General features: G+C 63.3%; 101 protein-coding genes (2 of these 101 only partly in view). 47 read left to right on the top strand and 54 right to left on the bottom strand.

Annotated elements, in window-relative coordinates; translation table 11 throughout:
- Together AC1DVW_RS12930 and AC1DVW_RS12935 are read left to right on the top strand one after the other, a co-directional pair.
- On the top strand, positions 1-27 hold the 3' portion of the coding sequence (locus tag AC1DVW_RS12930; RefSeq protein ID WP_477275021.1) for a VOC family protein. The gene continues 366 nt to the left of window position 1, outside the view; the window shows 27 of its 393 coding nt (coding positions 367-393); the start codon falls outside the window, past its left edge; it ends in the stop codon at positions 25-27.
- Positions 28-135: 108 nt separating this feature from the next.
- Positions 136-702: a methyltransferase family protein gene (locus AC1DVW_RS12935; RefSeq protein WP_477275022.1), complete on the top strand. Its 567-nt coding sequence runs from the start codon at positions 136-138 to the stop codon at positions 700-702.
- 20 nt (positions 703-722) lie between these two features.
- Here AC1DVW_RS12935 and AC1DVW_RS12940 read toward each other — a convergent pair whose 3' ends face one another.
- The 4 genes from AC1DVW_RS12940 to ettA all read right to left on the bottom strand — a co-directional run bounded on the left by AC1DVW_RS12940 (position 723) and on the right by ettA (position 5188).
- Positions 723-1139 (bottom strand): GFA family protein, encoded by a 417-nt coding sequence (locus AC1DVW_RS12940; RefSeq protein WP_477323533.1) that lies wholly within the window; start codon positions 1137-1139, stop codon positions 723-725.
- Between the two features lie 198 nt (positions 1140-1337).
- A complete protein-coding gene (locus tag AC1DVW_RS12945; protein WP_477323535.1) occupies positions 1338-2459 on the bottom strand; it encodes a beta-ketoacyl-ACP synthase III in 1122 nt (373 codons plus the stop codon).
- Between the two features lie 264 nt (positions 2460-2723).
- Positions 2724-3494: a trans-aconitate 2-methyltransferase gene (tam, locus tag AC1DVW_RS12950; RefSeq protein WP_477323536.1), complete on the bottom strand. Its 771-nt coding sequence runs from the start codon at positions 3492-3494 to the stop codon at positions 2724-2726.
- A gap of 44 nt (positions 3495-3538) precedes the next feature.
- Positions 3539-5188 carry an energy-dependent translational throttle protein EttA gene (ettA, locus tag AC1DVW_RS12955; RefSeq protein WP_477244549.1) on the bottom strand — a complete coding sequence of 550 codons (1650 nt, stop codon included), beginning with the start codon at positions 5186-5188 and terminating at the stop codon, positions 3539-3541.
- Between the two features lie 241 nt (positions 5189-5429).
- On the opposite strand from ettA, the gene AC1DVW_RS12960 reads away from it, so the two are divergent.
- Complete coding sequence (locus AC1DVW_RS12960; RefSeq protein WP_477323538.1) at positions 5430-6716, top strand: GGDEF domain-containing protein; 1287 nt, start codon at positions 5430-5432, stop codon at positions 6714-6716.
- A 38-nt stretch (positions 6717-6754) separates the two neighbouring features.
- Here the strand turns inward: AC1DVW_RS12960 and AC1DVW_RS12965 are convergent, their stop codons facing one another.
- From AC1DVW_RS12965 to AC1DVW_RS12980, 4 genes are all read right to left on the bottom strand, one after another.
- Entirely contained in the window at positions 6755-7369 is a 615-nt protein-coding gene (locus tag AC1DVW_RS12965) for a hypothetical protein (RefSeq protein WP_477323540.1), read from the bottom strand.
- A 69-nt stretch (positions 7370-7438) separates the two neighbouring features.
- Positions 7439-8446, bottom strand: coding sequence for a ribonuclease T2 family protein (locus tag AC1DVW_RS12970; protein ID WP_477323542.1), 1008 nt, complete (start codon positions 8444-8446; stop codon positions 7439-7441).
- Positions 8447-8576: 130 nt separating this feature from the next.
- Positions 8577-9020 (bottom strand): MarR family winged helix-turn-helix transcriptional regulator, encoded by a 444-nt coding sequence (locus tag AC1DVW_RS12975; RefSeq protein ID WP_477323544.1) that lies wholly within the window; start codon positions 9018-9020, stop codon positions 8577-8579.
- Positions 9017-9919, bottom strand: coding sequence for an alpha/beta fold hydrolase (locus AC1DVW_RS12980; RefSeq protein WP_477323546.1), 903 nt, complete (start codon positions 9917-9919; stop codon positions 9017-9019). The genes AC1DVW_RS12975 and AC1DVW_RS12980 overlap by 4 nt, the downstream gene beginning before the upstream one ends.
- A 134-nt stretch (positions 9920-10053) precedes the next feature.
- Between AC1DVW_RS12980 and AC1DVW_RS12985 the strand changes: the two genes are divergently transcribed.
- The 3 genes from AC1DVW_RS12985 (at position 10054) to AC1DVW_RS12995 (ending at position 13888) form a co-directional block, all read left to right on the top strand.
- Entirely contained in the window at positions 10054-10986 is a 933-nt protein-coding gene (locus AC1DVW_RS12985) for an alpha/beta fold hydrolase (RefSeq protein ID WP_477323548.1), read from the top strand.
- A gap of 80 nt (positions 10987-11066) precedes the next feature.
- Positions 11067-12242: a CaiB/BaiF CoA transferase family protein gene (locus AC1DVW_RS12990; RefSeq protein WP_477323550.1), complete on the top strand. Its 1176-nt coding sequence runs from the start codon at positions 11067-11069 to the stop codon at positions 12240-12242.
- Entirely contained in the window at positions 12239-13888 is a 1650-nt protein-coding gene (locus AC1DVW_RS12995; RefSeq protein ID WP_477323552.1) for a thiamine pyrophosphate-binding protein, read from the top strand. The genes AC1DVW_RS12990 and AC1DVW_RS12995 overlap by 4 nt, the downstream gene beginning before the upstream one ends.
- A 49-nt stretch (positions 13889-13937) precedes the next feature.
- On the opposite strand, the gene AC1DVW_RS13000 is transcribed toward AC1DVW_RS12995, so the two are convergent.
- Together AC1DVW_RS13000 and AC1DVW_RS13005 are read right to left on the bottom strand one after the other, a co-directional pair.
- Positions 13938-14378, bottom strand: a complete 441-nt coding sequence (locus AC1DVW_RS13000) for a CHRD domain-containing protein (protein WP_477275044.1) — start codon at positions 14376-14378, stop codon at positions 13938-13940.
- Between the two features lie 163 nt (positions 14379-14541).
- Positions 14542-15825 (bottom strand): cystathionine gamma-synthase family protein, encoded by a 1284-nt coding sequence (locus AC1DVW_RS13005; protein WP_477323554.1) that lies wholly within the window; start codon positions 15823-15825, stop codon positions 14542-14544.
- Between the two features lie 123 nt (positions 15826-15948).
- Here AC1DVW_RS13005 and AC1DVW_RS13010 point away from each other — a divergent pair, with 123 nt between their 5' ends.
- Positions 15949-16407 (top strand): Lrp/AsnC family transcriptional regulator, encoded by a 459-nt coding sequence (locus tag AC1DVW_RS13010; RefSeq protein ID WP_477323556.1) that lies wholly within the window; start codon positions 15949-15951, stop codon positions 16405-16407.
- A gap of 124 nt (positions 16408-16531) precedes the next feature.
- On the opposite strand, the gene AC1DVW_RS13015 is transcribed toward AC1DVW_RS13010, so the two are convergent.
- The 4 genes from AC1DVW_RS13015 to AC1DVW_RS13030 form a co-directional block, all read right to left on the bottom strand.
- Complete coding sequence (locus tag AC1DVW_RS13015; protein ID WP_477323558.1) at positions 16532-17503, bottom strand: ABC transporter substrate-binding protein; 972 nt, start codon at positions 17501-17503, stop codon at positions 16532-16534.
- 40 nt (positions 17504-17543) lie between these two features.
- Positions 17544-18698 (bottom strand): ABC transporter permease, encoded by a 1155-nt coding sequence (locus AC1DVW_RS13020; RefSeq protein WP_477323560.1) that lies wholly within the window; start codon positions 18696-18698, stop codon positions 17544-17546.
- Complete coding sequence (locus AC1DVW_RS13025; protein WP_477323561.1) at positions 18695-19573, bottom strand: ABC transporter permease; 879 nt, start codon at positions 19571-19573, stop codon at positions 18695-18697. Before AC1DVW_RS13025 ends, AC1DVW_RS13020 begins: the two co-directional genes overlap by 4 nt.
- Before the next feature lie 334 nt (positions 19574-19907).
- Positions 19908-20699, bottom strand: a complete 792-nt coding sequence (locus tag AC1DVW_RS13030; protein ID WP_477323563.1) for an ABC transporter ATP-binding protein — start codon at positions 20697-20699, stop codon at positions 19908-19910.
- Positions 20700-20815: 116 nt separating this feature from the next.
- Between AC1DVW_RS13030 and AC1DVW_RS13035 the strand changes: the two genes are divergently transcribed.
- The gene (locus AC1DVW_RS13035; protein ID WP_477275051.1) at positions 20816-21220 is read left to right on the top strand and encodes a cupin domain-containing protein; all 405 of its coding nucleotides are present in this window, start codon (positions 20816-20818) and stop codon (positions 21218-21220) included.
- A gap of 23 nt (positions 21221-21243) precedes the next feature.
- On the opposite strand, the gene AC1DVW_RS13040 is transcribed toward AC1DVW_RS13035, so the two are convergent.
- From AC1DVW_RS13040 to aptA, 5 genes are all read right to left on the bottom strand, one after another.
- A complete protein-coding gene (locus AC1DVW_RS13040) occupies positions 21244-21654 on the bottom strand; it encodes a hypothetical protein (RefSeq protein WP_477323565.1) in 411 nt (136 codons plus the stop codon).
- Complete coding sequence (locus AC1DVW_RS13045; RefSeq protein WP_477323567.1) at positions 21645-22016, bottom strand: hypothetical protein; 372 nt, start codon at positions 22014-22016, stop codon at positions 21645-21647. Before AC1DVW_RS13045 ends, AC1DVW_RS13040 begins: the two co-directional genes overlap by 10 nt.
- Before the next feature lie 2 nt (positions 22017-22018).
- The gene (hydA, locus tag AC1DVW_RS13050; protein WP_477323569.1) at positions 22019-23470 is read right to left on the bottom strand and encodes a dihydropyrimidinase; all 1452 of its coding nucleotides are present in this window, start codon (positions 23468-23470) and stop codon (positions 22019-22021) included.
- 63 nt (positions 23471-23533) lie between these two features.
- Complete coding sequence (locus AC1DVW_RS13055; protein WP_477244511.1) at positions 23534-24784, bottom strand: Zn-dependent hydrolase; 1251 nt, start codon at positions 24782-24784, stop codon at positions 23534-23536.
- A 69-nt stretch (positions 24785-24853) separates the two neighbouring features.
- Positions 24854-26182: an omega-aminotransferase AptA gene (gene aptA / locus AC1DVW_RS13060; protein ID WP_477244509.1), complete on the bottom strand. Its 1329-nt coding sequence runs from the start codon at positions 26180-26182 to the stop codon at positions 24854-24856.
- A 239-nt stretch (positions 26183-26421) separates the two neighbouring features.
- Here aptA and AC1DVW_RS13065 point away from each other — a divergent pair, with 239 nt between their 5' ends.
- Positions 26422-27051 carry a TetR family transcriptional regulator C-terminal domain-containing protein gene (locus AC1DVW_RS13065; protein ID WP_477323570.1) on the top strand — a complete coding sequence of 210 codons (630 nt, stop codon included), beginning with the start codon at positions 26422-26424 and terminating at the stop codon, positions 27049-27051.
- A gap of 4 nt (positions 27052-27055) precedes the next feature.
- On the opposite strand, the gene AC1DVW_RS13070 is transcribed toward AC1DVW_RS13065, so the two are convergent.
- Complete coding sequence (locus tag AC1DVW_RS13070; protein ID WP_477323572.1) at positions 27056-27928, bottom strand: helix-turn-helix transcriptional regulator; 873 nt, start codon at positions 27926-27928, stop codon at positions 27056-27058.
- 99 nt (positions 27929-28027) lie between these two features.
- Between AC1DVW_RS13070 and AC1DVW_RS13075 the strand changes: the two genes are divergently transcribed.
- Both AC1DVW_RS13075 and AC1DVW_RS13080 read left to right on the top strand, forming a co-directional pair.
- On the top strand, positions 28028-28867 hold the full coding sequence (locus AC1DVW_RS13075) for an SDR family NAD(P)-dependent oxidoreductase (RefSeq protein WP_477323574.1): 840 nt from the start codon (positions 28028-28030) through the stop codon (positions 28865-28867).
- On the top strand, positions 28864-29586 hold the full coding sequence (locus AC1DVW_RS13080) for an SDR family oxidoreductase (protein ID WP_477275069.1): 723 nt from the start codon (positions 28864-28866) through the stop codon (positions 29584-29586). The genes AC1DVW_RS13075 and AC1DVW_RS13080 overlap by 4 nt, the downstream gene beginning before the upstream one ends.
- A 44-nt stretch (positions 29587-29630) precedes the next feature.
- Here AC1DVW_RS13080 and AC1DVW_RS13085 read toward each other — a convergent pair whose 3' ends face one another.
- The 5 genes from AC1DVW_RS13085 to AC1DVW_RS13105 form a co-directional block, all read right to left on the bottom strand.
- Positions 29631-30089 carry a carboxymuconolactone decarboxylase family protein gene (locus AC1DVW_RS13085; protein ID WP_477244501.1) on the bottom strand — a complete coding sequence of 153 codons (459 nt, stop codon included), beginning with the start codon at positions 30087-30089 and terminating at the stop codon, positions 29631-29633.
- 32 nt (positions 30090-30121) lie between these two features.
- Positions 30122-30640: an RrF2 family transcriptional regulator gene (locus AC1DVW_RS13090; RefSeq protein WP_477275071.1), complete on the bottom strand. Its 519-nt coding sequence runs from the start codon at positions 30638-30640 to the stop codon at positions 30122-30124.
- A 110-nt stretch (positions 30641-30750) separates the two neighbouring features.
- Positions 30751-32064 carry an NAD-dependent dihydropyrimidine dehydrogenase subunit PreA gene (gene preA, locus AC1DVW_RS13095; RefSeq protein WP_477244497.1) on the bottom strand — a complete coding sequence of 438 codons (1314 nt, stop codon included), beginning with the start codon at positions 32062-32064 and terminating at the stop codon, positions 30751-30753.
- Positions 32065-32066: 2 nt separating this feature from the next.
- Complete coding sequence (locus AC1DVW_RS13100; protein WP_477244496.1) at positions 32067-33431, bottom strand: NAD(P)-dependent oxidoreductase; 1365 nt, start codon at positions 33429-33431, stop codon at positions 32067-32069.
- Between the two features lie 140 nt (positions 33432-33571).
- On the bottom strand, positions 33572-34279 hold the full coding sequence (locus AC1DVW_RS13105) for a gamma-glutamylcyclotransferase (protein ID WP_477323575.1): 708 nt from the start codon (positions 34277-34279) through the stop codon (positions 33572-33574).
- 187 nt (positions 34280-34466) lie between these two features.
- Here AC1DVW_RS13105 and AC1DVW_RS13110 point away from each other — a divergent pair, with 187 nt between their 5' ends.
- Entirely contained in the window at positions 34467-35243 is a 777-nt protein-coding gene (locus AC1DVW_RS13110; protein ID WP_477323576.1) for a VOC family protein, read from the top strand.
- 52 nt (positions 35244-35295) lie between these two features.
- On the opposite strand, the gene AC1DVW_RS13115 is transcribed toward AC1DVW_RS13110, so the two are convergent.
- The gene (locus AC1DVW_RS13115) at positions 35296-35784 is read right to left on the bottom strand and encodes a hypothetical protein (RefSeq protein ID WP_477323578.1); all 489 of its coding nucleotides are present in this window, start codon (positions 35782-35784) and stop codon (positions 35296-35298) included.
- A 203-nt stretch (positions 35785-35987) separates the two neighbouring features.
- On the opposite strand from AC1DVW_RS13115, the gene AC1DVW_RS13120 reads away from it, so the two are divergent.
- Complete coding sequence (locus AC1DVW_RS13120) at positions 35988-36380, top strand: DoxX family protein (protein ID WP_477323579.1); 393 nt, start codon at positions 35988-35990, stop codon at positions 36378-36380.
- Between the two features lie 111 nt (positions 36381-36491).
- On the opposite strand, the gene AC1DVW_RS13125 is transcribed toward AC1DVW_RS13120, so the two are convergent.
- Positions 36492-38918: a GcvT family protein gene (locus AC1DVW_RS13125; protein WP_477323580.1), complete on the bottom strand. Its 2427-nt coding sequence runs from the start codon at positions 38916-38918 to the stop codon at positions 36492-36494.
- A gap of 57 nt (positions 38919-38975) precedes the next feature.
- Complete coding sequence (locus tag AC1DVW_RS13130) at positions 38976-40514, bottom strand: trimethylamine methyltransferase family protein (RefSeq protein WP_477323582.1); 1539 nt, start codon at positions 40512-40514, stop codon at positions 38976-38978.
- Positions 40515-40732: 218 nt separating this feature from the next.
- Here AC1DVW_RS13130 and AC1DVW_RS13135 point away from each other — a divergent pair, with 218 nt between their 5' ends.
- Positions 40733-41323 carry a transglycosylase SLT domain-containing protein gene (locus AC1DVW_RS13135; protein WP_477244482.1) on the top strand — a complete coding sequence of 197 codons (591 nt, stop codon included), beginning with the start codon at positions 40733-40735 and terminating at the stop codon, positions 41321-41323.
- 13 nt (positions 41324-41336) lie between these two features.
- On the opposite strand, the gene AC1DVW_RS13140 is transcribed toward AC1DVW_RS13135, so the two are convergent.
- From AC1DVW_RS13140 to AC1DVW_RS13165, 6 genes are all read right to left on the bottom strand, one after another.
- A complete protein-coding gene (locus AC1DVW_RS13140; protein ID WP_477244480.1) occupies positions 41337-43682 on the bottom strand; it encodes a dipeptide ABC transporter ATP-binding protein in 2346 nt (781 codons plus the stop codon).
- Between the two features lie 51 nt (positions 43683-43733).
- Positions 43734-44891, bottom strand: a complete 1158-nt coding sequence (locus AC1DVW_RS13145; RefSeq protein WP_477275087.1) for an ABC transporter permease — start codon at positions 44889-44891, stop codon at positions 43734-43736.
- A gap of 12 nt (positions 44892-44903) precedes the next feature.
- A complete protein-coding gene (locus AC1DVW_RS13150) occupies positions 44904-45938 on the bottom strand; it encodes an ABC transporter permease (protein WP_477244476.1) in 1035 nt (344 codons plus the stop codon).
- 224 nt (positions 45939-46162) lie between these two features.
- On the bottom strand, positions 46163-47818 hold the full coding sequence (locus AC1DVW_RS13155) for an ABC transporter substrate-binding protein (protein ID WP_477323584.1): 1656 nt from the start codon (positions 47816-47818) through the stop codon (positions 46163-46165).
- 264 nt (positions 47819-48082) lie between these two features.
- Complete coding sequence (locus tag AC1DVW_RS13160; protein WP_477323586.1) at positions 48083-54133, bottom strand: translocation/assembly module TamB domain-containing protein; 6051 nt, start codon at positions 54131-54133, stop codon at positions 48083-48085.
- 3 nt (positions 54134-54136) lie between these two features.
- On the bottom strand, positions 54137-56065 hold the full coding sequence (locus tag AC1DVW_RS13165) for an autotransporter assembly complex protein TamA (protein WP_477323588.1): 1929 nt from the start codon (positions 56063-56065) through the stop codon (positions 54137-54139).
- A gap of 272 nt (positions 56066-56337) precedes the next feature.
- Here AC1DVW_RS13165 and AC1DVW_RS13170 point away from each other — a divergent pair, with 272 nt between their 5' ends.
- From AC1DVW_RS13170 to AC1DVW_RS13200, 7 genes are all read left to right on the top strand, one after another.
- Complete coding sequence (locus AC1DVW_RS13170) at positions 56338-61821, top strand: alpha-2-macroglobulin family protein (RefSeq protein WP_477323590.1); 5484 nt, start codon at positions 56338-56340, stop codon at positions 61819-61821.
- Between the two features lie 206 nt (positions 61822-62027).
- Positions 62028-64118 carry a penicillin-binding protein 1C gene (pbpC, locus tag AC1DVW_RS13175; RefSeq protein ID WP_477323592.1) on the top strand — a complete coding sequence of 697 codons (2091 nt, stop codon included), beginning with the start codon at positions 62028-62030 and terminating at the stop codon, positions 64116-64118.
- A gap of 18 nt (positions 64119-64136) precedes the next feature.
- The gene (locus tag AC1DVW_RS13180; protein WP_477323594.1) at positions 64137-64859 is read left to right on the top strand and encodes a M15 family metallopeptidase; all 723 of its coding nucleotides are present in this window, start codon (positions 64137-64139) and stop codon (positions 64857-64859) included.
- A gap of 241 nt (positions 64860-65100) precedes the next feature.
- Complete coding sequence (locus tag AC1DVW_RS13185) at positions 65101-66129, top strand: sulfate ABC transporter substrate-binding protein (RefSeq protein WP_477323596.1); 1029 nt, start codon at positions 65101-65103, stop codon at positions 66127-66129.
- Between the two features lie 22 nt (positions 66130-66151).
- A complete protein-coding gene (gene cysT / locus AC1DVW_RS13190; protein WP_477275103.1) occupies positions 66152-67003 on the top strand; it encodes a sulfate ABC transporter permease subunit CysT in 852 nt (283 codons plus the stop codon).
- Positions 66996-67880: a sulfate ABC transporter permease subunit CysW gene (gene cysW, locus AC1DVW_RS13195; RefSeq protein ID WP_477244459.1), complete on the top strand. Its 885-nt coding sequence runs from the start codon at positions 66996-66998 to the stop codon at positions 67878-67880. Before cysT ends, cysW begins: the two co-directional genes overlap by 8 nt.
- A 69-nt stretch (positions 67881-67949) precedes the next feature.
- A complete protein-coding gene (locus tag AC1DVW_RS13200; RefSeq protein ID WP_477275105.1) occupies positions 67950-68990 on the top strand; it encodes a sulfate/molybdate ABC transporter ATP-binding protein in 1041 nt (346 codons plus the stop codon).
- A gap of 14 nt (positions 68991-69004) precedes the next feature.
- On the opposite strand, the gene AC1DVW_RS13205 is transcribed toward AC1DVW_RS13200, so the two are convergent.
- A complete protein-coding gene (locus tag AC1DVW_RS13205; protein ID WP_477275107.1) occupies positions 69005-69403 on the bottom strand; it encodes a PIN domain-containing protein in 399 nt (132 codons plus the stop codon).
- Entirely contained in the window at positions 69403-69675 is a 273-nt protein-coding gene (locus tag AC1DVW_RS13210) for an antitoxin (protein WP_477275109.1), read from the bottom strand. Before AC1DVW_RS13210 ends, AC1DVW_RS13205 begins: the two co-directional genes overlap by 1 nt.
- 217 nt (positions 69676-69892) lie before the next feature.
- On the opposite strand from AC1DVW_RS13210, the gene AC1DVW_RS13215 reads away from it, so the two are divergent.
- Together AC1DVW_RS13215 and AC1DVW_RS13220 are read left to right on the top strand one after the other, a co-directional pair.
- Positions 69893-70879: a sulfate ABC transporter substrate-binding protein gene (locus tag AC1DVW_RS13215; protein WP_477323598.1), complete on the top strand. Its 987-nt coding sequence runs from the start codon at positions 69893-69895 to the stop codon at positions 70877-70879.
- A gap of 255 nt (positions 70880-71134) precedes the next feature.
- A complete protein-coding gene (locus AC1DVW_RS13220) occupies positions 71135-71584 on the top strand; it encodes an RrF2 family transcriptional regulator (protein WP_013530871.1) in 450 nt (149 codons plus the stop codon).
- 88 nt (positions 71585-71672) lie between these two features.
- On the opposite strand, the gene AC1DVW_RS13225 is transcribed toward AC1DVW_RS13220, so the two are convergent.
- Positions 71673-73175: an AMP-binding protein gene (locus AC1DVW_RS13225; RefSeq protein ID WP_477323600.1), complete on the bottom strand. Its 1503-nt coding sequence runs from the start codon at positions 73173-73175 to the stop codon at positions 71673-71675.
- A 172-nt stretch (positions 73176-73347) separates the two neighbouring features.
- On the opposite strand from AC1DVW_RS13225, the gene AC1DVW_RS13230 reads away from it, so the two are divergent.
- Entirely contained in the window at positions 73348-74439 is a 1092-nt protein-coding gene (locus tag AC1DVW_RS13230) for a lysophospholipid acyltransferase family protein (protein ID WP_477323602.1), read from the top strand.
- Here AC1DVW_RS13230 and AC1DVW_RS13235 read toward each other — a convergent pair.
- The 7 genes from AC1DVW_RS13235 to AC1DVW_RS13265 all read right to left on the bottom strand — a co-directional run bounded on the left by AC1DVW_RS13235 (position 74434) and on the right by AC1DVW_RS13265 (position 82487).
- Entirely contained in the window at positions 74434-74985 is a 552-nt protein-coding gene (locus AC1DVW_RS13235) for a gluconokinase (RefSeq protein ID WP_477323604.1), read from the bottom strand. The two genes, AC1DVW_RS13230 and AC1DVW_RS13235, sit on opposite strands and share 6 nt — an antisense overlap.
- Before the next feature lie 109 nt (positions 74986-75094).
- Positions 75095-76081: an ABC transporter permease gene (locus tag AC1DVW_RS13240; RefSeq protein WP_477244446.1), complete on the bottom strand. Its 987-nt coding sequence runs from the start codon at positions 76079-76081 to the stop codon at positions 75095-75097.
- Positions 76078-77058: an ABC transporter permease gene (locus AC1DVW_RS13245; RefSeq protein WP_477323606.1), complete on the bottom strand. Its 981-nt coding sequence runs from the start codon at positions 77056-77058 to the stop codon at positions 76078-76080. The genes AC1DVW_RS13240 and AC1DVW_RS13245 overlap by 4 nt, the downstream gene beginning before the upstream one ends.
- Positions 77055-78602, bottom strand: coding sequence for a sugar ABC transporter ATP-binding protein (locus AC1DVW_RS13250; protein WP_477323608.1), 1548 nt, complete (start codon positions 78600-78602; stop codon positions 77055-77057). Before AC1DVW_RS13250 ends, AC1DVW_RS13245 begins: the two co-directional genes overlap by 4 nt.
- An 82-nt stretch (positions 78603-78684) precedes the next feature.
- Positions 78685-79812: a sugar ABC transporter substrate-binding protein gene (locus AC1DVW_RS13255; protein WP_477323610.1), complete on the bottom strand. Its 1128-nt coding sequence runs from the start codon at positions 79810-79812 to the stop codon at positions 78685-78687.
- A 304-nt stretch (positions 79813-80116) separates the two neighbouring features.
- Positions 80117-81145, bottom strand: a complete 1029-nt coding sequence (gene gntR, locus AC1DVW_RS13260; RefSeq protein WP_477323612.1) for an HTH-type transcriptional regulator GntR — start codon at positions 81143-81145, stop codon at positions 80117-80119.
- A 169-nt stretch (positions 81146-81314) separates the two neighbouring features.
- A complete protein-coding gene (locus tag AC1DVW_RS13265; RefSeq protein ID WP_477323795.1) occupies positions 81315-82487 on the bottom strand; it encodes an MFS transporter in 1173 nt (390 codons plus the stop codon).
- A 263-nt stretch (positions 82488-82750) separates the two neighbouring features.
- Here AC1DVW_RS13265 and iolE point away from each other — a divergent pair, with 263 nt between their 5' ends.
- The 6 genes from iolE (at position 82751) to AC1DVW_RS13295 (ending at position 86808) form a co-directional block, all read left to right on the top strand.
- The gene (gene iolE, locus AC1DVW_RS13270; protein WP_477323614.1) at positions 82751-83662 is read left to right on the top strand and encodes a myo-inosose-2 dehydratase; all 912 of its coding nucleotides are present in this window, start codon (positions 82751-82753) and stop codon (positions 83660-83662) included.
- 207 nt (positions 83663-83869) lie between these two features.
- A complete protein-coding gene (locus tag AC1DVW_RS13275) occupies positions 83870-84076 on the top strand; it encodes a LacI family DNA-binding transcriptional regulator (protein ID WP_477244435.1) in 207 nt (68 codons plus the stop codon).
- A 4-nt stretch (positions 84077-84080) separates the two neighbouring features.
- The gene (gene mocR / locus AC1DVW_RS13280; protein ID WP_477244433.1) at positions 84081-85547 is read left to right on the top strand and encodes a rhizopine catabolism transcriptional regulator MocR; all 1467 of its coding nucleotides are present in this window, start codon (positions 84081-84083) and stop codon (positions 85545-85547) included.
- Positions 85548-85701: 154 nt separating this feature from the next.
- Positions 85702-85932 (top strand): YgaP family membrane protein, encoded by a 231-nt coding sequence (locus AC1DVW_RS13285; protein ID WP_477244431.1) that lies wholly within the window; start codon positions 85702-85704, stop codon positions 85930-85932.
- Positions 85933-85941: 9 nt separating this feature from the next.
- Positions 85942-86478, top strand: coding sequence for an RNA polymerase sigma factor (locus AC1DVW_RS13290; protein WP_477312236.1), 537 nt, complete (start codon positions 85942-85944; stop codon positions 86476-86478).
- A 33-nt stretch (positions 86479-86511) separates the two neighbouring features.
- A complete protein-coding gene (locus AC1DVW_RS13295; protein ID WP_477244427.1) occupies positions 86512-86808 on the top strand; it encodes a hypothetical protein in 297 nt (98 codons plus the stop codon).
- 13 nt (positions 86809-86821) lie between these two features.
- On the opposite strand, the gene AC1DVW_RS13300 is transcribed toward AC1DVW_RS13295, so the two are convergent.
- Positions 86822-88069 (bottom strand): DegT/DnrJ/EryC1/StrS family aminotransferase, encoded by a 1248-nt coding sequence (locus AC1DVW_RS13300; RefSeq protein WP_477244426.1) that lies wholly within the window; start codon positions 88067-88069, stop codon positions 86822-86824.
- A 308-nt stretch (positions 88070-88377) separates the two neighbouring features.
- On the opposite strand from AC1DVW_RS13300, the gene AC1DVW_RS13305 reads away from it, so the two are divergent.
- From AC1DVW_RS13305 to AC1DVW_RS13325, 5 genes are all read left to right on the top strand, one after another.
- Positions 88378-89352 (top strand): polysaccharide deacetylase family protein, encoded by a 975-nt coding sequence (locus AC1DVW_RS13305; RefSeq protein ID WP_477323616.1) that lies wholly within the window; start codon positions 88378-88380, stop codon positions 89350-89352.
- A gap of 62 nt (positions 89353-89414) precedes the next feature.
- Entirely contained in the window at positions 89415-90383 is a 969-nt protein-coding gene (locus tag AC1DVW_RS13310; RefSeq protein ID WP_477244422.1) for a rhizopine catabolism ABC transporter substrate-binding protein, read from the top strand.
- An 88-nt stretch (positions 90384-90471) separates the two neighbouring features.
- Positions 90472-91650 carry an ABC transporter permease gene (locus tag AC1DVW_RS13315; RefSeq protein ID WP_477323618.1) on the top strand — a complete coding sequence of 393 codons (1179 nt, stop codon included), beginning with the start codon at positions 90472-90474 and terminating at the stop codon, positions 91648-91650.
- Positions 91647-92477 (top strand): ATP-binding cassette domain-containing protein, encoded by an 831-nt coding sequence (locus AC1DVW_RS13320; protein ID WP_477244418.1) that lies wholly within the window; start codon positions 91647-91649, stop codon positions 92475-92477. The genes AC1DVW_RS13315 and AC1DVW_RS13320 overlap by 4 nt, the downstream gene beginning before the upstream one ends.
- Before the next feature lie 29 nt (positions 92478-92506).
- Entirely contained in the window at positions 92507-93613 is a 1107-nt protein-coding gene (locus tag AC1DVW_RS13325; protein ID WP_477323620.1) for a Gfo/Idh/MocA family protein, read from the top strand.
- 65 nt (positions 93614-93678) lie between these two features.
- On the opposite strand, the gene AC1DVW_RS13330 is transcribed toward AC1DVW_RS13325, so the two are convergent.
- The gene (locus AC1DVW_RS13330) at positions 93679-94455 is read right to left on the bottom strand and encodes a FadR/GntR family transcriptional regulator (RefSeq protein ID WP_477323622.1); all 777 of its coding nucleotides are present in this window, start codon (positions 94453-94455) and stop codon (positions 93679-93681) included.
- A gap of 111 nt (positions 94456-94566) precedes the next feature.
- A complete protein-coding gene (locus AC1DVW_RS13335; RefSeq protein WP_477275137.1) occupies positions 94567-95463 on the bottom strand; it encodes an NAD-dependent epimerase/dehydratase family protein in 897 nt (298 codons plus the stop codon).
- Between the two features lie 116 nt (positions 95464-95579).
- Between AC1DVW_RS13335 and AC1DVW_RS13340 the strand changes: the two genes are divergently transcribed.
- Positions 95580-96518, top strand: coding sequence for an NAD(P)-dependent oxidoreductase (locus AC1DVW_RS13340; RefSeq protein WP_477323623.1), 939 nt, complete (start codon positions 95580-95582; stop codon positions 96516-96518).
- 15 nt (positions 96519-96533) lie between these two features.
- Here AC1DVW_RS13340 and AC1DVW_RS13345 read toward each other — a convergent pair whose 3' ends face one another.
- Both AC1DVW_RS13345 and AC1DVW_RS13350 read right to left on the bottom strand, forming a co-directional pair.
- A complete protein-coding gene (locus AC1DVW_RS13345; protein WP_477244409.1) occupies positions 96534-97313 on the bottom strand; it encodes a FadR/GntR family transcriptional regulator in 780 nt (259 codons plus the stop codon).
- A gap of 196 nt (positions 97314-97509) precedes the next feature.
- A complete protein-coding gene (locus AC1DVW_RS13350; protein ID WP_477244407.1) occupies positions 97510-98499 on the bottom strand; it encodes a sugar-binding protein in 990 nt (329 codons plus the stop codon).
- Positions 98500-98945: 446 nt separating this feature from the next.
- On the opposite strand from AC1DVW_RS13350, the gene AC1DVW_RS13355 reads away from it, so the two are divergent.
- From AC1DVW_RS13355 to AC1DVW_RS13405, 11 genes are all read left to right on the top strand, one after another.
- A complete protein-coding gene (locus AC1DVW_RS13355; protein ID WP_477244405.1) occupies positions 98946-99689 on the top strand; it encodes an ATP-binding cassette domain-containing protein in 744 nt (247 codons plus the stop codon).
- Positions 99690-99750: 61 nt separating this feature from the next.
- Complete coding sequence (locus AC1DVW_RS13360; protein WP_477275143.1) at positions 99751-100749, top strand: ABC transporter permease; 999 nt, start codon at positions 99751-99753, stop codon at positions 100747-100749.
- Positions 100750-100916: 167 nt separating this feature from the next.
- Positions 100917-101744 carry a helix-turn-helix domain-containing protein gene (locus AC1DVW_RS13365; protein ID WP_477323625.1) on the top strand — a complete coding sequence of 276 codons (828 nt, stop codon included), beginning with the start codon at positions 100917-100919 and terminating at the stop codon, positions 101742-101744.
- Between the two features lie 114 nt (positions 101745-101858).
- A complete protein-coding gene (locus AC1DVW_RS13370; RefSeq protein ID WP_477323627.1) occupies positions 101859-102302 on the top strand; it encodes an SRPBCC family protein in 444 nt (147 codons plus the stop codon).
- Positions 102303-102323: 21 nt separating this feature from the next.
- A complete protein-coding gene (locus AC1DVW_RS13375) occupies positions 102324-103118 on the top strand; it encodes an FAD binding domain-containing protein (RefSeq protein ID WP_477323629.1) in 795 nt (264 codons plus the stop codon).
- A 62-nt stretch (positions 103119-103180) separates the two neighbouring features.
- Complete coding sequence (locus AC1DVW_RS13380) at positions 103181-103663, top strand: (2Fe-2S)-binding protein (RefSeq protein ID WP_477323631.1); 483 nt, start codon at positions 103181-103183, stop codon at positions 103661-103663.
- Positions 103664-103674: 11 nt separating this feature from the next.
- Entirely contained in the window at positions 103675-105042 is a 1368-nt protein-coding gene (locus AC1DVW_RS13385; RefSeq protein WP_477275153.1) for a xanthine dehydrogenase family protein molybdopterin-binding subunit, read from the top strand.
- Between the two features lies 1 nt (position 105043).
- Positions 105044-106048, top strand: coding sequence for a xanthine dehydrogenase family protein molybdopterin-binding subunit (locus AC1DVW_RS13390; RefSeq protein WP_477244392.1), 1005 nt, complete (start codon positions 105044-105046; stop codon positions 106046-106048).
- A gap of 8 nt (positions 106049-106056) precedes the next feature.
- Positions 106057-106938 carry an AAA family ATPase gene (locus AC1DVW_RS13395; RefSeq protein ID WP_477323633.1) on the top strand — a complete coding sequence of 294 codons (882 nt, stop codon included), beginning with the start codon at positions 106057-106059 and terminating at the stop codon, positions 106936-106938.
- An 83-nt stretch (positions 106939-107021) separates the two neighbouring features.
- Positions 107022-108203: a vWA domain-containing protein gene (locus AC1DVW_RS13400; RefSeq protein WP_477323635.1), complete on the top strand. Its 1182-nt coding sequence runs from the start codon at positions 107022-107024 to the stop codon at positions 108201-108203.
- On the top strand, positions 108203-109090 hold the full coding sequence (locus AC1DVW_RS13405; protein WP_477323797.1) for an amidohydrolase family protein: 888 nt from the start codon (positions 108203-108205) through the stop codon (positions 109088-109090). Before AC1DVW_RS13400 ends, AC1DVW_RS13405 begins: the two co-directional genes overlap by 1 nt.
- A 4-nt stretch (positions 109091-109094) precedes the next feature.
- Here AC1DVW_RS13405 and AC1DVW_RS13410 read toward each other — a convergent pair whose 3' ends face one another.
- The 5 genes from AC1DVW_RS13410 to AC1DVW_RS13430 all read right to left on the bottom strand — a co-directional run.
- Positions 109095-109502, bottom strand: a complete 408-nt coding sequence (locus AC1DVW_RS13410; RefSeq protein ID WP_477323637.1) for a carboxymuconolactone decarboxylase family protein — start codon at positions 109500-109502, stop codon at positions 109095-109097.
- A gap of 225 nt (positions 109503-109727) precedes the next feature.
- Positions 109728-111224, bottom strand: a complete 1497-nt coding sequence (locus AC1DVW_RS13415; RefSeq protein WP_477323639.1) for a sugar ABC transporter ATP-binding protein — start codon at positions 111222-111224, stop codon at positions 109728-109730.
- Complete coding sequence (locus AC1DVW_RS13420) at positions 111224-112273, bottom strand: WD40 repeat domain-containing protein (RefSeq protein ID WP_477323641.1); 1050 nt, start codon at positions 112271-112273, stop codon at positions 111224-111226. Before AC1DVW_RS13420 ends, AC1DVW_RS13415 begins: the two co-directional genes overlap by 1 nt.
- Complete coding sequence (locus AC1DVW_RS13425; protein WP_477323643.1) at positions 112270-114393, bottom strand: ABC transporter permease; 2124 nt, start codon at positions 114391-114393, stop codon at positions 112270-112272. Before AC1DVW_RS13425 ends, AC1DVW_RS13420 begins: the two co-directional genes overlap by 4 nt.
- An 80-nt stretch (positions 114394-114473) precedes the next feature.
- Positions 114474-115343, bottom strand: the 3' portion of a protein-coding gene (locus tag AC1DVW_RS13430; RefSeq protein ID WP_477275165.1) for a sugar ABC transporter substrate-binding protein. 156 nt of this gene lie beyond the right edge of the window; 870 of the gene's 1026 nt are visible here — the last part of the coding sequence; the start codon falls outside the window, past its right edge — the gene reads right to left on this strand; the stop codon is at positions 114474-114476.

Below are 115343 nucleotides of genomic sequence, written 5' to 3' on the forward strand. Positions count from 1 at the left end.
GTGCAGTGGATGTTCTCCGGCGGCTGAGCGCGGATCACGATCTTCTTACCCCGAACTGGGATTGTTTCGGTGCCGCGCCGCATTGCCGCCGCGTCACGCCGATTACATGATGGCCTCAGACCAAGGGGGTTCGTCATGCGTCCAGGATCGGCAATCGCGGCACTTTGGCTGATCTGGGTCGTATCCTGGGCGACCGCCGCCTTCTGGGCCGACCCGGCGCAAAAGCGCGCCGGCTTGCAGGCCGAATTCCCCTACCGGGCCGTGCTGGTGCTCGGCACCATCCTGCTCTTCATTCCGGCACATAACTATGTCGGGCGACTTCGTCTGTGGTTTCCCAACCTTGCCGAGGCATGGATCTGCGTCGCGCTTATTGCAGTCGGGTTTGCCTTCTGCTGGTGGGCGCGTGTGCATCTCGGCCGGCTGTGGTCGGGCACGGTTACCGCCAAGGCCGGGCACCGTGTCGTCGATACCGGTCCCTACCGCCTCGTCCGCCACCCGATCTACACCGGGCTGCTTTTGGCCATCCTCGCCACCATGGCGGCAAAAGGCACGATCTGGGGCGTTGCCGGCGCCGTCCTTCTCACCATTGGTATCGTCATGAAGGCGAGGCTCGAGGAACGCTTCCTGCGCGGCGAACTGGGCAGCGCCTATGACGACTATGCCAGACGGGTCCCGATGCTGGTGCCGTTTGCGCCGGCCTGACGCTGCGTTGGGGCGCCAACTCAGTTTGACTTTCCTGCCACACTGCTTTGCTGGAAGTGTTCGACGGCCCCGTCGATTTGAAGCCAATCATGTTTCGACTGCTCGAAAACCGATCTGACTGGCGGCGGGTATTTGGGGTCTGCCAGCGCACCAACGGCAACGCCGATCAGCGACGGTAGCCTGTCGGCTCTCCAATAAACCGTCGAGCCGCAGTCTGGACAAAAGTAGCTCTGAACTTTCCCGCCACTGGCTGCATTCCGCGTGAACTCTTTCGCGGTTCCGGAAACGGCGACGGCGTCGACCGGATAGAAGGCGCCGACGCCAAATGGCGCGCCGGTTCTGCGTTGGCAGTCGAGACAATGACAGGCGACAACCAGTTTTGAAGATCCTGGAAGCGTCAGTGTGAGAGCGCCACAATTGCATCGGGCATCAAGCATTGGGAAAACCTCCGTTTCATGAAGCGAGACCAAGTTGAGATTCGAACTGAGACACTCCCGAAAACGCAGGGAGTGTGGAGTTTCAGGTCAGGCTGAGGGGGGAGTGGAAGACAGGCGCGGAGCAGTCAGACTGGGAGATCAGAGGACCCGGAACGGGTACTTCGCCGCCATCTGCAGGTCGGCTGAGTATCAAGATGCCTAAAGCATTCTCAGCAGCGCGCCACCTATAGAATATCCCGCGCCAAACGCGCAGATCAAGCCGAAATCGCCGGGCTTCATGTCGGCGTGGTTTTCCGACAGCGCGATGATGGCGCCGGCGCCTGCTGTGTTGCCGAGCCGCTCCAGCACCATCGGCGCGCGGTCGTGGTCGACCTCGTAGCCAAAGGCCAGTTTCAGGATCATGGCGTTCATGCGAGCATTGGCCTGATGCAGCCAGAAGCGCCGAATGGCTTGCGGCGTCAGCCCGTGCTCGCCGAGGAATTCGACGATGAATTTGTGCCCGGCAACGGTGACTTCCTTGAACACCTTGTTGCCGACCTGTTTGATCAGATTGCCTTCCAGGTTGATCATGTAGGGATCATCCTGGGCGGTGCGGGTGTGATAGCCGAGATTGGTGCGGATGTTGTTGGACATCTGCGTCCAGGTGCGGGTGTCCAGAACCTCGAAGCGGCCCGGCCGCCTTTCGCCCTTGGCGAGCCCTTCGACCACCATCGACACCGAAGCGTCGCCGAAAATGAAATGCGTCTGCCGGTCGCGGAAATTGAGATGGCCGGTGATGATCTCGGGCGTCGTAATAAGCACGCGCTTGTGCGCCCCCGTCCGCACCAGATTGACCGCGATGTGCAGAGCCGCTGCCGCCGACGAGCAGCCGAGTCCCATGTCGAAGCCGGCGCCCTTGGTGCCCAGCGCCTCCTGCATCTCGATGGCGATCGCCGGATAGGGCCGCTGGTGATGCGAAGCCGAGCAGATCAGCAGGTCGATATCCCCGGGCTTCAGCCCGGCGTGGTCGAGCGCTTTGCGAGCTGAGGCGATGCCGAACTCGGCCTCCAGCGACAGCGCCTCGTCGGGCCGCGCCGGAATGCGCGGCGTCATCCGGGTCGGGTCGAGAATGCCTTCCCGCTCGATCACGTGCCGGGTCTGGACGCCCGAGGCATGGACGATGAAAGCGCTGTCCGATTTCGATAGCGGCGGCTCGTCGGTGCCCTCGCGGCGCGCATTCTCCATGTCGACCCAGGCATTGAAGCTGGTGACCAGTTCTTCGTTGGTGATCTTGGATTCGGGGATTTCGACGCCGATGCCGCTGATGATGACGCGATGCATTTCCAGTTCGTCCCATGCGCAGGCGTTGCGGCTTCATGTGGGCGTCGAGAATGCCCGGCGCAACAACTTTTCTCATACCGGCGGTTTACGCCAATTCAAACCAAATGTCGGCTGAACCTCACCAGGCGCAGAGCTTGGTGTTGGTCTGCGGATTGTTCCAGCACGCCACCTCCTGCCGCGGGCAATTGATCGCGATCTCAATGCAATGAAATGCGCATGGTGGCGAAATCGGGTCAAGCCTGGGCCCGGCGTAGCTAATCGTTCCTAAGCGGCCTGTTTGGCAACAATGAAGATCCTGGGAAAGCGCAACAGCACCTTGCCGTTCGCCGTCTTCGGATAGGCCTTGGCGATCTTGGCGGTGTAGGCATCCAGAAACATCTTCCGCTCGCTCGCTTCAAGCGGATCGAGGAACGGTTTCAACCCCGTCGCCTTCACCCATTCGACGATAGCCGCGGCATCGGCCAGCGGATGGTTGTAGGCGGTGTGCCAGATATCGAGCCGTTCGGAGAATGGCGACAACAGATCATAGTAGAACGACACCGGCGGCAACGGCGCGCGAGCCGCACCGGCCATCTTTCCAGCGAACGGCATTTCGGCTGCCGTCTCGCGCATCAACTGGTGCGAGGGCTCGCCAAGATTGTCCGGCATCTGGATGGCGAGCGCGCCGCCCGGCGCCAAAAAACCCATTAGCCGCTGAAAGACCGCTGGATGCTCCGGCAGCCACTGGAATACCGCATTGGCGAAGATCACGTTGACCGGTTCGGGCGGCTGCCACTTGGACGCATCGGCGAGATCAAAGTTGACGCTCGGCAGCCGCGCCCTCGCCTTTTCGATCATGTCGGGAGAGGTGTCGAAGCCGCTCACCTGCGCATCCGGCCAGCGCTCGACCAGCAATTCGGTCGAATTGCCCGGCCCGCAGCCGATATCGACGACCCGGCGCGGGAAGTCCACCGGCACCTGCGCCACCAGATCGCGCGCCGGCCGCGTGCGCTCGTCCTCGAACTTCAGATATTGGGCGGCGGACCAATCAGCCATTTCAGCTCCTCAATCATCCGAGAACCCGCCCCCAAATCAATACCTTACCGCGTCAGCCTCTTATAGGTCATGCGGTGCGGATTGACGGCATCGGGCCCGAGCCGGCGGATCTTGTCCTGCTCGTAATCCTCGAAATTGCCCTCGAACCATTCGACATGGCTGTCGCCTTCGAAGGCGAGGATGTGCGTCGCCAGGCGATCGAGGAACATACGATCGTGGGAGATGATGACGGCGCATCCACCGAAATTTTCCAGCGCGTCTTCGAGTGCCGCAAGCGTTTCCGTATCGAGATCGTTGGTCGGTTCGTCGAGCAGCAGCACATTGCCGCCGGTCTTCAGCATTTTGGCCAGATGCACGCGATTGCGCTGGCCGCCTGAAAGATTGCCGACCTTCTGCTGCTGGTCGCCGCCACGGAAGTTGAACGACGCGCAATAGGCGCGGGTGTTGGCCTCGAACTTGCCGAGCTTGACCACTTCGGCGCCGCCCGAAATCTCTTCCCACACCGTCTTTGACGGATCGAGCGCGTCGCGGCTCTGGTCGACATAGCCGAGCTTGACGGTCTCGCCGATCCGGACCGAACCGCCATCCGGCTTTTCCTGGCCGGTGATCATGCGAAACAGCGTCGTCTTGCCGGCGCCGTTCGGGCCGATGACGCCGACGATGCCGCCGGGCGGCAGCTTGAATTCCAGCCCGTCGATCAGCAGCGTGTCGCCAAAACCCTTCGACAGGCCTTCGGCCTCGATCACCACATTGCCGAGCCGCTCGCCATGCGGAATGACGATCTGCGTATCGCTCGGACGCCGCTTGTCGGCTGCATCCAGGAGATCCTGGAACGCCTGGATACGCGCCTTGGACTTGGTCTGCCGGGCTTTCGGGCTGGACTGGATCCACTCGCGCTCGCGGCCGATGGCGCGCTGGCGGGCATCGTCCTCGCGGCCTTCCTGCTTGAGGCGCTTGGCCTTGGCTTCGAGGTATTTGGTGTAGTTGCCCTCATAGGGAATGCCGCGGCCGCGATCGAGTTCGAGGATCCAGCCGGTGACATTGTCGAGGAAGTAGCGATCGTGGGTGATGATCATCACAGCACCCGGATAGGCGCGCAGATGCTTTTCCAGCCACGCCGTGGTTTCGGCGTCGAGATGGTTGGTCGGTTCGTCGAGCAGCAGAAGGTCCGGCTGGCGCAGCAGAAGCTGGCAGAGCGCGACGCGGCGGCGCTCGCCGCCCGACAGTTTGGTGACTTCCGAATCCTTGGGCGGGCAGCCGAGAGCTTCCATCGCCATCTCGACCTGCTGTTCGAGATCCCACAGGTTCAGCCGGTCCATCTCGTCCTGGAGCTTGGCCGACTCGTCGGCCGTCTCATCGGAATAGTTCATCATCAATTCGTTGTAGCGCTCGATGATGGCGGTCTTGGCGGCAACGCCTTCCATGATGTTTTCGAACACGGTCTTCTTCGGATCGAGCGCCGGCTCCTGCGCCAAATAGCCGACGGTGGCGCCTTCGGCCAGCCACGCTTCGCCGTTCCACTCCTTGTCGAGCCCGGCCATGATCTTGAGGATCGTCGACTTGCCCGAGCCGTTGGGGCCGAGGATGCCGATCTTGGCGTCGGGATAGAAGGAGAGATGGATGTTTTCGAGCACCTTCTTGGTGCCATAGGCCTTGTTGAGGCCGGCCATGTGATAGATGAACTGGCGTGCCACGCGCGCTTTTCCTTGATCAGAATGGATGGAAGTTGCGCGCTATGTAGGCGATGCCGTGCCGAACGGCAATCGCTTTTGGCGCTTTGACGCTTTCCCCAGGCTGAAGCGCCCATCTTGTCATCGAAGTTTTCGGATCGCTGCCAACCCGGCGAAAGCAGCGGTTAAGGATTCGCCGTCAAAACGGTATCGGATGGGAATCGCCGGCACGTGGCGATTCCCGCAGAGATCGGGATCGACGGCATTGCTGAACAGTTTCCTGCTCCTTGCCGAAGCGGTTCTCTACTTCGGCGTCATGGTCTCGCTCTTCCGTTTCAGGCACCGCATCGGCCTTGGCGTCTTCGTCTGCGCGCTCGGCGTCATGCATTTCCTGGAGACCTACCTCGCCAGCGTCTTCTACGTCGCTTTGCCCTTCGGCATGGTGTCACCGGGCTCGGCGGTGCTGTTTTCCGGCAAGCTGGTGATGCTGATGTTGCTTTACATCAAGGAGGACGCGGCCACCGTCCGCCAGCCGATCTATGGCCTGTTGCTCGGCAACGCGCTGATGATCGGACTGGTGCTGATCCTGCGCCTGCAAGCAATTTCGCCGCTTCCCGACGGCAAGCTTCCGGACATCGGCTTCATCGACGAGATGGGCTGGCTGATGGTCTGGGGCACGTCGCTGCTGTTCATCGACGCCATTCTGATCATCCTGCTTTATGAAAAGCTTGGGCGTTATCTTCGCCAGGCGCCTTTCACCCGCATCCTGATCTCCGTCGCTTGCGTGCTGACCTTCGACCAGGCGGGATTTTTCACCGCGCTGCATTTCGTCGCCGGCGCGCCGCTCCAGGTTTTCTTCGGCGGCTGGTTCGCCAAGATGGCCGCAGCGCTGACCTACAGCGCCATGCTTGTCGCCTATCTCCGCTGGTTCGAAACGCGGCAGATCGCGGCGCCACGCGGACTTTCCGACATCTTCGACACGCTGACCTATCGCGAGCGCTATGAGGCGCTGGTCAAGCATGTCGGCCGCGACGGACTCACCGGCCTCTTGCATCGCGGCAGCTTCGAAACCGACGGTGAAACCGCAGTCGCAGCCAGCTTGCGCATGGCCAAGCCGCTCAGCCTGCTGATTATCGATGTCGACCACTTTAAATCGATCAACGACCGCTTCGGCCATGCCGAGGGCGACAAGGTCCTGAAAACCATTGCCGCTGTGCTGACCGAAGCCGTGGGCGCCGAGGGTCAGGTGTTCCGGATCGGCGGCGAGGAATTCGCCATTCTCTGCGCCCGGCCGCATCCGGTCGCCAGATTGCTGGGCGAAAGCGTCAGGCACGCGGTCAAGGCATCCGCTAGCACCAGAAAGTTCGACCTGACCGTCAGCGCCGGCGTCTCCACCGTCAGCGACAGCACGCAACGCCTTGCCGATCTTTTTGCCCTTGCCGACCAGCGCCTCTACAAGGCCAAGCTGACCGGACGCGACCGTGTCATCGGCGAACCCAATGCCGACAGGCTTGACGCATGGAACCGCTCAGAACAGGGCGCCGGCGGATAACGTCTTCACTGACCCGTTCGCCCTCGGGCAGCCGACGGTCAGCCCTGCTTCTTTCGTTGCAAGGCGCCGACCCCAACTGAAACCGCCATCAGCGCGATCGCCAGCCATTTCAGCGCGGTGATGATCGGGCCGGCGTTGATGTCGTAGGCGATGAACAGAAGAATGCCCGGCACCAGCAGGCCGCACATGACGAGCATGATGCGATTGATCTGCCAGGACACTTTTGCCGCAAGGGCCTCGTCACCAGGTGCGGCGACCAATGCTGCGCGTATGGCTTGCGAGGCGACCAGCGCGCTTGAGAGGCGCATGGAAATCGGCAGGCCGAGCCCGATGATCAGAAACGTGCAGGCCGCCAGCAGCAGCGAGAACTTGAGCGCGCTGGTCTCGGCCGGCACCGGGAAAAGCAGCGTTGCCAGCGGCAGGAAGACGCAGAAAATGCCAAGCGCGGCAATGGCGATGAAGATCGCGGCATTGACCCAAGTGAACAGCTGGTAGGTGCCGGCGCCGATCGGCGCGGCAAGCGTTCGCATGCGCGCCCACTCCGGATCGGTGTAGGAAAAACCCGGCCATTCCATGCGACCGTCCCGGATTGCTGTCATGCCCCTGGCCCAGAACGCCAACCGCGCCAGCTCACTATTCGTGACGTCATTCATTGCCACCACCACCCAATAATGCGCACGACGCACGATAGCATCGGGCGCAGCCAAACCGACAGCCGGTGCCTACTGGAACCCGACCGGGTCGACGCCACCTTTCGGGCAACCGGCCTTGGTCGTCGGCGCGGAGGCGAGCATCAGGTCGCCCAATGAACTGTTCGGACCGATCGGACCGGTCAGGCCGAGCGTCAGCTCGCCGATCAGCCGTCTGCCGCTTGAAGGATCGACCAAACAGGAGACACGGACCCGCTCACCCGCACCGGCGCCGAAAGCGCTGTCGAAAGCGCTGCGGATCGCATCCGAGGTCAGCTGCTTGCCGACGTTTTTGGTGAACAGGTCGCGCACTGGCGAAGCGTTCACCGCGCGCATCAGGTTCAAGGCGTCGGCAAAATACTCCTGCTGGCTCTTGCCGTAGCAGGTGCCGTGCTTGATCCACTCATGCCGCTCGAGCTTGGAAGCCGTGCCCGGCATCACCTGGTCAAGCTCGGCTCGCGTAGTCGCATCGAGCTCGACCGCCGGCAGTTCCTTCCAGTGAGCGGGATTGTCGTTGGCCTTGTCGCTTGCCGGCACCTGGCAATAGAAATTGCCATTCGGCTGCGGCCACAGCCCGTGCAAGGTGAAATGCGTCGCGTCGAAACCGGCGCCGCTCTGGGCCTGGCATTCGGGCTTGCTCGATTTGGTTTCGCAGAACGCCGGCTGCCAGCTCAGCGCGAAGACATATTCGGGGTTTCCCGAGGCTGCCGGCTTGCCCTGGTCGGCCGGCGCGGCTGGCTGAGTGGAAGCACTGCCGCCGGAGACATGGCCGCAGCTGATCTTCACCCAGCGGCGCTCCGGATCGGCGCCCGGCACGCGGATGAGATAGTGGGTCGGCGCATCCTTGTTGCCCGCCAGCAGATCATAGCTCTGCCCGGCCGCGGTCGAAACATTGCCTGGGTTCTTGCCGCTCTTGATGGCTTGCGTCGCCGGACAGGCGGCATCGGCCACGAAGGAGCCGCTCATCTTCACATCGGCTTGCGCCACGCCTGTGCCAGCCAGGGCAAGAAACACCGCACCCCATATCGCCGATATCCGCATTCCAGCACTCCTAACGATTCACCAGGCAACCTAGAACTTGCGACATGTCAGAATTACGATTTCTTTCGCCTGTCGCAAAAACAATCGCCATTGCGCCTGTCCGTCATACCTCACGAGTGGTTGATCAGGGTCAGCCCGCCTCCACCCGCTTCGTCAGTGTACGCAGCAGATCAAGCGAGGCTTTCAGCACCTCGGCGTCCAAGCCCCCGGAAATCAGGTTCGCCCAAACGTGCTGGCGGCTGCCGATATCCTTGATCGCGGCCCAGCCGGCATCGGTCATCGACAGCAGCTTGGCGCGGCGATGCGCCGGATTGTCGGCGTAAGCGGCAAGCCCCTCAGCGGCCAGTATGTCGGCCAGCCGCTGCACGCTCTGGCGGGCGAGACCCATGTCGCGGGCGATGTCGGCCACGGATTTCGGCTCCTTCAGCACCGCACCCAGAACCTGCCAGCGCGCCGCCGTCAGCCCGGTTGGAGCGGCCAGCCGGTCGGCCGCTTCCAGAAAACTGCCGTTCAGTCTGAAGACAGCAAGCACCAGTTCTGTGAGCGTATCCCCGGCTTCGGTCCTGATCGTCATTCGTAGCCGGCCTCGATGGTCTCGATGAATGTGTTGACGGCTTCGGCCACCACTTCGGGCTTGTCAAGCATCACCCAATGGCCGCTGTCCGTGACCACTTGGTGCGGAATGTCGGTGCGAAGCCGGTAGAGCGCTGCCGGATTGTCATTGGCCTTGGTGGCCAGCACCAGCATCGGCCCGCGATAGGCGTTGAGCGTCGGTTCCGGATTCCATTCGGCCAGTGCCTTGCCCACTCCTGCCCTCGCTGCCGGATCGACCACGGCCGCATCAGCCAGAACACGCTGGCGGACAGCCGTGTTGGAGCCGGCAATCGAGGTGTAGTAGGCGTTCAAGGCATCAAGGCTGTGCGGACCGGCCAGATCGCGCACAAAGCCCTCGCGGATCTCCTTTGGCAGTGCACGCGGATCGGTCGCCGGATCGACGAACAAAATGCCGGCGACCCGGTCGGCATGGCTGGCGGCATAGGCCAGCGCCACCCCGCCACCACCGCTGTGAGCGACAAGGACAAACCGCTTCAGGCCGAATGCATCTGCCAACGCCCCGACATCAGCCGCCCGGCCGTCATAGCCATAGTCACGGTCCTGCGCCGGTGCGGATGCGCCGTGGCCACGAAAGTCGAAGGCAACCGCCTCGCGGCCTACCGCTGTCCGCTGCATCACCCGATCCCACTGCGAAGCCCGGCTGCAATCGCCATGCAGGAACAGGATCGGCAAGCCATTGCCTGCATTGAGACTATAGGTGGCAAGCAGGCCCTGCGGGCCGGGAATGGTGGACGTCGTCATGGTCATCTCCTTGGTTTCCTGACTGAACGCGGCAATGGCTGGCAACAGGATTGCCGTGGTGGAGGCGAGGCTCGCCAGCAAGATCGCGCGCCGTGAAATGCTTTGGGTGATTTTCATCATCATGCTCCAATTTGACAGCATACTGTCATCTAATCACATTGACAGCATGCTGTCAATCTCTCCCAAGTGGGAAGGTGACATCCCTTGACGTTGATCGCGCCGTCGCCCAACAGTCGCCGACGGAGCGAGACATGCCATTTGACAAGCAGACGACGCTGTCCTCACCGACCGGGGCCGCGCTCAACCTCTATGTGAAGCACGCGACGGGCCCGGCGCGCGCCGTCGTCCAGGTCAATCACGGGTTGGCCGAGCATGCCGCGCGCTATGCCCGCTTCGCCGATTTCCTTGGCGAGCGCGGCTACCATGTCTACGCGCATGATCATCGCGGCCACGGTACCACCAAGGCGCCCGACGCCCCGCTTGGCAGGTTCGCCGACACGCAGGGTGGCGCCAAGGTTATCGCCGATGTCGTCGCCGTCCACGATCTCATCGCCAGGGAACAGCCGGGCCTGCCGGTCATTGTCTTTGGCCATTCCATGGGCGCGTCTGTGGCGCTGAATTTCGTCCTGCGCCACTCCGCACGCATCCATGCCGCCGCCATCTGGAACGGCAATTTCTCCGCCGGTCTGCTCGGCCAGGTGGCTCTGGGCATCCTAGCCTGGGAGAAATTCAGGCTGGGTTCCGACGTGTCATCGCGCGTACTACCTAGGCTGACCTTTCAGGCCTGGGGCAAGGCCGTGCCTAACCACCGCACGCCGTTCGACTGGCTGTCGCGCGACGAGGCAGAGGTGGCCAAATACATCGCCGATCCGCTGTGCGGCTGGGATGCATCGGTGTCGATGTGGCAGGACATCGTCCAGATGGCGCTCAACGGCGGCAACAACCGCAATTTCGCGACCGTGCGGCGCGACCTGTTCGTCAATCTGGTCGGCGGTGAGAAGGACCCGGCCTCGGATGGCGGCAAGGCGGTCAGCCATCTCACCGGGCGCATGCACATGATGGGCTTTTCGAATCTCGTTTCAAAGGTTTACGCCGAGACCCGCCACGAAAGCCTCAACGAGGTGAATCGAGACATCATCATGGACGATTTCGCCCTATGGGCCGACGGCGTGCTGAAACCCTGACCGGTTGGCCCATTGCAAGGGCCGTGACAGCAGCCATAGGGATTGATAGAGGCTGCGCTTTCGACCAATCACGGTGATCCATGACTGAGCCTCCGCTGAAAGGCATCCGCGTCATTGAACTGGCCCGCATCCTTGCCGGGCCATGGGCGGGACAGTTGCTTGCCGATCTCGGCGCCGACGTTATCAAGGTCGAGAGCCCGGACGGCGGCGACGACACCCGCAAATGGGGTCCGCCGTTCGTCATGAGCCATGACGGCGAGAACCTGTCGGCCGCCTACTATCATTCCTGCAATCGCGGCAAGCGCTCCATCGCTGTCGATTTCTCGACGCCGGAGGGAGCCGAGACCGTACGCCGGCTGGTGGCGACCGCAGACGTGCTGATCGAGAACTTCAAGCTCGGCGGCCTGAAGAAATACGGGCTCGACCATGACAGCCTGCGCAAGATCAACCCGCGCCTCGTCTATTGCTCGATCACCGGCTTCGGCCAGGACGGGCCGTACGCGCCCCGCGCCGGCTATGATTTCATCATCCAGGCCATGGCCGGCATGATGTCGATCACCGGCGAGGCCGGCCGTGAGCCGCAAAAGGCCGGCGTCGCCATCTCGGACATTTTTACCGGCCTCTACTCGGTCATCGCCATCCAGGCAGCCCTTCGCCATGCCGAGAAGACCGGCGAAGGCCAGCACATCGACATGGCGCTGTTCGACACCCAGATCTCGGCGCTCGGCAACCAGAACCTCAACTATCTGGTCTCCGGCAAATCTCCGGTGCAGATGGGCAACGCGCATATGAACATCGCGCCCTACGAAGTGGTGCCGGTCAAGGACGGCCACATCATCCTGGCGGTCGGCAATGACGGCCAGTTCGCCAAATTCTGCGCCGCCGTCGGGCTCGACGACCTGCCGGCAAACCCCGATTTTGCCACCAATGCGGCCCGCGTCGCCAACCGGGCAAAACTGCGCGAACGCATGATCGAGGCCCTGAAGATTTGGGATCGCGACCCACTGCTGGCAAAGCTGGAAGCGGCAAACGTGCCGGCCGGTCCGATCAACAATATCGGCCAGATGTTTGCCGATCCGCAGACCATCGCCCGCGGCATGCGGCTCGATCTCAACGACGGTCACGGCAATCTTCTGCCCTCGGTGCGCGCGCCGATGGTCATGTCCGGCACACCGCTGGTCTATGAGCGCCCTTCACCGCGCCTGGGCGAACACACCGAAGAGATTCTTGCTGAGCTGGAGAGATCAGAAAAATGAAGACCGGCGGACAACTGATCGTCGACGCGCTCGAAGCCAACGGCACCGACCGCATCTATTGCGTGCCTGGCGAATCCTATCTCGCCGTGCTCGACGCGCTGCACGATTCAGCGATCCGCACCATCGTCTGCCGCCAGGAAGGCGGTGCCGCGATGATGGCTGACTGCCATGGCCGCCTGACCGGCAAGCCCGGCATCTGCTTCGTCACCCGCGGCCCCGGCGCCACCAACGCCTCGGCCGGCATTCACATCGCCATGCAGGATTCGGTTCCCGTCATCCTGTTCATCGGCCAGGTCGCCAGCCACGCCAAGGAACGCGAGGCCTTTCAGGAAGTCGACTATAAGCGCTTCTTCGGCGATATCGCCAAATGGGTGGTCGAGATCGACGACGCCTCGCGTATTCCCGAATTCGTCACCCGCGCCTTCGCGGTGGCGACATCAGGCCGTCCCGGCCCGGTGGTCATCTCGCTGCCGGAAGACATGCTGACAAGCCTGGTCGAAGCACCCGCTGCCTTGCCGCATACGCCCGTCGAAACCCGGCCCGGCGAGGCCGAGCTCGACACGCTGGAAAAGCTGCTCGGCAAGGCCAAGCGGCCCTTCGTCATTCTTGGCGGCACGCGCTGGGATGCAGAAGCCGTCGCGCAAATACGCACGATCGCCGAGGCCTGGTCGCTGCCGGTCRGCTGCTCCTTCCGCCGCCAGATGCTGTTCGATCATCTGCACCCGAACTATGCCGGTGATGTCGGCATCGGCATCAACCCCAAGCTGGCGACGGCGATCAAGCAGGCCGACCTTGTCCTGCTCATCGGCGGCCGCATGGGCGAAATGCCCTCCTCCGACTATACGCTGCTGAAGAGCCCCTACCCCGATCAGACGCTGGTCCATATCCATGCCGATGCCGGCGAACTTGGCCGCGTCTACCGGCCGACGCTGGCGATCAACGCCTCGCCATCCGCCTTTGTCGAAGCCTTTGCCAGGCGCAAGCCTGCTGCGACCCCTTCATGGGCGGACGAGGCGGCAAAGCTGCACGCCGCCTATCTCGACTGGTCGACCCCGCCGGAAAGCGGTCCCGGCTCCGTCCAGATGGGGCCGATCATGAATTACCTGGAAAAGATGCTGCCCGACGACGCCATCCTCACCAATGGCGCCGGCAACTACGCCACCTGGGTGCATCGCTTCCACCGCTTCCGACGCTTCGCCACCCAAGGCGCGCCGACCTCAGGCTCGATGGGTTACGGCACACCGGCGGCGGTTGCCGCCAAAGAGCTGTTCCCGGACCGCGACGTCATCGCCTTTGCCGGCGACGGCTGTTTCCTGATGAACGGGCAGGAATTCGCCACCGCCGTGCAATACGACCTGCCGATCATCGTCATCGTCGTCAACAACGGCATTTACGGCACCATCCGCATGCACCAGGAGCGCGAATATCCCGGCCGCGTCGTCGCCACGGATCTCAAGAATCCCGACTTCGCGGCTTTGGCCCGCGCCTATGGCGGCCATGGCGAGACGGTCGAGAAGACCGCCGACTTCGCACCGGCCTTCGAGCGCGCGCGCGCCAGCGGCAAGCCGGCGATCGTCGAAATCCGGCTCGACCCGGAGGCGATCACGCCGACACGGACCATGACCCAGATTCGTGACAAGGCCTGACGAAACAAAAAGGGGCGGTCGCCCGCCCCTTTTGTCAACTCGTCTTGCGCTACTTCGCCGCCTCGATCTGCCCGCGGATCTCGCCGTCCTTGTTGGCGGCGGTGTGGACATTGACGTAATAGTTGCCGGCCGCCAGGTCGGCGGCCTGCGCGTCGGTCAGCTCGGCCGAACCCTTGATCGGGCTCTTGAGCTTGCCTTTGAACGGGATGACGGGAGGTGCGCTCGCACCCACCGCCGCCGGACCGTGAATATGCGCAGCCGTCGCCGGCCCGCTGAGGCCGGAATATTTGACGTTCCAGCTGAGCTTCTTCTTGGCGGTGTCGAAGGTGAATGTGGCGGTTCCCTTGCCCTTGGTGGTGACAGGCGGGCTCTGTTGGCTGCCATCGAGCGTCGCCTTGTACTTCACAATATCGGCCATGGCCGGCGATGCGAACAGCAGGGCTGTCGAAACAGCGAACGCCGAAAGCACCGGCAAGGATTGAATGTGCATGAAGGACCTCCGTTGGTTGACGCATCCACCGCGGCTCCCCGGCGCGCGGATACTTCACTGCAACGGCTGAACGACGCGATGTATCCCGGCACACGTAGATGTTACCGCAGCGACGAAAAAGGGGCGGTCAGCCGCCCCTTCTTGGATACGTCGAAGCCAACAATCAGACGGCCGCCAGCGCCTGCGTCAGATCGGCGATCAGATCGTCCGGGTGCTCGACACCGATGGACAGTCTGACCGTGGTCTCGAGCACGCCGATGCGCTGGCGCACGTCGAAAGGAATACCCGAATGGGTCATGGCCGCCGGGTGACTGGCCAGCGATTCCGTTCCGCCGAGGCTTACCGCCAGCTTGAATATCTGCAGCCCGTTGAGAAAGGCGAAAGCCGCTTTCTGGCCACCGCGTATATCGAACGAGAACGTCGAGCCGGCGCCGGTGCACTGTGCCCGATAGGCGCGGCCCGCTTGCGTATCCTCGCCCAGGAACGGCAGATAATGCACTTTCTCGACCTTGGCATGATCGCGCAGGAATTCGGCGACCATGCGCGCATTGTCGTTCGCCCGCTCCATGCGGATCGACAGCGTCTCCAGCGAGCGGCCAAGCATCCAGCAGGAATGCGGGTCGAGCTGCGTGCCGATGGCACCGCGCAGCGCCTTGATCGGCTTGGTGACCGCTTTGCTGCCCATGGCAGCGCCGGCGATCAGATCGGAATGGCCGCCGACATATTTGGTCAGCGAATAGACCGAAACATCGGCGCCGTGTTCGATGGGCCGCTGGAACACCGGGCCGAGGAGCGTGTTGTCGCAGACGATGATCGGCGTCGACCCTTGCCCGGCGCCGATCTCGTCGGCGATCCTCCGCATCAGCGCGATATCGACCAGGCTGTTGGTCGGATTTGACGGCGTCTCGATCAGAATGACCGAGACGCGGCCTTTCGCGACGGCAGCTTCGGCAGCCGCGCGCACCGCCGTCTCGTCGACACCATCGGCGAAGCCGACAGCACCGATGCCGAAGCCGGAAAGCGTGCGCGTCAACAGCGTCTCGGTGCCGCCATAGAGAGGCTGCGAATGCAGGATGACGTCGCCAGGGCGGGCATAGGCCAGCAGTGTTGTGGCGATCGCCGACATGCCTGATGAAAACAGGATGCAGGCGTCCGTCCCCTCATAGATCGCCAGCCGGTCCTCGACGATCTCTGAGTTGGGATGGTTGAAGCGCGAATAGACCAGGCCGGACGCCGTGCCGCTCGGCGGTTCCTTGCGGCCGGACGTGTAGTCGAAGAAGTCGCGTCCCTCTTCCGCCGACTTGAACACGAAGGTCGAGGTCAGGAACACCGGTGGCTTGACGGCGCCCTCCGAAAGCTGCGGATCGAAGCCATAGCTCAGCATCAGCGTCTCCGGGTGGAGCTTGTGGTTGCCGATATGGGTTTTCGAAGGGCGTGGCGCGGGCATGGCTTTTTCCTGCTTCTCGAGTGATGTCGCGCGGCAATTTATGCGATCTCCGGCACGCAGTCCTTGCTATTTCCGGGCTGCCATGGCTGCATTTGCGCAACGAATTGCTGAAAGAGCGCAAAAATGCAGCAGAAGATAGCCGACGATTTCGACCGCAAGATCCTGCATGAACTGCGGGCCGACGCGCGCATCACCAACAACGAGCTTGCCGAGCGCATCGGTCTGTCGCCGTCGCCTTGCCTGAGACGCGTGCGGCGGCTGGAGGAAACCGGAATTATCCGAGGCTACACCACGTTGATCGATCCCGCCGCCTTCGGCTGGAGCATGGTCGCCATCGCCACCGTTCGGCTCGGCCGCCAGAACGAGGACGAGATCGTCATGTTCGAGGACGCGATCCGCGGCTGGGAAGAGGTGCTGGAATGCCACCTCGTCACTGGATCGCGCGACTATGTGCTGAAAGTGGTGACGGGCAGCCTCGAACAGTATGAGCGCTTCATCAAGGAAAAGATCGCGCGGCTGAAATGCGTCGCCTCGATCGAGACCAGCTTCGTCATGAACACGATAAAGGAACGGCGCCTCTGACAATGCATGTCGCCCAAAAGTGTGCAGCGGTTTTGGGGCAACGACATGCATCAAACAAAGAAAAAGAGCGGTTCTTTCGAACCGCTCTTGACCGTTCTCAACATCAGATACTGGCGAACCAGGCTTATTTGATCGCCTTGTCGGTGATGGCGGTCGTATAGGCGCCGGTCGGCTCCTTGGTGATGATCTTCTGGTCGAGCAGCGCCTTGGCGGTGCGTTCGTAGGTCGCCGGATCGAGCTTGCCGTCGGCATTGTCGACCAGCTTGGCGACTTCGCCCATCATGCGCTTCTGGTGGTTCTCGTCCTGGCCGCCATTGTCCATGACGATGCCTGCCGCCTCGTCACTGTTGTCGACGGCGTATTTCCAGCCCTTCATCGACGCGCGCACGAAACGCACCATCTTGTCTTCGAAGGCCGGATCCTTGAGCTTGTCTTCCGAGGCATAGAGCCCGTCTTCAAGCAGATCGTTGCCCATGGCCGAGTAGTTGAACACCGTCAGCTGATCCGGCTTGTAGCCAGCGTCGATCAGCTGCCAGTACTCGTTGTAGGTCATGACCGAGATGCAATCCGCCTGCTTCTGGATCAGCGGCTGCACGTCAAAGCTCTGCTTCAGCACGGTGACGCCATCGGCGCCGCCTTCGGTCTTCAGGCCAAGCTTGTTCATCCAGGCATAGAACGGATATTCGTTGCCGAAGAACCAGACGCCGAGCGTGTGGCCCTTGAAGTCGGCTTCGGTCTTGATCGGGCCGTCCTTCGGGCAGACCAGCTCCATGCCGGCCTTCTTGAACGGCTGCGCGATGTTGACCAGCGGCACGCCCTTTTCGCGTGCGGCCAGTGCGCCGCCCATCCAGTCGACGATCACGTCGGCGCCACCACCGGCAATCACCTGCTCGGGCGCAATGTCGGGACCGCCCGGCTTGATGTCGACGTCGAGGCCTTCGGCTTCATAAAAACCCTTGGCCTTGGCGACATAGTAGCCGGCGAACTGGGCCTGCGTGACCCACTTCAGCTGCAACGTCACCTTGTCGGCGGCCATTGCCTGGAACGCGGCAAGCGACATTGCGCCGGCCAGCATCGGAATAATCAGTTTTTTCATGTTTTTACCCTCTGAAGTTAACACCCTAAACCCACCGCCCCTATCCACCACGGACAGAGGGATGCCAAAACGTGACGGCTCTCTCGAAAAGAGCGACCACGCCATAAAAGACCGAACCCGCAAGTGCTGCAACTGCGATTTCGGCCCAGACCATGTCGATGTTCATCCGCCCGACCTCGGTCGAAATACGGAATCCCATGCCGACCACCGGCGTACCGAAGAACTCGGCGACGATGGCGCCGATCAGCGCCAGCGTCGAGTTGATCTTCAGCGCGTTGAAGATGAAAGGAGCGGCGGCCGGCAGCCTGAGCTTGAACAACGTCTGCCAGTAGCCGGATGCATAGGTGCGCATCAGGTCGCGCTCCATGTGGCCGGAGGCGGTAAGCCCGGCGACCGTGTTCACCAGCATCGGGAAGAAGGTCATGATGATGACCACCGCCGCCTTGGACTGCCAGTCGAAGCCGAACCACATGACCATGATCGGCGCCACGCCGATGATCGGCAGCGCCGAGACCATGTTGCCGATCGGCAGCAGGCCGCGGCGCAGGAACGGCACGCGGTCGGCAGCGATTGCCACGAGGAACCCTGTGCCGCTGCCGACGATATAGCCGAAAATTACCGCCTTGAAGATCGTCTGCCGGACATCGGCGGCCAGCACCGGCAGCGAACCGGCGATGCGCGCGCCGATTGCGCTAGGCGGCGGCAGCAGGATGAAGGGGATGCCGGCGCCACGTGTAATCGCTTCCCAGAGTATCAGGATCCAAGCGCCGAAGATGGCCGGGATGATCAGGCGAAGTGCCGTCTTCGCCCAATTCGCGACAGGGCGCAGGGACGACAACACCGCCACGCAGCGCCATCCCAGAAGCCACGCTGCGGCGAGCACCAGGAAATACGGCGACAGTGCCGTGCCTTCGAACCCGTTTATGCCCGTGATCAACAGCCAGGCGGTGAGATGCGCGCCAACGAACAGCACCAGAGCTTCAACTATGGCCGGCAGCTTGGTCATCGAGACAAACGCTGCGATCACAAGCAGGCCGTAAATCAGGCCCTTCGTCACCAGGTAGGGATAATCGAAAGACGCCTCGGGTTGCGCCAACGCCGCCGCTTCCGGCTTCGACATCGCGCCGAGCGCGATGGCAATCAGACACAACGCAATCGCCAATACCGCTTGCCAGGAGGGCTTCAGCCAGTTCATGCCGGCCTCCCGCCCATGGCGCGGTCGACGATGCGCCCGGCAATGCCGACCACCATGACCAGCAACGCCGCCACCACCGAACCGGCAACCAGCGTCGACCAGATATCGATGGATTGGCTGTAATAGGCGCCGGCCAGCAGCTTGGCGCCAATGCCGGCGACAGCACCCGTCGGCAGTTCGCCGACAATGGCGCCGACCAGGCTCGCCGCCACAGCCACCTTCATCGAGGTGAACAGGAACGGCACCGAAGCCGGCGCCCGCAATTTCCAGAAGGTCTGCGAACCGCTGGCATTGTAGGTGTGCATCAGGTCGAGATGCATGATCTCGGGCGAGCGCAGCCCCTTCACCATGCCGACGGCCACTGGGAAGAACGACAGATAGGTCGAGATCAGCGCCTTCGGGATCAGCCCGCTAATGCCGATCGCCCCCAGCACGACGATGATCATCGGCGCCACCGCCAGGATGGGAATGGTCTGCGAGGCGATGATCCACGGCATCAGGCTGCGATCGAGCGTCGCCACATGCACGATGCCCACCGCAATGATGATGCCGAGCGCGGTGCCGAAAGCGAAGCCCAGCAGCGTCGACGACAGCGTCACCCAGGCATTGTAGACAAGACTGCGGTTCGAGGTGATGGGCCGCAGAAACGTGTTCTCGAAAAAGCTCACCGCCACCTGGTGCGGAGCCGGCAGCGTCGGCTTCGGCTGCGTCAGGGTCTTGCCGATGAGTTCGCTGAAGGTGGAGGTCTCATTGGCACGTCGGTCCAGATCGCGCTGGAACGGTGCGTTGAGGATGACGGCCATGACGTACCAGAGCACGACCACGCCCAAGAGGATCGAGATCACGGGGATGAGCTTGTCGCGGAAGGTGTCCATCTAGCGGGCCTCGCCGGCAAGGTGCCCGCCCCACGCAACGCGGGCGGCCCACCACGCCTTCGTCATCCTAGGGCGAAGCAGGCGCGAAGCGGCCTGCGCAGACCCTAGGATCCATGCCGTGACGTTGGCCGAAGGGTCAAAACGGTTGAGAATACCCAGCAAGCACGACGTCGCGGAAGGTGGTGTATTCTGCACCGTTGCGGGGCGCGAAGGTAACGGCATGGATCCTAGGGTCTGCGCCGCGTCGCTTCGCTCCTTGCTTCGCCCTAGGATGACGAAGGCATGGTTGGCCGCTCCCTCGTGAGGCGGAGGCAGAAGCCCGGTCTGCATCCCCTCAATCATCGTAGCTATGCCCTGCCCGCAGCCCGTCGCGCACGCGCGCTGCGATCGCCAAAAACTCCGGCGTCTCGCGGATGTCGAGCGGCCGCTTCTTCGGCAGCGTCGATTCGATGATGTCGCTGACCCGGCCCGGCCGCGGCGACATGACGACGATGCGTGTCGACAGATAGACCGCCTCGGGAATGGAATGGGTGACGAAACAGATGGTCTTGTTGGTCCGCTCCCAAAGTTCCAGCAACTGTTCGTTGAGATGGTCGCGCACGATCTCGTCAAGCGCGCCGAACGGCTCGTCCATCAGCAAGAGGTCGGCATCGAAGGCGAGCGCCCGGGCGATCGAGGCGCGCTGCTGCATGCCGCCGGAAAGCTGCCAGGGATACTTCTTCTCGAAGCCTGAGAGGTTGACGAGGTCGAGCGTGCGCTTGATGCGCTCCGCCTGCTCGCTCTTGGTGAGGCCGATGATTTCCAGCGGCAGCGCCACATTGCGCTCGATCGTGCGCCACGGGAAAAGGGCGGCAGCCTGGAAGACATAGCCGTAGGCGCGTTTTTCACGCGCCTGCTCGGGCGTCATGCCGTTGACCGAGATCGTTCCCGAGGTCGGTTTCTCCAGGTCGGCGATGACGCGCAGCAAGGTGGTCTTGCCGCAGCCGGACGGACCGATGAAGGAGACGAATTCACCCTTGCCGATGGTCAGGTCAACATTGGACAGCGCCTGCACCGGACCGTCATTGGTCTGGAAGGTCAGGCCGAGTTTGCTTGCCGAAACGACGGCTGGCGAAGTCCCTGTCATCGGCTGCAGCCTGCCGTTTCCCGCCGCTGCGGCGCAGACTGAAATCCGATTGATTTTGCCCCGGTGTTGCTTTCCACTCGCCTTGCCCCATCAGATAGACGCCCGGAGTTACCCCGATGTCGCCCAAACCCACCTGTCATCTTATCCGCCCTGAAAGCACTTACCAAGGTAAGCAGGGATTGACCTATTTCGCCGGCATCGCCACGGAGTCGGTCGGCTCCTCCGGCATCTGCATGCATGTGCTCACCATGCCGCCCGGCGCCCGCGCCAAGGCGCATCTGCATGAGAACCATGAAACCGCGATCTACGTGCTCTCCGGCGAAGTCCATACCTGGTATGGCGATCGGCTCGAGAACCACATCATCGTCAAGGCCGGCGACCTCTTCTACATTCCCGCCGGCGTACCGCATCTGCCGGCCAATCTGAGCAACGCCCCGTCCTCGGCCGTCATTGCCCGCACCGATCCCAACGAACAGGAAAGCGTCGTCCTGCTGCCGGAGCTGGATGCGCTGGTCGCGTGAGGCCGGCGCCGGGGCAGAAGCCGTCACCGGCATCGGGACACTTCCCCCATGACATTGCCGTCCGCATCGGTGATCACCAGTTTCTTGGCGTTCTTCGGGCTGCGTTTGACGGTAAACTCGGTTGGCGACTGGCCGTCTTCGCCTTCCGCTTCGCACTGCGCCTTGATGGTAAGCGAGCCATCAGGTTTCGCCTGCTTGTCGCTAAAGGTGCAGGCGCTGGCCGCGGTGATCAAATCGGTGTCGGTGAGCAGCAGCATATCCTCGGCGTAGACTTCCTGGCCGTTCTTGTTGATGCAGCCGGACTTGTTGCCATAGGGCTTGGACAGGTCGATCGCCGCCGCCGAAGCCGAGCCCGCCGCCAGCACGACAATCATCGAAATGGACAGACCAAAACCGCGCAAGCTCATCCCCCTGGTGCCCAAATTCACAAACATGATTGCAATGGCCCCATTTCTTCAAGGCCGGGAATGGTGACGAAGAAGCCGTCCTCACCCCTATTGGTGACCACAATTGTTTCGGCCGTCGTCCCCGCCTCGCCCTCCGCGGAACAGGTTGCATCAAGCGATTGGGCGCCCGGCACCGACGTCAATTGCTGCTCGAACCGGCAACCGCTGCCATAGGTTTCGATGCCTTCGGCGGTCAGAACGATATAGGCGTCGCTGTCCTGATAACCGGCTTTGACGCCGGCACAGCCAACATCGTTGCCCCAGGAGCCAGCCAGCACGCCAGCCGCACTTGCCGGACTGGCGGCCATGGTTGCTACCACCAGTGAGATGAGCGCCGCCTTGCTGGCCAAGCTCAAACCCCGGTCGCCGGAATGCCTGTACGCTCGACCTTGCGCGGCGCGGAAATTTCCTTCCAGGTCGACAGCGCCCGGTTGACCGCTGCATTCGGCTCACGGGCAACGAACTCGCCATGGCCGGGCTTGGCCTTGACCTCGGCCTCCTGGATCGACAGTTCGCCCCGCGAGAACACAAAGCGCGGCAGGCCGGTCACCTCGAAACCCTCGAAGACGTTGTAGTCGATCACCGACTGCTGCTTCTTGGCCGAAATCTTCTTCTTGCGCTTGGGGTCCCAGACGACGAGGTCGGCGTCCGCGCCTTCGACGATGGCGCCCTTCTTCGGATACATGTTGAGGATCTTGGCGATGTTGGTCGAGGTCACCGCGACGAACTCGTTCATCGTCAGCCGGCCGGTGTTGACACCCGTCGTCCACAGCACCGGCATGCGGTCCTCGAGCCCGCCGGTGCCGTTCGGGATCTTGGTGAAGTCGCCGACGCCGTTGCGTTTCTGCTTGGTGGTGAAAGCGCAATGGTCGGTCGCCACCACTTGCAGCGACCCCGCCTGCAGGCCGGCCCACAGCGAATCCTGGTGCGATTTGTTGCGGAAGGGCGGGCTCATCACGCGGCGTGCCGCATGGTCCCAGTCCTTGTTGAAATACTCGCTCTCGTCGAGCGTCAGATGCTGGATCAGCGGCTCGCCGAAGACACGCATGCCTTTCTGGCGCGCCCGGCGAATGGCTTCATGCGCCTGCTCGCAGGAGACATGCACGATATAGAGCGGCACGCCGGCCATGTCGGCGATCATGATGGCACGATTGGCCGCCTCGCCTTCCACTTCCGGCGGCCGCGAATAGGCGTGTCCCTCCGGCCCATTGTTGCCCGCGGCCAAGAGCTTTTGCGACAGAGCGGCGACCACGTCGCCATTCTCGGCATGCACCAGCGGCAGCGCGCCGAGGTCGGCACAGCGCTGGAACGACGCGTACATCTCGTCGTCGTCGACCATCAGCGCGCCCTTGTAGGCCATGAAATGCTTGAACGAGGTGATGCCTTTGTCGACGACGGTCGCCATCTCGTCGAACACCTGCTTGCCCCACCAGGTGATCGCCATGTGGAAGGAATAATCGCAGGCAGCCTTCGAGGTCTTGTTGTCCCACATCTGCAAGGCTTCGAGCAGCGATTGCTGCGGCGACGGCAGGCAGAAATCGACCACCATCGTCGTGCCGCCGGCAAGGGCCGCGCGGGTGCCGGATTCGAAATCGTCGGCAGAATAGGTGCCCATGAACGGCATTTCGAGATGGGTGTGCGGATCGATGCCGCCGGGCATGACGTAGCAGCCGGTGGCGTCGAACTCATGGTCGCCATGCAGGTCCGGTCCGATGGCGATGATCTTGCCGTGCTTGAACAGCACGTCCGCCTTCCAGGTGCGGTCGGCGGTAACGACGGTGCCGTTCTTGATGACTTTCGACATTTTCTTGTTCCCCTGTTCTCTTCGCGCTTCTTTGCGAGCGGCGTTGGAATCCAGATTTCTAGCTCACTCCACGATGATGGCCGTCTCCACCACCGCATGGAACAGCACGTCGGCACCGGCCGACGCCCATTCCTTGGAGATGTCCTCGGCCTCGTTGTGGCTGAGACCGTCGACGCAGGGGCACATCACCATGGCCGTGGGCGCAACGCGATTGATCCAGCAGGCGTCGTGGCCGGCGCCGGAGACGATGTTGCGGTGGGAATAGCCAAGCCGGTCGGCGGCATCGCGGATCGCCTTGACGCAGCCAGCATCGAAGGTGACCGGGTCGAAATGGCCGACCTGTTCGATCTTGTACAGGATGTCGAGCGCCTCGCAGATCGTGTCGATGCCCTCGCGGATGCGGCCATCCATGGCGTCCAGCACTTCCTTTTCCGGCGAGCGTATGTCGACGGTGAAGACGGTGCGGCCGGCGATGATGTTGCGCGAGTTCGGAAAGACTTCCATGTGGCCGACCGCACCAACGGCGTCGGGCTGGTAGTCCATGGCGATCTCGTGCACCAGCTCGATCACCCGCGCCATGCCAAGCCCTGCATTGCGGCGCTTGGGCATCGGCGTCGAGCCAGTATGCGCCTCCTTGCCGGTCAGCGTCACCTGCAGCCATTTCAGCCCCTGGCCGTGGGTGACGACGCCGATGTCGATGCCTTCGTCCTCGAGGATCGGCCCTTGCTCGATATGCAGCTCGAAGAAGGCGTGGATCTTGCGATCGCCGACCTTCTCGGTGCCTTTCCAGCCGATGCGCTCCAGCTCCTCGCCGAATTTCTTGCCCTGCTTGTCGACATGTTGGTAGACGTCGGCTTGGTCGAGCACGCCGGCGAAAACGCCGGACGCCATCATCGCCGGGGCAAAGCGCGAGCCTTCCTCATTCGTCCAGTTGGTGACGACGATCGGATGTTTCGTCTTGATGCCTAGATCGTTGAGCGAGCGCACCACTTCCAGCCCGCCCAGCACGCCGAGCACACCGTCATACTTGCCACCGGTCGGCTGCGTGTCGAGATGGCTGCCGACATAGACCGGCGGCAGGCTGGGGTCGGTGCCTTCCCTGCGGGCAAACATCGTGCCCATCTCGTCGAGGCCCATTTCGAGCCCCGCTGCTTCGCACCAGCGCTTGAACAGATGCCGCCCCTCGCCGTCCTCGTCGGTCACGGTCTGGCGATTGTTGCCGCCGGCAACGCCGGGGCCGATCTTCGCCATCTCCATGATGGAATCCCACAAACGGTCTGAATTGATTCGCAGATTCTCGCCGGGTGCGGCCATTCAAGATCCTCTCATTTCATTCACGCAAAAGGCGGCGGTTCCCGACGCCGCCCTTTGCCCGGTCAAGTTTTAGTCGACCGCTCGCAGCACTTCACGCACATGGTCGATCAGTTCGTTGATCTGGCCCTTGGTGATGATCAGCGGCGGCGACAGCGCGATGATGTCGCCGGTGGTGCGGATCAGTGCACCGCGCTCGAACGCCTTGACGAAGGCCGAGAAGGCCCGCTTCGTCGGTTGCCCGGCAATCGGCGCTAGCTCGATCGCCCCGATCAGGCCGATGTTCCTGATGTCGATGACGTTCGGCTCGCCCTTCAGCGAATGCAGCGCGTCCTCCCAATAGGGCGCCAGTTCCTCGCCGCGGGTCAGCAAGCCCTCTTCCTTGTAGGTATCGAGCGTGCCGAGCGCCGCCGCGCAGGCGATCGGATTGCCCGAATAGGTGTAACCGTGGAAGAACTCGATCATGTGCTCGGGGCCGGTCATGAAGGCGTCGTGGATCTCCTTCTTGACGAACACCGCGCCCATCGGGATGACGCCGTTGGAAACGCCCTTGGCGGTGGTCATGATGTCGGGCGTGACACCGAAATAGTCGGCGGCGAACGGCGTGCCGAGGCGGCCGAAACCGGTGATGACCTCATCGAAGATCAGCAAAATGCCATGCTTGGTGCAGATTTCGCGCAGCTTCTGCAGATAACCCTTCGGCGGCAGGATGACACCAGTGGAGCCGGCGACCGGCTCGACGATGACGGCCGCGATGGTCGAGGCGTCATGCAGCGCGACGATGCGCTCGAGCTCGTTGGCCAGCTCCGCGCCATGTTCGGGCACGCCCTTGGTGAATGAGTTTTTCTCCGGCAGATGCGTGTGCGGCATATGGTCGACGCCGCCGAGCAGCGTGCCGAACATCTTGCGGTTGCTGACGATGCCGCCGACCGAAATGCCGCCGAAATTGACGCCGTGATAGCCGCGTTCGCGACCGATCAGGCGCGTGCGCGCGCCTTCGCCCTTGGCGCGATGATAGGCGATTGCCATCTTCAGCGCGGTGTCGACCGATTCCGATCCGGAATTGGTGAAGAAGACATGGTCCATGCCCTTAGGCGCGATGTCGACCAGCCGATTGGCCAGTTCGAACACGATCGGATGGCCCATCTGGAAGGCCGGCGCATAGTCGAGCTCGGCCGCCTGGTGCTGGATCGCCTCGGTGATCTTCGGCCGGCAGTGGCCGGCATTGACGCACCAGAGACCCGCTGTGCCGTCCAGCACCTTGCGACCGTCGCTGGTCGTGTAATGCATGTCCTTGGCGGACACCATCATGCGTGGTGCCTGCTTGAACTGCCGGTTTGCCGTGAACGGCATCCAGAATGCGCTGAGATCGTTCGGCGTGACTTTCAGCCGGTTGGACATGACCAAGACTTCCCCTTGTAACCTGTTTCGCTGCGGCCAACGCTTGGTCTTTGTTGCGATTTCGTGCTACGCAAATTTTTGACCGATTGGACAAACGTTAGCACCGCCCTGTCGGCGGTCAAGGGATTACTAGCGGAAATGCGGCATCTGAAGTGCGCTCCACAGGTCAGAGAAAAACTGGTCCAGAGAATTGGTCCAGATGACCCTCCAAGCCAAGGGCTGCCGGGGTGAGCACCGATATGGAAGTCCCCGCCCCGCGCCGCACCCGCATCCAGCAGGAAAAGCGCGAGCTTATCCTAGAGGCGGCGCTCGAGGTCTTCTCCACCAATGGCTTTCGCGGCTCCACCATCGACCAGATCGCCGAGGCCGCCGGCATGTCGAAGCCAAACCTGCTTTATTATTTCCGCCGCAAGGAAGACATCCACGAAACGCTGATGGAGCGGTTGCTCGCGACCTGGCTGGCGCCGCTGCGCGAATTGGACGACATCGGGGATCCGCTGACCGAACTGCGCAGCTACATAAGGCGCAAGCTCGAAATGGCGCGCGATTTTCCCAGGGAAAGCCGGCTGTTCGCCAACGAGATCCTGCAAGGCGCGCCGCGCATCATGCCGCTGCTGGAAGGCGAACTAAAGACGCTGGTCGACGAGAAGGCTGGAGTGATCAAGGGCTGGATGCGCGCTGGCAAGATCGCCAAGACCGATCCCTGGCACCTGATCTTCTCGATCTGGGCAACGACCCAGCATTATGCCGATTTCGACGTCCAGGTCCGCGCCGTGCTCGGCGCCGACCGCGGCGGCGACGGCCGCTTCGAGGATGCCGCGAGGTTTCTCGAACAGTTGTTCATCGACGGGCTGAAGCCGAAGGGCTGACAGTTCAGGCGCTGCGCCGCTCGACGGGCAGCGCGTCCACCAATGCCTGCAGCTTGGCGATCGAGTTCTGCTCGGCGAGCGGCGTGTAGACGATCAGCTTCATGTCCGAGCCGTCGTCGATCGACAGGCTCATATGTTCGAAGGTCATGGCGCCCGCGCTCGGATGCCGGACATGCTTCACCCCCGACAATCGGCGCGCCACGTCGCGTTGCGGCCACCAGTCGCGGAACTCCGGGCTCGAGCGCGTCATCAACGCGATCAGCCGTTCGAAATCCGCATCGCCGACATAGCGGGCGCTTTCCGCCCGGAACGAGGCCAGCACGGTGCGCGCCAGCTGCTCCCAGTCGACCAGCAGGCGCCGGTGGTGCGGATTGGTGAACACCATGTGGACGATGTTGCGGGCGTCGCCCTCCAGCAGGCCATAGTCGCCGAACACCGCTACAGCCGCCGGATTCCAGGCCAGCACATCCCAGCGCCGTCCCACGACATAGGCCGGCTGCAGCACCAGGCTTTGCAGCATATGCAGTAACGGACCGTCGACCTTTTCCGGCGCAACAGTGCGACGCTCCGGCAACTGACGGCCGGCGAGAATGAACAGATGCCGCTTCTCGGCCGCGTCCAGGCGCAGCGCCTCGCTGAGCGCCGCCAGCACCTCCACCGACGGCCGGACCTCACGCCCTTGCTCCAGCCAAGTGTACCAGGTGGTGCCGACGCCGGCGATCATCGCCACTTCTTCGCGCCGCAGCCCTGGCGTGCGCCGCCGCATGCCGGTCGCAATGCCGGTGGCCGACGGCGTCAGCCTTTCGCGGCGCGAGCGCAGGAAGGCGCCAAGCTCGCGCCGGCGACTGTCTTCGGCGGAATGCGACGGGGACTCCATGAGCCTATTATAGCAGTATTGATACCAGGATAAAGTTTGAACTGTTTGCGACGCGCCGAGCGCTCCATCTTCATGCTCGGAGCGATGGAGGCTCAGAGCATGGACCTGAAAGACAAGACAATCCTCATCACCGGATCGACCGACGGCGTCGGCCGCGTCGTCGCGCAAAGGCTCGGCGCCGGCGGCGCCCACGTCCTCGTGCACGGCCGTGATGCGACGCGCGGCCAGGCAGTCGTCGCCGAAATCGAAGCCGCCGGCGGCAAGGCCGAGTTCCTCGCCACCGATCTTTCTTCGTTGGCCGAAGTGCGCCGCCTCACCGAGGCCGTGCGCGGGAAAACCAGTCGGCTCGACATCCTCATCAACAATGCCGGCATCGGCACCGCCGGCGCCAAGCGACAGGTCAGCGCCGACGGCTACGAGCTGCGCTTTGCCGTCAATTATATCGCCGGCTTCCTGCTGACCACGGAGCTTCTGCCGTTGCTCAGGTCCAGCGCGCCTTCGCGCATCATCAACGTCGCTTCTGCCGGCCAGCAGGCGATCGATTTCGGCGATGTCATGCTGACCCGCTCCTATGATGGCGTGCGAGCCTACTGCCAGAGCAAGCTGGCGCAGATCCTGTTCACCATCGACCTGGCCGAGCAGCTGAAAGGCACCGGCGTTACCGTCAACGCTTTGCACCCGGCCAGCTACATGAACACCACCATGGTCCGCCAGGCCGGCGTCACGCCATGGAGTTCGGTCGAGACCGGCGCCGACGCCATCCTCAACCTTGCCACCTCATCAGCGCTCGAAGGGCGCAGCGGCCTCTATTTCGACGGCCTGAAGGAATCCCGCGCCGATGCGCAAGCCTACGACGCCAAGGCCAGACAGCAATTGCGCGATTTGAGCCTGGACCTGGTCGGCCTTGCCTCCCCTGCATCGAAGGAACAGCATTCATGACCAAGACAATCCAGCACACCGTCATCGTCGGCGGCTCATCCGGCATCGGCCTGGCGACCGCGCGAAAACTGCTTGGCCCTGAGATGAAGGTGACCATCACCGGCCGCAACCAGGACAAGCTCACCAGCGCCTGGAAGAGCCTTGGCGGCGCTGCCGAGAAGACTGCCTTCGACGCCGCGAAGCCGGACGAGGTGCGTCGATTCTTCGATGGCCTCGGCCCCTTCGATAATCTCGTTCTGGCGGCGAGCGGCGGCAAGGGGCTTGGTCCATTCGCAAGCCTCGACCTCGCCGACATCGGCGGCGGCGTCGACGAGAAAGTCCGGCCGCAGCTGTCCTGCCTGCAGGCCGCTTTGCCGACCTTGAAAAAGGGCGGCTCGGTGACCTTCATTTCGGCGGTATCGGCACAACTGTCGGCGCCCGGAGTCGCCGGCATTGCCGCCGTCAACGGCATGCTGTTGACCGTGGTGCCGATCCTTGCGGTGGAGCTCAAACCGCTGCGCGTCAATGTCGTCGCGCCCGGCGTCATCGACACGCCATGGTGGGATTTCCTTCCCGAAGAGCAGCGGCAGTCGGTGTTCCGCGACTATGCCGGCAAGACCCCGGTCGGCCGCGTCGGCCGCGCCGAGGACGTCGCCGATGCCATCGCCTTCCTGGTCTCAAATGGTTTCGTCACCGGCCAGGTGCTGACCTGCGACGGCGGCCTGCGATTTGCGGCGTGATGGACATTGGCGGCTGCCCGGAGGCCGCCGCCAATGTTGAACAATCAGGCGGCCTTGGCAGCCGGCATCGGATGGATGGCGTGGAACGGGATGCACAGCCGGTTCCAAATGTTGATCATGCCGAGCGCGACCGACAGCTTGACCAGTTCCTCCTCGGAGAAATGCTCGAGCGTGCTGGCATAGAGCGCGTCCGGCACACCGTTGCCGGCGATCAACGTCACCGCCTCGGTCCAGGCGAAGGCGGCGCGCTCGCGCTCGGAAAACAGCGGCGATTCCTTCCAGGCCGAGACGAGATAGAGCCGCTGCTCGGTCTCGCCGTCGCGACGCGCCTCGCGGCTGTGCATCTCGACGCAATAGGAGCAGCCATTGATCTGCGACGCCCTGAGCTTGATCAGGTGCAGCAGGCCCGCCTCGAGCCCGCATTCGTCCACCGCCTTGTTGAGCGCCGATACCGCCTTCATGATTTCCGGCGCCTTGGCAAAGAATTGCAGTCTCTGTTTCATCGTCTTTCCTTTCACGTCTGTCTGGCGGGGGTCTAAACTTGCTTGGTCGAAGCGGATTTCTGCGGCCGCTGATGGCGGGCGACAAAGGCACAGCTTGCGGCAATCGATCGCGGATCGCCTTCCGCCTGGTAAGTTGCCACGATGTCGGACAACCGGGTTTCAGCGAGAGCGGCGCGATAGGCACGCTCTGCTTTGAGCATCGCGGCGTTGATGCCGCACAGCTTCACATAGGCCGAAGCATCGAGCTTGACCGGCCCGTTGCGGCGAATCTCGCCGCAGCGAAAGGCCGGCTCACGCCCTTCTACCGCAAGCACGATATCGAGCAGCGTGATCCGCTCTGCCGGCCGCGCCAGCCGGTAGCCGCCGGACGGACCCGGCACCGATTCCAGGATGCGCGCCGCCGTGAGCTGGTTGAGATGCTTGAGCAGATAGCTCGGCGACAGGCCGAAGCACTCCGCCAAGGCTGCGCCCGGCATGGTGCCGTTGCCCTCCACGCTGGCCAGCGTAGCCGCACAATGGATGGCCGCTTCGACGCCTTCGCCCAGCTTCATGGTGTTGATCTCCAATTCATGGATAGTTCTTATCGTGGATAATTTTTATCTGCAATAGGAAAATGAAAAACGGCGCCCGAAGGCGCCGCTTTTTCGTAGAATGCCGTACCCTATTCCGCAGCCACCTTGGCCATCGGGTTGTTCGGGTGCGTCGTCCAGTTGGCATAAATCGGCGACACCGGCTTGCCGGTGCGCTGGTCCATGGCGCCGACCGCCAGCGGTTCCATGGTGATGCAGTTCTCGACCGGGCAGACATTGACGCACAGATTGCAGCCGACGCATTCGGCCTCGATCACTTCAAAGTGCCTGACACCATCGACCATGTTGGTGATCGCCTGATGCGAGGTGTCCTCGCAGGCGATGTGGCAGCGGCCGCATTTGATGCAGGCGTCCTGGTCGATATGCGCCTTGGCGATGTAGTTGAGGTTGAGATACTGCCAGTCGGTGACGTTGGGCGTGGCACGTCCGATGATGTCGTCGAGCGAGGCATGGCCCTTCTCGTCCATCCAGTTTTCCAGGCCGGCGATCATCTCCTGCACGATCTTGAAGCCGTAGGTCATCGCCGCGGTGCACACCTGCACATTGCCGGCGCCGAGCGCCATGAATTCGGCAGCATCCCGCCAAGTGGTGATGCCGCCAATGCCGGAGATCGGCAGGCCGTGGGTCTCCGGATCACGGGCGATCTCGGCCACCATGTTCATGGCGATCGGCTTCACCGCCGGACCGCAATAGCCGCCATGCGAGCCCTTGCCGTCGATGGTCGGCTCTGGCGCAAAACTGTCGAGATTGACGCCGGTGATCGAATTGATGGTGTTGATCAGCGATACCGCGTCGGTGCCGCCGGAGAGTGCGGCGCGCGCCGGCTTGCGCACATCGGTGATGTTGGGCGTCAGCTTGGTGATGACAGGCATACGGGTGTTGGCCTTGCACCAGCGCACCACCATTTCGATATATTCCGGCACCTGGCCGACGGCGGCACCCATGCCGCGCTCCGACATGCCGTGCGGACAGCCGAAATTGAGCTCGATGCCGTCGGCCTCGGTCTCCTCGACCACCGGCAGGATCGCCTTCCAGCTTTCCTCGACGCACGGCACCATCAGCGAGACGACGATGGCGCGGTCGGGCCAATCCTTCTTGACCTGCTTGATCTCGCGCAGATTGACCTGCAGGTCGCGGTCGGTGATCAGTTCGATGTTGTTGAGCCCGAGCAGGCGGCGGTCCGCGCCCCAGATCGCGCCATAGCGCGGGCCGTTGACATTGACCACCGGCGGGCCTTCTTCGCCCAGCGTCTTCCACACAACACCACCCCACCCCGCCTTGAAGGCACGGATGACATTATAGGCCTTGTCGGTCGGCGGCGCCGAGGCCAGCCAGAATGGATTGGGCGATTTGATACCGACGAAATTGTTGCGGATGTCTGCCATGCTCATGCCCTCCCGTTCGAGGTCAGTGCCCGGTTGATCGATTCAGCCGCGTCGCGGCCTTGCGCCACGGCCGAGACGGTAAGGTCGTCGCCGCCGAAGATGCAGTCGCCGCCGGCCCAGACATTGGCGAGCGAGGTGCGGCCTTCGGCGTCGACCTTGATGCGGCCGGCTTCGAGCGCGATCTCAGCGCCGCTGCCGTTGAGCACGGCCGGCACAAAGCTCTGGCCGATCGCTTTGAACACCTGGTCGGCGACCAGCGTCAGCCGCTCGCCGGTGCCGGCAAGCTTGTCGCCATTCATCGCGGTGTATTCGAGTTCGATGCCCGACACCTTGCCGCCCTCGGCGATGACCCGCTTCGGCTGCAGCCAGTGGCGGATGGTGACGCCGTTGGCGGCGGCCAGATCCTGTTCGAACCCGGAAGCGTTCATGTGTTCCTGACCGCGCCGGTAACAGATCGTCACTTCCTCGGCGCCGAGCAGCTTCGACTGCACCGCGGCGTCGATCGCCGTCATGCCGCCGCCGATGACGACGACGCGCCGCCCGACCGGCAGGCCTGAGAGGTCACTCGCCTGGCGAAGTTCCGAAATGAATTCCACCGCATTGGTGACGCCATCTGCGTCCTCGCCATCGGCGCGCAACGCGTTGACGCCGCCAAGCCCCATGCCGAGAAACACCGCGTCATAATTCCGGGTCAGGTCCGACAGCTGGTAGTCGCGGCCAAGCACCTTGCCGTTCTGGATATCGATGCCGCCGACCGCGGTGATATAGTCGACCTCGGCCTGGGCGAAATTGTCGATGCTCTTATAGGCGGCAATGCCATATTCATTGAGGCCGCCGGCCTTCGGGCGGGCTTCCAGGATGGTCACGTCGTGCCCATGACGGGCGAGCCTGTGCGCGGCGGCAAGACCAGCCGGCCCGGCGCCGACCACGGCGACCGTCTTGCCGGTCGAGGCGGCGCGCGGATAAAACTGCTTGTTCTCGGCCATGGCGACATCGGTGGCGTAGCGCTGCAGGCGGCCGATCTGCACCGGCTTGCCCTCGGCTACCTCGCGCACGCAGACCTCTTCGCACAAAGTCTCGGTCGGGCAGACACGGGCGCACATGCCGCCGAGGATGTTCTGGTCAAAGATCGTCTTGGCCGAACCGATCGGGTTGCCGGTCGAGATCTGTCGGATGAACAGCGGAATGTCGATCGAGGTCGGGCATGCATTCATGCACGGCGCATCGTAGCAGAAATAGCAGCGATCGGATTCGACCAGCGCCTCGTGATGGTCGAGCGGCGGATGCAGGTCGGAGAAATTGTCGGCATACTGCTCTGGCGAAAGCCGGCCGCCGGCAATGCCCTCTTTGAACTGGCCCTCTGGCATCGTCAGTTCCCCTTGTTTTCGTTTTGGGGAAGGCTAGCACGTTTTATTTTTTTATCAATTGGTCAATTTTCGACGCAAGCCTCTGAAAACCCTCGATAATAACATGATTTTTTTACTCATGTTATGCGTGTCTATTGCGCCTACAGCGCAGACGAAAGGGCGACCGCAAGAGTGCGACCATGGATCGAGCTAATCTCGTCGGCGACCAGCTTCTGCAACCGCCACAGATTGCGGTCATGGATGCCGAATTCTTCGAGATGGCTGACCGTGTTGTAGAGATATTCGGCGCCGGACCCGACATGCCCGCACGCCCTGGCCAGCACCTTTGCCACCGTCTCCAGCGGCTGGTTGAGCGACGTGCCCCTGCCGGTCACGCCGACCCAGAAGCCCAGCGCCCGCAACGGCCCTTGCGCGGTGCGCACCGGAAGCCATCGGACCGAACTGACACTCTCGTGATCGTCGACCTCGCGGCGCAACAGCCTTTCGATCTGGGCCGGCTTGTCGCCGTCCGGCAGACGGTAGATCACGCCGTCGCATCGTCCGCCCTTTTCGAGCGCCATCATCAATCCCGGTTGCTCGGTGCTGCCGCGCCAGCGCCTGATATCGAGACAGAACGACCGATGCCAGCCGAAGGCGCTAGCGCGCTGCCGTTCGACGGACTCGAAGGCTGGCTTCCAGATCAGCGAGCCATAGGCGAACACCCACAACGGACCCTCATCTGCCTCGCCCGAAAGCCGCGAGGCTATGGTCCGGTAATCCTCATCGTTCAACTGTGTCCAGCTGCCATCGGGACCAGGATCGGCCTCTTCCCGATGGCACAGTGCGACAAGCTCTGAGGTGAGCGACATTTGGCGACGCATGGAACGACAACCCCCGTTGGCGCCAGAAAAGGGGAAAACCACAAGGCGCGCAAGCCGTGGAACGCTTGTGAACGCACCGTCGTTATTGTGTGGCCGATGTCGGATTGGCGTCGCGAGGATCGTCCTAGGATGGATCACGCATGATCGAATCCTGGAAACCACAAGGAGCCTGACAATGCCAAAATCCCCGATGCCCTTCTTCTGGTACGAATTGATGACCACCGATCTCGATGCCGCGGAGGCGTTCTACACCGCAGTGGTCGGTTGGACGGCGCAGCCCTTCGACAAGGCGCCCGGCATGCCCCGCTACATCGTGATGAATGTCGGGGAACGTGGCGTCGGCGGCCTGATGACGCTGCCGGAAGATGCCGCCAAGATGGGCATGCCGCCCGCCTGGCTCGGCTACATCCACACCAAGGATGCCGATGCCTCAACGAAGTCGCTGGAGAAAGCCGGCGGCAAGGTTCATCGCCAACCCGACGACATTCCGGGTGTCGGCCGCTTTGCAGTCGTCGCCGACCCACAGGGCGCGACCTTCATGTTCCTGCAGCCGAACGGCCCGGACCAGCCCATCGTGCCGGCCAGCACGCCCGGCCATATAGGCTGGCGCGAGCTCTACACGAGCGACTGGAAGGCTGCGTTCGATTTCTACTCCAGCCAGTTCGGCTGGACCGATGCCGGCGATTTCGACATGGGTCCGATGGGCACCTACCAGACCTTTGCAGCCGGCCCCGAATCCGGCGGCGGCATGATGAACAAGCCCGAGCAGATTCCGGTGCCGGTCTGGCAGTTCTACTTCAATGTTGCGGCCATCGACGCGGCAGCCAAGCGCGCCACCGACAAAGGCGGGAAGATCCTGATGGGCCCGATGGAGGTTCCCGGCGGCAGCTGGGTCGTGCAATGCACGGATCCGCAAGGCGCCCATTTCGCACTGATGGCACCAGTGCGATAACAAGCTCGTCACGAGATGAACGCGGAATAGTCATCGCGCTCCGGCGCGATGACTATTCCGGCGCTAGCACCGCGACCTTGATGCTCTCGTCCTTGGCGCCGCTGAGCTGCAGGGTGGCAGTACCCGGCGCCAGCTTGAAGCGCACGCTCTTGCGAATGCCGGGACAGGTCTTCACGCCGCTGAAAGCCGCCGACTTCGTGGCATGGCCGTCCTGTACGACATCGATCCAGGCCTCGCCGGACAGGCTGATCTGCAGCTCGCCTTCCGGCGGCACAGTCACGCTTGCCGTTGCGCCGAATGTGCCGGCTGCAGGCGCACGTTCCGGCGGCACGGTGAAGCTGATCGTGTCGACCGGCTCAAGTGCCAGATCCGCAGCCTCGCCGAGCGCAAGCGAGGCGCCGGGCTGCGCGGCGGGCGCCGTCGGAAATAGGGACTGCTCGCGTGTCACCGGCCATTTGAAGGCATCACAGCCGGCGCCGGCGGCCATGGAGAAGCTGGTGCCTGCAAGGATTGCGAAGAGGCTGATGACGACTTTTCTCATGGCAAGGGAACCCACATGGTTTGAAGAAGGATCTACATACCAATACAACCATAGCGATATGAATGCAACCATAGAGAGAAAAATATGGAAGGTCAAACTGGGGACCAATCACCGATTGTTGATGGCAGGCCATGGGAAGTGAGTGGTCCATCGTCGGGCGATAATCTATGGCCGAACTGGGTGGGTTTAAAATGGAGTTTTTGATGAAGCTTTTTGACGGTCTAGCCAAATTTCAGCCGCAGGCTCTGGGCGTGCTGCGCATCATAACGGCGCTGCAGTTCATCGAACACGGCTCCCAGAAGCTGTTCAATTTCCCCGTCAGCGATCATGCGGGCGCCCTGACCGGACTGACATTGACGGCGGGCATTCTCGAATTCGCCGGCGGCATCCTCCTGGCGCTCGGGCTGTTCACCCGCCCTGTCGCTTTCCTGCTGGCCGGTGAGATGGCGATTGCCTACTTCATGGCGCACTACCCGCGCGACTTCTTCCCGGTCAACAACAGCGGTGATTCGGCAATCTCCTTCTGCTTCATCTTCCTCTATCTGGTATTTGCCGGCGCCGGCGCCTTCGCGCTGGACAACCGCCGCAGCGCCTGACGTTCAACGAGCGGCGCGCTTAGTGCATGTCGCCCAAAAGTGCGCAGCGGTTTTGGGATAACGACATGCACAGAACAAGAAGCTGAAGTGCATCGGCGAAGCCGAAGCGCTTCAGGCGCGCATCCGCTCGAAATTGGCGTCGAACAGCTGCGTCGGCTGCATGCGCGCGGCATGGCGCTTGCCCAGCAGCTCGATCTCGAAACCATCGGTCGCGTCGGCGATCTCCTTTGGCACATAGCCCAGCGCAACGGACTTTTTCGAATGATGCGCGTAGCCCCCTGAGGTGACCCAGCCGCGCACAGCGCCGTCGAACCAGATCGGCTCGTCGCCGATGACATCGGCATCGGCGGCTTCGACGACGAAGGCACGCAGCCGCAACCTGCCGCCCTGCTTGCGCTCGGTGAGTGCTGCCTGCTTGCCGATGAAATCGGCCTCCTTGCCATAGGCGACAAAACGGTCGAGCCCGGCTTCAAGCGGCCCGTAGATCGGCCGGTATTCGCGCGCCCACGAGCCGTAATTCTTCTCCAGCCGCAGCGCGTTGAGCGCACGCGAGCCGAACAGGCCAATGCCAAACTCTTCTCCCGCTGCCATCAGCGTCTGATAGGCGGCGCGCTGATATTCCGGCGCCACCCAGATCTCATAGCCGAGATCGCCGGTGTAGCTGACGCGGCCGACCAGGCACGGCGCCATGCCGATATCCATTTTTGCAACCGCCATGAACGGGAGTGCGGCATTGGAGACATCCGCGCGGGTGGCTTTCGCCAGCACCTCCCTCGCCTTCGGGCCGGCGATTGCGAGGCCGGTTAGCTTTTGCGCCAGCGCTTCGATGCGAGCCGAGCCGTCGGCAGGCAGATGCGCCTCGAACCAGCGCATATGGTATTGCTCGGCGACACCGGAGCCGGCGATGAACCATTCACCGTCATCGATATTGGCGAGGGTAAAGTCACCGATCAGCCGGCCGTCGTCCTTCAGCATCGGCGCCAGCGTCATGCGGCCTGTTTTCGGTAGCTTGCAGGCGAGCATACGATCGAGCCAGCCGGCTGCCCCCTCGCCCCTCACCTTGTATTTGGCGAAGCTCGAAATCTCCGCCAGGCCGACAGCTTCACGAACGGTCCTGACCTCTTTTGCGACATGCGAAAAATCGCTCGAGCGCCGCCAGGAGAACTCGTCTCTGACGCCCGCGGGTGCATACCACAGCGGCACTTCCAGCCCGTAGGCGACGCCCCACTGCGCGCCCTTCGCTGACAGGAGGTCATAGACCGGCGTCGTCTTCAGTGGCCGCCCGGCGGGCAGTTCCTCATTGGGGAAGCGGATGGAAAAGCGCCGGGAATAATTCTCGCGCACCTTGGCGTTGGTGTAGGCCATCGTCGCCCAATCGCCATAGCGCGAAACGTCCATCGCCCAGATGTCGGCGCCGGGATCGCCCTCGATCATCCAGTTCGACAGCGCCAGACCGACGCCGCCGCCCTGGGAGAAGCCCGCCATGACGCCGCAGGCGACCCAGAAACCCGGCAGGCCGCGCACCGGTCCGACCAGCGGGTTGCCGTCCGGCGCGAAGGTGAAGGGGCCGTTGATGATCTGCTTGATGCCGGTGTTCTGGAATGCCGGGAAATGCCGGAAGCCGACTTCGAGCGACGGTGCGATGCGGTCGATGTCCGGCTCCAGCAATTCATGGCCGAAATTCCACGGCGTGGAGAACTCGGACCATGGCTTGTTGGCCTTCTCATAGGTGCCCATCAGCATGCCGCCGCGCTCCTGGCGCAGGTAGAGTTCGCCGTCGAAATCGACCGCATGAATGATCTCTGCGCCGGTCCTGGCGTTCCAGGCAGCGACCTCCGGCATGTCCTCCGTGATCAGGTACATGTGCTCCATGGCCAGCACCGGCAGCTCGAGGCCGACCATGCGGCCGACCTCGCGCGCCCACAGGCCGCCGGCATTGACGATATGCTCGGCCACCACCTCGCCCTTGTTGGTGATGACGCGCCATAGGCCATCGGCACGCCGCACGATGTCTTCGACCTTGGTGAAGCGCTCGACCTCCGCGCCAAGCTTCCGCGCGGCCTTGGCATAGGCATGCGTGACGCCCGACGGATCGAGATGGCCGTCCTCCCTGTTGCGTACAGCGCCAACGAATTGTTTTGGGTCGAGCAGCGGCATCAGTTCGGCCGCCTCGTTGGGCGAGATCTCTTCGAGGTCGATGCCGAGGTAGCGCCCCTTGGCGACCACGCCGCGCAGCCAGTCGAGCCGCGCCTCAGTCGCCGCCAGCAAAACGCCGCCGGTCAGGTGCACCCCGGTCGCCTGTCCCGACAGTTCCTCGATCTCCTTGTAGAGCGAGATCGTGTATTTCTGCAGCTTGGCGACGTTGGGGTCGCCATTGATCGTGTGCATGCCGCCGGCCGCGTGCCAGGTCGAGCCGGATGTCAGCTCGTCCCGCTCCAAAAGCACCACGTCGGTCCAGCCATGGCGTGCCAGATGGAACAGCACCGAGCATCCAACGACGCCACCGCCAATGACCACGACCTTTGCATGCGATTTCATGGATTTTTCTCTGATATCAATGAGTTGGATGAGTGAGTGGATTCTGAATGGGAGGCATCACGGCTCGCCCTGCCCGATCGCTTCCTTGCGCGTGGCCACATAGGCCTCCAGCGCCTCGCTCACGGCAATGTCCATCACCGGCTCGACAAAGTCTTCCAGCGCCTTCTTCCATAGCCGCGTCGCCCGCGCCGTGGCGTCTAGCCCGCCGGCCTCCTGCCACGCCTCGTAATTTTGCCAGTTGGACAGCATCGGCTGGTAGAAGGCGGTGGCGTAGCGTTCCAGCGTGTGCGGCTCGCCGAAGAAGTGACCGCCGGTCGGCACTGCTCCCAGCGCCTCGACGGCGAGTTCCGCCTCGTTAACTTCGATCGGGCGCAAGAACTCCATCATGTGCTGGATCATTTCGACGTCGATGATGAACTTTTCGAAGGATGCGGTCAGCCCGCCCTCCTGCCAGCCGGCGGCGTGATAGACGAGATTGCCGTGGCCGAGCACAGCACCCCAGAGCGCCATCAGCGTCTCATAGGCGCCTTGCGCGTCGGCGGCGTTGGAGGCCGAGCCCGGCGTGGTGCGGTAAGGCAGATTATAGCGCCGCGCGAGCTGTCCCGACGCGATGTTGGCCTTGGTGTTCTCCGGCGTGCCGAAGGCCGGTGCTCCGGACTTCATGTCGACATTGGAGGTGAAGGCGCCGTACATCACCGGCGCACCGGGGCGCACAAGCTGCGTCAGCACGACGCCGAACAGCGCCTCGGCGTTCTGCTGCGCCAGCGCACCGGCCAACGTCACCGGGCTCATCGCCCCCATCAGCGTGAACGGCGTCACCGCCACCGACTGGCCGAACTCGGCCATAGTCATCAGCCCTTCGGCCATCATCTCGTCAAAGCGGCGCGGCGAGTTGACAGAGATGATGGTGGTGACGCCAGGATCGTCGCGCATCTGGTCGAGCGTCATCCCGCGCGCGATCGCCATCATCTCGATGCCGTCCAGCGCCCTGCCCCGGCCGATGGCCGAGACATGGAAGCTTTTGTCGGTCAGCACCAGATTGGTGAAATAGGTGTCGAGATGGCGGGCGTTGGCCGGCAGTTCCACCGGCGCGCAGACCTGGTTGCCGAGCATGTGGATGCAGTTGAAATGCTGCGCCAGCCGGGTGAGGTCCGCATAGTCGCGCAAATTGCCGGCGCGCCGGCCGCGTTCCATGTCATGCACGTTGGGTGGGCCGGCGACGAGCGTGAAATTGATGGTGTTGCCGCCGAGATGAACGGCATGGGCCGGATTGCGCGGTGTAAGCCGGTAGCTGGACTGTGTCGTCTTCAGCACTTCTTCGATCATGCCGCGATCGATGCGGACATTGGCCGTCGCGTGATCGACCCTGGCGCCCGCCTTCTCGAACAGCGACAGCGCCCGCGGGCTCATCACCTCGATGCCGAAATTCTCCAGAATGTGCATCGATGCCTGGTGGATCGCCTCGATCTGGTCGACTGAGAGCATCGCCATCGGCGGATAGGGATTGGTCACGCGCCTGAGCGGCAGTTGCGGGATAGCGGCGGGACCCCTGTTGCTGGTTCGCTCGGCGCCGCGCTTGCGTCTCGGTTCGGTCATGCCCCGCATCAAAGCCTTGGCACATTGGTCAGGCTGTCAGAAATACGCCATTCGCAGGCGTGATTTTAGCCAAGGCGGCACTTTAGGGATACCAGTCAGACAAAAACGCCAAAAAAGGTCGAAATATTGATACTTGGCCTGTTCGACCCAAAGCGCTCCGCAAGCCGTTAACGAACGCGGCAAGATTCCCTTTATGTTTTCGGCCTATTCGTCTTCCCATGGTCAGGTCGAGTTTTAGTAAAATTGTAGCTGTTTGCGTGCTGCTGGCGCTGTCGGCCTGCGCGACGCCGCCAAGCCACATCAACGATGTCTGCGCCGTCTTCGATCAGAACGATGGCTGGTTCGACAACTGGCAGGCGGCGGCCGAGCGCGCCGAGCAGAAATACGGCATACCGATTCCCGTGCTGATGGCGACGGTGCGCAAGGAATCCGGCTTCAAGAGCAACGCCAGGCCGCCGCGCACCAAGCTCTTGGGCTTCATTCCGTGGACCCATGTCTCCAGCGCCACCGGCTTTTCGCAGGCGCTGGACGGCACCTGGTCGCAATATCAGAGCGAGACCGGCAACTGGGCGGCGCGGCGGACGAAATTTGCCGATGCCGTCGATTTCGTCGGCTGGTATCATTCAAAGACAGCAGACACCTTTGGCGTCGCCCGCAACGACACCTACAATCTATACCTGGCCTACTATCTCGGCTGGACCGCCTATCAGCGCGGCAACCGCGGCGACGCCGGCGTCCAAGGCTATGCCCGGGCCACCGAAAAGATGGCCCGCGACTATGCCGCGCAGCTACGGCAATGCGAAAACTAGCACCCTTCCCGGTTTAGTGCCGCCTTGTCGTATCTTTCGGCTTTTTAACACCGGTTTCGGAAGCCTCGTCGACTACTTTGAGGCGACGGGCTCGCATCCCAGCCTGGCCCTGCTCCACGGCATCGCCGATCTCGTCCGCTGCCGCGGTCGACGATTTGCCACGCGGCCGTTTGGGCGCCGTTCCTGTCGAACCCGGCCCAGTGATATGGGGCGCGTCTTCCGGCACGCCTTCATGCGCGGCATGTTCCTTGTCGAATTTGATCACCGGCTCCATCTTGGCCAGCACGTCGTCGGCCAGCCAGCACAGGCTCATATGGCCGTCGCCGAGATGTTTGACCGGCGGCACCTTGGTCTCGCACAGATTGTCCGGCACCAGCTTCTTGTAGCCGCAGCGGGTCTGGAACGGACAGCCTGAGGGCGGGTTCATCGCCGACGGGATGTCGCCCTCCAGCACTATATGCCGTTTCACCACGCTGGTATCGGCGATAGGAATCGCCGACAGCAGCGCCTCGGTATAGGGGTGATAGGGCGGCGAAAAGATCTGGTCGGTCGTGCCCTGCTCGACGATATAGCCGAGATACATCACGACGACGCGGTCGGCGATGTAGCGCACCACCGACAGATCGTGGCTGATGAACAGCATCGTCGTCTTGTTCTTGCGCTGGATGTCCATCAGCAGCTCGGTCACCGCCGCCTGCACCGACACGTCGAGTGCCGACACCGGCTCGTCGGCCACCACCACCTTGGCATCGCCGGCGAAGGCCCGCGCCACGCCGATGCGCTGCTTCTGGCCGCCGGAAAGCTGACGCGGCTTGCGGGTTTCGAACGCCCGCGGCAGCTTCACCAAATCGAGCAGTTCCAGCATGCGCTTGCGGCGGTCGGCCACAGTGTTGCCGACGTTGAACTTTTCCAGCGTGCGGATGATCTGCGAGCCGACCGAGTGGCTGGGGTTCAGCGTGTCGAACGGATTCTGGAACACCATCTGGATCGACGACACGGTTTCGACACTGCGCTTTTCGATGCCGGTCGACTGGATCTCCTTGTTGCCGAGGGTCACTGTGCCCGAACTTGCCGTCTCCAGCCCGAGCAGCACCTTGGCCAGTGTCGACTTTCCGCAGCCGGATTCGCCGACGATGGCGACGGTCTCGGATTCGCGCGCCATGAACGAGATCGTCTCGTTGGCCTTGACGACGCGGCCCTCGCTCGAGCCGAACACTTCGCTGCCGCCGACCTTGTAGTATTTCCTGAGGTCTTCGATCTTGAGCACCGGCGCGCCGGGCACGACCCGCTCGTTGACCTTCTTGGCACCGGGCGGCAGCGCTTCCCAATCGATCTCGTTGAAGCGCACGCAGCGCGAAAAATGGCCTTCATGTCCCGCGACTTCGATCATCGGGATTTCGGCGGCGTTGCAGACCCCCTCGACGAAATGGTGGCAGCGCGGACCGAAATTGCAGCCCTTGGGCCGCTCATGCGGCAGCGGCAATTGCCCGGGAATGGAGATCAGCGGCCGTGAGTTCTTGTCGGCGCCCGGCAGCGGGATCGAGCGGAACAAGCCCTGCGTATAGGGATGGCGCATCCGGTCGAAGACGTCCTTGATCTTGCCGGTCTCCACCGCTTCGCCCGAATACATCACCGTGATGCGGTCGCAGGTCTCCAGGATCAGGCCGAGATTGTGCGACACGAAGATCATCGACGTGCCGAACTTCTCGCCGAGCCCCTTGACCAGGTCGACGATGCCGGCCTCCACCGTCACGTCCAGCGCCGTCGTCGGCTCGTCGAGCAAAAGCAGCGCCGGCTTCGACAGCAGTGCCATGGCGATGACGATGCGCTGCTGCTGGCCGCCGGAAAGCTGATGCGGGTAGGAACGCATCATGCGCTCGGGATCGGGCAGCTTGACCGAGCGCACCATGTCCAGCGCGCGTTTGTACGCCTCTTCCTTCGACACCTTGTCGTGGATCAGCGGCACTTCCATCAATTGCTGGCCGACCTTCATCGCCGGATTGAGGCTCGCCATCGGCTCCTGGTAGATCATGGCGATCTTGTTGCCGCGGATGGCGCGCAGCTCCTCATCGGAAAGCTCGCCCATGTCCTTGCCCTGGAACTTGATCTTGCCGCCGACGATCTTTCCGATGTTGGAGAGGTCGCGCATGATGCCGAGCGACACGGTCGACTTGCCGCAACCGGATTCACCGACAATGCCCATAGCCTCGCCCGGCATGACCGTGCAGGAAAAATCCATGACCGCCGGTATCTCGCCCTTGCGGGTGAAGAAGGAGATCGACAGGTTTTCGATCTCGATGATCGGCGCAGCGGTTGGCCCAGGGGTCGGCTTGCCGGGATTTCGAACTGCCTCATTCATGGGTCGCTCCAATCCAATTTCTTTCAGGCGCGTCGGGCCGAAACCCGCGGATCAGTCTTTCATCGATTGTTCGCGCAACGAGTCGGCGAGCAGGTTCAAACCGAGCACGAACGACATCAGTGCGATCGTCGGCGGCAGCGCCGGGTGGATGAAGGAGCGCAGCAGCCGGCTGGCGTCCTTGATCGCGGTGCCCCAGTCCGGGCTTTCCGGCGCCAGGCCAAGGCCGAAATAGCCGAGCGTGCCGAGCAGGATGGTGGTGTAGCCGATGCGCAGGCAGGCATCGACGATCAGCGGTCCGCGCGCATTGGGCAGAATCTCCCACAGCATGATGTACCAGGGCGATTCACCGCGCGTCTGCGCCGCCGCCACATAGTCGCGGGTCTTGATGTCCATGACCAGGCCACGCACGATGCGGAACACGCCGGGACTGGAGGCGAACACCACCGCGACGAAGATGTTGAGCTGGTTGGGATCGATGTGGATGATCTTGAACGGATCGGCATCGAAGACCAGGCCGAGGTAGACCCAGCCGCCGATGATCAGCGTCAGCCCGAGAAGGATGTAGAGGCGGTCGGGCCGGTTCTTGTAGCGCGTCCAGAACAGCACGCTGAAGAAGATGATCGGGAACATGAAGAACAGCCCGGCCATGCCGTAGGGGATCGGCGTGTCCATGATACCCGGCGTCACCAGCAGGTAGAACAGCAGGATCACCGGGAAGGCCAGCACCAGGTTGGCGAGGAACGACAGCACGGTGTCGATCTTGCCGCCATAGTAGCCGGCCGGCAGGCCGAGCGTGATGCCAACCATCAGCGCAAACCCCGTCGCCGCCGGCGCGATGATCAGCACGATCTGGCTGCCATAGACCATGCGGCTGAACACATCGCGGGCAAGCTTGTCGCCGCCGAAGTAGTAGATGAGTTTCGATGCCGGCTCGATCGCACCCGGCAGCGCATCCTTCATGACCACGATCTGGTCGAGCGGATTGAAAGGCGAGATGGTCGACGCGAAGATCGCCGTGAACAGCCAGAACAGGCAGATGCCGACACCGACAATGCCGACGCCGCTGTCGAACAGCTGGCCGTAGAGGCCGAGCCTCTTCTTGTAGGCGAAGCTCGCCCCCATCACCAGGGCAAGCCCTAACCAGACCGGCCAGAAACGCGCAACCACGCCGAGCACGACATTGAAGGCACCGATATATTCGACCTGCATCCGCCCGACCCCCTACTGAACTCTGATACGCGGATTGAGGAACGCGTAGCCGACATCGGAAATGAGCTGGGTGATCAGGACGATGAACACCGAGACCAGCGAACAACCGAGCAAAAGATCGATGTCGTTGTTGCCGGCCGCCTCGACCAGCGTGTAGCCAAAACCCTGGTAGCGGAACATCACCTCGACGATGACGACGCCGGTGAGCAGCCAGGGAAATTGCAGCATGATGACCGTGAACGGCGCGATCAGCGCGTTGCGCAGCGCATGCTTGACCACCACGCTGCCGAAGGAGAGGCCCTTCAGCCGGGCCGTGCGGATATATTGCTGCGTCATCACCTCGACCATCGAGGCGCGCGTCATGCGGGCGATATAGCCAATGCCGTAGATTGCCAGCGTCATCACCGGCAGCGTGAAATTGTAGAAGGTAATGCCCTGGCTGGCCGAGGCAGCCGAACCGTTCAGCCAACCAAGCCACGAGGCGAAGATGACGGTGAAGATGACGCCCGACACATATTCGGGTGTCGCCGTCGACGCGATCGAGGCCACCGAGAGCACCCGATCGGTTCGCGACCCTTCGCGCATGCCGGCAAGAATACCGATCAAGAGCGAGATCGGGACCATGACCAGCAGCACACAGAGCATCAGGATGCCGGTGGCGCTTAACGCCGGAAACAGCTTCGACGCCACAGTGGTCTTGAACTTGGTCGAGCAGCCGAAATCGCCTTGCAGGATGCCGGAGAAGGTTGGCACCAGCGGATCATTGCAGAAGGAGAAACGCTGCGCAGGCTTGCCTGTGGCGGGGTCCGTCACCGGCTGCTTGGGCATGAGGCCTAGCCATTGGCCGTAGCGGACGAAAAAGTTCTGGCGATAGCCATGTTCGGCCAGCCAATTTTCCAGCTGCTCGGCGGAAGTATGCATTTCGGTCTGGCTGATCGCCAGCTTCTTCAGGTTCGGATCGAGGTTGATCAGGAAGAAGACGATCATCGTCAGGCACAGCATCGTCAATGCCATGGTGCCGAGACGCCTGAGAACGAAAGAAAGCATGGCGGTCCCCTGCCGGTCTGGTTGGGGTTGGAGCCTGCTGGAAAACCACCTCAGCCGCGATGGCAAAACTGGCTGTCAAACAGGCTCTCGGATGCAATCAACCCTGTTTTATTGCACAACTTCGCCTGAGGCGTCCGCAACTTTTTGCTGCGCCGACTTCCGGTTCGAACTCATGCAAGCAGTGAGGGGGAAGGGACGAATCGCCCCTTCCCCGATTGGTGCGATCAAGCCTGGTCGAGCCAGATCTTGCCGTAGTCGCGCTCGAACGTCGGATGCATCTTGTAGTTCTTAACGGCGGCAACCGAGTGGCTGTAGAGCTTGCGCCAGTAAGGCTGGATGATGATGCCGGAATCCTGCAGGATCTGCTCAATGTCCTTCATCATGTCCTTGCGCTTGGCCGCGTCGGCGACCGAAAGCGCGGCGTTGAGCTTGGCGTCCCAATCGGGGTTCGACCATGCACACTCGTTCCAGGCCTCACCGGTGCGATAGGCCAGCGCCAGAACCTGAACGCCTAGCGGGCGCATGTTCCAGTTGGTCATCGACAGCGGATATTTCAGCCAGTCGTTCCAGAACGTCGAGCCCGGCAGCACCGTACGCTTCACCTTGATGCCGGCGTCGCGCAACTGCGCGGCGATGGCGTCGCCGGTGTTCTTGTGCCAGTCCTCGTCGACCGTGATCAGCTCGTGCTCGAAGTCGGCCTGGCCGGCCTCTGCCATCAGCGCCTTCGCCTTGGCCGGATCGCGAGCGACTTTCGGCAGCTCGAAATACTCCGGATGGATCTGGCAGACATGGTGGTTTTCGGCGACCGAACCGGCATTGCCGTAGCCCAGCTGGAGCACGACATTGTTGTCGACGCCGAGCTGCAGCGCCTTGCGCACCTTCTCATTGTCGTAAGGCTTGTTGTTGACGTTGGTGCGGCAGACGATGGTCGAGGCGGTGACGACTTCGGACTTGACCAGGCTCATGCCGTCGAGGATCGACACATAGTCGGCCGACGTCTCGAAATTGGTGTGGACTTCACCCGCTTCGAAGGCGCTGACCATGGCGGCCGGATCGGTGCCGTAGTCGATGAATTCGATGCCGTCGAGATAGACGTCGCCATCCCACCACTTGTTGTCGGCGCGGCGCTTGTAGACCACCTTCTGGCCGACGTCGTAGGAGACGAGCTCGAACGGGCCGGTGCCGATCGGACAGGCTTTGAAATCGCCGCCCTTTTCATCGAAGCTCTTGTGGACGACGAGAGCGACATAGTCGCAAATGCCGGGAATGATCGAGATATCGGGCTTGGTCAGCGACAGCTTGACGGTCATGTCGTCGACCTTGGTCACTGCGCCTTCACGCAGCTTGCCGGTCTTGTCGTCGAACAGCGTGCCAAGACGGCCGGGCATGGAATTGCCGTCGGCGGCCTTTTCGCCCCAGCGGTTGAAATTGTGCACCACGTCGTCGGCGGTGAACGCATCGCCATTGTGCCAGGTCACGCCCTTGCGCACATGCAGCACATATTCGGTGGCATCGTCATTCACATCCCAGCTCTCGAGCAGATAGGGGCGGAACGTGTATTCGGTGGTGTATTTGACCAGCGGCTCGAGCGCCTGGCGCTCGGCATTGGCGATTTCCGACCAGTCGGACTTGCGCGGATCCTTGGGATCCTTGACCCACTGGGCGACCTTCAGGATGCCGCCCTTCTTGGGAGCATCTTCGGCTCGCGCCTCGGTCGGCACTGCCAGGCCGAGCATTCCATAAGCCATCGCCGTCGACGCGCCGAAGACGCTCGCCAAAGCGAGAAACTCACGGCGATCCACTGTGCCTGCCTTGGCTTCTTCGGCCATGGCCAGGATGTGATCCGGAACCCGATCTCCATTACTCTTGTAGATTGTCATGACTAACTCCCATTGTTGGCTTTCTGCCTTTTACCATTCCGCATCCGGGCCGTGATGTCAAAGACGGCACGGATTGGGAACATGTTAGGGAATGTGCAACTTTGGAAGGAAGGCGGTTCGCGCGATAACGACAGTCTTGACGCAAATTTGCTACTGCCCGGTGGATTTCGTTCGAATCGCTGCGATCGATTAAACCGAGACATTCGGAAGGGTTGGGGAAGCGCCGTCCCTCGACGTCGCAAGCATCATGACGAGGTCAATGCCTCAATATTCGCGTTCGTAGAAAATACCGCCCTTGGCCTCGCCGGCGTCATTGGCTTCGCCGCGCAATTTGACGCCGCGTCCGACATTGAGATCGATCGTCGCCTTGCCCGAACCCGGCTTGTCGCCCTTCTGGATCGTCACATAGGTGCGGTCGTTCAGGTACTTGCCCGCCGAGACCGATGTGCCGCCCTTGTCGTCCGTGGTTACATCGAGATCGTCGACGCCGATCGCGCTGCGCAGGTTTTCGAGCAGCGAGGTCGAGCCGCCGATCCCGGCCAATTGCCCCGCGGCTTCGGCCAGCTGCGCAATCTGCAGCGGCGACAGGTTCGACATCGAGCGGCCAAAGATCAGCTGCGCCAGCACCTCGTCTTCCGGCAGCGCCGGGACCGACGAGAAGGTGAATTTCGGATTGGTCGCTTCGCCCGACACCAGAATGGTGACGGTGGCGCTGGTCGTCGTCGTGGTGGCCGTGAGGTTGAGGTAAGGCACCAGCGAGCCCGAGAAGCCGACCGTGCCTTCGGTGAAGGTCAGCCGCTTGCCGAGGATCGACAGCCGCCCGCGCTGCAAGGTGAAGGTGCCCACCGCTTGCGGCGACGATGCCGGACCGGTCAGCTTGAGCGAGCCGCCAAGCTCGGCGTCGACACCCCTGCCCTGGATGAAGATCTGGTTCGGCGCGTGGATGGTGACATCGAGGTTGAGGCCGCTACCACCGCCGCTGCTGGCAGCCGCCGGCCGCAGCGCCTTGTCCTGCGCACGCACGGAGCCCGGTGCGTTCTTGTGCTTGACGTCAAGCGCCGCCAGCGATCCCGGCAGCTTTTCGGGAACGGTGATCACGGTCTTGGCCAGATTGACGGTGCCGGAAATCACCGGCGCCGACGTCAGCGGCCCCTTGATGGTCAGGTCGCCGCCGAGATTGGCGGTGACCACCCTGCCGTCGGTGTAGCGGCCATCGACCAGCTTGATCGACAGGTCGGCCGGGAAACCTTGCGCCGGGTTGATGCCGACCGTGCCGCTGGCCGAAAGGCTGCCGCGTGTCGACAGCGTGCCGGTCAGCCGGTTGATCCTGGCAACGCCAGCGCCGATCGAGATATCAGCGGCAATGTTGTTGACGGCAAGGCCCGAGCGCGCATCGAGCAGACGCGCGCCGGATGTGTTGATGGTGCCGCCGATCACCGGCGAGGTCGCGGGGCCGCGCACCTGCACATTGAGATTGGCCGTACCGGTCAGCGACAGGCCTTGCGCCGCGAGTTTCTGGCTGAGGAAGCCGAACGGCACCTTCCCTGCGAAATCGAGCACCAAAGCGGGCGTGCCAGCGGTCGTCACCGTGCCGCCGCCCTTGAGGCCAAGCCCGGCCCCGTCGCCGATATTGGCATTGAAAGTCAGCTTCTTGCCGGCAAAATTGCCCGAGGAGGAAACACTTAGTCCGCCGAGGCCGGCGCCGCGCGTCTGCGATGTCTGCACCCCGGTGGCGTCGATGTTGAAGGTAACGGCTGGATTGGCCGCAGCACCCGTCACCTTCACCGTGCCGGAGATCGAACCGGCAACATCGAGGCCGGGCGAAAAGCTGTTGGCGAGCGAGGCCGGCACCCGCGCCAGCGTCGCGTTGAGGTCGAGCGCCTGGCCGACCTTGCCGGTCACCGTCGCCGTGCCGCCGCCAAGGTTGAGCACGAGTCTGTCCAATGTCGTCGTGCCATTGGCGATGGTGACGCTCGAAGCCTGCGCGATCGCCGCCTTGATCCCCTGCACTGTCGCCTGGCCGGAGGCGAGCTCGATCGTTGTCGTGCCGTTGGCCACCTTCACCCGGCCAGCAGCCTTGGCCGGAATGCCCTTGACGGTGGCGCCACCGGAAAAGCCGGTCCAGTCGCCGTCGCGCGTAAGATCGACATCGATGCCGCTGATGACGGTGGTGCCGGAGGTGACGCTGTCGGCACGAACCTTTCCCGAGATCACCGGCGCCGCCAGATAATTGGCGATCAGCGCGTCGATCGATACGGTCTTGGCCGAGAGATCGCCGCGCGTGATCGAGGCCGTCGTCGCCTTGATGGCGACATTCGGGCCGTTGGCGGTCTTCGAGAAGGCAATCGTGCCGCGCACATCGCCTTCCGCCTTTTCCAGCGCCAGTGCTGCCAGCGGGCCGATATCCGGCAGGTCGAGCGCAACGGTGCCGACCGGCACGAAAGCCTCGTCGAGCGCCAGGTCGCCGGAAATCCTGTTCTTGCCCAGCGACAGCAGCAGCCCGTTGATGGCGCTCTTGCCGTCCGCTGTCGCCAGCACCGCGCTGCCTTGCAGGGCTTGGCCCGCGACATTGCCGGTCAGTTGCACATTGGCCGCCGGATTGGCGGCATCGGCCTTGCCGGTGGCGGTCAGCTTCAGCCCGGTGATCTCGCGCGCCGCCACCGAAAGCCTGTCGCCGGTCACCGTCAGCGACAGGTCGGGTGCGGCGCCGGCACCTTGCGCGTTCAGCGCGAAGGCGATAGCGCCTTTGGCATCCTTCGACAGCAGCGAAATGTCGCTCAGCGCGCCCTTGATGTCGGCGGCGACCTTGCCGTCGGCGAGGCTGGCCTGGCCGACGGCAGTCAGCGCGCCCGACATCAGCATGACCGGGTTCGCGGTGACATTGCCATGGGCATCGCGCTTCAGCGTGGCGCTAAGCTGCGTCCGCTCGGCCAGCACGCCGCGCGCCGCTGGCGGCAACGCCGCCGACAGGGCGTCAGCCTTGAGGTTGAGATCGATGGCGCCGTCGGCCAGTGAGACACGGCCATTGAAGGCGCTTTCCAGCGCCGCACCCTGTACCGAACCGCTGTCGATGGTGATGGCATCCGCCGCCAGGCTGCCGGCCACCTTGGCGGTGATCTTGCCGGCGATCAGCGGCGCAATGGTCGGGTTGTCCAGCCCGATCTTCTCCGCCGTCACCGTTCCGGAAATCGGCCCTGTGCGGCTCTTCACGTCGAAGGCATCGGAATGCAGCGCTAGCGTAATGCCCTCGGACTTGGTGAAATTGGTCGCAACCGCGGGCAGGACAGCGGAAATATCCAGCCTCGGCTGCGCAGCTTGCCCGGCGACCTTCACCGACAATGCCTGCAGTTCGAGCTTGATCGGGCTTTCGGCACTGCCAAGCGCCAGTGGCAGGCCCGGACCGGTCGAGGCAAGATCGAGGGCGAAATCGCTGGCGCCGTTCGGATTGATGGTGCCGCTCGCCTTGCCGGAAATCTGTGCGCCGGACAGCGTTGCGTGGTCGAGTGCCACCCCGCCGGCCGTCGTGAAACTGCCCGCCGCATCGACAGAAAGCGGCCCGAGGCCGGCCTGACGGGTCTGGCTGGTCTCGGCACCGCTGAGCTGCGCGTCGAACCGAATATCTGGGTTTGCCGGCGACCCGGTAATCTGCGCCGTGCCGCCGAGCGTGCCGGTGGCGCCGAGGCCGGGCGAAAAATCATTGGCAAGGGCTGCCGGCAGTTGCGAGACGGTGGCGGCGAGGTCGAGCGTCTGGCCGGCGCTGCCGGACAGCGCGACCGATCCGCCGCCGACATCGAGCGCCAGTTTCTCGATGCTGGTGACGCCTTTGGCGATGCTCAATGTCGATGGCTGCGCGATCGCCGCCTTGATGCCGCGAACGGTCGCCTCGCCGGAAGCAATCTCGACTCTGGTCGTGCCATCGGCGATCTTCACCCGACCGGCGGCCGTAGCCGGGATACCGGCAATGGTGGCGCCACCGGTAAAGCCGGTCCAGTCGCCGTCGCGCTTCAGGTCAACATTGATGCCGCTGATGACAGTCGTTCCCGATGTCACACTGCCGGCCCTGATCGTGCCAGAGATCGCCGGGCTGTTGAGATAATTGGCAATCAGCGCGTTGACGGTGATCAACTTCGCCGCCAAGTCGCCGCGCGAGATCGATCCACTCGCCGCATTGATGGTGACGTTAGGCGCTTCGCCGTCCCTAGCGAAGGCGATGGTGCCGTTGATGTCGCCGGCTGCCGTCTGCCCACCGAGTGCCGCCAACGGTGCAATATCGGGGGCAGCGAGCGTCAGCGTGCCCAGCGGCAGCAGGCTGTCATCCAGCACGAGATCGCCCGACACCTTGTTGTCGCCCAGCGACAGGCTAAGTCCCTTTATCGACCGCTTGCCGTTGGTGGTGACCAGCGACGCCTTGATATCGAGCAGCTGGTCGTTGGCGGTGCCGGTCAGCGAGACGTCCGCCGCGGGACTGGCGATATCGGCCTTTCCGGTCGCGGTCAGCTTGATGTCCTTCACCGTGCGGCCCGACGCCGTCAGGCTTTCGCTGTTGGCGGAGATCGAGAAATCCGGCGCCCAGCGCGGGCCGCTCGCCGTCAGTGCGAAATTGACGCCACCGGCGACCGGCACACCGGCCATCGGCGATAGTACCGACACATCGCCGAGTGTGCCCTTGATGTCGGCCTGGATGTCGGTGCCTTGTGCGCTGGCGGTGCCGCTGGCGGTGAGCGATCCCGAGGTGAGTGAGATCGAATTGGCGGCGAACGATCCTTGCGGATCGCGTGTCGCGGCCGCCGAGAACTTGACCCGTTCGCCGAGCAGCGAACTGATCTGCGGCGGCAGCGCCGTCGACACCGCATCGGCGTTCATCTTGAGCTGCATCGACAGGTCGGCCAGCGCCACATTGGCGGTCAGCGAGGCATTGAGCGCATCGCTGCGCAGCGTCCCCTCATCGAGCGAGATTTGATCCTTGCTGACCGAACCCGCGAGATCGACCGTCAGCTTGCCGGTGATCAGCGGCGCCAGCGTCGCCACATCGGTCTTCAGGCCGGCCGCTGCCAGCTTCACGCTGACCGGCCCGCTGCGATTCTCGATGTCGAAGCCGTCGGAATGGATCTGCGCATCCAGATTGTTGAGCTGCGTGCCACCCGCCACCACCGAGACCAGCGAGACGCCGGCATCGATCATCGGCGCCTTGCCATCGCCGAAGGCACGCGCGGTCGCATTGTTGACCGCCACCACGATCGGCTGCGCCTTGCTGCCGACATTGATCACGATGGGCTTAGCCTTGGCGGCAAGCTCGACCGAAAGATCGCTGGCGCCTTTCGGATCGACCATGCCGGCGGCAGTGCCGTGCACGGCGTCGCTGTCGATGTTGGCGCGCTCGATATCGACGCCGCCGGCCACGGTCGCGGTGCCGGCGAGGTCGAAGCTGGTCTTGCCGGCAAACAGCGGCTTGAGATTCTCGGGCAGGAAACGATCGAATTCGCCGTCGCCCTTGGCCTCGACATGGTTGCCCTTGTCGGTGAGTTGATGGCGGCCGGTGAGCTGGGTGACGATCTGACCGTCGACCATGAAGGTGCCGACACCGTTCCAGTTGGCCAGCGGTCCCGTGCCGGAGACCACGATGTCGACCGGCGGCGCGTCGGGCAGGTTCAGCAGATTGGCGATGATGCCGCCGGCCGGCTCCGACGCCTTCAGGTCGAGGTCGAGCTTGTTGTCGGCGGGCGCGAAATGCACCTTGGCGTCGACATTGCCCTGCTTGCCGTCGCGGCGGGTGATGTTGAGGTTGGTCTCGATCGCCAGCGGCGACGCTTCGGCCTTGAGCGCGCCCTTGGCAGTCAGTTCGGCGATGCCGGTGCCGGCAAGTGCTGGCCCGAGCGCGATTTCGGGAAGGTCGATCTGCTTGATGTCGAGCGACACCGGCAAGCTGGTGGTGCCGTTTTGGTCGGCCGGCTGCGTGCCGGCCACCGGCAGCCGTGCCAGTTCGATACGCTCGGCGGCGATGCGGTCGGCGTTGAAATTTTTCGACAGCAGCGCCAATGGCGACCAGTCGACCGCCACCTTGCGCGCCACCAGCCAGGCGCCCTGGCGGTCTTCCAGCACGACGTGATCGACGGTCAGCGCCCCGGACCAGATGCCGTCGATGCCGCTGACCGTGACCTTGCGATCGTCCGTGGAGGCCATGGTCGAGATGATGCCGGCAAGATTGTCGAGACCGCGCTCGGTCTTGGTCAGCACCACGAGCGCGCCGATCGCCGCCGCCACCACGATGAGCAGCGTGTAGAGGACAATGCGAAGGATGCGTTTGAACATCTTCATGGCTCAGAACGCCTGGCCGATGCCGGCATAGATGCCGAAATGCGGATCGCCGGGATCGCGGTTGAGCGGCACGGCAGCATCGATGCGCAACGGCCCGAACGGCGTCAGATAGCGCAGGCCGACACCGGCGCCGACCTTGATGTCGGAAAAGTCAGGGAACACTTTTGTCGAGACGGTGCCGGCATCGACGAACGGCACGATGCCGATCGTGTCGGTGATGGCAATGCGCATCTCAACCGAAGTCTCGAAGAACGAAAGCCCGCCGATCGGCTGACCCGTAAAGTCCTTCGGACCGATGCCCTGATAGGCGTAGCCCCGCACCGAGCCGCCGCCGCCAGAATAGAAGCGCCGGTCGGCCGGAACATGTTCGAGACTGGTGCCGACGATCGAGCCGACAGCGACGCGTTCAGCCAGCACGAACTTCGAAGCCGTATCGAGCGACTGGTAGGCGGATCCCTCGCCCTTCAGCTTGACGAAGGCGGCACCGCTCAAGATGTCGTAGCTCGGCTCGGCATAGGCGAGCAGCCTGAAGCCTTTGGTCGGATTGAGCCTATTGTCCCTGTTGTCATAGACATATTGCAGCGGAATGCTGGCGATCAGATATTTGTGCTTGCCGAAGGCGTCGGTGATCCTCGAATAGTCGAGCGCGACCTCCGCTGAAACCGTTTGCCGCTTGTCGAGCTCGTAGGACAGGCCGGTGCTGCCCTTGAGCGAGAAATGGTCGTAGGCGTCGGGATGCTCAAGCACGGTCTTGACGCTGGCCAGGAATTTCGATGCCGGCCCGATCACGCCTGGCTTTTCGAACATGATGCCGGCATTATAGTTGAGCTGGCTCAAATCATTGCTGCCGATACCGCTGATCTTGCCGTCGATGCGCAGCTTTTCGGCCCGGCCGAACAGATTGCGGTGCCCCCAATAGCCCTCTAGACCCAAGCCCTCGGTGTTGGAGACGGTGCCGCCAATGCCGAAATAGCGCGGCTTGCGCTCGCTCACCTGGACACCGATCGGGATGTTGCCGTCGGCATCGAGGCTGTCGGCTTCCTTCAATGTCACACTGTTGAACACTTCCAGCGCCAGCAGCCGGTCACGAGCATCGTCGATCTCTTCAGGCGAATATTGGCGGCCGCGCTTCAGCCCGGTCATGTATTCGGTGAAATCGCGGTCGACCTTCTCGGTGCCCTCGACCGTGGTGTCGCCATAGCCGGCGACCGGCCCGGCGGCGACCGTCAACGTCACGTCGAGCGTCGCGGTGGCGTGGTCGGCGACGATCTGCCGGTCGGTGACCTTGGCCAGCGGCCTGCCTTCCTGCTTCAGCGCCCGCACGATCAGCGCCTCGGCCTTGAGCACCGCGCCCGAGCCCGCGTCGCCGCCGGCGATAAGGCCGAAATCGGCACTCATCAGCCCGGCCGCATCGCCCTCCAGCCTGATGTCGCCAAGCGTGAATTTGGGCCCCGCGGCAATGCTGATCACCACCGGGATCGGCTGCGGACCCGAAAACTCGGCATCGGGCGGCAAGTCGTCGAGCAGCTTGCCTTGAATGGTGATGGTGACGACGCCCTCGTAGCGGGCGTCGGCATAAAGCGCGGCGACCAGCTGCTCACGGTCGCTGCGCGCCTTGGCCAGCAGCCCGAGCGAACCGGAAACCGGACGTTCTTCGTCGGCTTTCAGCGTCGAGGCGTTTTCGATCCTCTTGACGAGGTCCTTGTCGGCATCAGGCGCCTCGATGGTCACTGCGTAGCGCAGCGGATCGACGATGTCGGCGTCTTCGTCGTTGGATGAGCCCCACAGCTTGATGCCGAATATCTCGAAAGCGGCCGCATTGCCGCCTTCGGCAACCAACGCGGTCGAGCACGCCAACGCCAGAATCAGGGCGCGCGAAAGCCGGCGCCTTCGCGCGGTACCCTTCGACATCTGCGTTTCACACGCCTGCATTACTATTCTAACCTAGTCCCCAAAGCTAAAATTGGAATGAAGTTCTGAAGCGCTCGTAAAGGGGCCACAATCCAATTGTCTGAAATAGTCAGGGCTTGGAATTCACACCTTCTGCGTTTTCGCAAGAAAGCGTGATCCCTGTCCTATGGAGGTACTACCGGTCATCGGCCGGAAAGGAAACCGTTGGCAGGCGGAACCTGCCGCGTCCCCGTGTTGACAAGCCTGATTGAAGCTTGAACATGCCGGGACGTAAGCAGTGTCTGGAGGGTGTTATGGCAATGCGCGCGGCGGCTCGTGGTCTATCGATTCTGATTCTTCTGTTTTTCGCCTGGGGGACTGCCGCGCAAGCGGCCGAAGCACGGCGGGTGGTGACGACCGAAAACTCCGATTATTTCGGTTTCGATCTCAGATCCGACCAGAATGTCAGCCTCGACCAGTGCAAGACCACATGCCTCGGCGATCCCGCCTGCCGCGCCTTCACCTACAACAACAAGGCCAAATGGTGCTTTCTCAAATCCGACTATAATTCGCTGAAGCCCTTCAGTGGTGCCATCGCCGGCAAGGTCGTCAACATCGATGGCGATCCCGATATCGGCGCGCCGCCGGAGCTGACGTTCTTTCCGAGCTGGATGGCCGACCAGGCCCAGCAATACCGCAACAAGCTGACCGATCCGACCTACACCAAGCCCACCGAAGGGCTGACCGCGCTACGGGCGGCCGCCGAACAGGCAGCCCTGACCGGCGACCATCGCTCCGCCATGCAGAAGTACGAAGCCGCGGTTTCGGTGTTGCCTGATGACGGCCAGCTCTGGCTCGGGCTGGCGCGCGAAACGCTCGCCGTACAGCCGACCGCCAACAGCCAGGAAGCCTACAGTTTGCCGGCAAACGCCACCTCCGCCGGCCTCAACGCCTACAAACTGCTGCGCACCACCAAAACGCGCGCTGACGTGCTGGCGCTGATCGGTGCCGGCCTCGATCGCCGCGACCTCTACCGGCCTGCCCTGCAGGCCTACGAAGCCAGCCTCGCTCTGGTCAGTTCGCCGGCGGTCCAGGCCGACTATGCCGATCTGAAGGCGCGCAAGGGCTTCCGCGTCATCGACCATTCGGTCGACGCCGACACCAGTGCACCGCGCATCTGCGCGCAGTTTTCCGAGGAATTGGTCAAGACCGGCGTCGACTACGCGCAGTTCGTCACCGTCGACAACGCGCCGCCCAAGGGTGTCGAGGCCAAGGACAAGCAGATCTGCGTCGAAGGACTCCAGCACGGCCAGCACTATGAAGTGACCTTCCGCGCCGGCCTGCCGGCGGCAATAGGCGAAGTCACCGCCGCACCGGTGGTGCTGTCGATCTATGTGCAGGACCGCGCGCCTTCGGCCCGCTTCACCGGCGACAGCTTCGTGCTGCCCGCCGGCGCGCGCCGCGGCATCCCGGTCGTCACCGTCAACATGAACGCCGCCGAAATGAAGCTTTACCGCATCGGCGACCGCTCGCTGGCGCAGCTTCTGTCCGGCTACCAGTTCCTGAAACAGCTCGACGGCTACGACATTTCCAGCATCGCCGATCAGATGGGATCGCCCGTCTGGGAAGGCCAGCTCGACATCGTCAATGATCTGAACAAGGACGTCACCACGTCCTTCCCGGTCGACGAAGCCCTGCCGCAGCGCAAGCCCGGCGTCTATGTGCTGACCGCGCAGGCCGTCAACGACAACGGCGACGACTACAATTCGATCGCCACGCAATGGTTCGTCGTCTCCGACATCGGCCTGTCGACCTATACCGGCCAGGACGGGCTGAACGTCTTTGCCCGATCCTTGGCAACCGCCAAGCCGATCGCCGGCGCCGAACTGACGCTGCTGGCGAGAAACAACGAAATCCTCGGCACCGCCACCTCCGACGCCGAAGGACACGCTGTCTTCAACCCCGGCCTGACGCGCGGCGATGGCGGCATGGTGCCGGCGGTGCTGATGGCCAAGCAGGGCGACAACGACTTCGTGTTCCTCGACATGGGCCGCGCCGGCTTCGACCTGTCCGATCGTGGCGTCACCGGGCGCGCGGCGCCGGGCGCGCTCGACATCTACGCCTGGACCGAGCGCGGCATCTACCGCGCCGGCGAGGACGTTCATGTCGCCGCCCTTGCCCGTGACGGGGCCGCCAAGGCGGTCGAGAACCTGCCGCTGACCTTCATCTTCACGCGTCCCGACGGGGTCGAGAACCGCCGCATCGTCAGCGACGGGGCTTCCGCCGGCGGCCATGCCGTCGACCTGCCGCTCGAACCCAATGCCATGCGTGGCACCTGGACGGTGTCGATCTACACCGATCCCAAGCAGGCGGCGGTTGCCAGCCAGATGTTCCTGGTCGAGGATTTCGTGCCGGATCGCATCGAATTCGACATGACCTCCGACAAGCAGGAGATCGCGCAGGGCGAAACCGCCAACATCAACATTGACGGCCGCTTCCTCTATGGGGCGCCGGCTGCGGGCCTGGCGCTTGAAGGCGAGTTGACGCTGTCGACCGCGCGCGACTGGGACCGTTTCAAGGACTACTCGTTCGGCCTCGCCGACGAGCAGTCGGCGGAGCCGACCGTCACCCCGTTCACCGATCTGCCGGTGGTCGGCGATGACGGCAAGGCGACCTTCCCGGTCTCCGTCGAGCAACTGCCGGCGACCACCAAGCTGGTCGATGCCAAGGTGACGGTGCGCATGCGCGAGACCGGCGGCCGCGCCATCGAGCGCTCACTCAACATCGGCATCCGCCCGCAAGGCCACATGATCGGCATCCGCCCGGATTTCGACGACAATGAAGTGCCGCAAGGCGGCACCGCGAAGTTCAGCCTGATCGCCGTCGATCCCGACGGCAAGCGCGAGGCGCTGAAGGGCGCACAGTGGTCGCTGGTCAAGGTCGAACGCAATTACCAGTGGTACCGCTCCAACAATTCTTGGAACTATGAGCCGGTCACCTTCACCAAATCGATCGCCAACGGCCAGATCGACCTGAGCGCCGATGCCGAGGCGACCGTCTCGGTGCCGGTCGACTGGGGCCAGTACCGGCTCGAGATCGAGACGGCCGATCCTGAGGGACCGGCGACCAGCTATGAATTCGACGCCGGCTGGTATGTCTCCTCGACCACCACCGAAACGCCGGACGGGCTCGAGATCGCTCTCGACAAGGACAGCTATGCGGCGGGTGAAGTGGCCAAGCTCAAGGTCTCACCGCATTTTGCCGGTGAACTGCTGCTGACCATCGGTGCCGACAAGCTGTTGAAGACCGTCACCGCCAGCGTTCCCGCCGGCGGCAGCACCGTCGATATCCCGGTCGGCGACGACTGGGGCGGCGGCGCCTATATTACCGCTACGCTGTTCCGGCCCGGCGACGCGCAGGAAACGCGCATGCCGGCCCGCGCCATCGGCGTGAAATGGCTGAAGGTCGATCCGGGCTCGAAGAAGCTCGCGGTCACCCTGACGCCGCCGGAAAAGACCATGCCGCGCCAGCAGCTGTCGATCCCGGTTTCCGTGGCCGGCGTACAGCCGGGCACCAATGCCTATGTCACGGTTGCTGCCGTCGATGTCGGCATTCTGAATCTCACCAACTACAAGGCGCCGGATCCGGAGGATTGGTTCTTCGGCCAGCGCATGCTCGGCATCGAAATTCGCGACATCTATGGCCGCCTCATCGATGGTTCGCTGGGCGCCACCGGCAAATTGCGCACCGGCGGCGACGGGGCGGCCATGCAGACACAAGGCAGTCCGCCGACTGAAAAGCTGGTTGCCTTCTTCTCTGGCGTGGTGCAGCTCGATGCCGACGGCAAGGCACGGGTCGACTTCGACATTCCGCAGTTCAACGGCACCGTGCGCGTCATGGCCGTCGCCTGGACCAAGGAAGCGGTCGGCCATGCCCAGGCCGATGTGATCGTCCGCGATCCCATAGTGATCACTGCCGGCCTGCCGCGCTTCCTGGCGCCCGGCGATTCCGCCGTCATGCGGCTCGACGTCGCCGACACCGATGGTCCGGCCGGCGACTATGCTCTGTCCATCGATACCACCGGCGACCTCTCGACCGGCGACAAGCCGCTGCCGGCAAAGCTGACGCTGGCCAAGGGCAAGCGGCAGACGCTGACGGTGCCGCTGGTTGCCAAGACCGCGGGCAATGCCTCGATCACCATCAAGCTCGCCCATGCCGACGGCACCACCGTCGAGCAGACACTCTATGTGCCGGTGCGCCCGTCGCAACTGCCGGTCACCACTCGCCTGGTCGTCGACCTCAAGGGCAATGGCGGCGCCTTGCGCGTCGACAAGGAACTGCTGGCGGCAAGCCTGCTCGACGGCGCGTCCGTTAGCGTCGGCGTTTCGCAGGCGGCTGCCTTCGACGTGCCGTCGCTGTTGATGACGCTCGACCGCTACCCCTATGGTTGCGCCGAGCAGACGACCAGCCGTGCCATGCCGCTTCTCTACGTCAACGAGATGGCCTCCAGCATCGGCATGGCCAGCGACCCCGACCTGCACGACCGCATCCAGACAGCCATCTACAAGGGGCTGAGCTATCAGGCTTCGGCCGGCAGCTTCGGCCTGTGGGGTCCGGGCTCCGGCGATCTCTGGCTCGACGCCTATGTCAGCGACTTCCTGACCCGGGCACGCGAGCAGAAATACGACGTACCGACCCTGGCGATGAACCAGGCGCTGAGCAATCTGCAGAACTCGGTCGGCTACGACCAGGACGTCCAGGATCGCGGCAGCGAGATCGCCTACGCGCTCTACGTGCTGGCCCGCAACAAGAAGGCTTCGGTCGGCGACCTGCGCTATTATGCCGATACGCAACTCGAAGCCTTTACCAGCCCGATGGCTGTCGCCCAGCTGGCGGCGAGCCTGGCGCTTTACGGCGATACGCAGCGCGCCGAAGCAACCTTCCAGACCGCCCTGCAACTGGCCAAGGCCGCCACCGAATACGACTATTACCGGTCGGACTATGGTTCGCCGCTGCGCGACGGCGCGGCCATACTGGCGCTTGCCGCTGAATCGAAGCCGGTGCCGAAGATCGTGCCGGAGCTGATCAAGCTGGTGGCAAGACAACGCGCCGAGGCTCGCTGGACCAGCACGCAGGACGAATCCTGGATGCTGCTGGCGGCCCGCGCGCTGAGGTCGGGCAATGATTCGATTACGCTGACCGTCAACGGCGCGGCGCATGCCGGCGGCTATTCGAACCAGGTCACCGGCAGCGACCTGGTCGACAGTCCGCTGACCATCACCAACACCGGCACAACACCGCTGCAGGCGGTCGTCTCCACGGTGGCGTCGCCGCTCCAGCCCTTGCCGGCCAGCGGCGACGGCTTCACCATCGAGCGCACCTATTACAAGCTCGACGGCACCGAGGCCAACGTCGCCGAGGTGACCCAGAACGAACGCTATGTGGTCGTGCTCAAGATCTACGAGCAAAACAGGTGGCCATCGCGGCTTTTGATCACCGACCTGTTGCCGGCCGGCTTCGAGATCGACAATCCCGGCCTGGTCTCCAGCGCCCAGCTGACGAACTTCTCCTGGCTGGCGCAGACCGACGCTGCCCATCTCGAATTCCGGGACGACCGTTTCGTTGCGGCGTTCAATCCGAACGACGGCGACGGCGACCGCAACATCACGCTGGCCTATGTCGTGCGCGCGGTGACGCCGGGCGTCTATGCCCACCCGGCGGCGACGATCGAAGACATGTACCGGCCGCAATATTCGGCCCGCACCGCCACCGGCATGATGGAGGTCAAGGCGCCGTAAGGCGCCTTGATAGACGTGGCGATGGCGCTGCCCCTCATCCGCCTGCCGGCACCTTCTCCCCGTATAGTGACGGGGAGAAGGGCGCTGTTGCGATCGTCGGCACCCCTTATGCAACGTTGGAAATTGGCGAAAACCTCTGCGCAGGCCCCGTTCTCCCCGTCTCTATACGGGGAGAAATGCCCGGCAACGCAATGAGGGGCGGCGCCATGTTTTCCAGGAAATTTCTCCGCCGAACGGGCATTTCTGCGGCCTCCCTCATAGGCTTTGCGGCGATTGCTACCGTCACCCTATGGCAGCTCGACCGTGCCTACCCGCCGCCGCTGCCGGAAAAACTCACAGTCTCTACCGAAGTGCAGGACCGCGACGGCCAGCTGTTGCGGGCCTTCGCCACGCCGGACGGCTACTGGCGGCTTGAAACCCGCCTCGACCAGGTCGACAAGCAGTTCGTCGACATGCTGGTTACCTATGAGGACAAGCGTTTCTGGGACCATGAAGGCGTCGACGTGCTGGCGCTGGCCCGCGCTGCCGGCCAGTTCGTGACCAGTGGCCATATCGTGTCCGGCGGCTCGACGCTGTCGATGCAGCTCGCCCGGCTGATCGAGCCGCGTGAAAGCCGCAGCCTTGGCTCCAAGATCAAGCAGATGCTGCGCGCCATCCAGATCGAGCGGCGACTGTCCAAGCGCGAGATCCTCGAACGCTACCTGACGCTCGCGCCCTATGGCGGCAATCTCGAAGGCGTGCGCGCCGCCTCGCTCGCCTATTTCGGCAAGGAGCCGAAGCGGCTGACGGTTTCGGAAGCCGCCCTGCTCGTTGCGCTGCCGCAACTGCCCGAGAAACGCCGTCCCGACCGCAACCTCGAAATCGCCCACGCCGCCCGCGACCGGGTGTTGACTCGCATGGTCTCGGCGGGCCTGCTTGGCGAACGCGAGGCGGCGCGTGCCGCGCTCGACGATGTCTCGGGCCTGCGCCGCAAATTGCCGGCGCTGGCGGCGCACGCCGCCTATGCCATGCTGCCCAAGGCCGTCGCCGGCAAGCCGCTGCAACTGACGATCCGCAAAAGCGTGCAGGAAGGGCTGGAACAGGTGGCCAAGGACGCCGCTGGCAAGCTCGGCCCTCGCCTCTCCGTCGCCATGGTGCTGGCCGATGCCCGCACCGGCGACATACTGGGCGAAGTCGGTTCGGCCGATTTCTTCGACGCCAGCCGCTCCGGCTGGATCGACATGACCAAGATCATCCGCTCACCCGGCTCGACGCTGAAGCCGTTCATCTATGGCCTGGCCTTCGAGCAGGGACTGGTGGCGCAGGAAATGTTGATCGAGGATAGCCCGGTCGATTTCGGGGGCTACCGGCCGAAGAATTTCGACATGGGCTACCAGGGCGATGTCAGCATCCGGCAGGCGCTGCAACTGTCGCTCAACGTGCCGGCGATCCGCGTACTCGACGCGGTCGGTCCGGCGCGGCTGACGGCGCGTTTCCGCCAGGCCGGCGTCAATCCCGTTCTGCCGATCAACGAGGCGCCGGGCCTGGCCATCGGCCTTGGCGGCGTCGGGGTGACGCTGCGCGATCTCGTCCAGCTCTATACCGGGCTTGCCAATGGCGGCAAGGCGCACACGCTGCATGACGGCACCGAGCCGGCCAATGCCGAACGCACCACCGCCACCATCCTCGACGATCAGGCCAACTGGCAGATCACCGACATCTTGTCGGGCGTGAAGCCGCCGGAGGGCGCTGCCCAGCGCGGCATCGCCTACAAGACAGGGACGTCCTATGGCTATCGCGATGCCTGGTCGGTCGGCTTCGATGGCCGCTATGTACTGGGCGTCTGGGTCGGCCGCGCCGATGCCGGCGCGGTGCCCGGCCTGTCTGGTTATGTCTCGGCCGCGCCCATCCTGTTCGAAGGCTTCGTCCGTTCCGGCCTCGCCGCCGTGCCGCTGCGCAGCCAGCCGGCCGGTGTCAACAGGCCCAAGCGCGAGGACCTGCCAGTGACGTTGGCGCGCTTCGGCGCCGGCGCCGACGGGCTGGTGCAGACGACGCCGACCGAGCCGGCGCCGACGATCATCTTTCCGCCTGACGGCGCCCGCGTCGATCTTGCCACCAATTCGGCCGACGCCTCGCCGCTGGTGCTGAAGCTGCAAGGCGGCCGTGCGCCGTTTCGCTGGCTGGCCAACGGCAAGCCGCTCACCGGCATCGACCGCCGCCGCACCGCAACCTGGCTGCCGGACGGCGCCGGTTATTCGACGCTGACCGTGATCGACGCGGTGGGACGCGCGGCCAGCGTGAAAGTGTTCGTCGAGTGAAGGTGTTCGTTGAATAGAATGCGGCAGGTGATTCATGGCATTGCGTTTTGCGCCCTGCTGCCGCTGACTTTCGCCCTGCCCGCAAGCGCCGACGCCCTCCCCGCCGGCTTTGTCCGCCTCGCCGATGTCGATGCCACCATCCGGCAGGACATCCGCTATGCCGGCCTCGAAAACTTCCTGCACCGCAAGGCCAGCGGCTACCAAGCTCCCGTGTGCATCCTGACCAGGCCAGCGGCGGAAGCGCTGTCGGGTGTGCAGAAGGCCATCGCCGCCGAGGGGCTGACGCTGGTCGTCTTCGACTGCTATCGCCCGGCACGCGCCGTCGCCGATATGGGGGCTTGGACCAAGGCCGGCGGACCGGCCGACCCGCAATGGTATCCCTCGGTCAAGCGCAAGGACCTCATCGCCAAGGGCTATATCGGCGAACTGTCCACCCATTCGCGCGGCTCGACCGTCGATGTCGCCATCGCCCGAACCGATGCCAGGAGCGCGCCAAAACCAGCCTGCGGTGTATCAGATGCCGACACGCTCGATTTCGGCACTGGTTTCGACTGTTTCGACCCGATGAGCGAAACGGCGCACCGTCCGCTTGCCGGGGAAGCGGCGGCCAACCGCAAGCGGCTTGTCGAACAGATGCGCGCCGGTGGTTTCAAAAACTATGCGCGCGAATGGTGGCATTTCACGCTGGAAAACGAGCCGTTTCCAAAGCAGCGCTTCGATTTTCCCGTCACTGCCGAGTGAGGCTTCGGCCACGGTGTCGGCAAGGTCGCCCGATTTCCTGTGGCCCTTGCCGTAGCGCGACCCGTTTCTAGTTGGATCCCTGGTGAGCACCGAATCCTCGCGATGGCTGCGCGAGGAAAATATTTCCTCACGAGGCTGAGGATCGGCGAAAAATTGCTTCAATGGGGCAAAAAAGGCAACATTGAATGCATCTAATTTCTATCAATTCGCTAGAGTTCGGCCGTTATCAACGGAGGCGGAAATGACCAAACCTCATTTCAGGAAACTGCTCGGCGCACTGGTCGTCACATCGGTTCTATCAGGCACGCTCGGTTTCGCGTTTGCCGACACCACCATTCTCAACGTGTCCTATGACCCGACACGCGAACTCTACAAGGCCTATGACGAGGCCTTCGTCGCCCACTGGAAGGCCGAGACCGGCGAGACGGTTACCATCCAGCAGTCGCATGGCGGATCGGGCGCGCAGGCCCGCGCCGTGATCGACGGCCTCGATGCCGATGTGGTGACGCTGGCGCTCGAAGGCGACATCAACGCCATCGTCAACAAGTCGAAGAAGATCAATCCGGATTGGCGCACCAAATTCGAGAACAATTCGGCCCCCTACACCTCGACCATCATCTTCCTGGTTCGCAAGGGCAACCCCAAGGGCATTCACGACTGGAACGACCTGATCAAGGATGGCGTCCAGGTGATCACGCCGAACCCGAAGACCTCGGGGGGCGCGCGCTGGAACTATCTCGCTGCCTGGGCCTATGCCAACGCCAATGATGGCGGCGACGAGGCCAAGACCAAGGAATTCGTCGGCAATCTCTACGCCCATGCCCCGGTGCTCGACACCGGCGCGCGCGGCTCGACTGTCACCTTCGCGCAAAAGGGCCTCGGCGACGTGCTGATCGGCTGGGAAAACGACGCCTATCTGGCGCTGAACGAATTCGGCGCCGACAATTTCGAGATCGTCTATCCCCCGACATCGATCCTGGCCGAGCCGCCGGTGGCGATCGTCGACGCCAATGTCGACGCCAAGGGCACGCGCAAGGTCGCCGAAGCCTATCTCGGCTGGCTCTATTCCAAGGAAGGGCAGACGATCATTGCCAAGAACCACTATCGTCCGGCCAAGCCGGAATTGGTGGCAGCGGAGGATCTCCCCAAGACACCCGATATCAAGCTGATCTCCATCGACGATCCGCTTTTCGGCGGCTGGAAGAAGGCACAGCCTTATCATTTCGGCGACGGTGGTATATTCGACCAGATCTATAAGCCGGCCCAGTGAGCTAAATCTAGATCAGGACGATATGACCACAGCACCCGCGCAGGCGGGGTGGCGGTTCAGACAGCCGAGTGTCATTCCGGGTTTCGGACTGACGCTCGGCTTCTCGCTTGCCTACCTCACCCTCATCATCCTCATTCCCTTGTCCGGGCTGGTCTGGCGCTCGGCCGCTCTTGGCTGGGTTGAATTCTGGGCCATTGCCACCGATCGCCGCACCCTCAACGCGCTGGAGATCAGCTTCGGCACCGCCTTCCTCGCGGCTGGCGTCAATGTCGTCTTCGGCACACTGGTCGCCTGGGTGCTGGTGCGCTACCGCTTTCCTGGCCGGCGCATTGTCGACGCCATGGTCGACCTGCCCTTCGCGCTGCCGACGGCCGTGGCCGGCATTGCGCTGACCACGCTCTACGCGCCGAATGGCTGGATCGGCCATCTTCTGATGCCGCTCGGCATCAAGGTCGCCTATACGCCGCTCGGCATCGTCATCGCGCTGGTCTTCATCGGCCTGCCCTTCGTCGTGCGCACCGTGCAGCCGATCATGGAGGAGATCGACAAGGAGGTTGAGGAAGCAGCAGCCACGCTTGGCGCCAGCCGCTTCCAGATCATCACCCGCATCCTGTTTCCGGGCCTGGCGCCGGCCATCATCACCGGCTTTTCGCTGGCCTTTGCCCGCGGCGTCGGCGAATACGGCTCGGTCATCTTTATCGCCGGCAATCTGCCCTACAAATCCGAGATCGCGCCGCTTTTGATCGTCATCCGGCTGGAGGAGTACAACTACCCGGCGGCGACGGCGATTGCCGCGATCATGCTGCTGTTGTCGTTCGTCATGCTTTTGATCGTCAATCTCGCCCAGTCATGGAGCCGCAAGCGCTATGGCTGATCCCGAAATCAAATCCTACGAACCGCATCACGAGAGCCAGTCGGCGGCGGTCACCGAAAGCCGCCCGGCACAAATCGTGCTGATGGCCATCGCCTTCACCTTCCTCGGCGTCTTCCTGCTGTTGCCGCTGATCATTGTCTTTCACGAGGCGCTGGCGAAAGGCGTTTCTGCCTATACGGAAGCGCTGGGCGATGCCGACGCTCGCTCGGCGATCCGCCTGACGCTGCTGGTGGCGGCGATCTCGGTGCCGCTCAACGTCGTCTTCGGCATTTCCGCGGCCTGGGCGATCGCCAAGTTCGAGTTCAAGGGCAAGGCCTTCCTGACCACGCTGATCGATCTGCCGTTCTCGGTGTCGCCGGTCATTTCCGGATTGGTCTACGTGCTTTTGTTCGGCGCTCAAGGGTTGCTCGGCGGCTGGCTGAAGGCGCATGGCATCGCCATTCTGTTTGCGGTGCCCGGTATCGTTCTGGCCACCGTCTTCGTCACCTTCCCCTTCGTCGCACGCGAATTGATCCCGCTGATGCAGGAACAGGGCAATGGCGACGAGGAGGCAGCGCTTTCGCTCGGCGCCAATGGGTGGCAGACCTTCTGGTATGTGACGCTGCCCAACGTCAAATGGGGGCTGCTCTACGGCGTGCTGCTGTGCAATGCCCGCGCCATGGGCGAATTCGGCGCCGTCTCGGTGGTGTCAGGTCACATACGCGGCCTGACCAACACCATGCCGCTGCATGTCGAAATCCTCTATAACGAGTACAACGCCGTCGGCGCCTTTGCCGTCGCTTCGCTGCTTGCCGGCCTGGCGTTGGTTACTCTGGTCTTGAAAACACTGCTCGAGATGCGCTACGGCGCCGAGATCGCCGCGACGCGCGGGCACTAGATGCATGTCGCCCAAAAGTGTGAAGCGGTTTTGGGATAACGACATGAATCCACTACAAAGGGACGGTTGATGGAAGTTCGCGTTGCCAACGTGCGCAAGGAGTTTGACCGGTTCCCGGCCCTCCACGACGTGTCGCTTGACATCAAGTCCGGTGAGTTGATCGCGCTGCTGGGGCCTTCCGGCTCCGGCAAGACGACGCTGCTCAGGCTGATCGCCGGGCTGGAGCGGCCGACGCGGGGAAAAATCTTCTTCGGCGAGGAGGATGCCTCGCAGAAGTCGATCCAGGAGCGCAATGTCGGCTTCGTCTTCCAGCACTATGCGCTGTTTAGGCATATGACGGTCGCCGACAATATCGGTTTCGGCCTGAAGGTCCGGCACGGGCCGACACGGCCGCCGGCACAGGAAATACGCCGACGCGCCACCGAGCTTCTCGACCTGGTCCAGCTTTCCGGCCTGGAAAAGCGCTACCCGGCGCAGCTTTCGGGCGGCCAGCGCCAGCGCGTGGCGCTTGCCCGCGCCATGGCGATCGAGCCCAGGGTGCTGTTGCTCGACGAGCCGTTCGGCGCACTCGACGCCCAAGTGCGCCGGGAACTGCGCCGCTGGCTGCGTGAGATCCACGACGCCACCGGCCACACCACCGTCTTCGTCACCCACGACCAGGAAGAAGCGCTGGAGCTTGCCGACCGTGTCGTGGTGATGAGCCAGGGCCGCATCGAGCAGGTCGGCTCTGCAGACGAGATCTACGACACGCCGAACTCCCCCTTCGTCTATGGCTTCATCGGCGAGTCGAGCTCACTTCCGGTCAAGGTCGAGAATGGCGAGGTCTGGATCGCCGACCGGCCGATCGGGCTGTCCGCACCGCATGCGTCTTCAGGCGACGCATTGCTGTTCTTCCGCCCGCACGATGTCGAGTTGGTGGACGGCTGCAGCGGCTGCATTGCCGGCACCGTCGCCGCCAGCCGCCGCGTCGCCGGCACCAGACGGGTGGAACTCGAAATCGGCGGCGAGCGCCAGCGGGTCGAGATCGAACTGCCGGTCGACCATCCGGCGGCACAGAAGAGCCGGGTGGCGTTCCGCCCCAAGCGCTGGAAGCTTTTTCCGGCTGCTTGATCCTCGATCGGGCGCTATTCCAACCAGTTCTCGACCTTCAGGCTTTTGATCCGGTTGAACTCTCCGGTGTTGGCCGTCACCAGAGTAGTTCCCAATGCGCGAGCGTGGGCAGCAATAAAAAGGTCATTGTGGCCAATGATCTGACCCGCCGCCTCCAACCCGGCGCGAAGTGCGCCGTATTCGGCATCCACCGGCACATCAAGCGGCAAGACAGGAATTTCAGCCAGCAACTCTTCAACCTTCTTGAGCAGCTTGGCTGATCCTTTCCTGGCGCAGCCATATCGCAGTTCCGAGGCAACCACGATGCTGGTGCACACGGCGGCGTCTCCCTCGCGCGCCATTGCCCTTGCGGCTTTGCCGGTCGGGTTTCGGATCATGTCGCTGATAATGTTGGTGTCCAGCATGAACCGCATCAGAAAATTTCCTCCGGTTCGATAGGCGCATCGTTGATCTCGAGAAAGTCGTCTTCAGGACCGAGTGGCGGCTCTTTCGCCCATAGGGCGAGCAGTGCCGTGAGACCAGGTTTGCGCACCGGCTCGATGATCAGGCGGTCGCCTTCCCGGCTGATCAAGACCTTGTCGCCAGGAAACTCGAACTCGACAGGAATGCGCACTGCCTGGCTGCGATTATTGCGGAACAGCTTCGCCTCCTTCGGCGGCGTTGTTGAATGGCGGTGCTGAGGCATGGTGCGATTCCTTTGTATATGCCAATTGTATATGCCATTCGATGCCGCGATGCAAGGCACCAGAACTTCGCCTGGAACGAAATCCTAGCAGCCGGCTGTTTCGGCAATATCTTTTCTCGCAACGCGGCCGCGGAGCCGCGGTGCGTGCCTCGTCGCGCATGTCGCGACACGGCTATGGTCGAGTGATAAAACGCATTGCATCCGGAGCCTTGTTTTCATGAAGCGATTTTTCCTTGGCGTCGTCACCGTCGCCGGCCTGTTTCTCGCATCCTCCCAAGCCTGGTCGGCCGACAAATTGCTGAACGCCTCCTATGATGTCGGCCGCGAACTGTTCGCGCAGGTGAACAAGGCCTTTATCGCCGAACACCTCGGGGTCAGCATAGACCAGTCGCATGCCGGGACGTCGGCGCAGGCGCGCGCCATCGCCGAAGGCCTCGGCGCCGATGTCGTCACCTTCAACCAGGTCACCGACATCGACTTCCTGGTCAAGAAGGGTCTCGTCTCCGCCGACTGGCAGAAGGATTTTCCCGACGACGCCTCGCCCTTCTACTCACTGCCTTCGTTTCTCGTCCGCGCGGGCAACCCCAAGCACATCAAGGACTGGAACGATCTCGTGCGCGACGACGTGCAGGTGATTTTCCCCAATCCGAAAACCTCGGGCAATGCGCGCTACACCTATCTGGCGGCCACCGCCTACGCCAAGGAAGCCTTCAAGGGCGACGACGCCAAGGTGAAGGAATTCATCACCAAGCTGTTCAACAACGTGCCGATCTTCGACACCGGCGGCCGCGCCGCCACCACCACCTTCGTGCAGCGCGAGATCGGCGACGTGCTGATCACCTTCGAGTCGGAGACACGCGGCATCCGCAAGGAGTATGGCGACGACAAGTTCGAGCAGGTGACGCCCTCGGTCAGCCTGCTGGCCGAGTTCCCGGTGGCGATCGTCGACAAGGTCGCCGACGAGCATGGCACCCGCGATCTGGCCAAGACCTATCTCGATTTCCTCTATACGCCTGAAGGCCAGGACATCATCGCCCAGAACGGCAACCGGGTCCGCGACGCGGCTGTCGCCGCCAAGTACAAGGACCAGTTTCCCGATGTCCGCCTGCTGACGGTGCAGGATGTCTTCGGCGGCTGGGACAAGGTGCAAAAGGAGCATTTCGCCGCCGGCGGGCTGCTCGACCAGACCTATGGCAGCCGCTAGAAATCACCACCATCTCATCTGAACAAGAAAGCCGGCGAGTAGCCGGCTTTCTTCGTTTCAGCGGTCCGAATTGCTGTTTCCACTGAGTTTCGCGGCCCTGCCGTCCAAAACGTTACGAAGAATCAACGCGTTTGTGCCTAACCTGCCATTGGTCGGCTTGTTTCGCGAAATGGCGTCGCGCGGCGAAAACGTCATCATTTGCACACAAACAGTCGCCAGATGCGGGTGGTTGGGGCTTCATGGGTTGATCAGGGCATGCTGACGAAAAAAGGCAAATACGGCCTCAAGGCCCTCGTGCATCTGTCTGGTCTGCCGGCCGGCCAACTGGCCTTCGTCAACGACATCGCTGTCGCCAACAACATTCCGAAGAAATTCCTCGATGCCATTCTGGGCGAGTTGCGTAACGCCGGCTTCGTCCAGAGCCGCAAGGGCAAGGAAGGTGGCTACCGCCTCGCCCGCCCGGCCTCCGAGATCAAGATCGGCCACGTCGTGCGCGTCCTTGACGGGCCGCTGGCGCCGATCCCGTGCGCCAGCCGCACCCAATACCAGCGCTGCGAGGATTGCGACGAGGCGACCTGCCAGGTCCGCCACATGATGCTGGAAGTGCGCCAGGCCATCGCCGAGGTGCTCGACAACCGTAGCCTCGCCGCCATGCGCGACGCCGACAACGACGATTTTCCGGTCGAGCTGACGTCGCAAATCTAGAGCATGATCCCGAAAAGTGGGAGCCGGTTTTCGGACGAGATCATGCTCCAATAAGAATAGTCTGCTCAAACGAGACCGAGCTTGCCGGCTAGTCCGACCCGCTGGATCTTGCCTGTGGGACCCTTGGGGATTCCTGCAGGAACAGGATGTGGCGCGGCACCTTGAACTCGACGATGCGGCTGCGTGCGAAATCGCGGATCTGCTCGGCATCGGCAGTAGCGCCCTCGTCCAGCACGATGGCTGCGCCGACCTCTTCGCCGAGCATGGCATGCGGCACGGCGAAGGTCACCGCTTGCGCCATCAGCGGATGATCGAGCAGCACGTTGTCGACCTCGAGCGGCGAGATTTTTTCGCCGCCGCGATTGATGATTTCCTTGAGCCGTCCGGTGATTTTCAGATCGCCGTCTTCATCGACCAGACCCTGGTCGCCGGTGCGGAACCAGCCATCGGTGAAGGCGGCCGCGTTGGCCTCGGCATTGTTCAGATAGCCGTCATGGATGTTGACGCCGCGCACCACGATCTCGCCTTTTTCACCAGCCGGCAGGATCTTGCCCCTGTCGTCCATGATCGTCACCTCGGGGCCGGCCGGCAGGCCGACGGAGCCCGGTTTGCGACGCGCCGGTGGCAGGCCGTTCGAGGTCATCTGGTGCGCCGCTTCGGTCATGCCATAGGCCTCGATGACGGGACAGGAGAAGACGCGCTCAAGGTCGCGGAACACGACATCGGGCAGTGCCGCCGAGGACGAGCGGATGAAGCGCAGCCGCGCCGCCTCGATGATGTCGCCGTTGCGGGCAGCGCGCACCAGGATCGCCTGATGCATGGTCGGCACCGCGCTGTACCAACTCGGCCGGAATTCGGCGAGCCAGCCGAAGAATTTGAGCGCGTTGAAGCCCGGCGTGCAGACAACGGCGCCACCGACCGCGAGTTGCGCGCCGAGTGCCGCCATCAGCCCGTGTATATGGAAAAGCGGCATCACGTTGAGACAAATATCGTCGGCCGACAGCGCCAGCGTCCGCGCTATGTTGGTCATTGAGGCATGCAAATTGCGCTGCCGCAGGCCGACGATCTTCGGCCGTGCCGTGGTTCCCGAAGTGTGCAGGACGAGCGCGAGATCATCCGGGCCATTGAGCCGCGCTTCGCTGGAGCCCATAAGCTCGGCATCGCCCGAAAGAATAAATTCACCGGCGGCGGCAGCTTCAGCCGCGACAATGTCGAGCACCGGAATGCCAAGCGACTTTGCGGCAACGCGCGCGGCCTCGCCCACACCTTGGCCACATAGCAGAAGCTTCACATCGAGATCGGAGAGATAGAAGCGAAATTCCCCTTCGCCGTAAGCCGGATTGAGCGGAGCTGCCACCGCCAGGGCGGAGACCGCCAGGAAACACGCCGCCATTTCCGGGCCGTTGGGCAAGACGATGCCGACGGCCGTGCCGCAGCGCACGCCGCGCCGCGCGAAATCCCTGCACAGTTGATCGACATAGGCGGCGAGGTCGGCAAAGCTCAGGGGCGGCTGGTCGGGCGCCATGAGCGCGATCGCCGCCGGCGGCATTGGCGCCAGCGGCGGAAGCGCCACCGACAGGGCCTGTTCCACGCTCGAACCTTGAACGGCTATCACAATGGTTCCATCGGCGCCCAATTGCGCGCCCGTGGCAGACGCAGTAAAGCGATTTTCGGACACGCGCAAGAACAGGCTGGACACTGATCGGATGAGGTTGCCGTGGTTCGGAAAATCCAGGGGAGCCGGCCGCAAACCGTCATCCGCCGTGGGCTACCATTCTGAAATCATCGCTGATGTTCTGGTGCCGGAAAGCGCCGAGTCTGTCCGGTTTTTCAGCCGCAAGATCGTCAAACCCGCAAGGCTGCGCCGCTTTTCAAACAGGGATTTCCGCGAGAGCCTGTTGTTTGCCTTCTATCTCGGTGTCGCCGCTACACTGCCCGTCAATTGGTGGGCACCGATCTGCGGCTGGGTGTCCAGGCTTCGCCAGAAGCGCCATGTCAGCAGGGATTTTTCGCGCTACGAACCGTCGACCCGCGCCGTGCTTGGCGACGGCATCGATGCGCAAGAACTGTTCAGCGCCATGCTTGCCGCACTTCACCGTCGACGCCTGCTTTTTGCCGCGCATCTGGTCGGCATCGGCTGGTCGCCGGCCATCCGCCTCGAGGGTCTCGAAGGTGTTCGGGAAGCGCTGAAGCGCGGCCACGGCGCCATCATCTGGTGCGATCAGTTCACAGCCCAGACAATCATCGGCAAGCGCGCGCTGCACGAGGCCGGCGTCGAGGCCCATCAGGTAAGCGTCCGCTTCCACGGCATCTCCGAGACGACATTCGGCTTGCGTTTTCTCAATCCGCCCATGGTCAGGGTCGAGAACCGTTTCCTGAAAAGCCGCGTCGTGTTCGATCGCAGCGACGCCTATCAGGTGACCATGCGCATGCAGAAGATCCTCAGGGAGAACGGCGTTGTCCTGATGACCAACAACATCCATGCCGGCTCGACATTCGCGGAAGTGGCCCTTGGGGAAAGCGGCTGGACGCATCTGGCCTCGGCGCCGGCAAATTTCGCCGCCAGAGGCGGGGCAGCGCTGTTTGCCATGTCCACCTTCGAGACGGTCCCCTTTCGCCAATACCGCGCCGTCATCAGCCCGGAATTGCTGCCGACGGCAGCGAGGCCGGCATCGATTGCCAACGGCGCCAAGAACATCGAGCTTCAGGCGCACTACATCCTGCTCAAGCGCGACCGCCTGTTTGAGGCCCTCAAGCTTCATCCCGAGCAGATGATGGTATGGTCCGGCCAGGACCGGCTCAGCGAGCGACCCGACAATGCCGCGCCTGACGACGATACCGGCATGTCATCATGAAACCGCTTTGCCAAGCAGGCTCATGGCCTCGGTGACGAGTTTGGCGACCGGACGCGTCCCATCGAGGGTCAACGCCCGCTCCTCGGCAGCAGGCGCTTCGAGGATGGCGAACTGGCTGTCGACCAGGCTCGCCGGCATGAAATGGCCCTTGCGATTGCCGACCCGCCGCTTCGCCGTCGCCGGGTCGATCTCCAGATAGACGAAGACGATGTCCTGGCAAAAGCCGCGCAACCGCTCGCGGTAGCTGTATTTGAGGGCCGAACAGGCGGCGACCACGCCCTGCCCGCTGCCGGCCGACGCCGCGATCTGTCGGCCGATGGCGTCGAGCCAGCCTTGGCGCAGTGCATCGGTCAGCGGCTCGCCGCTTGCCATGCGCGCCACATTCTCGGGCGGATGCAGCCCGTCGCCTTCGACAAAAATGGCGCCGAGCGCCGCAGCCAACGCGTTGCCGACAGCCGACTTGCCGCAGCCGGCGACGCCCATGACCACAAGGGCGAGTCCTGGCTGGACACTGCTCGCCTTGGATGGTGCCGCCGCTTCGTCCACGATCGGACTAGAGCCTGTTTCCATCCCGATGGAATCGGGATGGGGCTCTATCTCTTTGCTGGAGCATGATCTTTTCCGAAAACCGGTTTCCACTTTTCGGGATCATGCTCTAGCGGCTTGCCGGCGCGCGGCCGTAGAGCAGCAGCATGGCGACGATGACGACGCCATAAATGATCTGCCGTCCGGCCTCCGGCATCTGCATGACGGAAAGGATCGACTGCAGCAGCGTGATCAGGATGACGCCGGCGACGGTGCCGAGATAGGAACCGCGCCCGCCGAGGATCGAGGTGCCGCCCAGCACCACCGCGGCGATCGACGGCAACAGATAGGCATCGCCCATCGATTGCGCCGCCTTGGAGGCGTAGCCGGCCAGCAGCACCCCGCCAAAGGCGGAGAGCCCGCCGGAAACCGCGAAGGCGATCATCACCACGCGCCGCGTGTCGATGCCGGAGAGATAGGCAGCGCGCTCGCGATTGCCGATGCCATAGACGCTGCGGCCGAAGCTGGTGCGGGTCAGCACGAAGACCATCGCAGCTCCGATCAGCGCCCAGATGACGACGGCATTGGGCACACCCGGAATGGCAAAGCCAGTCGCCAGGTAGCGCATCGCGCCGGTCGCCGAATCCTGCGGCGAGAACCCGCCGGTGTAGACCACCATCAGCCCTTGCGCGACGGCGTTGGTGGCCAGCGTGATGATCATCGAGGGAATGCGCAGATACGCAACGCCGATACCATTGACGATGCCGATCGCGACGCCGCAGAAAATGCCGAACGGGATCGCCAACGCGACGCCAGCCGGCCCGAAGGCCGCCATCGCACTGGCCATCATTGCGCCCACCGCCACCGACCATGGCACCGACAGGTCGATCTGGCCAAGCAGGATGACCAGCATCATGCCGGTGGCGATGACGCCGAGAAACGACGCCACTTTGAGCTGCTGCAAGAGATATTCCGGCGACAGGAAACTGCGTGAGTAGAGGCTGCCGAGGAACAGCAGCAGCACGATGCAGGCAAAGGCCGTCAGCACCGCAGGATCGGCACGGCGGATGAATTTCGGCATACGGCCAGCAATTCCGCCCAATGTCGTCTCGCTCACAGGAACCACTCCAGCCGGTTGCGGACCCTGAACAGGGCGAAGGCGCCGAGGCTGACCGCGATCAGCAGGATAACGCCCTGGAACAGCGGCTGCCAGAGCGGATCGAAATCGAAAACGAAGAGCAGGTCGCCGATGGTGCGGAAAGCCAGCGCGCCGAAGATCGCGCCGATGGCGCTGCCCTTGCCGCCGAACAGCGAGACGCCGCCGAGCACGACGGCGGCGATCGAGAACAACGTATAGGCATTGCCGCTGGCATAGGCCGCGTCACCCGTATAGGTGAAGAACGTCAGAAACAGCCCGCCGATCGCGGCGAGCAGCCCGGCAAGCGCGTAGGCGACAAACTTGCCGCGCCGGATCGGCACGCCGGACATGTAGGCCGCCATCTCCGATGAGCCCGCCGCGTAAGCCGCGCGGCCGAGCACCGAGCGGCTGAACGGTACCCAGACGATCAGCACAACGGCCAGCAGCGCGACAAGGCTCGCCGGCACGACGCCGAACAGCCGCCCGGTCAGCGCGTCGGCAAGGTCCTCGTTGACCGAACCGCCTGGAAAGGGTCGCAGCAGCAGCGCGATGCCGAAATAGACAGCACCTGTGGCGATGGTCGCGACGATCGGCTGCAGCCGCCCATAGATGACGATGGCGCCGTTGATCGCGCCGCACAGCAGTCCGGTGCCGAGCACCGCGATGACCCCGAAGGCGGTCTCAAGGCCGGTGCCGACAACCAGCCACGAAGCCAGGCAATTGGTCAACGTGAAGATCATGCCGACGGAAAGGTCGATACCGGCGGTGATCACCACCAGCGTCTGCGCCATCGCCACAAAGGCGAGCAGCACGCCCTTGTTCGAGGCCGTCTGCACCACATTGGCGGTGAAGCCGGCCGGATGGTTCGAGGTGTAGATGACGAACATGACGATGAAAATACCGAGCGCCAGCAGCGTTCCGCGCTGTTCGGCCAGCCAGTAGCGCCAATCTTTCACGCGTCCGCTCCTTGGCTCACGGGGCTTTCCTCGCCATGGATGTTGAGCGCACTTGATATCAGCGCCCGCTCGGTGATCTCGGCGCCGACCAGCTCGCGCTTGACCGCCCCATCATAGAGCACCAGCACCCGGTCGCAGCAGCCGATCAGTTCGTCATAGTCGGTCGAATAAAACAGGATCGCCGCACCCGCGTCCGCAAGCTTGCGCATCAGCTGATAGAGCTCCTGCTTGGTGCCGACATCGATGCCGCGCGTCGGATCGTTGAGCAGGATGATGCGGGGCTGCCGCATCAGCCATTTGGCGATGACCACCTTCTGCTGGTTGCCGCCGGACAGCGCACCGACCGGAATGTCGAGGCCTGCCGTCTTGATCGCCAGCAGGCCGACCATGTCGTCGATCAGCCGCTGTTCGGCGGCGCGGTCGATGACGCCGGCGTTCGACAACCGGTCGAGGGCGGCGAAAGACAGGTTTTCGCGCACCGTCATCGGCAGCATCAACCCTTCCGTCTTGCGGTCTTCCGGGATCAGCGCCATGCCGATCCCGTCAAGGCGTGCAGCGGCGGGACTGGCGATCGCCACTGGTTTGCCGTCGATCAATATCTGGCCGGACAGGCCGCGCAGGACACCGAAGAAAGCGAGCAGCAGTTCGCGCTGGCCCTGACCGTCGAGGCCGCCAAGACCGACGACCTCGCCTGCCCCGACCGTCAGCGAGACATTGTCCAGCCGGTCGGTCCAGGACAGCTTGCGCGCCTCCAGCACCGGAACGGCGGCAGTTGCGGTGCGTGCGGGTTTCGGCGGGAAGATATGGCTGTATTCGCGCCCGATCATCAGCTCGACGACTTCATTGTCGCTCTTTGTGCCCGCCGCGTAGCTGGCGACATTGCGACCGTTGCGGAACACCGTGCACTGGTCGGCGAGTTCGGCGATCTCGTTCATGCGGTGCGAGATGTAGAGCAGCGCCAGCCCTTCGGAGCGCAGCCGCTTGAGCACGCCGAAGATCTTGGCGACGTCGGTCGCGGTCAGTGCCGAGGTCGCCTCGTCGAGGATCAGGATGCGCGGCTTGCGTGCCAGCGCCTTGGCGATCTCGACCATCTGTCTTCTTGAAAGGGGAAGATCCTTGACCAGCGCCAGTGGATGGATGTCGGCGGCGCCCGCGCGCGCCAACGCTTCCTCGGCGATGCGGCGCTGCGCCTTGCGATCGATCATGCCGAACCGCGTCGGCGGGTCGGAAATGACGATGTTGTCGGCGACGCTGAGTTCGGGGACCAGCGACAGCTCCTGGAAAATGCAGACGATGCCGGCCTTGTTTGCAGCACCAGGCGAAGCGAACGTCACCTCGCTTCCATCCAGCATCATGCGGCCTTCGTCGGGCGCAACGACGCCCGCCATGACCTTGATCAGCGTCGACTTACCGGCGCCGTTTTCGCCGAGGATGCCATGAATGCTGCCGGATGAGACCGAAAGCTCGGCCTTTTCCAGCGCCCGCACACCACCATAGCGCTTGGATATGCCTTCCATCCGGAAGAGCGGAACCGCACCGTCCATCGGCCCTCCCGAGGCACTTTTGACGACCAGGGATATGGAGTGGTCGGCGCCGCGGGAAATCCCGCGGCGCCTTGTGTGCTGACTATTGGTCAGCCTTGGTCTGACCCATGATTTCCTGCGCGGTGAAGTTGATGCCGCAGGTCGGGAAGGAATTGCCGACGAAGAAATTGTCGGACTGGTCGGGGAAATAATCCTGGCCTTCCTTGAAGTTCGGATCCTCGACGATCGCCAGCGGCAGCTTGACCGATTGCGGCACGACCTGCCCCTCGAGTGCTGCGATCGCCGTCTTGATGGCAACCGCGACCTGGGCCGGGCCGGTGCCGGCGGACGAGCATTTCAGCCCGTCTGCCGCGTGCGCCGCGCAGAACTTGCGGAAGCCATTCTCGGTTTCGCCGCCGAACGGCACGAACGGATGCTTGGCGTCGATCATCGCCTGCACGATGCCGGTGTCGCCGCCCTGGCCGGTGATGCCGACGAAGGGGCCGTTGGTGGCAATGGCGTCAGCCGTGACCTTCTGCGCCGTCGGGTCATCCCACTTGCCGGCGACTTCGGTGACATCCCATTTCTTGCCGGAAGCGTCGAAGGCTTCATGGATGCCATTGTGACGGTCGGTATCGACCGACGTGCCGGCAACGCCGCGCACTTCAAGGATCTTGCCGCCATCGGGGATGTGGCTGATCAGCCATTTGCCCCAAAGTTCGCCAAGGCCCTTCTGGTCGACATTGACGTTGATGGCGTCCTTGGTGTCGAGAATGTTGTCGAAGGCGACCAGCACGACGCCGGCTTCCTTGGCGCGCTTGATGACCGGCGCGAAAGCGGTTGGGTTCTGCGCGTTGACGACAATGGCGTCATAGCCGGAATCGATGAAGTTGTTGATCGCCGAAATCTGCGCCGGCACATCCTCGCCGGTCGACACCACCTTGAATTCCTTCAGCTTGGCGGCGACGTCCTTTTGCGCTGCGTAAGCCTTGGCAGTCTGGATCATCTGGATGCGCCAGGTGTTGGCGATGTAGCCATTGGCGAGCGCGATCCGGTATGGGCCATCCTTTTTGGGAAACTTGAAGAACTGCGTATCTGCGGCCCAGGGCGCGAAGCAGTCCGCTTCCGCAGCGGGGCCTGCGACGACTTCGGGTCCGGCGGCCATTGCGGCCGAGTTGAGCATGACGAATGCAGTGGCGGCAACGATGCCACCAACAAGTGACTTGATCATCGATATTCCTCCCAGTTGCAGTTCTGATTGTTGTTAGTTGCTGTGACCTCTCGCGCGTCAGGCCTGGCACCTCCCGCCTGGCTTTGCCGCGCCTTTCGGTGGCCGAATGCCGCCCCGATCCCCTCCCCTTGCTCTCCCGTCAGCGCCGGAAAAGCTATCATATTATCCATAATAAACAAGTACGAGTTGTCGCTTATATATAATAAACAGATTTTACTATTTGCTATAAGCACCGCCTCGGTGAAAATGGTAGCGCTACCATTTCGCAGTGTAAAGCGTCATTCGCACAGTGGCGACTGCGTGTTCAACGGTCGGTGCTCTCGCGGCGCTTGAGTTCGAAACCGAGATCGACGACCCGCTCTTGCGGTCTGTTGCCGGCGATTGCAGCGAGCGCCATGGCAACCGACCGCCGGCCGATTTCGTAGCGGTGGGTGCGTATGCTGGTGATCGACGGAAACGCCGACTGCATCATGTCGAGATCGTTGAAGCCGACGATGCCGATCGTCTTCGGCACGGCGATAGCGGCGCGGTGGCATTCGAACAGCACGCCGAGCGCGATATCATCATTGTTGCAGAACACCCCGTCGATGGTCGGCATCTTGGCCAGCGCATCGCGAAACAATTCGCGCCCGAGCGTCACGCTCGACGGCACCGGGGTGGTGGTAATCAGCCGCGGGTCGAACAGGCCGGCGGCTTCCATGGCCGCGCGATAGCCGGCCAGGCGTCGCTGCGAACGCGGGTCCATGCGCGCGCCGATGAAGCCTATCCGCCGGTAACCCCCCTCGATCAGGTGCTCTGTGGCCACCCGCCCGCCGTCGAGATGCGAGAAGCCGACCAGCATGTCGACGGGATCGGGTCCGGTCTCCATCACCTGCACCACCGGGCAGCCGGCGCTTTCCAGCAGCCTTCGCGACGTTGGCGTCTGGTCGATGCCGGCCACGATCAACGCGGCCGGGCGCTGCGAGCCGAACAACTGCAACAGCCGTTCTTCCTCGAGGCCGGAATAATGGGTGTTGCCGAGTTGGATGCGGAACGGGCCGTCCGACAGGCTGTCGTAGATGCCGCGCACCACTTCGGCAAAGACGTTGTTGGTGAGCGACGGCACCAGCACACCAAACACGTCGGCGCGTGCCGAGGCCAGCGCCCGCGCATTCGGGTCGGGGACATAGCCGAGTTCGTCGACGGCGGCCTGGATCAGCTTGCGCAGATCCTCGGAGACCCGCTCCGGCTCACGCAAGGCGCGCGACACGGTGATGGCGCCGACGCCGGCCTTGCGCGCCACATCGGCAATGGTTGGGCGGCCGCCGCCGCGGCGCGAGCGCGGCTTGATCACCGCCTCGATCCCGGCGCCGCGCCTTTGCCGGCGCCCGATCGAAAATTCATGTTCGTTGCCACTGTCGCCATGCCGAACCGGCCTGTTGCCGCACCCACTCGTCGTCTGGCGTCGCGCAGCGTTGCGCCATTGTCAAGCGAACGCACGGCAGTCCGTCCGCCAGCCGGCCTCAGGCCATCGCCAAAGCGCTGCGCCGCGCCTTCCACAACACCAGCACCATCGCCGCGATGTTCAACAGATTCCAGGCGATGCCGTTGAGAAAGGCCGCCGCATAGGAGCCGGTCAGGTCGTAGATCCAGCCCGACATCCAGCCGCCGATCGCCATGCCGAGGATGGTCGCCATCATGACGGTGCCGATGCGCTGGCCGGCTTCCCTGGCCGGCAGGTATTCGCGCACGATGATGGCATAGCAAGGCACGATGCCGCCTTGCGACAGGCCGAACACCAGTGACACGACATAGAGCGAGGCAAGCCCGTCGAACGGAATGTAAAACAGCAGCGACAGGCATTGCAGCACGGAACCGATAAGCAATGTTTTCACGCCGCCGATGCGGTCGGCGACAAAACCGGAGGCGAGCCGGCTGACAACGCCCGCCGCCATCATGATCGACAGCATGTCGGCACCATGCGCGATGCCGTAGCCAAGATCCATGCAATAGGCGACGATGTGCACCTGCGGCATCGACATCGCCACGCAGCAGCCGAGACCGGCGACGACCAGCAGCATTTGCAGTGCCGCCGGCGAGATGGAAATCGGCTGCACAGCCCGGCTTCCAGGCGAACCGGCCGCTGCCGCGTCCGGAGCACGGCGCCGTAGCAAAAGCACCAGCGGTATCATCGTGACCAGACAGAAGACGCCGATGGCGGCATAGGTGAAGCGCCAGCCTTCCGTCTTGATCAGCGTCGGCATGATGGTTGGCCACAGTGCTCCGGCGAGGTAATTGCCAGCCGCTGCCGCCGTGACAGCGACGCCGCGTCGACGATTGAACCAATGCGAAATGTCGGCGATCAGCGGTCCAAAGATCACCGATGAGCCGAGACCGATCAGCACCCCCTGGGCAAGGGTGAATTGCAGGATCGACGTCGACGCCGCCGCGAGCAGCAGTCCGGCGGCGAGTGCGACCGAGGAGATCAGCGCCGGGATCCAATAGCCCATGCGATCGATCGCACGGCCGACCAGTACGTTGCCGGCGGCAAAGCCCACCATGGTTGCGGTGTAGGGCATCGATGCCGCGGCGCGGTCAACGCCGAACTCGGCCTGCACGGCCGGCAGCACCACGACCACGGCCCACATGCCGACCGCGCCGATCGTCGCCAGCAGCATCGAGACGGCGAGACGCATCCAGGCATAGGAGCTGTCGATGCCGGGGGTGCTCGCCTGGTTGGCGACGATTGGGGTCAAGGCGTTTCCTGTCCGCGGTTCTGGAAGTCGACCAGCACCACTATCGGCGCATTCGCGGCGACGGGCAGCGCCACAAGGGCCTCATCCGTGGCTCCAGCGATTGGTTCTACCAAACTCGCCTCAACTGGACCTAGTGACAGGTCCTCTTTCCCGCCAGTTTGCAGCCTCGGCATTGTGTTCCCCCAAGCCTGCAAAGTGGCGGCATGACGGTCAAGATCGGCATCAATCCCATCACCTGGAGCAATGACGATGTTCCCGAACTCGGCGGCGACACGCCCTTGGAAACGTGCCTGTCGGAAACCGCGCAGGCCGGCTATCGCGGCACCGAACTTGGCGGAAAATTCCCCCGGCAAAGCGCCACGCTTGGGCCGATCCTGTCCTCCTATGGGCTGGAACTCGTCTCCGGCTGGTATGACGGCCGTATCCTCGACCGAACCATCGACGAGGAATTCGCCGCCATCACCCCGCATCTGACGCTGCTGCGCGACCTTGGCGCCAAGGTCGTCGTCTATGCCGACACCTCGGGCGGCCGCCATGACGGCATCTTCGCGCCGATCTCCGGGCGTCCGCGCCTCGCCGATGGCGAATGGCAGGCCTATGGCGAAAAGCTCACCAGGCTTGCCGACCGCATGGCCGCGTTCGGCGTCGGCATGGCCTTCCACCACCACATGGGCACCATCGTCGAAACCGACGACGAGATCGGCAGGCTGATGGCGGCGACAGGTGAAAGCGTCGGCCTGCTGTTCGACACCGGCCACTGCCTGTTTTCGGGAGGCGACCCCGCCTCGCTGCTGAAACGGCATCTCGACCGCATCGTGCATTTCCATTGCAAGGACGTCCGCCTGCCGGTGCTGGAACAGGCGCGGCGCGAGGACGTGAGCTTCATGGTCGCGGTGATGAAAGGGATTTTTACGGTGCCCGGCGACGGCGCGGTCGATTTCCTGTCGTTGCTGAAGCCGCTTGCCCAGCGCGGCTACGAAGGCTGGATCGTCGTCGAGGCCGAGCAGGACCCGGCCAAGGCGCATCCGCTGACCTATGCCAGCAAGGGTTATGCCTCGCTGCTCGACACCGCCCGCAAGGCCGGCTTCGAGGTGGTGACACGAGAGATGGCCTGACCAGCGCCGGGGGGCGGATGGTCGGCCAATTGGGCGCGCGCCTCGATGGGGCAGCGACGCGAAGCGCCCGGCGATCCGCGCCGCCTTGCTCCCGTGGCGGCGCGGATCGCAGAATTCTTGGGCGCCGGTTTTTTGGGGCCTGGACTTTCAAGCTTGAGGCTGGCCGCAAGCCGTGCCTTGATGCGCAGGTCGCGACGGAGAAGCGATATGGCTTTCGAGGCTGCACTTGGCATGGAACGGCTTTGCACCATCCGCGAGATCGCCAAGAAGGCGGAACTCGGCGCCGCCACCGTGCACCGCGCGCTGAAGAACAGCCGCGAGGTTCGCCCCGAAACACGGCGGCGGGTGCTCGATACGGTCTGCCGGCTCAACGAGGAAAAGATCGCCCGCGCCGCACGATTTGTCGGAAGCTAGCCCCTTGGCCGACCACATGCGCCTCTCCCTCGACATCATGTCGGTCGACCGCGCGTCGGAAGAACCGATGCACCGGCAGATCTACGGCGCCTTGCGGCGCTTCATCCTCGATGGCCAGATCCAGCAGAACACGTTACTGCCGTCGACACGCTCGCTGGCGGAGGATCTGAAGGTCGGGCGCAACACGGTCATCGCCGCCTACGACCAGCTGCTCGCCGAAGGTTTCATCGAGGCGCGCGCCGGATCGGGCACTTGGGTGGCGCCGATCCAGCAGAAGCGGCCGCTGGCGTCGTTGCGCACCGGGCTGGGAACGCCGCAAAAACTGTCGCGGCGCGGCCAGACCATCGTCAACGGCCCGCAACCGCCGCGCAATGAAGGCGTCATCAATTTCCATCCCGGCGTGCCGGAGACGGCGTCCTTTCCCTTCACCATCTGGTCGAGCCTTTTGGTGCGCAATGCGCGCAGCCGCGACGAAAGCCTGCTCGGCTATCTCTCCTTTGCCGGCCATCCCGGCCTGCGCCAGGCCATCGCCTCGACCATCAGCCTGTCGCGCGGCATCAACTGCACCGCCGACCAGGTCATCGTCGTCACCGGCGCGCAAGCAGCACTCGATCTCGCCTCGCGCGTCCTGATGGACGAAGGCGACACCGTCTGGATGGAGGAGCCCGGCTATCTCGGCGCTAAGAGCGCCTTCCTCGCCAGCGGCGCCAGGCTGGCGCCACTGAAGGTCGACCGGCGCGGCTGGCACCTGGCCGATCCGGAACTGCCGCCGCCGCGGCTGATCTATGTGACGCCGTCCTGCCAGTGGCCGTTCGGCACCATCATGCGCATCGAGGAGCGGCTGCAGCTGCTCGACATCGCCGAGCGTCATGGCGCCTGGATCGTCGAGGACGATTATGACGGCGAATACCGGTTCCGCGGCCGGCCGGTGCCGGCGCTGCGCGGGCTCGATCACGCCGACCGCGTCGTCTATATCGGCAGCTTCGGCAAGACGCTGATCCCGGCGCTGCGCATCGGCTATCTCATCGTGCCGCGCGAACTGTCGGTCCCTTTCGACAGGGCGGTCTCGATCACCGGCCAGTTCGCGCCGCTGATCCTGCAGGCGACGGTCAACGACTTCATCACGCAAGGCTATTTCGCCACGCATCTGAAGCGCATGCGCCGGCTCTATGCGCGCCGGCAGGCGAATTTCGTCAAACTCTGCCAGGAGCATCTCGCCGAGTGGCTGACCGTCACCGAAAATGATTCCGGCATGCAATTGCTGGCAAGTTTCGTCCGGCCCTACAAGGACAGCGACGTCGTCGCCGCCGCCGTCAAGGAAGGGCTCGACGTACAAGGCATCTCCATCAACTACCATTCGAGCGAGCCCGAACACGGCCTGCTGCTTGGCTATGCGGCGATGGATGAACGCCAGATTTTGCGCGCCGTGCTGGCGCTGCGCGCTGCTTTCGTGAGGCTCGACCGGAGCTAGTACCTCTGCACAGAACCCTCTGATGAACCGAGGGCGGGGTGACCTGGAAATGGCGCTGTTGAAATACTTTTAGAACGACGCGAACCGAAACTGCATTCCCAGCCCTCTTACCTTTCGAGCGTGCCATTGCGCTTGCAACTTTGGGGGATTTACCGTGCTTTATGTCAAGAATGTACCTGGATGGGAACGCGTGGTTCGTGTCGTTGCCGGTTTGGCTATGATCGCCTGCGGCTTGCTGGGCTTAAGTGGGCTTGTGATCGGCTATGCGATTGCTGGCGTCGGCGTCAGCACACTGCTCACCGGCTTTATCGGTTTTTGTCCCATGTGTGCCATGGCGGGTCGCCGCTTGGATGCCGCGAACCGCCGCCTCGACACTGCGAAGTAGGGCACCCGCATGTACACGCCGAAGTATGACCTGGCTCTGGTTGACGACGCGCGCAATGGTGACAAGCAAGCCATCTTGGCTCTGTTGGACCTCGCACAGCGAGACATCCGGCGATATGCGCGGCGCAGCTGCAGCGCTTCCGACGACGTTGACGACGTGGTGCAGGAGACATTGTGGCTACTGTACCGCCGCGTCGGAACGCTGCGCGCACTGGGCTCGATATCGGGCTGGCTGCTGGCCGTGGTACGCCGCGAATGTTTGCGCATGGCAATGCGCGCGATGGGAAAGCCGGACAATCTGGACGACGCGTTGCTGAATCCGGCCAACGTGGACCGCCTGGCACATTTGTCGCTGGACGAACTCCGGCTTGACCTTTCACGCGCGATCCAATCCCTGCCCGAACACTACCGCGAGGTGATCATACTGCGCGATATCGAAGAGATGACGATCGACGAGGTCGCCGCTTCACTGAACCTCACCCGCGAGAGCATCAAGGGTCGACTGCACCGGAGCCGGGCCCTGCTACGTGAATACCTCTTGGATTGATTGAACCACTATGAATTGGCGAGGTGAATTTCTATGAACCCCATGAACCTGTCATCTACCGCCTCGCCCAAGACAATGTTCGCCAGCAATGGTCTTGTCGAACATCTGGTCCGCGGTATTGTCGGCATCAGCGCTTTGAGTTACGCGATATCGATCTCTGTGCCACATCCATTTTATTCGCTGGCCCTGGCTGGCGTGTCGATGGTGGCTTTTCGCGGTTGCCCCATCTGCTGGACGATCGGTCTCGTCGAGACAACCTACCGTAAGTTCAAACGCCACCATGCGGCACCGCGAATGACCATCAGTAACGATACGGCCAAAGAGTCATAATCACTGTGCAGGGCTAATAGTTCACGCTGTCGAATTTCTGCAGATCGACCGGCGCCGAGTTGCGCACCTCCACCTCGTCCAGCGAGGCGTTTTCCAGCGCCACGCGCGCCGCCGCGTCGATGTTGTGGATCATATCCCTGATATCGGCATCGCCATGCGCCGGGTTCATGGCGATCATCACCGTGCGGTTGAGGATGTCGAGCGAACCCTTGCCTAGATCGTCGGCATAGGTCAGCCGCAGACCCTTGTTCTCGGGCAGCGTGTAGGGATTGAGCGCCGGGTGGTGCGCGCCCTCATGCATCAGCACCTGGTCCCACTGGGTGAAGTTGTGCCGGCCGGTCTTGCCGGCAATGACGCTGGGAATGGTCTTGGAAAACGTCTGCGCCGCTTGCTCGTTCGGCAGCAGGTACATCACCTGCGCCGCGCAATCGTCGTCCGGGCTGTTCATCGGCGACGGCATCAGGCCGAGATTGCCCAGATGTCGGGTGCCTGCCAGCACCGTCTTCTTCTCGGCCCGCATCGCTTCGATGATGCCGTCGAGCCGGTCGAGCTGGACGTTGAGCATCGCCCCCATCAGCTCCGATGCCCGCGCGCCGATGCCGGCGAACGGCTTGATGCTGTCGCTGCGGCCCTGCCAGTAGAAATGGCAAGGATCGATGGCGCAGCGCGCGCGCTCCGCCACCTTCGGGTCGCTGGTGGCGATGCCGCCGCCCTCGCCCGAGGTCATGTTCTTGAAGTAGTTGAAGGAGTAGGCGCCGGCATGGCCGATCGAGCCGAGTTTGCGGCCTTCATAACCGCCGCCAATGCCCTGGCAGACATCTTCCAACACCAGCAAGCCGCGTTTGGCCGCGATATCCATGATCGCGTTCATGTTGCAGGCCGCACCCCACATATGCACCGGGATGACCGCCTTGGTGCGCGGCCCGATGGCATCGCGCAAAGCTATAGGATCGATGGTCAGGCTCTCGTCGATGTCGACGATGACAGGAATGGCGCCAACCGACAGCACCGCGGTGGCCGTTGCCATATAGGTGTGTGCGGGAACCAGCACCTCGTCACCCGGGCCGATGCCGAGGCCGATCAGGCCGGCGGCGAGCCCGTAGGTACCGCTGGCCGCCAGCGCGAAATGCTCGACACCGAGATGCCGGGCATAGCGGGCCTCGAAGCGGTCGCATTCGCTGTTCTTGCCGTAGCGAAACAGCGCGCCCGAGCGGATCACCCTGGCAATGGCTTCGATTTCTTCCTCGCCGGCACTGTACATGGCAGCCTCCGTCCCTTGATGCTGTGGACAGCTGTACGCTCACCGGCACTGTTTGAAAGAACCACTCCGCCGCGATCTGACCAAGCCATCCCGACGCCAACGGTTCTGATTGTTGGCAACCGACTAGGCCAAGCATCGCGCCCGGCTGGAAAATCGTATCCATCCGAATTCGGCAAAGTGGCCCTGTCGGAAAGGCCGCTTTGGGCGTTCCATTCCGGCCAGTTGGGCAAACGGTCGGGTTCCATGCAAGACGGGACACACTTTGGAAGACCCGAAGCGCCGTGTTGCCGGCGATCTAGGGGCCATCCATGAGCGTTCCCGCCTCCGCTCGCAGGATCGTGCTGCACGAAGACGATGTCGGCATGTGCCACGGCGCCAACAGCGCCTTCCTCGAATTGAGCCGGCTGGGCGTGTGCAGTTCGGGCGCGGTGATGGTGCCTTGCCCGTGGTTCCTCGAAATGGCCGAAAGTGCCGCCGCCGACCCCAAGCTCGACCTCGGCGTTCACCTGACGCTGAACAGTGAAAAGCAGCACTATAAATGGCGGCCGCTCACCGCGCCGTCGCGCGCGGCCGGCCTGACCGATGAATTCGGCTTCTTCTGGCCCGATGTGGCGACAACCCGCCGCAAGGCGGTACCGCAAGCCGTCGAGACTGAGCTGCGCGCCCAGATCGACACCGCCTATCGCGCCGGCATCGATGTCACCCATCTCGATGCACATATGGGCGCGGCACTGTCGCCGGAATTCTGCGACATCTACATCAGGCTCGGACTGGAATACCGGTTGCCCGTCCTGTTGACCAAAACGCTGTCGGCCTATTCGCCCAACGACAATCTGGTCGGCGTTACCGAGGAAGCCTTCCAGCGCGGCGTGGCGCAGGCGCGCGCCAGCGGCTTTGTCATCTTCGATGCCGCCATCCAGACGACATGGGGCCGCCCTCGCTCCAGGCCGGTCGAACCGGCCTACAAGGCGCTGGTCGAAGGCGTGCGCGAAGGCCTGACCTTCTTCTGCCTGCATTTCAACGCGCCGGGCGAACTCGAGCTCATCGAGCCGCGGGCGGCCTATATCCGCACCGAGGAGTATGAATTGTTTCGCGACCAGCGCTTTCGCGATTGGCTGGCCGCACAGCCGCTCGACATCATCGGCATGAAGCCGTTGCGCGAGGAACTGCGCGCCTCGCTGTCGGCAGGGCGATCGACAAAAACAGGCCGCGGCAGCGCTGCAGGCGAACAGCAATCGGCATCGGCAAAAGCCCGCAAAGTGGCCAGCCGATCCGCGACGTGAGCCGGGCACGCGACCGACAAACGTGTGAGAACAAGAACTGTAACGGTGAATGGGAGAATGACATGAATACTGTTCTGAAAATGGCACTGGGCGCCCTTGTCTCGGCGGGCGTGCTGGCAGGCGTCGCGCATGCCGCCGGCCTGAAGGACCCGAAGGATGTTCGCATCACCTTCGTCGTGCACGGCTCGGCGTCCGATCCCTACTGGTCGGTGGTCAAGCGCGGCGTCGACGACGCGGCAGCACTCACCGGCGCCAAGGTTGAATATTATGCACCGCAGGTCTTCGACGTGGTCGAGCAGGCCCGGCTTCTCGACGCCGCAATCGCCACCAACCCCGACGGCATCGCCGTCTCGATCGCCGATGCCAATGCGCTCGGCAAATCGGTCAAGGCCGGACTGGCCGCCAACATTCCGATGGTGGTGCTCGATTCCGGCGAAAAGGAAGGCGCAGAACTCGGCACGACGCTCTATGTCGGCACCGTTTCCGAATATGATTCCGGCAAGAAGGCCGGCGAACGGCTGGCCAAGGAAGGCACGCTGAAAGTCGTCTGCATCAACCACGAAGTCGGCAATGTCAGCCTCGACCAGCGCTGCCAGGGCCTCAATGATGGCCTGAAGCCGTCCGGCGGCGGCACCGAGGTTCTGGCCGTGTCGCCCGATCCGGCCGACGTCCAGCGCCGCACCGAGGCCTATCTGTCGGCGCATCCCGATACCCAGGCCGTCTTCGCCCTCGGCGCCACAGCCGCCAATCCGCTGATCCCGCTTTTCCGGCAGAAGGAACTGTTCGGCAAGATCAAGCTCTACACGTTCGACATCAGCCCCGAAGTTCTGGATTCCGTTGTCGCCGGTGAGATGGGCTTCGGCATGGACGCCCAGCAATATCTGATGGGCTACCTCCCGGTCATCTATCTGGTCGAGCACGCCACGCACGGCTTCTGGCCGCAGAACAATTCCTACACCGGCCCGCTGTTCATCGACTCGCCCGAAAAGGCAAAGGCCATCCTCGCATTGGCCAAGGACGGCATCCGCTAGTCAGGCAAACCAAGCCAACCGGGGAAGCGCAAAATGCTGCCTCCCCGGTGTCTGGTCGACATTGCGAATTGAGCGATTGGGGAGCCTAATGGCGGTTGTGGAAGACAAGGCGATACCTCCAGCTGAGTTGAAGGCGACGGACCGTTTCGGCATGACGTCGAAGCGCGCCGCCGGCGCCGACGAGCGGCTGGCCAGCGCCGGCAAGCTCACCCAGTGGCTGCGCCGGCCGGAAGCTGGTGCGGCAGGCGGACTCATCGCCACCATCATCATCTTTGCGCTGCTGCCGGGTGCGGCGAACCTTTATTCGCTGCAAGGCTCGATGACCTTCCTGACCCTGTCGGCGGAGCTTGGCATCGTCGCCACCGCTGCCGCCCTTCTCATCATCGCCGGCGAGTTCGATCTTTCGGTCGGCTCGATGGTCGGCTTTGCCGGCGTCGTCATCGGCCTGACCGTGAAATATTGGGGCCTGCCGCTGTGGGGCGGCATCGCTTGCGCCTTCGCGGTGGCCATCCTCACCGGCTACCTCAACGGGCTGATCGTGGTGAAGACCCGCCTGCCCTCCTTCATCGTCACGCTGGCCTCGCTCTACATCTTGCGCGGCCTGTCGATCGGCATCACCCGCGCCGTCACCGGCCGCACCCAGATCCCCTACATCCTGGAAGGCGCGCCGGATCCGGCGACTGCCGGCCTGTTCAACGGCCATCTCTTCACCGGCTTCTTCCACTGGATGGGCGCGCAGGGCTGGATTGCCACCCGCAGCGACGGCATCCCTTTCGTCGTCGGCATCCCGATGTCGATCGTCTGGTGGCTCGGTCTGACAGCACTTGCCGGCTATGTGCTGACCCAGACCAAATACGGCAATTGGATGTTCGCCACCGGCGGCGACCTGATCGCCGCCCGCAACGTGGGTGTGCCTGTCGACCGGGTCAAGATCGCCCTGTTCATCTACACCGCTTGCGCGGCCACGCTGCTCGCCACCATCCAGGTCATGGAAGCCGGCTCCGCCGACACCACGCGCGGCCTGCTCAAGGAGTTCGAGGCGATCATCGCCGCCGTCATCGGTGGCGTGCTGCTGACCGGCGGCTACGGCACCGTCTATGGCGTACTGTTCGGTGCGCTGATCTTCGGTCTCGTGCAGATGGGCATCTTCTACACCGGCATCGACACCGACTGGTTCAAGGTCTTCCTCGGCATCGTCATTCTGATGGCCGTGCTGGTCAACAACTACATCCGCCTGAAGGCGCTCGGGCGCGGAGGCGGCAAATGACCGAAGCGGCCCAAACCATCCAGCCAGCCATGGAACTGCGCGGCGTGTCGATGAATTTCGGCTCGGTGCGCGCCCTGCAGGACATCGACATCAAGGTCTATCCGGGCGAGGTGCACTGCCTGCTCGGCGACAATGGCGCCGGCAAGTCGACGCTGATCAAGGTGCTGTCCGGCGTCTACCGGCCGACCAAGGGCGAAATCCTCGTCGACGGCAAGCCGGTGTCTTTCCGCAGCCCGCGCGATGCGCAGGATCTGGGCGTCGCAACCGTCTTCCAGGACCTCGGCATGATCTCGCTGATGTCGATCACCCGCAATTTCTTCCTCGGCCGCGAGCCGACGAAGAGCAGCCTGCCCTTCTCGCGCATCGACAAGGAGCGCGCCAACACCATTGCCCGCCAGGCGATGGCCGATATCGGCATCGACGTGCGCGACCCGACGCAGGCCGTCGGCACGCTGTCAGGCGGCGAGCGCCAATCGGTGGCGATTGCGCGCGCCGTGCATTTCGGCGCCCGCGTGCTGATCTTGGACGAGCCCACCTCGGCGCTTGGCGTGCATCAGGCGGCGATGGTGCTGAAATTCATCATCGAGGCGCGCATGCGTGGTCTCGCCGTCATCTTCATCAGCCACAACATTCACCACGCCTACCCGGTCGGCGACACCTTCACGCTGCTCAATCGCGGCCGCAATCGCGGCACCTACGCCAAGGCGGACATCTCGCGCGACGAGGTGATCTCGATCATGTCGGGCGGCGAGGATTTGAAGGCGGTCGAAGCGGAGATCGCCGGCCTGCTGGCCCAGATCGGCAACCGGCCCGCCGCAGCACCCTGAGCCGAGACCATTTTGCAGCGAGCAACAGCATGAGCAGGATACGAGTCGGCGTCATCGGCGCTGGCATGATTTCGCAGGTCGAGCATATCCCCAATCTTCTACGCCTCAACGATCTGTTCGAGGTTGTCGGCGTCGCCGATCCCTCCCGCATTTCGCGCCAGTTCGTCACCGATGTCAGTGGCATCGCCAATTTCGAGACAATCGACCAGGTCTTCGACCGACGCCTCGACGCGGTCGTCATCGGCTCGCCCGACCCGCTGCATCACGAACAGGTTCTGGCGGCGCTGGCGCGCGGGCTGCACGTCTTTTGCGAGAAGCCGCTCTGCTATTCGCCGGCGGAAATCACCGAGATTGTCGCCGCGCGAGACAAGGCTGGCAAGATCGTGCAGGTCGGCTATATGAAGCGCTTCGATCCGAGCTACCGGCTGGCGCTTGCCTCACTGCCCGGCACGGCGGGGGCGCTGCGCTCGGTGTCCGTCGAAGTGAACGATCCCGATGCGTGGCCGTTCATCGCCCACCACCGCTATATCAGAGGCCCCGACATTCCAAAGGAACTGATCGCCGCCGCCGCGGTCAAGCAGAGGCAGCAGGTCGAACGGGCCATCGGCATGCCGCTGACCGATCTGGCTTTCCGTGGATTTACCGGCGCTTACAGCTCGGCCTTGATTCACGATGTCAATGCCGTCCACGGCCTGCTCGATGCCCTGCATGTGCCGGATGGCGACATCGTCGGCGCACAGATCTTCGCCAATGGCGATGGCGGCCAGGGCGCGGTCAGACTGCTCGGCGGCCAGGCGCTATGGACCATGACGCATCTGACGGTGCCAAAACTCGCCGACTACAAGGAGCGCATCGCGCTGTTCTTTGACGATGCCAGCCTCGAGCTTGTATTCCCCTCGCCCTGGCTCAACCACCATCCGACCCGGCTGACGGTGAAGACATCCGACGGCCATACGCTTTCAAGCAAGGATCTGCGCGCCGGCTATGCCGAGGCCTTCGTTGAGGAAATGCGTGGCTTCTGGGGCGCCGTCGTCAATGGCGATGCGGTGGTCAATCCGCCCGAACACGCCGCCCGCGACCAGGCCTTGCTGATCGGCCTGACCCGGCAGCATCTCGCGACATCACCAGCCGAATAGTCCGAGAAAAGTGTCCGGCCATCGACTTGGCGCTCAGGTATGCTGAGATCCAGGTCAGGCCGGCCTCACCTGGATCGGATGACGCCGTCGGTATTGGCGAGCAGCTTGCGCACCGCGTTGCGCGCGGCATCCGGCCGCTGCAGGCGGATGGCCTTCTCGATCGCCTCATGCAGTTTCTGCGCGTGTTGCAGGTCGTCGAGCTCGCGCGTCGTATAGGCGAACAGATGGTCGAATGCCGATTCGATCAGCACGCCGAGTGGCACCAGCAAATCATTGCCGGAGGCCCGCAGGATGGCGAGATGAAAGCGCGTGTCGGCGCGGGTGCGCTCCTGCAGGTTGGTGGCGTCGCCCATCTCGCGGCAGGCCTGGCTGATCTCGGCCATCTGCGCGTCGGTCCGCCGCATCGCGGCAAAGGCGGTCGCCTCCGGCTCGATGATGTGGCGGAACTCCTGCACGGTTTTCAGGAAAACCTCGCGGTCGGGCGAGGTCGCGTACCAAGCCAGCACATCGCGATCGAGCAGGTTCCAGCGCTCCTTCGGCTCGACCCAGCTGCCAATCTTGGGGCGCGATGCCAAAAGGCTTTTCGCCATCAGCATCTTGATCGCCTCGCGCACCGCCGAGCGGCTGACATTGAAGGTCTCGGACCATTTGGCTTCGTTGGGCAGGATGGTTCCCGGCGGATAGTCGCCGCGCACGATCCTGAGACCAATCTCGTTGGCCAGCGACCCATGCACGCTTGAGCCGGGCATGCGTGTCGCGTCGGCGCGACAAACACCGGCGGGGTTCTCGGCAGGCGCCGCCTTGGCAGGCGCTTTTGTCTTGTTCGGCTTCCCGTCCGGCATGCATCCACAAAGTCTGGATTCCCAAAACTGTCAAGCCGGCGAAACGGGCTGGGCCGCAAAGCCCGCCTCTATGCACAGATCAGCATTGGATTGCGGGCGATGCGCTCCCTCTCAGGCCGTCTTGACGTATTTGCGCCAGCTGTGTTCGGGCCGGAAGCCGAGCAAATCGCGCGCCTTTCGGTTTGACAGCAGCGTCTCATATTCGCCGAGTTCGGCCTTGACCGGCACATCGGGATAGAACCGCTTCAACAGCTCGGCTGTCGGCAGGTCCGACGAGGTGTCGTCATTGGCCGCGTTGAACACCTGAAAGCCGAGGCCGTCTTTTTCGACGGCGCGCAGGGTGATCTGGCCGAGATCGCGCGCGTCGACATAGCTCCAGGCGATGCGCTTGCGGAAACCCGGATCGGCGAACCACTTCGGAAACAGCGAATATTCATGCGGTTCGATGACGTTGCCGATGCGCAAGGCGTAGATGTCGGTGCCGTTGCGCTGCGCAAAGGCGCGCGCCGTGTGCTCGTTGACGACCTTGGACAGCGCATAGCTGTCCATCGGATCGACGTCATACGCTTCGTCGAGCGGGAAATATTTGGGGTCGCGCGGCTCGTTGGCGAACACCACGCCATAGGTCGTCTCACTGGAAGCGATGATCACCTTGCGGATGCCGAGTTTCACCGCCGCTTCAATGACATTGTAGGTGCCCATCGCGTTGATGCGGAACACCTCGTTGTCGGTCGTGATCATGATGCGCGGGATGGCGGCGAAATGCACCACGGCGTCGACCGGCTGCGGGCGCAGCGACGGATCGAACTCGTGCAGGCCCATATAGCTCGACAGCGCATTGAACACCTGCCCGCTGTCGGTGATGTCGGTGATCAGCGTGCGCACCTTGGGATTGTCGAGCGGCTTGGTGTCGATATTGAGCACCTGGCAGCCCTGCTCGACAAGATACTGCACGACGTGACGCCCAGCCTTGCCGCTGCCACCGGTGAACATGATCCGCTTCGTCATTTTGGGTCTCCACATCTCGAAGGATTTTTGTGTATTGTCAGACAATATTGCATTCTGCAACCGCATACGGCAAAAACAGCAGGGCAATTATCAATAATCCAGACAGGACGGACGATATGAACACGACTGCCGCGAGCGAGAAGATCGGCTTCATCGGGCTTGGCCTGATGGGGCATGGGATCGCCAAGAACATCGTCGACAAAGGCTATTCCCTGACCTTTCTCGGCCGCAAGAACCGCAAGCCGGCGGAGGATCTGCTTGGCCGGGGCGCCACGGAAGCGTCGACCCCGCGCGACGTCGCCGCAGCCTCCGATATCGTCTTCATCTGCGTCACCGGGTCGCGCGAAGTCGAGGCCATCATCCGCGGCCCCGGCGGCCTCAAGGAGGGCCTGAAGAAGGGTTCGGTGGTCGTCGACTGTTCGACCTCCGATCCGGTGTCGACGGTGGCACTGGCGGCCGAACTGAAGGATATCGGTGTCGATCTTGTCGATGCCCCCCTCAGCCGCACCCCTAGGGAAGCCTGGGAAGGCACGCTGGACGCCATGGTCGGCGCGTCTGATGCACTTTTTGCGCGCGTGAAGCCCGTCATCGAAACCTGGGCCGGACGCATCGTCCATATTGGCGGCACCGGCGATGGCCACCGCATGAAGCTGCTCAACAATTTCATTTCGCTGGGCTATGCCGCCATTTATTCCGAGGCGCTGGCGCTGGCGCAAAAGGTTGGCATTTCGCCGGCGCGTTTCGACAGCGTCATCCGCAACGGCCGCATGGATTGCGGCTTCTACCGGACCTTCATGCGCTGGACGCTGGAAGGCGACCGCGACGCCCACAAATTCTCAATCGCCAACGCCTTCAAGGATCTCACCTACTTGGAATCGATGGCGGGTGCCGCAAGCATCGCCAACCCTTTGGGCAATGCCACCAAGAATTCGTTCGCCGGCGCCCATGCCACCGGTCCGGCCGAACAATTCGTGCCGATGCTGGCGACACATATCGGCAAGGTCAACGGTGTCGACCTGATGCCCAGCAAGGACGGCAAGAAGCAAACGATTTGAGGGCGCCGACAAGCGTCAGCGTCGCGACCGGCGGACAATGTCGTCGGTGTTCGCAAGCAGGCGGTGCACCGCATTGCGCGCGGCGGCGGGTTGCTGCAGGCGGATGGCCTTCTCGATCGCCTCATGCAGCTTCTGCGCGTGCCGCTGGTCGCTGGTTTCGCGCGTGACGAAGACAAAGAGGTGATCGAGCGCCGATTCAATCAGCACGCCGAGCGGCACCAAAAGGTCGTTGCCCGATGCTCGCAGGATGGCGAGGTGAAAACGCGTGTCGGCGCGCGTGCGCGCCTGCAGGCTTGTCGCCTCCCCCATCTCGCGGCAGGCCTGGCTGATCTCGGCCATCTGCTCTTCCGAGCGCCGCACGGCGGCGAAGGCGGACGCTTCCGGCTCTATGATGTGGCGGAATTCCTGCACGGTGCGCAGGAATGCTTCGCGGTCCGGTGCCGTCGCATACCAGGCGAGCACATCGCGATCGAGCAGGTTCCAGCGCTCTTTCGGCTCGACCCAGCTGCCGATCTTGGGGCGTGATGCCAAGAGGCTTTTCGCCATCAGCATCTTGATCGCCTCGCGCACCGCCGAGCGGCTGACGTCGAACGTCTCGGACCACTTGGCTTCATTGGGCAGGATGGTTCCCGGCGGATAGTCGCCGCGCACGATCCGCAGACCAATCTCATGGGCCAGCGAGGCATGCACGCTCGAACCCGGAACCCTCGTGGCATCGGCACGACGAACGGCAGCCGGAAGGCTGGCCAGCGCATCGACCCGGGCGCGTCGCTTTCTTGATTTTTCGTCCGGCATCCACGTTCCAGTGCGTCGGCTATCTGTCGCGGGAGGTTGTCCGGAGTTTGTCCGCACCCGCCGAAATCTTCGCCGAAAATACGAAACCATGGGCATGCGAAGGCCGGAGCTGCTGCCCCGACAATGCTGCTTCGTCCATTGTCATTGAAACCGATGTGACGGGGCGCCCGTCAAACGGACGCCCCGAAATCGCGGCCTACTTCTGGATGCAGGTGTCGACCGTATCCTTGGTGCATTCGTCGAGGCCGGTGAAGACCGGATCGGCGACAGGTTTGCCTTCGATCAGGTCGATCATCACCGACGGCGCCTTGTAGCCCATTTCGAACGGACGCTGGCCGACCAACGCGGTGACGAGGCCGTCCTTGGCAATCGCCACTTCGTCGCCGATCGTGTCGGCGGCGCCGATGACGAAGTCGTTGCTGGCGATCTTGTCGGCCAACGGCTTGAACAGGTCGCGATAGGGCTGCGGAGCGCCGAACAGCGGCCAGCCGCCCATGATGCCGAACGCATCGAGCTTCGGGTTGGCGGCGAGGATGTCGGTCATCGCCTGCACGCCCTTGGCGCCGTCGTCATTGGTGAACACCGGGCAGCCGGCAACTTCGGTCCAGCCACCTTCGCCGGCCAGCGCCGCCAGGCCTTCCTTGCCCGACAGTGCGTCGCGCATGCCTTGCGCGCGGCGCAGGATGTTGTCGGCCGCAGGATTGCCCTCGATCGTGCAGATCGTGCCGCCGTTCGGCTTGCCCTTCTTGATGTACTCGCCGATCTTATGACCCATCAGATAGTTGTCGGTGCCGAGATAGGTCTTGCGAAGCGCCGCATCTTCCTTGCTGAGGTCGGCGTCGAGCGTCATGATCGGGATCGTTGGATTGGCGGTCTTGATCGTCTGCGCGATCAGCGGTGCGTTGGACGGCGAAATCGCCATCGCCACGGTATCGGCCTTGCTCAGCATGTCCTGCACGATCTGGGCTTCGCCGGCCTCGTCAGAGGTCGAAGCCGGACCGGTGTAGAAGCATTCGTACTCCGAGCTGGCGTTCTCCTTGTTCCATTTCTCGCAGCCCTGATGGATGGCTTCGAAGAACGGATTGTCGAGACCCTTCACGACGATGACGAGCTGTTTCTTGGCCAAAGCCGGCCCGGCGCCCAGCGCCATGACGGCGGCAGCGGCGAGCAATAGTGATTTCCTCATGTCAGTCCTCCCGTTGAAACAGACGGACACGGCGTGCCCGCCACACAGATCAACCCGGATGCGCGATGACAGAGGGTCGTTTTGCGAGCGCTCATGTCATCAAGCCAGGTCGATAAGTATTTTCAGATGCGGCCTAGAACCGGCCCGGCAAAAAAGCTGGTGCCCAATCCTTGACCCATAACCTCCGACGATCCCTTCTTCCAACCAGCATCGGGGATCGGCTATTCTCCTCCGATGCTTAGCTAATATCGGCTCGCCGCCAACGTCAATGCTATTTGTCCTACAAAACTGATTTTTAGAAAAAGAAGTGCCTCAATTCGGTCCGCAATTGATTGACGCGCGCCGGCTTTTGCGTAAAAGAACGCTATCGCCGTTTCCGGGAGGAGCTGGAAAGAGCGAGCCTGAGGCAGAACAACTGCCCGGCAGAATGGGGAAGGAAAAGGCTGGTGGCGGTTCTCGAACTCACCAATATTTCAAAGCATTTCGGCGCCATCCAGGCGGTCAACGATGTGTCGCTGTCGATCGAGCCTGGCCAGGTGGTTGGCCTGATGGGCGACAACGGCGCCGGCAAGTCGACGCTGGTCAAGATGATCGCCGGCAATTTCCCCCCCAGCCATGGCACCATGCAGATGGACGGCAAGCAGTTGATCCTGCACAGGCCGGTGGAAGCACGCCAGCACGGCATCGAGATCGTCCACCAGGACCTGGCGCTGTGCAACAATCTGACCGCCGCCGCCAACGTCTATCTCGGCCGTGAACTGCGCCGCGGCATCGGGCCGTTTCGCATTCTCGACTATGCCGCGATGTACAAGCGTGCCGGCCAGATCTTTGCCGAACTGAAATCGGAAACCCGCCCGCGCGACCTCGTCAAGCAGATGTCCGGCGGCCAGCGGCAAGCCGTGGCGATCGCCCGCACCAGGCTGTCGCAGGCCAAGATCGTGCTGATGGACGAGCCGACGGCGGCGATCTCGGTCAGGCAGGTTGCCGAAGTACTGAACCTGATCCGCCGGCTGCGCGACCAGGGCATAGCGGTCGTGCTGATCAGCCACCGCATGCCCGACGTCTTCGACGTTGCCGACCGCGTCATCGTCATGCGGCGCGGCCGCAAGGTCGCCGACAAGGCGATTGCATCGAGTTCGCCGGAGGAAGTCACCGGGCTGATCACCGGCGCCATCGAGCAAGTCGCATGAGTGCGGCAAATCGGGAATTCGCCACTTTGGCGCGGCTCATCGCCGGCAGGAAAGGTCGATAATGGCAGTCACTCTTGACCAGACGATCGCGCAGAAACAGCACACTATTTTCTCGCGCATTTTCGCCAGCCAGACCTTCTGGGTGGTGATCGCCGTCATCCTCGCCTGCATTTTCCTGTCGTTTGCCACCGACGCCTTCGCCACGTCGAAGAACCTCTACAACATCACCCGCAACATCACCTTCGTCGCCATCATCGCACTCGGCATGACCTTCGTCATCATCACCGGCGGCATCGACCTGTCGGTCGGCTCGGTGCTTTGCCTGTCTTCGATGGTGCTGGCGGTTACCATGCATGCCGGCTACTCGATCGAGGTCGGCATTGCCGCCTCGATCGCCACCGCACTCGCCATCGGCGCCTTCAACGGCATCCTGATCGCCTATCTGGGCTTTCCACCCTTCGTGGTGACGCTCGGCATGCTGTCGATCGCGCGGAGCCTGGCCATGGTGGCCTCCAACAACACCGTCGTCTTCCAGTTCGGACCGGACCACGACAAGCTTCTGGCGCTGGGCGGCGGCGCTTGGGTGTTCGGCATTGCCAACCCTGTGCTTTACATGATCCTGCTGGCGCTGATTACCGGCTTCACGCTGCGCTGGACGAAATTTGGCCGCCACATCTTCGCCATCGGCGGCAATGAGCATGCGGCGACACTGACCGGCGTTCCGGTGCGCCAGATCAAGGTCGCGGTCTATATGATCTCGGCACTAGCCGCAGGCATTGCCGGCGTCATCCAGACCGGCTGGCTGGGTGCCGTCACCACCAATCTCGGCACCGGCATGGAGCTTCAGGTGATTGCCGCCACCGTCATTGGCGGCGCCAATCTGGCCGGCGGCGTCGGTACTGCCTTCGGCGCCATCGTCGGCGCGGCGCTGATCGAGGTGATCCGCAACAGCCTCGGCCTGCTCGGCATCAATGCCTTCTGGCAAGGCGTGTTCATCGGCGGCGCCATCCTGATGGCGGTGCTGTTCGACCGGCTCCGCAACTTCCGGCGCGAAGAATAAAGGCGACGGCGCCGGCGTAAGCCGGCCTATCGCTCAGTCTGAAAATCCGCCGCCCTGGCACCCGGGAATCACCGGTCGCACCCATGTGCCTTGACGCGGGCATGACACGCGCCGCACTATCCCCCGGCAGGCGAAGGGAGGCCAGTCGCCTGCGGGAGGATATACCCATGACGGAAGCGATCAGGCTCTATTGGGGCCGGTTCGGACATGTTTCTGTCCTGAATGTCGCCAGCGACTTCGTCACCCATGCCCATGTCGAGGCGCATATCATCATCTGGCTGGAAGGCACGGCCGGCGAAATGACCATCGGCCGCCAGACGGTGCGGCTCGGCCCCGGCACGGCCGCCGGCATCAATTCCTTCGAGCCGCACAGCCACGCCCTGTCGCGCGACGGCACACCCGGCCTGTTCCTTGCTTTCTACATCGATCCGGATTGGGCGCGCCGCCGCCGCGACATGCCTTCGTCCGCGCCGTTGTTTTCCGTACCTGCGATCATGCTGGAGCCATGGCTGCACCAGGCGGCGGGCAACCTGCTCGATCACCTCACCGATAATGAGAGCATCGACGACATCGCCAATTACGAGATCGAGCGCTTCATCGACAGTGTGCTCGATGCGGCCGACGCCTCCGCGCCTCACACCGTGCGCGCCCGCGTCCACACCATGCAGGATTTCCGCGTCCGCAAGGCGATCCAGCTGATGAAGGCCAATGTCTGCGAGCGCATCTGCTTCGACGAGGTGGCGCGCAGCGTCGGCCTGTCGCGGCCGCATTTCTTCGCTTTGTTCAAGGAACAGACCAATCTGACGCCAAATGTCTATTGGAACACCCTGCGCATGGAGGAAGCGGTGCGCCAGCTGCAGTGGTCGCAGGAGCCGCTGATCTCGGTTGCCTGCAATCTCGGCTTCACCACGCAGGGCAATTTCTCGCGCTTCTTCCGCGATCACGTTGGTGTCCCACCAACCCTCTACCGCGAGGCGGCGCGGGCAATCAGCTGAACCCAGGCCCCGCATTTTCAGACGCATCGATAAGCTTTGAAGACTGATTGATAAGCGGCGGCAGCGCCGCCGCCCTACCTTGCCGGGCAGCAGAACGCGCAAGGGACCTATCACATGGCGAAAGTTACCATCTCCAGCGTCATCGACGCGCCAGTCGAAAAGGTCTGGGCGCGCATACGCGACTTCAACGGCCTGCCGAACTGGCACCCGCGTATGGTCGAGAGCCATATCGAGGACGGCAAGGGCGCTGAAACCATTGGCTGCGTGCGCAACTTCCAACTCGCCAGCGGCGCGCGCATCCGCGAAAAACTGCTCGACTTCTCCGACGCGAATTTCCTCGTCAGCTATTCGATCCTGGAAACGCCGCAGCCGCTCACCAACCACAAGGCGACGCTTCAGCTGCGGCGGGTGACCGACGGCGACCGCACCTTTGCCGAATGGTCCGCGAGCTTCGACGCCGCTCCGGACGACGCCGACAAGCTGGTCGAGGGCATGGGAACCAATGTCTTCCAGGGCGGCTTCAACGCGCTGAAGAGCCACTTTGCCGGCCAAAGCTGAGCGCAAACAAGGGAGCCGGCCATGGCGCTTGCGCTGCAGACTTTCTCGACGGTGAAGGACGCGAATGCGGCGCTGAAATCCCAGGGCACCCGCTATCTCGGCGGCGGTACGCTGGTCGTGCGCGCCGCCAATGAGGGCGATGTTTCGCTTTTCGGCCTTGTGCGCTCGACCGAACCGTCGCTGTCGACCATCACCATTTCCGGCGGCAAGGCCCGCATCGGCGCTTCGGTGACCATGGCGGTGATCGCCCGCCACCCGGATCTGGCTCCGCTGGCCCGCGCCGCGCGCGCTGTCGGTGGTCCGGCGATCCGCAACATGGCGACCGTCGGCGGCAATCTCTTCGCACCGACGCCCTATGGCGACTTCACTGTCGCGCTGCTGGCGCTGGATGCGACGGTGAGCACCGATCATGGCGAGCTGCCGATCGAGGAATTCCTGGCCAGCCGTTACAACAGCCGGGGCATCGTCACCGCGGTCAGTTTCGCGATTCCGGCGCAAGGCAGCTTTCGCTTCCTGAAAATCTCCAGGGTCAAGCCGAAAGGCGTCTCCGTGCTGAGCATCGCAGCCGTGGTCGAACAGGCGGTGGATGGCGCCGTGTCCTCGGCGCGGATCGCGCTTGGCTGCATGGCCGACCGGCCGCTGCGCGCCATCGCCGCCGAAAAGGCGCTGCTCGGCAAGAAGCTGACCCGGGACGGAATCGCGCCCGCTCTGGCTGTCGCTCGCGACGGCACCTCACCGGCCACAGATCCGATCGCCAGCGCCTGGTATCGCAACGAAGTCCTGCCGGTCCATCTCGGCCGGCTTTTGCTTGCTTGAAGAATGCCCCTTTGGGGGGCGCGCGCTTGCCCTGAGGGGCAGGCGCGCAAGGAGGAAACGACATGGCAAAGGTCCCGGTTCAGTTCACGCTCAATGGTAGCGAAACGGCCGAATTCATCGACAGCGGCACGACGCTGCTCAACGCGCTGCGCGACAAGATCGGCGACACTTCGCCGAAAGGCGGCTGCCACCAGGGCACCTGCGGCGCCTGCTCGGTCATCATCGACGGCGAACTCCGGCTGTCCTGCCTGACGCTGGCCGAGACATGCGCCGGCGCCGCCATCACCACGACATCGGGCCTGTCGCAAGGCGGCGTGCTGCATCCGCTGCAGCGCGCTTTCCTTGACGCCTTCGCCACACAATGCGGCTTCTGCACGCCTGGCATGATCATGGCGGCCAAGGTGCTGCTCGACCACACGCCCAACCCCAGCCGCGACGAGGTGGTCGAGGCGCTGTCGGGCAATATCTGCCGCTGCACCGGCTATGAGCCGATCATCCAGGCGGTGCTGCTTGCAGCGCGCGCCAATTCGCAGAACGCGGCCTGAGGAAAGCAAAGATGGACCTGCGCAAGAACTACTTCGCCGATCAGCGCAAGGACGATCTGCACGAGATCGGCCAGCCGCGGCCGCGCTCGGACTCTCCCGGCCATGTCACCGGCAAGACCGCCTTTTTCGCCGACCGCAATTTTCCCGGCATGCTGCATCTGAAGATGGTGCGCAGCCCGCACCATCATGCCCGCATTCGCAACATCGACACCTCCGAGGCGGAAACGCTTCCGGGCGTGGTGAAAATCCTGACTGCCAGGGACGTGCCGCACAATGTCTACACCATCCTGATCCTGATCCAGATCGGACCGGAGGACGAGACCGTGTTGGCCGACGGCAAGGTGCGCTGGAAGGGCGAGGCCGTTGTGGCGGTGCTGGCCGAGACCGAACGCGCCGCACAAGAAGCCGCCGCCAAGGTCAAGGTCGACTATGAGGTGCTGCCGGCCGTCTTCGACATGGAAGAGGCGCTGAAACCCGGCGCGCCGCTGGTGAACGAATATCACGGCCAGAACTACTATCTCTATGACAGCGGCGAGTGCCGCAAGGTACGCTTCGGCGATGTCGAGGCGGGTTTCGCCGGCGCCGACCACATATTGGAACAGAGCTACCAGTCCTCGCCGATCGAACACGCACCGACCGAGACGACCGGCTGCATCGTCGCGCCCGAGGGCAATGATCGCTTCACCTGCTACACCAACACGCAGGCGATGTTCTTCACCCTCGACAACGCCTCGATCATTCTGCAGATGCCCGGCAACAAATTGCATTTCGTCGGCGGCACCGTCGGCGGCGGTTTTGGCGGCAAGGTCGACGTCATCGTCGAGCCCATCGCCATCCTCGGCGCGAAACTAACCGGACGACCAGTCTGTTTCATCTACAGCCGCGAGGAGGAGATGCAGATATCGTCACCCCGCGCGGCCGAAAAGGTCGTCATCAAGGACGGCGTCATGAAGGACGGCCGCATCGTCGCCCGTAAAGTCACCGGCTACACCGATGCCGGCGCCTATTCGCGCCATTCGCCCTATGGCGCGCAGAAGGGCGCCGGACACTATCCCGGTCCGTACACCATCCCCAATGTCTGGATCGACACCTACTGCGTCTACACCAACCGCACGCCGTCTTCCGCCATGCGCGGCTTCGGCGTCACCATCGGCGATTTCGCGCTGGAAGTGCAGATGGACAAGCTGGCGCGATTGATCGGCATGGATCCGCTCGAATTCCGCTTCATCAACGCCTATCGCGACGGCGACATGAAGGCACATCGCCAGCCGACCGAGGGTGCGGCGCTGATCGAATGCATGCAGGAGGCCTCGCGCGCCGCCAACTGGCCGGTGGCTGAAAAGTACCTGGCGATGTCCTCCTACGCGAAGGGAGCTTGAGATGGCGATCAGGCGCGGGCGCGGCGTCGCCGCGATCAACTACCCCACAGGCATGAACCTCGGCGGCGACCCGACCCAGGCGCTGGTGCATTCGACGCCGACCGGCAATTTCATGGTGACACTCTCGAGTGTCGATCTCGGCCAGGGCATGAAGCAGATCATGGCGCAGATCTGCGCCGAGACGATCGGCGTGCCGACTGATCGCGTCGTCGTCGATACCGCCGACACCGACACCGGCCCGCACTGCATGGGCACGTTTGCATCGCGCGGCACCCACCGCGCCGGCAACGCCGTCATTCAGGCGGCCAAGGAAGCCCGCCAGGTGATGCTGGAAGTCGCGGCCGAGGAACTGGAGGTCAACGCCTCCGACCTCGAGACGGACGGCCAGGGCAACATCTTGGTCAAGGGCGCGCCGCAAAAGTCGATCTCGATCTTCGATGTCGCGCTGTCGGCACATTTCAAGCGCGGTCGCTCGATTTCCGGCCGCGGCATGTTTTTGATCCCGCGCTCCTATCCCGAGAAAGAAACCGGCGCGATGAAGCCGTCGACCTGCTATGCCCACGCTTGCACCGTGGCCGAGGTCGAGGTCGACGACGAGACTGGCGAAGTGACGGTGTTGACGGTCAAGAACGTCTTCGAGATCGGCCGCGCGCTGAACCCAAAGATGGTCGAGCAGCAGCTGGTCGGCGGCTCGTGGATGGGCATCAGTCACGCGCTCTACGAGACCACCGAGCCCTATTACCCCAATCGCGACCATGGCGGCACCGACTTCAACCAATATCTGATGCCTGGCCCCGGCGACCTCGCAGAGACCGAGATCATCGTGCTCGAGCGTCCCTCAGCCGATGGACCCTACGGCGCCAAGGGACCGGGCGAAATGTGCGCCAACCCGCAAATCCCTGCCGTCGCCAATGCCGTCTTCGACGCCGTCGGCGTGCGCATCGATACGCTGCCGATCACACCGGAGCGCATTTTGCGCGCGCTCAAGGCGCAAGCGCCGAACTGAGGACCGAAATGCCCGCAACAAGCGCCGAGACTGTCGCGACCTCGCCGGAGGCAGTGGCGCAGCACTTGGCCGCCTCGCGCTATCTCGCCGATGAGAGTCTGGCGACCGCCATCTTCCTGGCCATCCGGCTCGGCAAGCCTCTCCTGTTGGAAGGCGCGCCGGGCGTCGGCAAGACCGAAGCTGCCAAAGCGATCGCCGATGTGCTCGGCCGCGATCTGGTGCGGCTGCAATGCTACGAAGGCATCGACGCCGCGCATGCGCTCTACGAATGGAACTACCAGCGCCAGCTGCTCGCCATCCGCCATGCCGGTGAGCATGAGATCGACATTTATGACGACCGCTTTCTGATCGCTCGGCCGCTGCTGCAGGTGCTCAACGCCCCAGAGGAGCGCGTACTTTTGGTCGACGAGATCGACCGCTCGGACCATGAATTCGAGGCGCTGCTGCTGGAGTTCCTGTCCGATTTCCAGATCAGCATTCCCGAGCGCGGCACCATCCGCGCCAAGACGCAACCGATTGTCATCCTGACCTCGAATCGCACCCGCGAACTGGCGGAAGCCCTGCGCCGCCGCTGCGTCTATCACTGGATTGGCTATCCCGACGCCGAGCGCGAGGCGGCGATCATCATGCTGCGCGCCGGCGACGTGGCGCAAGCCACTGCTCGCGCGGTGGCGGCAGCTGTGCAAACCATTCGCGCCCGGCCTCTGGCCAAGCCGCCCGGCATTGCCGAGGCCGTGGAATGGGCCAATGCGGCGACCATCCTGGAAAAGGGTGGCAGCCCGTGGCCGGAAGCCTTCCGCCGTGCCATCGGTGTGCTGATCAAGGACGAGGAAGACTTGTCCTACATCGCACCCGAGCTCGGCCGCATCGTCGAGGAGGCGCTGGCGTGAGCCGAGACCTCAGCAATCCCTTCGCCCCGTTCACGGGGAGAAGGTGCCCCGAAGGGGCGGACGAGGGGCAGCGCGAACCTCCGATGTCGGCGCCGCCCCTCACCTGCCTGCCGGCATCCTCTCCCCGTAAACGGGGCGAGGAGAGCTTACCGCGCGCCGCAGCACCTTTCCTCGGCTTTGGCCGGTTGCTGCGCCGCCATGCCTTTGCCGTCGCACCCGAGCAAGTCTCCGGGTTCATGCAGGCGGTGACATTGCTCGGGCCGCGCTCGATGGCCGACATTCGCGAGGCGGCCCTTGCCACGCTGGCCCCCTCGCCCGATCGCCGCGACGAATTCGAGGCGCATTTCCAAAGCCATTTCTATGGCAACACATCCGCCGTGGTCGAAGGCGATGCGGATGAGGAAACCCGCATCAAGGATGATGGCGGCGCGAGCGAGGATGAGATCGGTGTGATCAGCCGGCAAGAGGGCGGCGAGCTGTCCTCCGGCGCCGAACGGCTGAGCACCCGCGACTTCCAGCGCGACGACGACGGCTTGTCCGCCTTTCGACGCAAGCTCGCTTCCGCCCTGCCCGTCCGCCGCTCGTTCCGCACCGTACGCACCCATTCGCGTGGCAAGCTCGATCTGCGTCGGTCGCTGAGGGAAATCGTCAGTGCCGACGGCGACGTCCCCTCGCCGCTGCTGCGCCGCCGCCAGACCGTGCCGCGCAAGTTGCTAGTCCTGATCGACGTGTCCGGTTCGATGAAGCTGCACACGGCTGATTATCTCAAGCTCGCGCATGCCGCCGTGCAAGGCGCGGATCGAGCCGAGATCTTCACCTTCGGCACACGCCTGACCCGCATCACCGGCGCGTTGCGCATTCGCGATCGCGATCAGGCGCTTGCCCGCGCCGCAGCCCAGGTCGACGACTGGGACGGCGGCACCCGCATGGGACCGACTCTGCTCGCCTTCCTTTCGGTGCCGCGCTTTTCCGCCTTTGCCCGAGGTGCCGCGGTCATCATCCTGTCGGACGCGCTGGAGCGCGGCGACCATGCCGAACTGGAAATTGCAGTGCGCCGGCTGAGCGCTCGTGCCTTCCGGCTGTCACTGGCGACGCCGCTGGCCGGCGACCCGCGCTTCCGGCCGGCAACGGCAGCACTGCGCGCCATCCTGCCGCTGCTTGACGATCTCGTCGACGGCTCGTCGCTCAAGGGTCTCACCGATTTCATCCTGTCGCTCGCCCGCCCAGCGCCTACGGCGGCGACAATCTGGAAGAGGGTTTCGTGATGCAGAAAGTCATCGACGCGCATTTCCACATCTGGCGCCAAAAGGACCAGCCCTGGCTGGTCGGGCCGATGGTGCCGCGCATTTTTGGCACCTACGAGCCGATCCGCCGCGATTATCCGATCGAGGAATTTTTGGCCGACCAGAACGGCGCGGGTGTCGAAAAGGCCGTCTATGTCCAGACCAACTGGGCCAAGGAGGATTTCGAGAAGGAAGTCGCCTTCCTGCAGCAGACCGCTGAAGAGACCGGCTGGCCGCACGCCATCGTCGGCTATACCGACATGACGGTGGACGACATCAGGCCCCAAATCGATCGCTTGAAAAAGTATCCGCTGCTGCGCGGTGTGCGCATGCAGTTGCATTGGCACGAAACGCCGGCCTTCCGCTTCGCCGCCTCGGCCGACCAGGTCATCGACCCCAAAGTCCGGGCCAATGTCGCGCGGCTGAAGGACTACGACCTGTCCTTCGACCTACAGCTTTTCCCCGCCCAGATGAAGGACGGACTGACGCTGGTCGGCGAGAACCCCGAAACCAATTTCATCCTCACCCATGCCGGCATGCTGACCGGCATGGAGTCGGAGACCACCGAGGCTTGGAAAGCCGGCCTGCGCACGCTCTCAGTGGCACCCAATTTCTACGTCAAGCTGTCCGGCCTCGGCACCTTCGTCCACCGCAACGACCCGGCGCTGATCGCCTACATCGTCGACAACGCGATCGACATTTTGGGCAGCGACCAACTGATGTTCGGTTCGAACTTCCCGATCGAGAAATTATGGACCAGCCACGCCGAACTGATCAAGGCGCACCGGAATGCGGTGGCAAAACATGGCGTGGCAGCGGAGGCGGATGTCTTCTGGAACACGGCGAAAAAGGTTTACCGGCCAGTGTGAACCTTCACTTCACCTCAAACTCAGGATCGACCGGAATCTGCATCGCCGTCACCAGATGGTTGGTCTGCCCCGCCAATCCAATGATCGACACCAGCTCGCCATGCTGCGCATCACTCATGCCCTTGGCGCGCGCGGCGGCCGTGTGCGAGTGGACGCAATAGGAACAGCCATTGGCGGTCGACACGGCGATGTAGATCATCTCCTTGGTCAGTGGATCGATGGCGCTGTCGGCAACCATCACCACTTTCAGCTGTTCCCAGATGCGCTTCAGCGCAGCGGGATCATTGGCCAGCCCGCGCCAGAAATTGTTGACGAAATCGGATTTGCGCGTCGCGCGGATGTCGTCGAACACAGCCTTCACGGCCGGAATCTTTTCCACCTCGGTATCGCTGAGAAGTCTTGTGGTGGCCATGGCATTTTTCCCTTGGTTGAATCGATGGACTAGGTCGTTGAAACAGGTCTCGAGCAAAGGCGGCTAATCGGCTTTTCTGATTCGGTTTTTGGCGCGCAAAGGCACCGAACCGTGGAGATTGGCGGAGCCCCCCTCACCTTCGTCATCCCTGGGCGAAGCAGGCGAGCAGGGATGACGAAGGGGGGACCGCTCGGCCAATTGTCGACGTACGCATCGGCCAGAGACCTAATGCACAGCCGCGTACATGATCTTCCCCTCCGTAGCCTCCGCCGGCGAAAACTCCTCGACGATGCGCCCTTGCCTGCAGACAAGAATCCGATCCGACAGGTTCATAACCTCCGGCAGGTAGGACGAAATGACGACGACGGCCAAGCCCTCGTCGGCCAGCCGGTTGATGATCTGGTGGATCTCGGCGATCGCCCCGACATCGACGCCGCGCGTCGGCTCGTCGAAGATGACGATGCGCGGCTGCTGCACCAGCCCCTTGCCGATCACCACCTTCTGCTGGTTGCCGCCGGAAAGCTCGACGACGCGAGCATTGTCGTTGATCGCCTTGATGTTCAGCGTCTTCGTCCATTCGGCGGAAAGCGTCCGCATCTCCTGCGCATTGATCACCCAGGCCTTTTCGCGACCCGCCGCCAGCAGCCCGCCGAACAGGTTTTCGGCAATGCCCATCGTCTCGAAGATACCTTCGCTCTTGCGATCCTCGGTGACGTAGACGATGCCGTCGGCCACCGCTTCGCTCGGCACGAGATAGCGCACCGGCCTGTCGTCAAGTTCGATGGCCCCGCCGCGCAGGAAATCGCGCTTGTAGATGCCGGAGACGATCTTGAAGGTCTCGGTGCGACCGGAGCCGATCAGCCCGAACACGCCGGTGATCTGGCCCTCGAAGATCGAGAACGACGTGTTGCGCACCACATTGCTCATCGAGATATCCTGTACCGACAGCACCTTCCGGCCGGCCTTGCGCAGCTTCGCTTCGTCGCGCTGGCGATAGATCTGCCCCGACAGCGTGCGGCCGACCATGGCGGCGACGATCCGGTCGCGGTCGAAGGCCGATGTGTCGTCGGTGATGACAAGCTCGCCGTCGCGCAAAATGGTGATGCGGTCGGCAATCAGCAGCGCCTCTTCCAGCGCGTGGCTGATGAAGACGATCGACACGCCATTTGCCTTCAGCCGGCGGATCAGCGCGAAGAAATGCCGCTTTTCCTCCGGCGTCAACGTCGCCGTCGGCTCGTCGAAGATGATGATCTCGGCATTGTGGTGGACGGCACGTGCGATCTCGACCATCTGCCGCTTGGCCGCACCCAATGTCGCCACCATCGCATTCGGGTCGACAGGAAAATTCAGCGACTGCAGGAATTGCTGCGCTGAGATGTAGGTGCCACGCAGCCGGTTGAGGAACTTTTCGGTGCCGAGATAGAGGTTCTGCGCCACCGTCATAGACGGCACCAGGCTGGTCTCCTGGAACACCATGGCAATGCCGGCTTCAAGCGCGGCATGCGGCGAGGCGTAGGCAATCTCGGCGCCTTTATGAAACATCTTGCCGGAGGTGGCGTCGACGACGCCGGCGATGATCTTGGTCAGCGTCGATTTGCCGGCGCCGTTCTCGCCGAGCAGCGCGTGGATCTCGCCCTTGCGCAATTCGAAACTGACATTCTTCACAGCGGGCACGCCGCGATAGGTCTTGGTGACGTTCTCCAGGCGGACGATCGGTTCCATCAAAAACCTCCCGCATCGACGGCCAGCACGCAGTCACCGCCTTTGGAGGCAATGAACAGGCGGTTATCCTTTTCCACCACGCTGCAGATGCCATGACGCGTGCCGTTGGCGCGGCTGTGCAGGCTGAATTGCGGCTGCAGCGTCTGGTCGAGCCTGACCACCAGCCCATAGGAACGGCTCGGCGACCATGGCTTGTGGATGCCCATGGTGCGGATGCCGCCGCATTGCAACGGTTCGAGAAAACTGCGGTTGGAAGCCAGCGCCGGCGCGATCCAGCAGGCCGGCGGCACCTGGTCGATCATGTCTTGCCGATAGTGCGTCTCCTGCAGCACGAATTCGATCAGCCGGTTGCGCGGCGCAAACAGGGTCAGCCATGCCCCGCCATCGGCGGAAGGCGAGAGCCGGGAGGGATAGCCCGGCAGATGCGTCAGCACCGTCGAGCGGTTGCCCGTCGTGCCGTCATACAGCACCAGTTGATGCCGCCAGCTTTCGCTGACCAGCACATCCCGGCCGATGGGATACAGGCCGTAAGGAAATGCGATGTCGCCGGCCACTTTGCGGAAATCCGTGCTGCCCGGCTCCCGCTTCCAGAGCGATCCGGACACGCCCTTCTTCATCAGGTCGGCGGCCCATTGCGACGGCGAATGTTCGGCCGAACCATTGGCGAGCCACAGTGTGCCATCATCGCCATAGGCAAGTGCAGTGATGCAGCGGAGATCAGCCGGCAGCGAAACCTCCCTGCCGGCAATCAACAGCTTGCCGCTTTCCAGCCCCACCGTCAGCTCGCCCGATGGCGACAGCGCCAGCGCTGTGATCGGCGATGGAAAAGTTTCGACCACCTTGGACTCGGCGCCGGCAGCAATCGAATAGATGGCGTTGCCGCTGGAGGCCAGCAGCCGGTCACCGGAGACCAGCAGGTTGTCCGGCTCTGTCAGTCCGGCAAACGCCGGCGCATTGTCCAGCCGCGTGTTGGGGCGGAAAGCGCCGTCGAGCGGCGGGATCGTCACCGCCTTGCCGCGAAACAGGTCGAGCACTGGATCGAGGATCATGGCTTTGCTCCCCAATAGGAGGCGGGGCTGGTCCAGTTCGGGTCGGCCCCCGATATCTTGTAGCGGCCGATGCGGTTGTTGAGGATGCCGCCGACGAAGAGAAATCCCTTGTGCTCACGCATCGAGGTGACCATTGGATGGGCGGCACCCGAGAGGTCGCCCATCGCCTCGACGATGCCGCCGGTCTCGTTGAATTTCACCACGCCGCCGGTGTTGATGTTGGGGAACAGCCATTCGTCCTGCGGCAGCCGCCGCGTCATGCGCTTGCGCATGTCGGGGTGGCGCAGCGACAGGTCGAAGCTTGGCGTGCGCATGCCGAGCCACGCCATCCAGTAATTGCCGTCGGAAGCGCGGTTGATGTTGTCGGGGTAACCCGGCATGTCGCGGATGACGCATTCGGCGCTGCCGGCCTTCGGCCCTTCCAGCCAGTAGCGATGCACACGGCAGGCCCAGCTTTCGGCGAAGAACAGCGACTTGCCGTCATGCGCCATGCAGACGCCATTGGTGTAACGGTAGCCGTCGAGCAGCGTCCTGGTCGAACCATCCTTCGGGTCGTAGACCAGCAGCCGCCCGGTGGCGCGGTTCTCGATCGAGTCCAGCGCCCAGTCATGGGCATCATAGCGCTTAGTCGAATCGGTGAAATAGATGCGGCCGTCCGGCGCGATGTCGCAGTCATTCGGGTCCCGCAGCCGCGCATCGTCGACGATCGAGGTCCAGGAGCGCGACGTCTCCGCCGACAGGCGTTTCACCTCCCGATCTGGCGAGACGGAATAGAGTCCCATGGCGCCGACGCAGCTGATCAGATTGCCTGATTTGTCGAAGGCGAGGCCGAGCGGAAAGCCACCGATATGGGCAAACACTTCCGACTTGACATAGTCCGGCGCGAAGAAGCGGACAATCTCGCCATGGCGGGTGCCGCAATAGAGATGATCGTCGCGGTCGAGGATGACGTCTTCCGGCCCTTCCAGCTCGCCGAGCCCGATATGATCGGCTTCCGACAACCGGTTGTCGAGTTCGTAGGGCGTGCCCGATCCGGGCGCCGCCGACTGCGTTTCGCCCATCCGGAGATAGACCGGCGCGACATAGACCTCGTTCAGCACCTTGTGGCGGTTCTTCAGCCAGCGGATGTCAATGGTCACCGCGACCGCCAGCATGATGCCCAGCACCATCTGGTTGGTGCCGGTGCCGTAGCCCAGCCGGATCAGGCCGTTGGTCATGGTCAAGACGATGATGGCGCCCATCAGCCCCTTGATCACCGAGCCGCGGCCGCCGCCCAGGCTGACGCCGCCGACCACCGCCGCCGTCAGCGCCATGATTTCGAGATTGAGGCCAGTGCCCGGCCCTGCCCCGCTCAGCCGGCAAGCAATGAGGAAGCCGCCGATCGAGGCGCAGAAGCCGGAGAAGACATAGGTCATGAACACGGTGCGGCGCACGCGGATGCCGGCATTGTGCGCGGAGCGCCTGGAGCCGCCGACCGCAAGCACATGCCAGCCGGGTCGCGAGCGCGTCAGCGCGATATGGGTGATGACAGCCAGGATGATCGCCAGCCACACCGAAACGGAAAGCCCCCAGAAAGTGCTGTCGCCGATGAAATCGAGAACATCCGACGTGGCTGAGGAAAGCTGCACGTCGGCGGCATAGGTAGTGACGAGGATGTCGAACAGCGCCCGCCCAAAGATGAAGGTGACCAGCGTGGTGAGAAAAGCGCGCAATCTGAGATAGCCGACCAGGTAGCCGTTGATGGCACCGAACAGCAACCCGGTGCACAGCGAGGCGGCCAGCGCCAGCCATATCGACTGTTCGAGGATGAAGAAGACATAGACCGCGGAAAAGCACGACAGCGCGAAGATCGAGCCGACCGACAGGTCGATGCCGCCGCCCAGCATGACAACCGTCATGCCGGTCACGACCATCGAGAATTCGCCGAGCTGGCGTGTCGAATCCTGCAGCGCCGTCAGCTTGAAGAAGCCGGGAATGACCGAGCCGAACATTGCCAGCGTCGCCACCAGCGCCAGGAACGGAATGGCGTTGTCGGTCCAGCGTTTGGTCAGGATCTCGCCGACGATATGGTCGGGCACAAGATTGTAGCGCCAGGACTGGAGGCGTTCGCGAAAAGACATCGGTTGCTGCTATTCCATGAGGGAACGAGGTGGCCGAAACAATCCGGCCACCTCGTTTGTTTCAGTCGAGAAAGCGGGACTTACTTCGCCGCTGCTTCGGCCTGCAGCGCCTTCAGGTCCCAGCAGCTGTCTGGCTTGAGGTCGGCCTTGGTCGTCGCCTTCTCCAGCGTGTAGATGTAGGTGTGCGACGTGCCGGCCGGCTGGCCGCTCTGCAGCAGGAACTTGATGAGGGCGTTCATGTCGCCCGACTGGCGGGCAAGGTCGGTCATGACAACCGCGCCATAGGTGCCATCCTGCAGCTTGTCGCAATCGGCTGCTTTTTCGCCACCGCCGGTGGTGACCAGGAACACCTTGCCGTCTAGCTTGGCGTCGCGGATCGCGGCCGACGCGCCGGTGGCGTCACCATCCCAGAAGTCGATGATCGAGCAGACGTCGGGGTTCTGCTGCAGCATTGTCGTCGTCACGTTGCGCGACGTCGTCGGATCCCAGTTGGAGTCGGGCTTGGCCACGACCTTGAAGTCGGGGTGCTTCTCCAGCACCTTCATGATGCCGGCATATTGGTAGAGGCTAGACGAGTTGGCCTGGTCGCCCTGCACCAGGCCGATCTTCTTGGAGGAGTTTTCGCCGCAACCCTTGATCGCCGCTTCGGCCTCGAGTTGCCCAAGGCGATCCCAGTCGCTGCCGACAAAGGCGTCGGCTGGGAAGTTGGCCGGATTGTCGACCAGGATGACATAGGTGCCTGCGGCCTGCGCCTTCTTCATCAGCTTGGAATAGGAGTTGAGGTCCGGCGCATGGATGATCAGCACGTCCGGCCTGGTGTCCGACGAAATGGCGTCGGTGATCGCCTGCGCGCCGGCATCGACCACCCAGTTCGGATCGCGGGTCTCGAACACGCCGCCCCAGGCGTCGACTTCGGTCTTCAAATAATGCGCCCAGCCTTGTGCCAGGTC

The sequence above is a fragment of the Mesorhizobium sp. P3_B5 genome, assembly GCF_056402815.1.

What these genes read in the sequence shown, in the direction of transcription:
- AC1DVW_RS12935 (WP_477275022.1), top strand. Translation starts at nt 136, where the DNA reads ATGCGTCCAGGATCGGCAATCGCGGCACTTTGGCTGATCTGGGTCGTA.
- AC1DVW_RS12940 (WP_477323533.1), bottom strand. Translation starts at nt 1,139, where the DNA reads ATGCTTGATGCCCGATGCAATTGTGGCGCTCTCACACTGACGCTTCCA.
- AC1DVW_RS12945 (WP_477323535.1), bottom strand. Translation starts at nt 2,459, where the DNA reads ATGCATCGCGTCATCATCAGCGGCATCGGCGTCGAAATCCCCGAATCC.
- tam (WP_477323536.1), bottom strand. Translation starts at nt 3,494, where the DNA reads ATGGCTGATTGGTCCGCCGCCCAATATCTGAAGTTCGAGGACGAGCGC.
- AC1DVW_RS12965 (WP_477323540.1), bottom strand. Translation starts at nt 7,369, where the DNA reads ATGAATGACGTCACGAATAGTGAGCTGGCGCGGTTGGCGTTCTGGGCC.
- AC1DVW_RS12970 (WP_477323542.1), bottom strand. Translation starts at nt 8,446, where the DNA reads ATGCGGATATCGGCGATATGGGGTGCGGTGTTTCTTGCCCTGGCTGGC.
- AC1DVW_RS12975 (WP_477323544.1), bottom strand. Translation starts at nt 9,020, where the DNA reads ATGACGATCAGGACCGAAGCCGGGGATACGCTCACAGAACTGGTGCTT.
- AC1DVW_RS12980 (WP_477323546.1), bottom strand. Translation starts at nt 9,919, where the DNA reads ATGAAAATCACCCAAAGCATTTCACGGCGCGCGATCTTGCTGGCGAGC.
- AC1DVW_RS12985 (WP_477323548.1), top strand. Translation starts at nt 10,054, where the DNA reads ATGCCATTTGACAAGCAGACGACGCTGTCCTCACCGACCGGGGCCGCG.
- AC1DVW_RS12990 (WP_477323550.1), top strand. Translation starts at nt 11,067, where the DNA reads ATGACTGAGCCTCCGCTGAAAGGCATCCGCGTCATTGAACTGGCCCGC.
- AC1DVW_RS13000 (WP_477275044.1), bottom strand. Translation starts at nt 14,378, where the DNA reads ATGCACATTCAATCCTTGCCGGTGCTTTCGGCGTTCGCTGTTTCGACA.
- AC1DVW_RS13005 (WP_477323554.1), bottom strand. Translation starts at nt 15,825, where the DNA reads ATGCCCGCGCCACGCCCTTCGAAAACCCATATCGGCAACCACAAGCTC.
- AC1DVW_RS13010 (WP_477323556.1), top strand. Translation starts at nt 15,949, where the DNA reads ATGCAGCAGAAGATAGCCGACGATTTCGACCGCAAGATCCTGCATGAA.
- AC1DVW_RS13015 (WP_477323558.1), bottom strand. Translation starts at nt 17,503, where the DNA reads ATGAAAAAACTGATTATTCCGATGCTGGCCGGCGCAATGTCGCTTGCC.
- AC1DVW_RS13020 (WP_477323560.1), bottom strand. Translation starts at nt 18,698, where the DNA reads ATGAACTGGCTGAAGCCCTCCTGGCAAGCGGTATTGGCGATTGCGTTG.
- AC1DVW_RS13025 (WP_477323561.1), bottom strand. Translation starts at nt 19,573, where the DNA reads ATGGACACCTTCCGCGACAAGCTCATCCCCGTGATCTCGATCCTCTTG.
- AC1DVW_RS13030 (WP_477323563.1), bottom strand. Translation starts at nt 20,699, where the DNA reads ATGACAGGGACTTCGCCAGCCGTCGTTTCGGCAAGCAAACTCGGCCTG.
- AC1DVW_RS13035 (WP_477275051.1), top strand. Translation starts at nt 20,816, where the DNA reads ATGTCGCCCAAACCCACCTGTCATCTTATCCGCCCTGAAAGCACTTAC.
- AC1DVW_RS13040 (WP_477323565.1), bottom strand. Translation starts at nt 21,654, where the DNA reads ATGTTTGTGAATTTGGGCACCAGGGGGATGAGCTTGCGCGGTTTTGGT.
- hydA (WP_477323569.1), bottom strand. Translation starts at nt 23,470, where the DNA reads ATGTCGAAAGTCATCAAGAACGGCACCGTCGTTACCGCCGACCGCACC.
- AC1DVW_RS13055 (WP_477244511.1), bottom strand. Translation starts at nt 24,784, where the DNA reads ATGGCCGCACCCGGCGAGAATCTGCGAATCAATTCAGACCGTTTGTGG.
- aptA (WP_477244509.1), bottom strand. Translation starts at nt 26,182, where the DNA reads ATGTCCAACCGGCTGAAAGTCACGCCGAACGATCTCAGCGCATTCTGG.
- AC1DVW_RS13065 (WP_477323570.1), top strand. Translation starts at nt 26,422, where the DNA reads ATGGAAGTCCCCGCCCCGCGCCGCACCCGCATCCAGCAGGAAAAGCGC.
- AC1DVW_RS13070 (WP_477323572.1), bottom strand. Translation starts at nt 27,928, where the DNA reads ATGGAGTCCCCGTCGCATTCCGCCGAAGACAGTCGCCGGCGCGAGCTT.
- AC1DVW_RS13075 (WP_477323574.1), top strand. Translation starts at nt 28,028, where the DNA reads ATGGACCTGAAAGACAAGACAATCCTCATCACCGGATCGACCGACGGC.
- AC1DVW_RS13080 (WP_477275069.1), top strand. Translation starts at nt 28,864, where the DNA reads ATGACCAAGACAATCCAGCACACCGTCATCGTCGGCGGCTCATCCGGC.
- AC1DVW_RS13085 (WP_477244501.1), bottom strand. Translation starts at nt 30,089, where the DNA reads ATGAAACAGAGACTGCAATTCTTTGCCAAGGCGCCGGAAATCATGAAG.
- AC1DVW_RS13090 (WP_477275071.1), bottom strand. Translation starts at nt 30,640, where the DNA reads ATGAAGCTGGGCGAAGGCGTCGAAGCGGCCATCCATTGTGCGGCTACG.
- preA (WP_477244497.1), bottom strand. Translation starts at nt 32,064, where the DNA reads ATGGCAGACATCCGCAACAATTTCGTCGGTATCAAATCGCCCAATCCA.
- AC1DVW_RS13100 (WP_477244496.1), bottom strand. Translation starts at nt 33,431, where the DNA reads ATGCCAGAGGGCCAGTTCAAAGAGGGCATTGCCGGCGGCCGGCTTTCG.
- AC1DVW_RS13105 (WP_477323575.1), bottom strand. Translation starts at nt 34,279, where the DNA reads ATGTCGCTCACCTCAGAGCTTGTCGCACTGTGCCATCGGGAAGAGGCC.
- AC1DVW_RS13110 (WP_477323576.1), top strand. Translation starts at nt 34,467, where the DNA reads ATGCCAAAATCCCCGATGCCCTTCTTCTGGTACGAATTGATGACCACC.
- AC1DVW_RS13115 (WP_477323578.1), bottom strand. Translation starts at nt 35,784, where the DNA reads ATGAGAAAAGTCGTCATCAGCCTCTTCGCAATCCTTGCAGGCACCAGC.
- AC1DVW_RS13120 (WP_477323579.1), top strand. Translation starts at nt 35,988, where the DNA reads ATGAAGCTTTTTGACGGTCTAGCCAAATTTCAGCCGCAGGCTCTGGGC.
- AC1DVW_RS13125 (WP_477323580.1), bottom strand. Translation starts at nt 38,918, where the DNA reads ATGAAATCGCATGCAAAGGTCGTGGTCATTGGCGGTGGCGTCGTTGGA.
- AC1DVW_RS13130 (WP_477323582.1), bottom strand. Translation starts at nt 40,514, where the DNA reads ATGACCGAACCGAGACGCAAGCGCGGCGCCGAGCGAACCAGCAACAGG.
- AC1DVW_RS13135 (WP_477244482.1), top strand. Translation starts at nt 40,733, where the DNA reads ATGGTCAGGTCGAGTTTTAGTAAAATTGTAGCTGTTTGCGTGCTGCTG.
- AC1DVW_RS13140 (WP_477244480.1), bottom strand. Translation starts at nt 43,682, where the DNA reads ATGAATGAGGCAGTTCGAAATCCCGGCAAGCCGACCCCTGGGCCAACC.
- AC1DVW_RS13145 (WP_477275087.1), bottom strand. Translation starts at nt 44,891, where the DNA reads ATGCAGGTCGAATATATCGGTGCCTTCAATGTCGTGCTCGGCGTGGTT.
- AC1DVW_RS13150 (WP_477244476.1), bottom strand. Translation starts at nt 45,938, where the DNA reads ATGCTTTCTTTCGTTCTCAGGCGTCTCGGCACCATGGCATTGACGATG.
- AC1DVW_RS13155 (WP_477323584.1), bottom strand. Translation starts at nt 47,818, where the DNA reads ATGACAATCTACAAGAGTAATGGAGATCGGGTTCCGGATCACATCCTG.
- AC1DVW_RS13160 (WP_477323586.1), bottom strand. Translation starts at nt 54,133, where the DNA reads ATGAAGATGTTCAAACGCATCCTTCGCATTGTCCTCTACACGCTGCTC.
- AC1DVW_RS13165 (WP_477323588.1), bottom strand. Translation starts at nt 56,065, where the DNA reads ATGCAGGCGTGTGAAACGCAGATGTCGAAGGGTACCGCGCGAAGGCGC.
- AC1DVW_RS13170 (WP_477323590.1), top strand. Translation starts at nt 56,338, where the DNA reads ATGGCAATGCGCGCGGCGGCTCGTGGTCTATCGATTCTGATTCTTCTG.
- pbpC (WP_477323592.1), top strand. Translation starts at nt 62,028, where the DNA reads ATGTTTTCCAGGAAATTTCTCCGCCGAACGGGCATTTCTGCGGCCTCC.
- AC1DVW_RS13180 (WP_477323594.1), top strand. Translation starts at nt 64,137, where the DNA reads ATGCGGCAGGTGATTCATGGCATTGCGTTTTGCGCCCTGCTGCCGCTG.
- AC1DVW_RS13185 (WP_477323596.1), top strand. Translation starts at nt 65,101, where the DNA reads ATGACCAAACCTCATTTCAGGAAACTGCTCGGCGCACTGGTCGTCACA.
- cysT (WP_477275103.1), top strand. Translation starts at nt 66,152, where the DNA reads ATGACCACAGCACCCGCGCAGGCGGGGTGGCGGTTCAGACAGCCGAGT.
- cysW (WP_477244459.1), top strand. Translation starts at nt 66,996, where the DNA reads ATGGCTGATCCCGAAATCAAATCCTACGAACCGCATCACGAGAGCCAG.
- AC1DVW_RS13200 (WP_477275105.1), top strand. Translation starts at nt 67,950, where the DNA reads ATGGAAGTTCGCGTTGCCAACGTGCGCAAGGAGTTTGACCGGTTCCCG.
- AC1DVW_RS13205 (WP_477275107.1), bottom strand. Translation starts at nt 69,403, where the DNA reads ATGCGGTTCATGCTGGACACCAACATTATCAGCGACATGATCCGAAAC.
- AC1DVW_RS13210 (WP_477275109.1), bottom strand. Translation starts at nt 69,675, where the DNA reads ATGCCTCAGCACCGCCATTCAACAACGCCGCCGAAGGAGGCGAAGCTG.
- AC1DVW_RS13215 (WP_477323598.1), top strand. Translation starts at nt 69,893, where the DNA reads ATGAAGCGATTTTTCCTTGGCGTCGTCACCGTCGCCGGCCTGTTTCTC.
- AC1DVW_RS13220 (WP_013530871.1), top strand. Translation starts at nt 71,135, where the DNA reads ATGCTGACGAAAAAAGGCAAATACGGCCTCAAGGCCCTCGTGCATCTG.
- AC1DVW_RS13250 (WP_477323608.1), bottom strand. Translation starts at nt 78,602, where the DNA reads ATGGACGGTGCGGTTCCGCTCTTCCGGATGGAAGGCATATCCAAGCGC.
- AC1DVW_RS13255 (WP_477323610.1), bottom strand. Translation starts at nt 79,812, where the DNA reads ATGATCAAGTCACTTGTTGGTGGCATCGTTGCCGCCACTGCATTCGTC.
- AC1DVW_RS13265 (WP_477323795.1), bottom strand. Translation starts at nt 82,487, where the DNA reads ATGCGTCTCGCCGTCTCGATGCTGCTGGCGACGATCGGCGCGGTCGGC.
- iolE (WP_477323614.1), top strand. Translation starts at nt 82,751, where the DNA reads ATGACGGTCAAGATCGGCATCAATCCCATCACCTGGAGCAATGACGAT.
- AC1DVW_RS13275 (WP_477244435.1), top strand. Translation starts at nt 83,870, where the DNA reads ATGGCTTTCGAGGCTGCACTTGGCATGGAACGGCTTTGCACCATCCGC.
- AC1DVW_RS13290 (WP_477312236.1), top strand. Translation starts at nt 85,942, where the DNA reads ATGTACACGCCGAAGTATGACCTGGCTCTGGTTGACGACGCGCGCAAT.
- AC1DVW_RS13295 (WP_477244427.1), top strand. Translation starts at nt 86,512, where the DNA reads ATGAACCCCATGAACCTGTCATCTACCGCCTCGCCCAAGACAATGTTC.
- AC1DVW_RS13300 (WP_477244426.1), bottom strand. Translation starts at nt 88,069, where the DNA reads ATGTACAGTGCCGGCGAGGAAGAAATCGAAGCCATTGCCAGGGTGATC.
- AC1DVW_RS13305 (WP_477323616.1), top strand. Translation starts at nt 88,378, where the DNA reads ATGAGCGTTCCCGCCTCCGCTCGCAGGATCGTGCTGCACGAAGACGAT.
- AC1DVW_RS13310 (WP_477244422.1), top strand. Translation starts at nt 89,415, where the DNA reads ATGAATACTGTTCTGAAAATGGCACTGGGCGCCCTTGTCTCGGCGGGC.
- AC1DVW_RS13315 (WP_477323618.1), top strand. Translation starts at nt 90,472, where the DNA reads ATGGCGGTTGTGGAAGACAAGGCGATACCTCCAGCTGAGTTGAAGGCG.
- AC1DVW_RS13320 (WP_477244418.1), top strand. Translation starts at nt 91,647, where the DNA reads ATGACCGAAGCGGCCCAAACCATCCAGCCAGCCATGGAACTGCGCGGC.
- AC1DVW_RS13325 (WP_477323620.1), top strand. Translation starts at nt 92,507, where the DNA reads ATGAGCAGGATACGAGTCGGCGTCATCGGCGCTGGCATGATTTCGCAG.
- AC1DVW_RS13330 (WP_477323622.1), bottom strand. Translation starts at nt 94,455, where the DNA reads ATGCCGGACGGGAAGCCGAACAAGACAAAAGCGCCTGCCAAGGCGGCG.
- AC1DVW_RS13335 (WP_477275137.1), bottom strand. Translation starts at nt 95,463, where the DNA reads ATGACGAAGCGGATCATGTTCACCGGTGGCAGCGGCAAGGCTGGGCGT.
- AC1DVW_RS13340 (WP_477323623.1), top strand. Translation starts at nt 95,580, where the DNA reads ATGAACACGACTGCCGCGAGCGAGAAGATCGGCTTCATCGGGCTTGGC.
- AC1DVW_RS13345 (WP_477244409.1), bottom strand. Translation starts at nt 97,313, where the DNA reads ATGCCGGACGAAAAATCAAGAAAGCGACGCGCCCGGGTCGATGCGCTG.
- AC1DVW_RS13350 (WP_477244407.1), bottom strand. Translation starts at nt 98,499, where the DNA reads ATGAGGAAATCACTATTGCTCGCCGCTGCCGCCGTCATGGCGCTGGGC.
- AC1DVW_RS13360 (WP_477275143.1), top strand. Translation starts at nt 99,751, where the DNA reads ATGGCAGTCACTCTTGACCAGACGATCGCGCAGAAACAGCACACTATT.
- AC1DVW_RS13365 (WP_477323625.1), top strand. Translation starts at nt 100,917, where the DNA reads ATGACGGAAGCGATCAGGCTCTATTGGGGCCGGTTCGGACATGTTTCT.
- AC1DVW_RS13370 (WP_477323627.1), top strand. Translation starts at nt 101,859, where the DNA reads ATGGCGAAAGTTACCATCTCCAGCGTCATCGACGCGCCAGTCGAAAAG.
- AC1DVW_RS13375 (WP_477323629.1), top strand. Translation starts at nt 102,324, where the DNA reads ATGGCGCTTGCGCTGCAGACTTTCTCGACGGTGAAGGACGCGAATGCG.
- AC1DVW_RS13380 (WP_477323631.1), top strand. Translation starts at nt 103,181, where the DNA reads ATGGCAAAGGTCCCGGTTCAGTTCACGCTCAATGGTAGCGAAACGGCC.
- AC1DVW_RS13385 (WP_477275153.1), top strand. Translation starts at nt 103,675, where the DNA reads ATGGACCTGCGCAAGAACTACTTCGCCGATCAGCGCAAGGACGATCTG.
- AC1DVW_RS13390 (WP_477244392.1), top strand. Translation starts at nt 105,044, where the DNA reads ATGGCGATCAGGCGCGGGCGCGGCGTCGCCGCGATCAACTACCCCACA.
- AC1DVW_RS13395 (WP_477323633.1), top strand. Translation starts at nt 106,057, where the DNA reads ATGCCCGCAACAAGCGCCGAGACTGTCGCGACCTCGCCGGAGGCAGTG.
- AC1DVW_RS13400 (WP_477323635.1), top strand. Translation starts at nt 107,022, where the DNA reads ATGTCGGCGCCGCCCCTCACCTGCCTGCCGGCATCCTCTCCCCGTAAA.
- AC1DVW_RS13405 (WP_477323797.1), top strand. Translation starts at nt 108,203, where the DNA reads ATGCAGAAAGTCATCGACGCGCATTTCCACATCTGGCGCCAAAAGGAC.
- AC1DVW_RS13410 (WP_477323637.1), bottom strand. Translation starts at nt 109,502, where the DNA reads ATGGCCACCACAAGACTTCTCAGCGATACCGAGGTGGAAAAGATTCCG.
- AC1DVW_RS13415 (WP_477323639.1), bottom strand. Translation starts at nt 111,224, where the DNA reads ATGGAACCGATCGTCCGCCTGGAGAACGTCACCAAGACCTATCGCGGC.
- AC1DVW_RS13420 (WP_477323641.1), bottom strand. Translation starts at nt 112,273, where the DNA reads ATGATCCTCGATCCAGTGCTCGACCTGTTTCGCGGCAAGGCGGTGACG.
- AC1DVW_RS13425 (WP_477323643.1), bottom strand. Translation starts at nt 114,393, where the DNA reads ATGTCTTTTCGCGAACGCCTCCAGTCCTGGCGCTACAATCTTGTGCCC.